This is a genomic window from Kitasatospora sp. NPDC001309 (assembly GCF_042896295.1).
GTDB lineage: Bacteria > Actinomycetota > Actinomycetes > Streptomycetales > Streptomycetaceae > Kitasatospora.
In genome coordinates, this window is the sequence record NZ_JBIAXC010000016.1 from 1 (window position 1) to 112803 (window position 112803).

The 112803-nt window shown below is 73.9% G+C and carries 104 protein-coding genes and 1 riboswitch (1 of these 105 only partly in view); of the genes, 39 read left to right on the top strand and 65 right to left on the bottom strand.

What is annotated here, in order from left to right; translation table 11 throughout:
- Positions 1 to 406 precede the first annotated feature (406 nt).
- A complete protein-coding gene (tyrS, locus tag ACFY2K_RS17915) occupies positions 407 to 1711 on the bottom strand; it encodes a tyrosine--tRNA ligase (protein WP_375894013.1) in 1305 nt (434 codons plus the stop codon).
- A gap of 298 nt (positions 1712 to 2009) precedes the next feature.
- Between tyrS and ACFY2K_RS17920 the strand changes: the two genes are divergently transcribed.
- The gene (locus tag ACFY2K_RS17920; protein WP_375893871.1) at positions 2010 to 2540 is read left to right on the top strand and encodes an HNH endonuclease; all 531 of its coding nucleotides are present in this window, start codon (positions 2010 to 2012) and stop codon (positions 2538 to 2540) included.
- Between the two features lie 83 nt (positions 2541 to 2623).
- Here ACFY2K_RS17920 and ACFY2K_RS17925 read toward each other — a convergent pair whose 3' ends face one another.
- From ACFY2K_RS17925 to ACFY2K_RS17955, 7 genes are all read right to left on the bottom strand, one after another.
- Positions 2624 to 4588, bottom strand: a complete 1965-nt coding sequence (locus tag ACFY2K_RS17925; protein WP_387712399.1) for a PQQ-binding-like beta-propeller repeat protein — start codon at positions 4586 to 4588, stop codon at positions 2624 to 2626.
- A 165-nt stretch (positions 4589 to 4753) separates the two neighbouring features.
- The gene (locus tag ACFY2K_RS17930; protein ID WP_375893876.1) at positions 4754 to 5059 is read right to left on the bottom strand and encodes a 4a-hydroxytetrahydrobiopterin dehydratase; all 306 of its coding nucleotides are present in this window, start codon (positions 5057 to 5059) and stop codon (positions 4754 to 4756) included.
- 59 nt (positions 5060 to 5118) lie between these two features.
- Complete coding sequence (locus ACFY2K_RS17935; RefSeq protein WP_360241223.1) at positions 5119 to 5298, bottom strand: DUF1272 domain-containing protein; 180 nt, start codon at positions 5296 to 5298, stop codon at positions 5119 to 5121.
- Positions 5299 to 5371: 73 nt separating this feature from the next.
- Complete coding sequence (locus tag ACFY2K_RS17940; protein WP_387712403.1) at positions 5372 to 6130, bottom strand: sulfite exporter TauE/SafE family protein; 759 nt, start codon at positions 6128 to 6130, stop codon at positions 5372 to 5374.
- A 245-nt stretch (positions 6131 to 6375) separates the two neighbouring features.
- Entirely contained in the window at positions 6376 to 7428 is a 1053-nt protein-coding gene (locus ACFY2K_RS17945) for an SPFH domain-containing protein (protein WP_350506797.1), read from the bottom strand.
- Between the two features lie 10 nt (positions 7429 to 7438).
- Positions 7439 to 7861: an NfeD family protein gene (locus tag ACFY2K_RS17950; protein WP_375893882.1), complete on the bottom strand. Its 423-nt coding sequence runs from the start codon at positions 7859 to 7861 to the stop codon at positions 7439 to 7441.
- Between the two features lie 119 nt (positions 7862 to 7980).
- Complete coding sequence (locus tag ACFY2K_RS17955) at positions 7981 to 8772, bottom strand: ABC transporter ATP-binding protein (RefSeq protein WP_375893885.1); 792 nt, start codon at positions 8770 to 8772, stop codon at positions 7981 to 7983.
- Between the two features lie 150 nt (positions 8773 to 8922).
- On the opposite strand from ACFY2K_RS17955, the gene ACFY2K_RS17960 reads away from it, so the two are divergent.
- Entirely contained in the window at positions 8923 to 9726 is an 804-nt protein-coding gene (locus ACFY2K_RS17960) for a hypothetical protein (protein ID WP_380531449.1), read from the top strand.
- 53 nt (positions 9727 to 9779) lie between these two features.
- Here ACFY2K_RS17960 and ACFY2K_RS17965 read toward each other — a convergent pair whose 3' ends face one another.
- The 3 genes from ACFY2K_RS17965 to ACFY2K_RS17975 form a co-directional block, all read right to left on the bottom strand.
- A complete protein-coding gene (locus ACFY2K_RS17965; RefSeq protein ID WP_360241205.1) occupies positions 9780 to 10433 on the bottom strand; it encodes a response regulator transcription factor in 654 nt (217 codons plus the stop codon).
- Entirely contained in the window at positions 10426 to 11622 is a 1197-nt protein-coding gene (locus tag ACFY2K_RS17970) for a GAF domain-containing sensor histidine kinase (RefSeq protein ID WP_387712408.1), read from the bottom strand. Before ACFY2K_RS17970 ends, ACFY2K_RS17965 begins: the two co-directional genes overlap by 8 nt.
- Before the next feature lie 168 nt (positions 11623 to 11790).
- A complete protein-coding gene (locus ACFY2K_RS17975) occupies positions 11791 to 14394 on the bottom strand; it encodes an FHA domain-containing protein (protein WP_387712411.1) in 2604 nt (867 codons plus the stop codon).
- A 235-nt stretch (positions 14395 to 14629) separates the two neighbouring features.
- Between ACFY2K_RS17975 and serB the strand changes: the two genes are divergently transcribed.
- On the top strand, positions 14630 to 15880 hold the full coding sequence (gene serB / locus ACFY2K_RS17980) for a phosphoserine phosphatase SerB (RefSeq protein ID WP_375893896.1): 1251 nt from the start codon (positions 14630 to 14632) through the stop codon (positions 15878 to 15880).
- Positions 15881 to 15957: 77 nt separating this feature from the next.
- Here serB and ACFY2K_RS17985 read toward each other — a convergent pair whose 3' ends face one another.
- The 3 genes from ACFY2K_RS17985 to ACFY2K_RS17995 all read right to left on the bottom strand — a co-directional run bounded on the left by ACFY2K_RS17985 (position 15958) and on the right by ACFY2K_RS17995 (position 18106).
- Positions 15958 to 16485, bottom strand: a complete 528-nt coding sequence (locus ACFY2K_RS17985) for a histidine phosphatase family protein (protein WP_375893899.1) — start codon at positions 16483 to 16485, stop codon at positions 15958 to 15960.
- Positions 16486 to 16618: 133 nt separating this feature from the next.
- On the bottom strand, positions 16619 to 16741 hold the full coding sequence (locus tag ACFY2K_RS17990; protein WP_375893902.1) for an SGM_5486 family transporter-associated protein: 123 nt from the start codon (positions 16739 to 16741) through the stop codon (positions 16619 to 16621).
- 75 nt (positions 16742 to 16816) lie between these two features.
- Positions 16817 to 18106, bottom strand: coding sequence for a CynX/NimT family MFS transporter (locus tag ACFY2K_RS17995; protein ID WP_375893904.1), 1290 nt, complete (start codon positions 18104 to 18106; stop codon positions 16817 to 16819).
- A 126-nt stretch (positions 18107 to 18232) separates the two neighbouring features.
- Between ACFY2K_RS17995 and ACFY2K_RS18000 the strand changes: the two genes are divergently transcribed.
- The gene (locus ACFY2K_RS18000) at positions 18233 to 18907 is read left to right on the top strand and encodes a FadR/GntR family transcriptional regulator (protein WP_375893905.1); all 675 of its coding nucleotides are present in this window, start codon (positions 18233 to 18235) and stop codon (positions 18905 to 18907) included.
- Positions 18908 to 19002: 95 nt separating this feature from the next.
- On the opposite strand, the gene fabI is transcribed toward ACFY2K_RS18000, so the two are convergent.
- Both fabI and fabG read right to left on the bottom strand, forming a co-directional pair.
- Positions 19003 to 19770, bottom strand: a complete 768-nt coding sequence (fabI, locus tag ACFY2K_RS18005; RefSeq protein WP_375893907.1) for an enoyl-ACP reductase FabI — start codon at positions 19768 to 19770, stop codon at positions 19003 to 19005.
- Between the two features lie 2 nt (positions 19771 to 19772).
- Entirely contained in the window at positions 19773 to 20492 is a 720-nt protein-coding gene (fabG, locus tag ACFY2K_RS18010) for a 3-oxoacyl-[acyl-carrier-protein] reductase (protein WP_375893910.1), read from the bottom strand.
- A gap of 330 nt (positions 20493 to 20822) precedes the next feature.
- On the opposite strand from fabG, the gene ACFY2K_RS18015 reads away from it, so the two are divergent.
- The 6 genes from ACFY2K_RS18015 to ACFY2K_RS18040 all read left to right on the top strand — a co-directional run bounded on the left by ACFY2K_RS18015 (position 20823) and on the right by ACFY2K_RS18040 (position 26671).
- Positions 20823 to 21968, top strand: a complete 1146-nt coding sequence (locus tag ACFY2K_RS18015) for an MBL fold metallo-hydrolase (protein WP_375893912.1) — start codon at positions 20823 to 20825, stop codon at positions 21966 to 21968.
- 156 nt (positions 21969 to 22124) lie between these two features.
- On the top strand, positions 22125 to 23678 hold the full coding sequence (locus tag ACFY2K_RS18020; RefSeq protein ID WP_380591783.1) for a TldD/PmbA family protein: 1554 nt from the start codon (positions 22125 to 22127) through the stop codon (positions 23676 to 23678).
- Positions 23678 to 25075, top strand: coding sequence for a metallopeptidase TldD-related protein (locus ACFY2K_RS18025; protein ID WP_380530839.1), 1398 nt, complete (start codon positions 23678 to 23680; stop codon positions 25073 to 25075). The genes ACFY2K_RS18020 and ACFY2K_RS18025 overlap by 1 nt, the downstream gene beginning before the upstream one ends.
- 32 nt (positions 25076 to 25107) lie before the next feature.
- Positions 25108 to 25656 (top strand): RNA 2'-phosphotransferase, encoded by a 549-nt coding sequence (locus ACFY2K_RS18030; protein ID WP_380530851.1) that lies wholly within the window; start codon positions 25108 to 25110, stop codon positions 25654 to 25656.
- Positions 25657 to 25801: 145 nt separating this feature from the next.
- Positions 25802 to 26185 carry a DUF3099 domain-containing protein gene (locus tag ACFY2K_RS18035; RefSeq protein WP_375893917.1) on the top strand — a complete coding sequence of 128 codons (384 nt, stop codon included), beginning with the start codon at positions 25802 to 25804 and terminating at the stop codon, positions 26183 to 26185.
- A 267-nt stretch (positions 26186 to 26452) separates the two neighbouring features.
- Positions 26453 to 26671, top strand: a complete 219-nt coding sequence (locus ACFY2K_RS18040) for a hypothetical protein (RefSeq protein ID WP_375893920.1) — start codon at positions 26453 to 26455, stop codon at positions 26669 to 26671.
- A gap of 176 nt (positions 26672 to 26847) precedes the next feature.
- Here the strand turns inward: ACFY2K_RS18040 and moaA are convergent, their stop codons facing one another.
- The 4 genes from moaA to ACFY2K_RS18060 all read right to left on the bottom strand — a co-directional run bounded on the left by moaA (position 26848) and on the right by ACFY2K_RS18060 (position 31196).
- Positions 26848 to 27837 (bottom strand): GTP 3',8-cyclase MoaA, encoded by a 990-nt coding sequence (gene moaA, locus ACFY2K_RS18045; protein WP_375894020.1) that lies wholly within the window; start codon positions 27835 to 27837, stop codon positions 26848 to 26850.
- Between the two features lie 76 nt (positions 27838 to 27913).
- Entirely contained in the window at positions 27914 to 29533 is a 1620-nt protein-coding gene (locus tag ACFY2K_RS18050; protein ID WP_380396304.1) for a cation acetate symporter, read from the bottom strand.
- Positions 29530 to 29886 carry a DUF485 domain-containing protein gene (locus ACFY2K_RS18055; RefSeq protein WP_375893924.1) on the bottom strand — a complete coding sequence of 119 codons (357 nt, stop codon included), beginning with the start codon at positions 29884 to 29886 and terminating at the stop codon, positions 29530 to 29532. Before ACFY2K_RS18055 ends, ACFY2K_RS18050 begins: the two co-directional genes overlap by 4 nt.
- Before the next feature lie 266 nt (positions 29887 to 30152).
- Positions 30153 to 31196, bottom strand: coding sequence for a zinc-dependent alcohol dehydrogenase family protein (locus ACFY2K_RS18060; protein WP_375893927.1), 1044 nt, complete (start codon positions 31194 to 31196; stop codon positions 30153 to 30155).
- A gap of 145 nt (positions 31197 to 31341) precedes the next feature.
- Between ACFY2K_RS18060 and ACFY2K_RS18065 the strand changes: the two genes are divergently transcribed.
- Positions 31342 to 32337, top strand: coding sequence for a DEDDh family exonuclease (locus ACFY2K_RS18065; protein ID WP_380396302.1), 996 nt, complete (start codon positions 31342 to 31344; stop codon positions 32335 to 32337).
- 31 nt (positions 32338 to 32368) lie between these two features.
- Positions 32369 to 33172 carry an SURF1 family protein gene (locus tag ACFY2K_RS18070; protein WP_380530845.1) on the top strand — a complete coding sequence of 268 codons (804 nt, stop codon included), beginning with the start codon at positions 32369 to 32371 and terminating at the stop codon, positions 33170 to 33172.
- Here the strand turns inward: ACFY2K_RS18070 and trxA are convergent.
- Positions 33169 to 33501: a thioredoxin gene (gene trxA / locus ACFY2K_RS18075; RefSeq protein ID WP_375893934.1), complete on the bottom strand. Its 333-nt coding sequence runs from the start codon at positions 33499 to 33501 to the stop codon at positions 33169 to 33171. The two genes, ACFY2K_RS18070 and trxA, sit on opposite strands and share 4 nt — an antisense overlap.
- 3 nt (positions 33502 to 33504) lie before the next feature.
- Positions 33505 to 33921 carry a MerR family transcriptional regulator gene (locus tag ACFY2K_RS18080; RefSeq protein ID WP_375894023.1) on the bottom strand — a complete coding sequence of 139 codons (417 nt, stop codon included), beginning with the start codon at positions 33919 to 33921 and terminating at the stop codon, positions 33505 to 33507.
- A 108-nt stretch (positions 33922 to 34029) separates the two neighbouring features.
- On the opposite strand from ACFY2K_RS18080, the gene ACFY2K_RS18085 reads away from it, so the two are divergent.
- Positions 34030 to 34791, top strand: a complete 762-nt coding sequence (locus ACFY2K_RS18085; RefSeq protein ID WP_375893936.1) for an SDR family oxidoreductase — start codon at positions 34030 to 34032, stop codon at positions 34789 to 34791.
- 44 nt (positions 34792 to 34835) lie between these two features.
- Here ACFY2K_RS18085 and ACFY2K_RS18090 read toward each other — a convergent pair whose 3' ends face one another.
- The 9 genes from ACFY2K_RS18090 to ACFY2K_RS18130 all read right to left on the bottom strand — a co-directional run bounded on the left by ACFY2K_RS18090 (position 34836) and on the right by ACFY2K_RS18130 (position 41879).
- Positions 34836 to 35507, bottom strand: a complete 672-nt coding sequence (locus ACFY2K_RS18090; RefSeq protein WP_375893937.1) for an alkaline shock response membrane anchor protein AmaP — start codon at positions 35505 to 35507, stop codon at positions 34836 to 34838.
- Entirely contained in the window at positions 35504 to 36073 is a 570-nt protein-coding gene (locus ACFY2K_RS18095; RefSeq protein WP_387712424.1) for a DUF6286 domain-containing protein, read from the bottom strand. The genes ACFY2K_RS18090 and ACFY2K_RS18095 overlap by 4 nt, the downstream gene beginning before the upstream one ends.
- 83 nt (positions 36074 to 36156) lie before the next feature.
- Positions 36157 to 36435, bottom strand: a complete 279-nt coding sequence (locus tag ACFY2K_RS18100; RefSeq protein ID WP_380527942.1) for an Asp23/Gls24 family envelope stress response protein — start codon at positions 36433 to 36435, stop codon at positions 36157 to 36159.
- Between the two features lie 110 nt (positions 36436 to 36545).
- Positions 36546 to 36737 (bottom strand): hypothetical protein, encoded by a 192-nt coding sequence (locus tag ACFY2K_RS18105; RefSeq protein WP_063349611.1) that lies wholly within the window; start codon positions 36735 to 36737, stop codon positions 36546 to 36548.
- Positions 36738 to 36802: 65 nt separating this feature from the next.
- Entirely contained in the window at positions 36803 to 37336 is a 534-nt protein-coding gene (locus ACFY2K_RS18110) for an Asp23/Gls24 family envelope stress response protein (RefSeq protein WP_375893945.1), read from the bottom strand.
- A gap of 158 nt (positions 37337 to 37494) precedes the next feature.
- Positions 37495 to 38301 carry an enoyl-CoA hydratase/isomerase family protein gene (locus ACFY2K_RS18115; RefSeq protein ID WP_380591757.1) on the bottom strand — a complete coding sequence of 269 codons (807 nt, stop codon included), beginning with the start codon at positions 38299 to 38301 and terminating at the stop codon, positions 37495 to 37497.
- Positions 38302 to 38532: 231 nt separating this feature from the next.
- Positions 38533 to 38766: a helix-turn-helix domain-containing protein gene (locus ACFY2K_RS18120; protein ID WP_030059940.1), complete on the bottom strand. Its 234-nt coding sequence runs from the start codon at positions 38764 to 38766 to the stop codon at positions 38533 to 38535.
- A gap of 327 nt (positions 38767 to 39093) precedes the next feature.
- Positions 39094 to 40692 carry an ABC-F family ATP-binding cassette domain-containing protein gene (locus ACFY2K_RS18125; RefSeq protein WP_375893952.1) on the bottom strand — a complete coding sequence of 533 codons (1599 nt, stop codon included), beginning with the start codon at positions 40690 to 40692 and terminating at the stop codon, positions 39094 to 39096.
- A gap of 206 nt (positions 40693 to 40898) precedes the next feature.
- Positions 40899 to 41879, bottom strand: coding sequence for a hypothetical protein (locus ACFY2K_RS18130; protein ID WP_375893955.1), 981 nt, complete (start codon positions 41877 to 41879; stop codon positions 40899 to 40901).
- Positions 41880 to 42249: 370 nt separating this feature from the next.
- Here ACFY2K_RS18130 and ACFY2K_RS18135 point away from each other — a divergent pair, with 370 nt between their 5' ends.
- Positions 42250 to 43491 (top strand): glycoside hydrolase family 26 protein, encoded by a 1242-nt coding sequence (locus ACFY2K_RS18135; protein ID WP_387712429.1) that lies wholly within the window; start codon positions 42250 to 42252, stop codon positions 43489 to 43491.
- A 7-nt stretch (positions 43492 to 43498) separates the two neighbouring features.
- On the opposite strand, the gene ACFY2K_RS18140 is transcribed toward ACFY2K_RS18135, so the two are convergent.
- The 9 genes from ACFY2K_RS18140 to ACFY2K_RS18180 form a co-directional block, all read right to left on the bottom strand.
- Positions 43499 to 44659, bottom strand: coding sequence for a GNAT family N-acetyltransferase (locus ACFY2K_RS18140; protein ID WP_380396292.1), 1161 nt, complete (start codon positions 44657 to 44659; stop codon positions 43499 to 43501).
- Positions 44656 to 45510, bottom strand: coding sequence for a Wzz/FepE/Etk N-terminal domain-containing protein (locus ACFY2K_RS18145; protein WP_380591761.1), 855 nt, complete (start codon positions 45508 to 45510; stop codon positions 44656 to 44658). The genes ACFY2K_RS18140 and ACFY2K_RS18145 overlap by 4 nt, the downstream gene beginning before the upstream one ends.
- Before the next feature lie 46 nt (positions 45511 to 45556).
- Positions 45557 to 46672, bottom strand: a complete 1116-nt coding sequence (locus tag ACFY2K_RS18150) for a glycosyltransferase (protein ID WP_375893964.1) — start codon at positions 46670 to 46672, stop codon at positions 45557 to 45559.
- Complete coding sequence (locus ACFY2K_RS18155; RefSeq protein ID WP_375893967.1) at positions 46669 to 47520, bottom strand: polysaccharide deacetylase family protein; 852 nt, start codon at positions 47518 to 47520, stop codon at positions 46669 to 46671. The genes ACFY2K_RS18150 and ACFY2K_RS18155 overlap by 4 nt, the downstream gene beginning before the upstream one ends.
- Positions 47510 to 49279, bottom strand: a complete 1770-nt coding sequence (locus ACFY2K_RS18160; RefSeq protein WP_387712433.1) for a lipid II flippase MurJ — start codon at positions 49277 to 49279, stop codon at positions 47510 to 47512. The genes ACFY2K_RS18155 and ACFY2K_RS18160 overlap by 11 nt, the downstream gene beginning before the upstream one ends.
- The gene (locus ACFY2K_RS18165; RefSeq protein ID WP_387712435.1) at positions 49276 to 50592 is read right to left on the bottom strand and encodes an O-antigen ligase family protein; all 1317 of its coding nucleotides are present in this window, start codon (positions 50590 to 50592) and stop codon (positions 49276 to 49278) included. The genes ACFY2K_RS18160 and ACFY2K_RS18165 overlap by 4 nt, the downstream gene beginning before the upstream one ends.
- A 6-nt stretch (positions 50593 to 50598) precedes the next feature.
- Complete coding sequence (locus ACFY2K_RS18170; RefSeq protein WP_375893972.1) at positions 50599 to 52122, bottom strand: sugar transferase; 1524 nt, start codon at positions 52120 to 52122, stop codon at positions 50599 to 50601.
- 393 nt (positions 52123 to 52515) lie between these two features.
- Positions 52516 to 53670 carry a glycosyltransferase gene (locus ACFY2K_RS18175; RefSeq protein ID WP_380591767.1) on the bottom strand — a complete coding sequence of 385 codons (1155 nt, stop codon included), beginning with the start codon at positions 53668 to 53670 and terminating at the stop codon, positions 52516 to 52518.
- 156 nt (positions 53671 to 53826) lie between these two features.
- Positions 53827 to 54267 carry an SRPBCC family protein gene (locus tag ACFY2K_RS18180; RefSeq protein WP_387712438.1) on the bottom strand — a complete coding sequence of 147 codons (441 nt, stop codon included), beginning with the start codon at positions 54265 to 54267 and terminating at the stop codon, positions 53827 to 53829.
- A gap of 90 nt (positions 54268 to 54357) precedes the next feature.
- Here ACFY2K_RS18180 and ACFY2K_RS18185 point away from each other — a divergent pair, with 90 nt between their 5' ends.
- The gene (locus tag ACFY2K_RS18185) at positions 54358 to 55260 is read left to right on the top strand and encodes a HipA family kinase (protein WP_387712441.1); all 903 of its coding nucleotides are present in this window, start codon (positions 54358 to 54360) and stop codon (positions 55258 to 55260) included.
- A 148-nt stretch (positions 55261 to 55408) separates the two neighbouring features.
- Here ACFY2K_RS18185 and ACFY2K_RS18190 read toward each other — a convergent pair whose 3' ends face one another.
- The 3 genes from ACFY2K_RS18190 to ACFY2K_RS18200 all read right to left on the bottom strand — a co-directional run bounded on the left by ACFY2K_RS18190 (position 55409) and on the right by ACFY2K_RS18200 (position 59799).
- Positions 55409 to 56899, bottom strand: coding sequence for a S8 family serine peptidase (locus ACFY2K_RS18190; protein ID WP_380527974.1), 1491 nt, complete (start codon positions 56897 to 56899; stop codon positions 55409 to 55411).
- Positions 56900 to 57146: 247 nt separating this feature from the next.
- The gene (locus tag ACFY2K_RS18195) at positions 57147 to 58274 is read right to left on the bottom strand and encodes an amidohydrolase family protein (protein ID WP_380528017.1); all 1128 of its coding nucleotides are present in this window, start codon (positions 58272 to 58274) and stop codon (positions 57147 to 57149) included.
- Positions 58275 to 58359: 85 nt separating this feature from the next.
- Positions 58360 to 59799, bottom strand: coding sequence for a glutamine synthetase (locus ACFY2K_RS18200; RefSeq protein ID WP_375893987.1), 1440 nt, complete (start codon positions 59797 to 59799; stop codon positions 58360 to 58362).
- Between the two features lie 545 nt (positions 59800 to 60344).
- On the opposite strand from ACFY2K_RS18200, the gene ACFY2K_RS18205 reads away from it, so the two are divergent.
- From ACFY2K_RS18205 to ACFY2K_RS18245, 9 genes are all read left to right on the top strand, one after another.
- Entirely contained in the window at positions 60345 to 62120 is a 1776-nt protein-coding gene (locus ACFY2K_RS18205; protein ID WP_380527980.1) for a 3-hydroxyacyl-CoA dehydrogenase family protein, read from the top strand.
- A 257-nt stretch (positions 62121 to 62377) separates the two neighbouring features.
- Positions 62378 to 63298 (top strand): TetR family transcriptional regulator, encoded by a 921-nt coding sequence (locus ACFY2K_RS18210; RefSeq protein WP_380644810.1) that lies wholly within the window; start codon positions 62378 to 62380, stop codon positions 63296 to 63298.
- Between the two features lie 381 nt (positions 63299 to 63679).
- The gene (gene ccrA, locus ACFY2K_RS18215) at positions 63680 to 65017 is read left to right on the top strand and encodes a crotonyl-CoA carboxylase/reductase (protein ID WP_375893996.1); all 1338 of its coding nucleotides are present in this window, start codon (positions 63680 to 63682) and stop codon (positions 65015 to 65017) included.
- 10 nt (positions 65018 to 65027) lie between these two features.
- Positions 65028 to 67058 carry a protein meaA gene (locus ACFY2K_RS18220; RefSeq protein WP_380591777.1) on the top strand — a complete coding sequence of 677 codons (2031 nt, stop codon included), beginning with the start codon at positions 65028 to 65030 and terminating at the stop codon, positions 67056 to 67058.
- Positions 67059 to 67100: 42 nt separating this feature from the next.
- Entirely contained in the window at positions 67101 to 68081 is a 981-nt protein-coding gene (locus ACFY2K_RS18225; protein WP_375894001.1) for an HpcH/HpaI aldolase/citrate lyase family protein, read from the top strand.
- 4 nt (positions 68082 to 68085) lie between these two features.
- A complete protein-coding gene (locus ACFY2K_RS18230; protein WP_375894002.1) occupies positions 68086 to 68589 on the top strand; it encodes a MaoC family dehydratase in 504 nt (167 codons plus the stop codon).
- 147 nt (positions 68590 to 68736) lie between these two features.
- Positions 68737 to 69939: an acyl-CoA dehydrogenase family protein gene (locus ACFY2K_RS18235; protein WP_380396274.1), complete on the top strand. Its 1203-nt coding sequence runs from the start codon at positions 68737 to 68739 to the stop codon at positions 69937 to 69939.
- Positions 69940 to 70458: 519 nt separating this feature from the next.
- Positions 70459 to 71151: a phosphatidylserine decarboxylase gene (locus tag ACFY2K_RS18240; protein ID WP_375894008.1), complete on the top strand. Its 693-nt coding sequence runs from the start codon at positions 70459 to 70461 to the stop codon at positions 71149 to 71151.
- Positions 71138 to 72016, top strand: coding sequence for a CDP-alcohol phosphatidyltransferase family protein (locus tag ACFY2K_RS18245; protein ID WP_375894011.1), 879 nt, complete (start codon positions 71138 to 71140; stop codon positions 72014 to 72016). Before ACFY2K_RS18240 ends, ACFY2K_RS18245 begins: the two co-directional genes overlap by 14 nt.
- 102 nt (positions 72017 to 72118) lie before the next feature.
- Here ACFY2K_RS18245 and ACFY2K_RS18250 read toward each other — a convergent pair whose 3' ends face one another.
- The 3 genes from ACFY2K_RS18250 to ACFY2K_RS18260 form a co-directional block, all read right to left on the bottom strand.
- Positions 72119 to 73444 carry a hypothetical protein gene (locus ACFY2K_RS18250; protein WP_375897403.1) on the bottom strand — a complete coding sequence of 442 codons (1326 nt, stop codon included), beginning with the start codon at positions 73442 to 73444 and terminating at the stop codon, positions 72119 to 72121.
- A gap of 632 nt (positions 73445 to 74076) precedes the next feature.
- Positions 74077 to 75195, bottom strand: coding sequence for an alpha/beta hydrolase family protein (locus ACFY2K_RS18255; protein ID WP_387712450.1), 1119 nt, complete (start codon positions 75193 to 75195; stop codon positions 74077 to 74079).
- Positions 75196 to 75600: 405 nt separating this feature from the next.
- Positions 75601 to 76287 carry a transcriptional regulator gene (locus tag ACFY2K_RS18260; protein ID WP_387712453.1) on the bottom strand — a complete coding sequence of 229 codons (687 nt, stop codon included), beginning with the start codon at positions 76285 to 76287 and terminating at the stop codon, positions 75601 to 75603.
- A gap of 193 nt (positions 76288 to 76480) precedes the next feature.
- Positions 76481 to 76612, top strand: a riboswitch (cobalamin riboswitch).
- A 98-nt stretch (positions 76613 to 76710) separates the two neighbouring features.
- Between ACFY2K_RS18260 and ACFY2K_RS18265 the strand changes: the two genes are divergently transcribed.
- The 7 genes from ACFY2K_RS18265 (at position 76711) to ACFY2K_RS18295 (ending at position 84372) form a co-directional block, all read left to right on the top strand.
- Positions 76711 to 77676 (top strand): cobalamin biosynthesis protein, encoded by a 966-nt coding sequence (locus ACFY2K_RS18265; RefSeq protein ID WP_387712456.1) that lies wholly within the window; start codon positions 76711 to 76713, stop codon positions 77674 to 77676.
- Positions 77673 to 79187, top strand: a complete 1515-nt coding sequence (locus ACFY2K_RS18270; protein ID WP_387712459.1) for a cobyric acid synthase — start codon at positions 77673 to 77675, stop codon at positions 79185 to 79187. The genes ACFY2K_RS18265 and ACFY2K_RS18270 overlap by 4 nt, the downstream gene beginning before the upstream one ends.
- The gene (locus tag ACFY2K_RS18275; protein WP_387712461.1) at positions 79184 to 81271 is read left to right on the top strand and encodes a putative cobaltochelatase; all 2088 of its coding nucleotides are present in this window, start codon (positions 79184 to 79186) and stop codon (positions 81269 to 81271) included. Before ACFY2K_RS18270 ends, ACFY2K_RS18275 begins: the two co-directional genes overlap by 4 nt.
- Positions 81272 to 81277: 6 nt before the next feature.
- Positions 81278 to 81883 carry a cob(I)yrinic acid a,c-diamide adenosyltransferase gene (gene cobO, locus ACFY2K_RS18280; RefSeq protein WP_375894599.1) on the top strand — a complete coding sequence of 202 codons (606 nt, stop codon included), beginning with the start codon at positions 81278 to 81280 and terminating at the stop codon, positions 81881 to 81883.
- Between the two features lie 4 nt (positions 81884 to 81887).
- Positions 81888 to 83261 carry a cobyrinate a,c-diamide synthase gene (locus tag ACFY2K_RS18285; RefSeq protein WP_380525166.1) on the top strand — a complete coding sequence of 458 codons (1374 nt, stop codon included), beginning with the start codon at positions 81888 to 81890 and terminating at the stop codon, positions 83259 to 83261.
- Between the two features lie 25 nt (positions 83262 to 83286).
- Positions 83287 to 83829, top strand: coding sequence for a chloramphenicol phosphotransferase CPT (gene cpt, locus ACFY2K_RS18290; RefSeq protein ID WP_387712465.1), 543 nt, complete (start codon positions 83287 to 83289; stop codon positions 83827 to 83829).
- 66 nt (positions 83830 to 83895) lie between these two features.
- The gene (locus ACFY2K_RS18295; RefSeq protein WP_380525168.1) at positions 83896 to 84372 is read left to right on the top strand and encodes an OsmC family protein; all 477 of its coding nucleotides are present in this window, start codon (positions 83896 to 83898) and stop codon (positions 84370 to 84372) included.
- Between the two features lie 7 nt (positions 84373 to 84379).
- On the opposite strand, the gene ACFY2K_RS18300 is transcribed toward ACFY2K_RS18295, so the two are convergent.
- Complete coding sequence (locus ACFY2K_RS18300; RefSeq protein WP_387712468.1) at positions 84380 to 86059, bottom strand: serine/threonine-protein kinase; 1680 nt, start codon at positions 86057 to 86059, stop codon at positions 84380 to 84382.
- Between the two features lie 59 nt (positions 86060 to 86118).
- Complete coding sequence (locus ACFY2K_RS18305) at positions 86119 to 86706, bottom strand: TetR/AcrR family transcriptional regulator (RefSeq protein WP_387712471.1); 588 nt, start codon at positions 86704 to 86706, stop codon at positions 86119 to 86121.
- 139 nt (positions 86707 to 86845) lie between these two features.
- On the opposite strand from ACFY2K_RS18305, the gene ACFY2K_RS18310 reads away from it, so the two are divergent.
- Positions 86846 to 88027, top strand: coding sequence for an FAD-dependent monooxygenase (locus ACFY2K_RS18310; RefSeq protein WP_387712474.1), 1182 nt, complete (start codon positions 86846 to 86848; stop codon positions 88025 to 88027).
- A 139-nt stretch (positions 88028 to 88166) separates the two neighbouring features.
- Here the strand turns inward: ACFY2K_RS18310 and ACFY2K_RS18315 are convergent, their stop codons facing one another.
- On the bottom strand, positions 88167 to 88487 hold the full coding sequence (locus ACFY2K_RS18315) for a prevent-host-death family protein (RefSeq protein ID WP_387712477.1): 321 nt from the start codon (positions 88485 to 88487) through the stop codon (positions 88167 to 88169).
- Between the two features lie 42 nt (positions 88488 to 88529).
- Between ACFY2K_RS18315 and ACFY2K_RS18320 the strand changes: the two genes are divergently transcribed.
- A complete protein-coding gene (locus tag ACFY2K_RS18320; protein WP_387712480.1) occupies positions 88530 to 89186 on the top strand; it encodes a class I SAM-dependent methyltransferase in 657 nt (218 codons plus the stop codon).
- A gap of 7 nt (positions 89187 to 89193) precedes the next feature.
- On the opposite strand, the gene ACFY2K_RS18325 is transcribed toward ACFY2K_RS18320, so the two are convergent.
- Together ACFY2K_RS18325 and ACFY2K_RS18330 are read right to left on the bottom strand one after the other, a co-directional pair.
- Positions 89194 to 89646 (bottom strand): hypothetical protein, encoded by a 453-nt coding sequence (locus tag ACFY2K_RS18325; RefSeq protein WP_387712482.1) that lies wholly within the window; start codon positions 89644 to 89646, stop codon positions 89194 to 89196.
- 76 nt (positions 89647 to 89722) lie between these two features.
- A complete protein-coding gene (locus ACFY2K_RS18330) occupies positions 89723 to 90232 on the bottom strand; it encodes a MarR family winged helix-turn-helix transcriptional regulator (protein WP_375894574.1) in 510 nt (169 codons plus the stop codon).
- Between the two features lie 138 nt (positions 90233 to 90370).
- Here ACFY2K_RS18330 and ACFY2K_RS18335 point away from each other — a divergent pair, with 138 nt between their 5' ends.
- Complete coding sequence (locus ACFY2K_RS18335; RefSeq protein WP_387712485.1) at positions 90371 to 91336, top strand: EamA family transporter; 966 nt, start codon at positions 90371 to 90373, stop codon at positions 91334 to 91336.
- Positions 91337 to 91406: 70 nt separating this feature from the next.
- Here ACFY2K_RS18335 and ACFY2K_RS18340 read toward each other — a convergent pair whose 3' ends face one another.
- The 4 genes from ACFY2K_RS18340 to ACFY2K_RS18355 all read right to left on the bottom strand — a co-directional run bounded on the left by ACFY2K_RS18340 (position 91407) and on the right by ACFY2K_RS18355 (position 95670).
- Positions 91407 to 92240: a hypothetical protein gene (locus ACFY2K_RS18340; protein ID WP_387712488.1), complete on the bottom strand. Its 834-nt coding sequence runs from the start codon at positions 92238 to 92240 to the stop codon at positions 91407 to 91409.
- A 96-nt stretch (positions 92241 to 92336) separates the two neighbouring features.
- Complete coding sequence (locus ACFY2K_RS18345; RefSeq protein ID WP_387712491.1) at positions 92337 to 93401, bottom strand: TolB family protein; 1065 nt, start codon at positions 93399 to 93401, stop codon at positions 92337 to 92339.
- On the bottom strand, positions 93398 to 94729 hold the full coding sequence (locus tag ACFY2K_RS18350) for an MFS transporter (protein ID WP_380525178.1): 1332 nt from the start codon (positions 94727 to 94729) through the stop codon (positions 93398 to 93400). Before ACFY2K_RS18350 ends, ACFY2K_RS18345 begins: the two co-directional genes overlap by 4 nt.
- A gap of 5 nt (positions 94730 to 94734) precedes the next feature.
- Positions 94735 to 95670, bottom strand: coding sequence for an alkaline phosphatase family protein (locus ACFY2K_RS18355; protein WP_380525179.1), 936 nt, complete (start codon positions 95668 to 95670; stop codon positions 94735 to 94737).
- A 274-nt stretch (positions 95671 to 95944) separates the two neighbouring features.
- Between ACFY2K_RS18355 and ACFY2K_RS18360 the strand changes: the two genes are divergently transcribed.
- Together ACFY2K_RS18360 and cobC are read left to right on the top strand one after the other, a co-directional pair.
- Positions 95945 to 97369: a cobalamin biosynthesis protein gene (locus ACFY2K_RS18360; protein WP_387712494.1), complete on the top strand. Its 1425-nt coding sequence runs from the start codon at positions 95945 to 95947 to the stop codon at positions 97367 to 97369.
- Positions 97366 to 98484: an Rv2231c family pyridoxal phosphate-dependent protein CobC gene (gene cobC, locus ACFY2K_RS18365; protein WP_387712497.1), complete on the top strand. Its 1119-nt coding sequence runs from the start codon at positions 97366 to 97368 to the stop codon at positions 98482 to 98484. The genes ACFY2K_RS18360 and cobC overlap by 4 nt, the downstream gene beginning before the upstream one ends.
- On the opposite strand, the gene ACFY2K_RS18370 is transcribed toward cobC, so the two are convergent.
- The 8 genes from ACFY2K_RS18370 to ACFY2K_RS18405 all read right to left on the bottom strand — a co-directional run bounded on the left by ACFY2K_RS18370 (position 98450) and on the right by ACFY2K_RS18405 (position 106027).
- Positions 98450 to 99289, bottom strand: coding sequence for an MOSC domain-containing protein (locus ACFY2K_RS18370; protein ID WP_380639392.1), 840 nt, complete (start codon positions 99287 to 99289; stop codon positions 98450 to 98452). The two genes, cobC and ACFY2K_RS18370, sit on opposite strands and share 35 nt — an antisense overlap.
- Positions 99283 to 99831 (bottom strand): hypothetical protein, encoded by a 549-nt coding sequence (locus ACFY2K_RS18375; RefSeq protein WP_380639390.1) that lies wholly within the window; start codon positions 99829 to 99831, stop codon positions 99283 to 99285. Before ACFY2K_RS18375 ends, ACFY2K_RS18370 begins: the two co-directional genes overlap by 7 nt.
- Positions 99828 to 100364, bottom strand: coding sequence for a hypothetical protein (locus ACFY2K_RS18380; protein WP_375894546.1), 537 nt, complete (start codon positions 100362 to 100364; stop codon positions 99828 to 99830). Before ACFY2K_RS18380 ends, ACFY2K_RS18375 begins: the two co-directional genes overlap by 4 nt.
- Before the next feature lie 41 nt (positions 100365 to 100405).
- A complete protein-coding gene (locus ACFY2K_RS18385; protein ID WP_380639388.1) occupies positions 100406 to 101512 on the bottom strand; it encodes an LLM class flavin-dependent oxidoreductase in 1107 nt (368 codons plus the stop codon).
- Between the two features lie 266 nt (positions 101513 to 101778).
- On the bottom strand, positions 101779 to 102801 hold the full coding sequence (gene glnII / locus ACFY2K_RS18390; protein ID WP_375894540.1) for a glutamine synthetase GlnII: 1023 nt from the start codon (positions 102799 to 102801) through the stop codon (positions 101779 to 101781).
- Positions 102802 to 102963: 162 nt separating this feature from the next.
- On the bottom strand, positions 102964 to 103929 hold the full coding sequence (locus tag ACFY2K_RS18395; RefSeq protein WP_387712502.1) for an SCO1860 family LAETG-anchored protein: 966 nt from the start codon (positions 103927 to 103929) through the stop codon (positions 102964 to 102966).
- 215 nt (positions 103930 to 104144) lie between these two features.
- Positions 104145 to 104822, bottom strand: coding sequence for a uracil-DNA glycosylase (locus tag ACFY2K_RS18400; protein WP_380525186.1), 678 nt, complete (start codon positions 104820 to 104822; stop codon positions 104145 to 104147).
- Positions 104823 to 104935: 113 nt separating this feature from the next.
- Positions 104936 to 106027 carry an amidohydrolase family protein gene (locus ACFY2K_RS18405; protein WP_380525187.1) on the bottom strand — a complete coding sequence of 364 codons (1092 nt, stop codon included), beginning with the start codon at positions 106025 to 106027 and terminating at the stop codon, positions 104936 to 104938.
- Positions 106028 to 106202: 175 nt separating this feature from the next.
- Here ACFY2K_RS18405 and ACFY2K_RS18410 point away from each other — a divergent pair, with 175 nt between their 5' ends.
- A complete protein-coding gene (locus ACFY2K_RS18410) occupies positions 106203 to 107282 on the top strand; it encodes a pyridoxal-phosphate-dependent aminotransferase family protein (RefSeq protein WP_387712506.1) in 1080 nt (359 codons plus the stop codon).
- Between the two features lie 52 nt (positions 107283 to 107334).
- Here ACFY2K_RS18410 and ACFY2K_RS18415 read toward each other — a convergent pair whose 3' ends face one another.
- Positions 107335 to 108975 carry an APC family permease gene (locus tag ACFY2K_RS18415; RefSeq protein ID WP_387712508.1) on the bottom strand — a complete coding sequence of 547 codons (1641 nt, stop codon included), beginning with the start codon at positions 108973 to 108975 and terminating at the stop codon, positions 107335 to 107337.
- A gap of 299 nt (positions 108976 to 109274) precedes the next feature.
- Between ACFY2K_RS18415 and ACFY2K_RS18420 the strand changes: the two genes are divergently transcribed.
- Complete coding sequence (locus tag ACFY2K_RS18420) at positions 109275 to 110864, top strand: TauD/TfdA family dioxygenase (protein ID WP_387712511.1); 1590 nt, start codon at positions 109275 to 109277, stop codon at positions 110862 to 110864.
- A 60-nt stretch (positions 110865 to 110924) separates the two neighbouring features.
- Here the strand turns inward: ACFY2K_RS18420 and ACFY2K_RS18425 are convergent, their stop codons facing one another.
- Complete coding sequence (locus ACFY2K_RS18425; protein ID WP_375894522.1) at positions 110925 to 111704, bottom strand: GntR family transcriptional regulator; 780 nt, start codon at positions 111702 to 111704, stop codon at positions 110925 to 110927.
- Between the two features lie 399 nt (positions 111705 to 112103).
- Here ACFY2K_RS18425 and ACFY2K_RS18430 point away from each other — a divergent pair, with 399 nt between their 5' ends.
- On the top strand, positions 112104 to 112803 hold the 5' portion of the coding sequence (locus ACFY2K_RS18430) for an ABC transporter substrate-binding protein (RefSeq protein ID WP_375894520.1). It continues 470 nt past the right edge of the window; the window shows 700 of its 1170 coding nt (coding positions 1-700); the start codon lies at positions 112104 to 112106; the stop codon falls past the right edge of the window.

Below are 112803 nucleotides of genomic sequence, written 5' to 3' on the forward strand. Positions count from 1 at the left end.
CTTCGGACCGCCTTCCAGCGGGCCCTCCGGGCGCTTCGTTCTTTCGTGTTTCCAGCTTACCAGACGTTTTCCGCTCCGTTTTCCGGAGTTTCATTCATCCGATTTTCCGAACTGGTCGGGCCGCTTTTCGCGACGACCACCACTTTAGCGCATTTCAAGAGTGACTCGAAATTCACGATCACACCGTGTCGACGAATACGCCGACGAACCCAATTGAATGGGCTTCGAAGTGTGAGAGTGGGTCTTGCTGAGTGGGGTGGCCGCTCCAGCGACTCGTTCAACACTAGGCCACCTGGAGGACATCGTCAAACGTCGAGGGCGGGATCCGGCTGGATCCCGCCCTCGATCATCGAAGCCGCAGTTCAGCGGCGTCGGTTTTCAGTCACTCGGTCCTTCGGCGGCTCGGTCACTCCACCGAGTCGGCCGGCTCGGCCGCCACCGCCGACGACGCCGGCACCAGCTCCGCCGCCGCCAGGTTCCGCTTGCCGCGCCGCAGCACGAGCCAGCGCCCGTGCAGCAGGTCGGCCTCGGTCGGCACCGCCTCCTCGTCCGTCACCTTGACGTTGTTGAGGTAGGCGCCGCCCTCCTTGACCGTCCGACGGGCGGCCGAACGGCTCGGCGCCAGGCCGACGGCGACCAGCAGGTCGACGATCGGCTGGAGCTCGGCGGTTTCGGCCTTCGGGACCTCGGCGAGGGCCGCGGCCAGGGTCGGCGCCTCCAGGTCGGCCAGGTCGCCCTGCCCGAACAGTGCCTTGGACGCGGCGACCGCGCGCTCGTACTGCTCGGCGCCGTGCACCAGCGTGGTGAGCTCTTCGGCCAGGGCGCGCTGGGCGAGGCGGGCGGCGGGGCGCTCGGCGGTCTCGCGCTCCAGCTCCTCGACCTCCTCCTTCGAGCGGAAGCTGAAGATCCGCAGGAAGTTGGAGACGTCCCGGTCGTCCGCGTTCAGCCAGAACTGGTAGAAGGCGTACGGGGTGGTCAGCTCGGGGTCGAGCCAGACCGTGCCGGACTCGGTCTTGCCGAACTTGGTGCCGTCGGCCTTGACGATCAGCGGCGTGGCCAGCGCGTGCACGGACTTGGCGTCGGCCTTGCGGATCAGGTCGGTGCCGGCCGTGAGGTTGCCCCACTGGTCGCTGCCGCCGGTCTGCAGGGTGCAGCCGTAGCGGCGGTTCAGCTCCAGGTAGTCCATGCCCTGGAGGATCTGGTAGCTGAACTCGGTGTAGCTGATGCCCGCGTCGGAGTTGAGGCGTCGGGCGACGGCCTCCTTGGCGATCATGTTGTTGACGCGGAAGTACTTGCCGACGTCGCGCAGCAGGCTGATCGCCGACATCCCGGAGGTCCAGTCCAGGTTGTTGACCATGCGCGCCGCGTACGGGCCCTCGAAGTCGAGGAAGCGCGAGATCTGGCCGCGCAGGCGCTCGACCCAGGCGGCCACCGTCTCGGGGTCGTTGAGCACGCGCTCGGCGGTGGGCTTCGGGTCGCCGATCAGGCCGGTGGCGCCACCGACCAGGCCGAGCGGGAGGTTCCCCGCCTGCTGGATGCGGCGCATGGTGAGGATCTGCACCAGGTTGCCGAGGTGCAGGCTGGGGGCCGTCGGGTCGAAGCCGCAATAGAACGTGACCGGGCCGTCCGCGAACGCCTTGCGCAGTGCGTCCTCGTCGGTGGACAGGGCGATCAGCCCACGCCACTGCAGCTCGTCGACGATGTCCGTCACGGTCACGCTTCTCCTTCGATCGGGCGTCCGCCCGTTGTCGGCCCGGTTCGGTTCGGTCGGGCCCCGGGTCGGTACGACTCCAGCCTGATAGAGCCTACGCGGTTCCGGCCAGCGAGTTTTCCCCGAGGCACCGGGTCCGTCGGGCGGTGTCCCTCCCCCGGGTTCCTCCCCGATACCGGAAATTCCGTTGTTAGTCAGCTGTGGGCCCATTCAGAGTGGTTTCACCGCCGCGCGGCGGCAGTGACGTGTGTGGAGACGGTCGTGCCGCCGTGGCACGCCCGTGGGAAGGGTGTGCCGAGTGCGCAACACGCTGGTTCTGAACGCGAGCTACGAGCCCCTGACGACGGTGTCGCTCCAGCGCGCCGTCGTCCTGGTGCTCCAGGACAAGGCGGTGGTGGAGCAGGCGCATCCGTTGCGCTCGATCCGGGGTACCGGTGTAGCCGTTCCGGTGCCCCGGGTGATCAGACTGCAGAGGTACGTGAGGGTGCCGTTCCGACAACAGGCCCCGTGGTCGCGGCGGGGTGTCCTGGCCAGGGACCAACACCTGTGCGCGTACTGCGGGCACCGGGCCACCACGGTGGACCACCTGCACCCCAAGTCACGCGGTGGCGAGGACAGTTGGCTGAACACCGTGGCCGCGTGCGCCGAGGACAACCAGCGCAAGGCCGACCGGACACCCGAGCAGGCCGGGATGAAACTGCTCCGGCGCCCGTTCGTCCCGACGCCCCAGGCCACTCTGATGCTGGCGCTCGGCCTGCGCGGCTCGGAGGCCCGGGAGCTCGCCGACTGGCTGCCGGCCGTACCGGGGCAGCCCGTCACTGCGGCCTAGCCACGGCCCTGGAAGAGCCCTGGGAAAGCCTAGGGGGCATCCCGGCGACGGCCCGGCCACCCACGCGGCCGGGCCCCGCAGGCTCAGCCCTTCGCCTGGAAGCCCGCGGCCGTGCCGTAGTTGGCCGCGTGCTCGGGCACCACGACCACCTGCCCGCCACCGATCAGCACCCGCCCGGAGAGCAGCAGCGAGCCGGTGCCGGACGGGAAGTTGCCGCCGACCGCCTCCTGGCCGCCCGCCAGCGGGAAGCGGCCGAGGCGGGCGGGCTGGTCGCGGCGCTCGTCGGCGGCCAGCACCAGCGAGCCGCCGTCGATGCCGACGGCCCGGGCGGTGCCCTTGGCGGCGGTCGGCGCCTTCCAGCGCTGCTTGCCGGTGTCCAGGTCGTAGCCGACCGCGGACACCGGCCCGCCCGGGTTCGCCGGGGTCATCGCGGCCACCATCGTGCGGCCCTCGAAGAAGACCTCGGGGGTGGCCGAAAACGTTCCGTGGGTGAGGACCAGCCGGCCGCCGTCGGTGACCACCGGGATCTCGGCGGCCGGGTCTCCGGCCGGCCCCCAGGCGAACACCCGGTCGTCCTCGGGCTTCGCTCCGGTGGTGAGTACCACGGCGGGTTCGGCGGAGAGCACGGTGACGGTCTTCGGCTGGTTGTTCAGGCCCCGCCACCAGCCGACCTTGCCGTCCGCCGCGTTCAGCGAGACGGCCTGGTCGGCGGGTGTGGAGTCGGCGCAGGTCGAGGCGACCAGCACGGTCTTTCCGGTGACGCCGCCGGAGAGGGTGCAGAACTTGCCCTGGCCGGTGTACTGCCAGACGTCCTTCCCGTCGGCCGACGCCCAGGCCACCGCCCGGTCGTCGCCGACCGCGATCACCATGTCCTCGGTGACGCCGATCCGCGCCGAGTAGGCGCCCTTGGCGTCCGAGACGGTCTTGGTCCAGGCGGTCCTGCCGGTCTTGGTGTCCACGGCGGCGACCAGCGTGCAGGGGCTCTTCGGGTCGGTCTGCGGCCGGAACAGGGCGACGCCCAGCCCGGCCTGGTTCACGCCCGCCGACAGTCCGCACGGGACGGCCCCGGCCGCCGGGGGCTCGACCGACCAGGTCGGCTTGCCCGCCGTCCGGTCGTAGGCGTGCACGCCGGAGCCGTCGGCGCGGACCACTGCGTCGGCCAGCAGCCAGCTGCCGACCAGCGTGTCGTCACCCGCGGGCTGCGCGGCGGCGACGGGCTGCGCGGACCAGGCCTTGGTGTGCGCCACCGCGAACCCGGGCTCGCCTCCGCTGCTCGCCGCCGCACTGCCGCCGCCCTCGGCACCGACCGTCAGCGCGGCGGTTATCAGCACCCCGAGCGCCGCCACCCCGGCACCGGTCCGCACCAGCAGGGCCCGTCGACTGGGCACGTGCTCCCCGGTCAGGACGGCCGACCGGACCTTGTCCACCAGCGAGGAAGCACCGGCGGAAGCGGAAGACGAAGACGACGCGGAAGCGCTGCCACCGCGCCGGCCCGCCCGCGAGCGCCCGGCCGATGCGGCGGGCTCGGCGGGCTCAGCCGGCTCGGCAGGCACGGCACCGTGGTCACCGGTCTCCCCCACGGAGGTCGCCGGCTCCGCCGGGGACTCCTCCAGCCGCACGTACCCGTCGGCCGAGTACTCCGCCCCCGCCGGGACGTACAGTCCGTCCGCCACCGGTCGCTCCTGCGGCTCGACGGCGTACGGCTGCTGCCCGTGGTCCGGGAACTCCGGGTACTCCGAGTACTCCGGGTACCCGGAGTGCGGCTGCTGGTACGGCTGGTGCGGCTGCTCCTGGGCGTACCCGCCCTCGACGTGGCCGGTCTGCCCGTAGCCGCCCTGCTGGTCGTAGGCCGGCTGCCAGTGACCGCCCGGCTGCTCGTGGTGCGGCGCCTGCGGCCACTGCCCGTGCGATTCCGACGGCGACTGCGACGACTGCTGCTGCCACTGCGCCTGCTGCTGGTCGTGGTACCCCGGCCAGCCCTGCTGCGGACCCTGGGGGTACCACGGCTGCTGCTGGGCGTGGGGGTCTCCGAAGGGCTCCTGCGCCACCGTTCCGTCCCTCCCTGCCCCCACTGCCTGCCGATTGCGGCAGTCAGCATCTCACGCCCGCCCCGGCCGACCGCCCGGCCCCTGGGCGCGGGGCCACAGCGGGCCGCAGCGGGCCGGAACGGGCATGCGCGGGCCGGCGCGGGCCGGACCAGGGCAGAGCGATCCTCAGGCCGCGGACTCCGCGCGCAAGGCCTCGTCGATCCGGGCGGCGAGGGTGAAGTCCAGGCCGGTGAGACCGCCGGCGCTGTGCGTGGACAGCACGAAGCGCAGGGTGCGCCAGCGGATGTCGACGTCGGGGTGGTGGTCGAGCGCCTCGGCCTGTTCGGCGACGGCGACGACCACCCGGATCGCGGCCGGGAAGTCGGGGGCGTCGGCGCTGCGGACGATGCTGTCGCCGTCCCGGCGCCACAGCGGCACCGCCGCCAGGGCCGCCACGGTCTCGTCCTCGCTCAGTCGGGCCCTGCTGCTCATCGGTGCGCTCCGGGGGTCGTCGGTCGGACCGGCGGGGTGCCGGTCGGGCGGGGTGCCGGTCAGGCGGCCTTCCGACGCGGACGGACCACCAGTTCGCCGCCGCAGTTGGGGCAGTTGGCGGCCATGGCCTCGGTGCAGTCGGCGCAGAAGGTGCACTCGAAGGAACATATCGAGGCGGGGCCGTCGGCGGTCAGCGACACCTCACACCGCTCGCAGATCTCGCGCATCTCCAGGGCCATGGCACACTCTCCGGTTCACGGACGACGGTTCGGTCGGTCGTACGATCCCACAGCCGTCCGAAGCCCGGTCAACTCAGCTCAGCAGCAGCTTGGTGACGGCCGCGAGCCCGACCACCACGATGACCCCGCGCAGCGCGGCCGGCGGGAGGCGGCGGCCGACCTTGGCGCCGATCAGGCCGCCGACCAGCGAGCCCGCCGCGATCAGCCCGGCGGCCGTCCAGTTCACCGTCGAGGTGAACAGGAAGAACAGGGCGGCGACCCCGTTGACGATCAGCGCCAGCGCGTTCTTCACCGCGTTGATCCGCTGCAGCTCCTCCTGGAGCAGCATGCCCATCAGCGCCATCAGCAGGACGCCCTGGGCGGCGCCGAAGTAGCCGCCGTAGATGCCGGTGAGGAACACCCCGGCCAGCAGCACCGGGCCGCCGTCCGGATCGCCGTCGGCGCGCCGCCGGGCCGCGACGGCCTTGGCCACCCGGGGCTGGACCACCACCAGGACGAGGGCGAGCAGGATCAGCACCGGGACGATCGCGTCGAAGGCGCCGCTGGGCAGTCTGGTCAGCAGCAGCGCACCGAGCAGCCCGCCGAGCAGCGAGGCGGTGCCCATCCGGCGCAGCCGGCGGCCCTGGCCGGCCAGTTCGCGGCGGTAGCCGAACACGCCGCCGAGCGAACCGGGCACCAGGCCGAAGGAGTTGGAGATGTTGGCGGTCACCGGCGGGATGCCGACCGCGAGCAGGACCGGGAAGGTGATCAGGGTGCCGGAGCCGACGATCACGTTGATCATCCCGGCACCGACGCCGGCCACCAGGACGGCGATCGCCTCCCAGAGCGTCATGGGTCACCCCTCCTCGTGGTCCTGTCCGAGGGGATCATGCCGGACGGCGCACCGGCCCGACCAGGCCCGACCACCATTCGGGACGTACGCCACACCGCCGGGGCAGCACGCGGGACGCGGCCCGGGCGCCACGCGGGACGCCGCCCGGACGCCGACCGGAGAAACAGCGGGGCCCGCCACCAGCAGGCAGCGGGCCCCGACCGGAGGACCGGTCCGACCACTCCGGGTCGGTCACTCCGATCCGATCACTCCGGGTCGATCTTGCGGTACTCCCGCGCCGGGTCCACCCGGGGGCGGGCGGCGCCCTTCTCGACGTCCACCGGCCGCGGCCCGGCCGCCGGGTCCAGCGGCACCTGGGTCGCCGCCGGGGGCGCCTGGGGGACGCTCGGCGCGGCCACCGCGCCGCCGTTCATCCCGCCGCCGTTGCCGGTCAGGCCGCCGAAGGCCCCGCCGAGGCCCTTGAGCGCGTCGCCGACCTCGCTGGGGATGATCCAGAGCTTGTTGGAGTCGCCCTTGGCCAGTTCGGGCAGGGTCTGCAGGTACTGGTAGGCGAGCAGCTTCTGGTCGGCGTCGCCGTCGTGGATGGCCTCGAAGACCGTCCGGATCGCGGCCGCCTCACCGTCGGCGCGCAGCACCGCGGCCTGCGCCTCACCCTCGGCCCGGAGCACGTCCGCCTGCTTCTCACCCTCGGCCTTGAGGATCTGCGCCTGGCGCTGGCCCTCGGCGGTGAGGATCGCGGCGCGCTTGTCACGGTCGGCGCGCATCTGCTTCTCCATCGAGTCCTGGATGGAGGTCGGCGGCTCGATCGCCTTGAGCTCGACGCGGTTGACCCGGATGCCCCACTTGCCGGTGGCCTCGTCCAGCACCCCGCGCAGACCGGCGTTGATGACCTCGCGCGAGGTCAGGGTGGACTCCAGGTCCATCGAGCCGATGATGTTGCGCAGCGTGGTGACGGTCAGCTGCTCGATGGCCTGGATGTAGCTGGCGACCTCGTAGGTGGCGGCCCGGGGGTCGGTGACCTGGTAGTAGATGACGGTGTCGATGTTGACGACCAGGTTGTCCTGGGTGATCACCGGCTGGGGCGGGAACGGGACGACCTGCTCGCGCAGGTCGATCCGGTTGCGGACCCGGTCGATGAACGGCACGACGATGTTCAGCCCCGCGTTGAGCGTCCGGGTGTAGCGGCCGAAGCGCTCCACGATCGCGGCGCTGGCCTGCGGGATGACCTGGATCGTCTTGATCAGCGCGATGAAGGCCACCACGACCAGGACGACCAAAACGATAAGGACGGGTTCCACGGACTCTCCCCTAGACGACCAGGGCGGTCGCGCCCTGGATTTCGACGACGTCGACCTGCTGCCCGGGCTGGTAGACCTGGTCCGGGTGGAGCGCGCGGGCCGACCAGATCTCACCGTTGAGCTTGATCCGACCGCCCTCCCCGTCGACGGTTTCCGCGACGACCGCGGTGGCGCCGTGCAGCGCCTCGATGCCCATCTTGACCTGCGGGCCCTTCTGGAGCTGCCGGTAGGCGATCGGCCGGACGAAGGCCACCAGTGCGACCGAGACCACCAGGAAGGTCACGGCCTGGAGGACCACCCCCGCGCCCAGACCGGCCGCGCCGGAGGCCACGAGCGCGCCGATCGCGAACATGGCGAACTCCGGCATCGCGGTGAGCACCAGCGGTATGCCGAGCGCTGCGGCGGCCAGGAGCCACCAGGTCCAACTGTCCACACGACCATCCTAGGGAGCGAAGGGCCTTCGAGGCGGACAGTTCCCGCAGGTCGAGGGGCGGAAACCGGTCGCACGTGCGACCGGTTCCGACAGCCTCGGCGAAGCGGACGGACCCGGGGTCAGCCCAGCGGCAGTCCCTGCGCCGACCAGCGGTCGCCGTGGCGCTCCAGGGTGAGCGGCAGGCCGAAGCACTTGGAGAGGTTGCGGGCGGTCAGCTCGGTGTCGATCGGGCCGGCCGTGAGCACCCTGCCCTGGCGGATCATCAGCACGTGGGTGAAGCCGGGGGCGATCTCCTCGACGTGGTGGGTGACCATCGCCATGGCCGGCGCGAACTCGTCCTGGGCCAGCGCGCCGAGCCGGCGGACCAGGTCCTCCCGGCCGCCGAGGTCCAGGCCGGCCGCCGGCTCGTCGAGCAGCAGCAGCTCGGGGTCGGTCATCAGGGCGCGGGCGATCAGGGTGCGCTTGCGCTCGCCCTCGGAGAGGGTGCCGAACTTGCGGCCGGTCAGGCCGGCCATGCCCATCCGGTCGAGCAGGGCGAGGGCGCGGCCCTCGTCGGACTGCTCGTAGGACTCCTGCCAGCTGACCGTCATGCCGTACGCCGCGGTGAGCACGGTCTGCAGCACGGTCTGCTCGGCCGGCAGCTTGTCGAACATCGAGGCGCCGGCCAGGCCGATCCGGGAGCGCAGCTCGAAGACGTCGATCTCGCCCAGCTTCTCGCCCAGCACCGAGACCTTGCCCGAGGTCGGGAAGAGGTACGAGGAGGCGATCTGCAGCAGGGTGGTCTTGCCGGCGCCGTTCGGGCCCAGGATGACCCAGCGCTCACCCTCGGAGATGGACCACGAGACCTGGTCGACCAGCGCGCGCCCCTCCCGGACCACGGATACGTCCACCAGCTCCAGCACGTCGCTCATGCCCACGCCTTCCCCAAATACCAAAAATGTCGGCCGTCGGTGCGGGCGGCGGACCGACCCCGGCAGCCGGTGGGCACGGGATGGGTGCGCCGCACGCGCATGGGCAAACCTACGCCACGCGGATGACCGCCGATTCCGTAGGCTGGCCGGATGCTCGTGACTCCTGCCGACAATCCGTACGAAGAGCCCCGTTCGGGGCGGCTGACCGCCTGGGGCAACGCTCTGCTGAGCGGCCTGGTGGCGCCGGACGACGCCGCCGAGGCCGTGCTCGGCGCCGACGAGGGCCACCGGGTGACCGGGCTGCCCGGGGACGCCCCGGGCGAGCAGCACGCGCTGACCTGGGCGTTGGGGCGGCTGCGGGTGCTGGGCGTGAAGGGCCTGCGGCTGGCGCTGCCCTCGGCCGGGCACCCGCTGGGCCTGACCGGCCCGGCGGTGTTCAACGAGCGCGCCATGGCGGCCGGCGAGGCCGTGCTCGCGGTCGGCGCACCGCTGGGACTGGTGCCGGAGATCACGGTGTTCGGTCCGGCGGGCGACCGCTCGGCCACCGTGCTGTGGCGCTGCGCCGAGGTCGGCGACGCCCCGCCGGCGGACGTGCCCTCGCTGCACGAGGCCGAGCGCGAGCTGGCGGAGGGGCTGCGCGAGGCGACCGTCCTGCTGGCCGGGCTGGACGTGGCGGGCGCGGGCCCGGAGGCGCTGCGCGCCCTGGAGGCGTACCGCCGGCGCGGCCACGCCGAGCTGCTGGCCCCCGGCTACCCGCCGCGCGCCGTCCGGGTGCTGGAGTCGGCCCGCCAGGTGTCCGCCCTGCTGGCGATCGCCGCGGGCGGCCACGGCGCCGCCGTGAGCGCCTCCGAGATGGCCGCCCGGCAGTCGGTGCTGGCCCCGCTGCGGCGCACCGCCCGGCGGGCCCAGGTCGCCGCCTACAACGCCCTGGTGGACGAGCGCGAGGACCACTGACGGTCGCGGGAACGGCGGGGAGGGAATCGCCGGGAGGGAACCGGGCGAGGGCCTCAGGCCCGGGCCTCGCCGTTGCGGACGGCCCACAGCGCGGCCTGGGTGCGGTCGGCGAGGTCCAGCTTCATCAGGATGTTGGAGACGTGGGTCTTCACCGTCTTCTCCGACAGGTGCAGGCTGCGGGCGATCTCCCGGTTGGAGCGGCCGTCGGCGATGTGGCCGAGCACCTCGCGCTCGCGCTCGGTGAGGGTGCCGCCGCGGCCCTGCGGGGCGCGCGGGCCGTCGTCGGCGAGCAGCGCCTCGGCCAGTTCGGGCTGGAGCAGCACGTGCCCGGCGTGCACCGAGCGGATCGCCCCGGCCAGCGCCTCCGGGTCCACGTCCTTGTAGACGTATCCGGCGGCGCCGGCCCGCAGCGCGGGGACCATGGTGCGGTGCTCGGTGAAGCTGGTGACGATCAGGATCCGGGCCCGGCTGCCGCCGTCCTTGAGGGTGCGCAGCGCCTCGATGCCGTCGACGCCGGGCATCTTGAGGTCCATCAGGACGACGTCCGGGTCGAGTTCGCGGGCGCGCTCGACGCCCTCGGCCCCGTCGGCGGCCTCCCCGACCACCTCGATGTCGTCCTGGACCTCCAGGAAGGTGCGCAGCCCGCGGCGGACCACCTGGTGGTCGTCGACCAGCAGGACGCGGATCGACGGCGTGCTCTCAGGCACCGGGGACCTCCATCTCGACGAGCGTCCCCTTGCCGGGGGCGGACTCCAGGGTGAGCGTGCCGCCGACGGCGGCCGCGCGGTCGCGCATCGAGGCCAGGCCGAGGTGGCGGCCGGCCCGCCGGACGGACTCGGGGTCGAAGCCCCGGCCGTCGTCGCGCACCCGCAGCACGGCGCCGCGGGCGGGGGTGCCGGCCAGGGTGACGGTGACCCGGCCGGCGCCGGAGTGGCGCAGCGCGTTGTGCAGCGCCTCCTGGGCGACCCGCAGCAGCGCGGCCTCCTGGGCGGGCGGCAGGGCGCGGACGCCGTCGGCGGCGAAGGCGAGGTCGGCGCTGTGGGCGCGGTCGAGGACCTGCACCTGGGAGGCGAGGGTGGCGCTCAGCCCGTCCTCCTCCAGGGCGGCGGGGCGAAGTTCGACCACCACGGCACGCAGTTCGTCGGCGGCCTCGGCGGCGAGCCGGGCGACCTCCTCCAGCTCGGCGCGGGCCCGGGCCGGGTCGCGGTCGACGAGCTTGGCGGCGGCCTTGGCGGTCAGCCGCAGCGAGAACAGCTTCTGCGAGACGGCGTCGTGCAGGTCGTGGGCGATCCGGGCGCGCTCGCCGGCCAGGGTGAGTTCGCGGCTGCGTTCGTACAGCCGGGCGTTGGTGAGGGCGAGGGCGGCGTGGGCGGCGAGGATCCGCAGCAGTTCCTCGTCGTGGTCGGTGAACAGGCCGCCGCCGCGCTTGTTGGCGAGGAAGATGACGCCGGTCACCCGGGGTTCGTCCTCGCCGGCCTCGGTGTCGAGGATCGGCATGCCGAGGAAGGCGTCCATCTCGGGGTGGGCGGCGGGCCAACCCTCGAAGGCCGGGGCCTTGCGGACGTCGGTGAGGCGGGTGGGGCCGGTCTCGTGCAGCAGTTCGGCGAGCACGCCGTGCTGGCGGGGCAGCGGGCCGATGGCCCGCCACTGCTCGTCGGTGATGCCGTCGACCACGAACTGGGCGAAGCCGCCGTGGTCGTCGGGCACGCCGAGGGCCGCGTACTCGGCGCCGAGCAGGTCGCGGGCGGAGGCGGTGATGCGGCGCAGCACCTCGCGGACCTCCAGGTGCCGGCTCATCGCGAGCAGGGCCTGGCTGACGGCCTCGATGCCGGCCAGCGGGTCGCAGGCGGAGCGCGGGTCGAGGGGGGTCCGGTGGTCACCGGTCGGGCTGGGCATACCGCCAAACTACCGCCGGCGCGGGGGCGTCCGCGTCCGTCCCCGGCCGCTCCGGGCGCGGGTCCGGGGACCTAGGCCGATGGGCCCACCCGGCGGGCGGGAGGGGCCGGGAACGCCGAAGGGCGCTCCCCCGGAACCGGGTGGAGCGCCCTTCGGCGGCTGCGGACGTCAGCCCTTCTGCATGACCTCGGGCTCGTGCCGGCGCTGCAGCCGGGTCACGATCACGCCGATCACGACCGAGATGACGATCAGCACGCCCGCGTCGATCGACCACTGGGCGACGCTGTGGGACCACAGCGGGTCGTAGTTGGGGTTCTGGAAGTCCTTGTTCCAGGGGCCCATGAGGTGCGACAGGTCGAGCGTGGTGGACACCATGCCGGTGCCCCAGCGGGCCGGCATCAGCCAGGCGACCTGCTCCAGGCCGGGCTTGCCGAAGATCTGGAAGAGGCAGCCGGTGAACACGACCTGGACGATGGCGAACATGACCAGCAGCGGCATGGTCTTCTCGGCGGTCTTCACCAGCGCGGAGATCATCAGGCCGAACATCATCGCGGCGAAGCTGAGCAGGATCATGCCGATGGTCATCTCGATCATCGGGATGTTCTTGACGATCAGGCCGTGCTCGGGGAGCTTGCGCGGCAGGAAGCCGACGGCGGAGATGATCGCGCCCTGGATGACCGAGAAGACGCCCAGCACGATGATCTTGGACATCATGTACGCCGACCGGGACAGGCCGGTGGCCCGTTCCCGTTCGTAGATCGCCCGTTCCTTGATCAGCTCGCGGACCGAGTTGGCCGCCCCGGAGAAGCAGGCGCCGATCGCCAGGATCAGCAGGATCGTCGCGGCCCCGTTGTTGAGGTGCAGCTGGGTCTTCGGGTTGGGGGCGAGCCCCGGTTCGTTGGGGATCAGCACGCTGACCGCGCCGATCACCGCGGGCAGCAGCACCGACAGCGCCAGGAAGCCGCGGTCCGAGGCGAGCACCGACATGTAGCGGCGCATCAGCGTCCACAGCTGCGAGCCCCAGCTCTGCGGCTTGGGCGGGCGGACGGCCTCCTGGGCGACCTGGACGTGCTGCACCTCGCCCGCCTCGACGGTCGGGGCGGAGTACTGCTGGTAGTGCACCGAACCGCGGTAGCGGCCGGCCCAGTCGTGGTCGGGGTAGTTCTCGAAGGCCTGGAAGACGTCCGCCCAGGTCTCGTACCCGAAGAAGTGCAGCGCCTCGTCCGGCGGGCCGAAGTAGGCCACCGCGCCGCCCGGCGCCATCACCAGCAGCCGGTCGCAGAGGGCGAGTTCGGCCACCGAGTGGGTGACGACCAGGATGGTGCGGCCGTCGTCGGCCAGGCCGCGCAGCATCTGCATGACCTCGCGGTCCATGCCCGGGTCGAGGCCCGAGGTGGGCTCGTCCAGGAAGATCAGCGAGGGCTTGGTGAGCAGTTCGAGGGCGACCGAGACGCGCTTCTGCTGGCCGCCGGAGAGTGCGGTGATCTTGTTGTCGGCGCGCTTGTCCAGGCGCAGCTCGTACAGCACCTCGTCGATCCGGGCGTTGCGCTCGCTCGCCTCGGTGTCGCCGGGGAAGCGCAGCTGGGCCGCGTACTTGAGGCCCTTCCGGACGGTCAGCTCGCGGTGCAGGATCTCCGACTGCGGCACCAGGCCGATCCGGGAGCGGAGTTCGGCGAACTGCTTGTAGAGGTTGCGGCCGTCGTACAGCACCTCGCCGCGGTCGGCCGGGCGGTAGCCGGTGAGGGCGCGCAGCAGGGTCGACTTGCCGGAGCCGGACGGGCCGATGACGGCCACCAGGGACTTCTCCGGGACGCCGAAGCTGACGTCGTCGAGCAGGACCTTCTTGCCGCCCTTGTGGTCGACCTCGACGGTCAGGTGGCGGGCGGAGAAGGAGACCGCGCCGGTGTCGACGAACTCCTGCAGCTGGTCGCCGACCAGCTGGAAGCCGGAGTGGCCGACGGTCAGCCGGTCCTGCGGGCCCATCAGCTGGCGCTGCACCCGCTGGCCGTTGAGGAAGATGCCGTTGTGGCTGCCGAGGTCGACGATCTCGTAGCGGCCGTCCGGCAGTTGGCGCAGCTCGGCGTGGTGCCGGGAGACCTGGAGGTCGGACACCACGACGTCGTTGTCCAGCGCGCGGCCGATCCGGACGGTGCGCATCCCGGCCGTCAGGTTGCGGATCACCGTCGGCTGCGGGCCGCCGCCGTGCTCCGGCGGGGCCGGGAAGCCCTGCTGCCCGGGGAAGCCGCCGTGCTGCGCCGCCCGCTGGTCCTGCGGCGGGTACGGCTGGGCGGCCTGCTGCTGCGGCACGTACTGCTGCGCGGGCTGCTGCTGCGGCCAGGCCTGCTGCGCCTGCGGCTGCTGCTGGTACGGGTCCTGACCCGCCCAGGCCTGCTGCGGGGCGGGCTGCTGGGGCGTCGGGGCGGGGCTGCGGCTGGTGACGGCCTCGTGCACCGGGGTGGGCTGCGGGGCGGCGGCGTGGGCGGGTGCGGAGAAGGCGAGTCGGGGGCCGTTCTCCGGGTTGCCCAGGTTCACCACGGCACCGGGGAACAGCTGGGCCTGCATGGTGCGGGCGCCGGCCACGTAGGTGCCGTTGGTGCTGCCGTGGTCGTCCAGCTGCCAACCGCTGCCGTTGAAGCCGATGGTCCCGTGCTGCCAGGAGACCCTGGCGTCGTCGAACGTGAAGTCCGACTGCGGGTTGCGCCCGATGGTGTAGGACCGCCCGGGCTCAAGAGTCCGCTGCTGTCCGTTGATATCAATGACGAGTTGCGGCACTGCTTGCCTGCCCCGCTCTCTCGGTTCCCCCGATTTGGCCCCCGACCGGGGGTGCACTGTTCCTCTGACTGACGGGGGGAATCATTCCAGCCCGCCGTCCGCAGGTGAAAGTCACCCCGGGTGACTGTGACCAGGCTGCTACCCGGGGCTGCCGGTCGGGCCGCGGGCACGGGTGTCCCGCGAGGTGGGACAGGTGCCCCCGGCGGGGCGGCCGACCGGTAGCGTGGGAGCCACCATGAACGCATCGCCCCTGGCCGCTGAGCCCCTCCCCGCCGCCCAGCCCCGGACCGCGGACGAGCGCACCCTGCTCGTCAAGGTGTTCGGCAAGGACCGCCCCGGCATCACCGCCGGCCTCTTCGCCACCCTGGCCGGCTTCGGCGTCGACGTCATCGACATCGAGCAGGTCGTCACCCGTGGTCGCATCACGCTCTGCGCCCTGGTCACCCCGCCCCGCTCGCCCGACGCGGAGGGCGGCCTGCGGGCCACCGTGCACCGCTGGGCGGAGGAGCAGAAGCTCCAGGCCGAGATCCTCTCCGGCATCGGCGACAACCGCCCGCGCCGTGAGGGCCGTTCGCACGTGACGGTGCTCGGCCACCCGCTGACCGCGGCCGCCGTCTCCGCGCTGACCTCCCGGATCACCGTGGCGGGCGGCAACATCGACCGCGTCTTCCGCCTCGCCAAGTACCCGGTGACGGCGGTCGAACTGGCCGTCTCCGGTGTGGCCACCGAGGAGCTGCGGGCCGAACTGGCCCAGGAGGCGGCCGCCCAGCGGGTGGACGTCGCGGTGGTGGCCGCCGGGCTGGAGCGCCGGGCCAAGCGCCTGGTGGTGATGGACGTGGACTCCACGCTCATCCAGGACGAGGTGATCGAGCTGTTCGCCGCCCACGCGGGCTGCGAGGAGGAGGTCGCCGAGGTGACGGCGGCGGCGATGCGCGGCGAGCTGGACTTCGCCGAGTCGCTGCGGGCCCGGGTCGCCCTGCTGGCCGGACTGGACGCCTCGGTGACCGAGAAGGTGCGCGCGGAGGTCCGGTTCACGCCGGGGGCGCGCACCCTGATCCGTACGCTCCAGCGGCTGGGCTTCCAGGTCGCGGTGGTGTCCGGCGGGTTCACCCAGGTCACCGACCACCTGGTGGAGCAGTTGGGGCTGGACTTCGCGGCGGCCAACACCCTGGAGGTGGTGGACGGCAGGTTCACCGGCCGGGTGGTCGGCGAGATCGTGGACCGCGCGGGCAAGGCCCGCTGGCTGGCCCGGTTCGCCGAGCAGGCGAAGGTGCCGCTGTCGCAGACGGTGGCGATCGGCGACGGCGCCAACGACCTGGACATGCTGAACGCGGCCGGGCTCGGGGTGGCCTTCAACGCCAAGCCCGTGGTGCGCGAGGCCGCCGACACCGCGGTGAACGTGCCCTTCCTGGACACCGTGCTGTACCTGCTCGGGATCACCCGCGAGGAGGTCGAGGCGGCCGACGGCGGGCTCTCGGTCGACTGAGGCGTGCCGACGGCCGAGGGGCGCGCGGATCGATCCGCACGCCCCTCGGTGTTCCGCGGCCCGGCCGGGCCCGGAGGTCAGTCCTGCGGCGTGTAGTACGAGACCAGCTCGGCCACGCCCGGCTCGACGCCCTTCCACGAGCCGCCGAAGCTGAGCACCGCGACCGCCGCCGTCGGGAAGCCGCCCAGGCGCAGCCGCTCCAGCGCGTCCGGGTCGCCCGCGTCCCCGGCGAGCACCTGGGTCAGGCCCAGCACCCCGGGGTTGTGGCCGACCAGCACCACGTCCGCGTACTCCTCCGGGGTCTCCTGGAGGACGGCGATGATCTCGCCCGGGCTGGCCTCGTAGATCCGGTCCTCGTACACCGTCCGGCGGGCCCGCTTGGGCAGCTCGTGCGCCGCCAGCTTCCAGGTCTCACGGGTGCGCAGGGCGGTGGAGCAGAGCACGAAGTCGGGGTTGATGCCGGAGTCGACCAGCCAGCGGCCGGCGTCCGGGGCCTGGTGACGGCCCCGGTCGGCCAGCGGCCGCTCGTGGTCGTCCACGCCGTTCGGCCAGTCGGCCTTGGCGTGGCGGAGAACGATGATCCTGCGGGGCGTGTCGGCGCTCATACCCAGCAAGCTTGGCAGAAAAGCGGGCCGGGGGCGCGATGCTCCCGGTTGCCGCCACTCCCCGGGGTGGCGGGTGCCATCATGCCCCGTCGGCCGGGTGTCACCGGGAGTGCGGCGGCGCTACGGGCGGCGGTCAACCGATCTGGGCGGCGACGGTCGCGATGATCGCCACCAGCACCACGATGCCGCCGAAGAGGAGGGCGATGCGGCCGAGCTGCTTGCGGCCGTCGGTGGGGTTCGGGTCGAGAACGGGCATGTCGGGATTCTCCCACCCCGAACACGCCCGTCCACGGCGGGCCCCACCGCCTTGGCCAGGCCTTGACCTTCGCGGTCAGGCCTTGACCCGCTCGGCGGGCAGGACGGCCTCGTCCTCGATGTGCCGGGCCTGGGCGGCGCGCAGGCCGAACAGCATCTGCGGCACCAGCAGCAGGGCCAGGAAGCCCAGCGGCCAGTACCACTCACCGGTGACGTCGTAGATCCGGCCGATCAGGATCGGGCCCGGGACGGAGATCAGGTAGCCGAGCCCCTGGGCGAAGACGGACAGCTGGGCCACCCCGCCGGCCGTCCGGGCACGCAGCCCGATCATGGTCAGCACCAGCGGGAAGGCGCAGTTGGACAGGCCCACCAGCACGGCCCACACCCACGGCGCCCCGGCCGGGGCGAGCGCCAGCCCGGAGTACCCGGCGATGCCGCAGCAGGCCAGCAGCACCACGAAGATCCGCTGGTCACCGCGCCGGGCGGCCAGGTTGGGCAGCACGAAGGAGACCGGCACGCCGATCACCATGGTGACCGCGAGCAGCACCCCGGAGGTGCCCTTGTCGATGCCGGAGTCCTGGAAGATCTTCGGCAGCCAGCCCATCACCACGTAGGCGCCGGTGGCCTGGAGGCCGAAGAAGCAGGCCATCGCCCAGGCCGTGCGGCTGCGGGTGATCGGCAGCCTGGCGGGGGCGGCGGCGCCGCCGGCCCGCTCGCCGCGCTCGCGCTTGGCGATCAGCAGCGGCAGCCAGAGCAGCAGGGCGAGCGCCCCCAGGGCGGCCCAGCTGCCCAGGCCGTAGCGCCAGTCGCCGCCGAGCGAGCTGGTCAGCGGCACGCTGACCAGGGCGGCCAGCGCGGTACCCGCGGACAGCGCCATGGAGTACAGGCCGATCATCGGACCGACCTTCTCCGGGAAGTACCGCTTGATGACCACCGGCAGCAGCACGTTGGAGACCGCCACCCCGGCCAGGGCGAGCGCGGTGAACAGCAGGAACACCGCCGTACCGCCGGCGAAGGAGCGGGCCAGCACGCCCGCCGTGATGGCGGCCATGCCGGCCGTGATCACGGCGATCGGGCCGATCCGGCGGGCCGCGCTCGGAGCGGCGAGGCCGAACAGCGCGAAGCACAGCGAGGGGACGGCGGTCAGCAGCCCGGCGAGCGTCGGGTTCATCCCGAGGTCGTCGCGGACCTGGTCGAGCAGCGGCCCGAGGCTGGTGACCACGGGGCGCAGGTTGAAGGCGGCGGCGGCGATCGCGACGGCGAACAGCACGCCGAGGTACTTGCCGGGGACGGACGGCCGCTCGGTCTGCGGCCGCTCTCCGCTCCGTGGGGAGGAGGTGGTGGTGGTGTCTGCTGCGGGAGGCATGGGCGCCATCATAGAATGATGGGATGAATTGATGCACCTCGGAATTGGCATGATGTCCCGACCCGTTCGTCCATCAGCCACTTTCCCCCCACGGCCCACCCAACCCCGTAGTCGCTAGGAGTCCCCGTGGCGCTGTCCTCGCCGAGGCGCACCCCGTTGTCCGACCAGGTGATCGCGCAGCTGCGCGCCCAGATCACCTCCGGGGAGTGGCCCGTCGGCTCGCGCATCCCCACCGAGGCCGCCCTGGTCGAGCAGCTGGGGGTGGCCCGCAACACCGTCCGGGAGGCCGTCCGGGCCCTCGCCCACAACGGGCTGCTCGACATCCGCCAGGGCTCCGGCACGTACGTCCTGGCCACCAGCGAGCTGGCCGGGGTGATGCACCGCCGCTTCGCCGACGCCGACCAGGGGCAGGTCGCCGAGCTGCGGGCGGCGCTGGAGACCTCCGCCGCCGGCCTGGCCGCCGCCCGCCGCACCGAGCGCGACCTCGGCCTGCTGGACGCCGCGCTCGAACGGCGCGAGGCCGCCTGGCACTCCGGCGACGCCGAGGACTTTGTCCAGGCCGACGCCGCCTTCCACCACGCCGTGGTGGCCGCCGCCCACAACGACGTGCTGCTGGCCGTCTACTCCGACCTCGGCGAGGTCACCCGCGAGCACCTGCGCAACGACGTCGGCCCCGAGCTGATCGCCGAGCGCTACATCGGCCACCACACCATCCGGGACGCCATCCGGGACGGCGACCCCCAGCGCGCCTCGGTCGAGGCCGGCCGCGCCATCGGCGCCTGCGCGACCGCCGACGCGTAGGCGCGCCCCCGGCGCCCCCGGCGCCCCCGCAACGGAAACGCCACTGCCCGGCGCCCCCGTCGCGGGGGTGCCGGGCAGTGGCGGACAGCAGTCGGTCAGGCGCCGATCGCGTGCAGACCGCCGTCGACGTGGATGATCTCGCCGGTGGTCTTCGGGAACCAGTCCGACAGCAGGGCGACGACGCCGCGGCCGGCCGGCTCCGGGTCGCTCAGGTCCCACTTGAGCGGGGAGCGGTGGTTCCAGGTGTCGGCCAGGTCGCCGAAGCCCGGGATGGACTTGGCGGCCATCGAGCCGATCGGGCCCGCCGAGATCAGGTTGCAGCGGATGTCCCGCTCGCCCAGGTAGCGGGCCAGGTAGCGGTTGGTCGACTCCAGGGCGGCCTTGGCCGGGCCCATCCAGTCGTACTGCGGCCACGCGTACTGGGCGTCGAAGGTCAGGCCGACGACCGAGCCGCCGTCCTGCATCAGCGGCAGCAGCGCCGTGGTGAGCGACTTGAGCGAGTACGCCGAGACGTGCATCGCGGTCGCCACGGACTCCCACGGGGTGTCCAGGAAGTTGCCGCCCAGGGCGTCCTGCGGGGCGAAACCGATCGAGTGGACGATGCCGTCCAGGGTCGGCAGGGTCTCGCGGACCTGCTCGGCGATGCCGGCCAGGTCCTCCGGGCTGGAGACGTCCAGCGACAGCACCTTGACCGGCTTCGGCAGCTTCCTGGCGATGCGCTCGGTCAGGCTCGGGCGGGGGAAGGCGGTGAGGATGATCTCGGCGCCCTGCTCCTGGGCCAGCCGAGCGGTGTGGAAGGCGATGGAGGACTCCATCAGCACACCGGTGATCAGGATCCGCTTGCCCTCGAGGATTCCACTCATGATCAGTGACCCATGCCCAATCCGCCGTCGACGGGAATGACGGCTCCGGTGATGTACGCGGCCTCGTCCGAACCGAGGAACCGCACGGTGGACGCGACCTCGGCGGGCGCCGCGTAGCGGCCCAGCGGCACGCCCGAGACGATCTCCGCGCGGCGCTCGTCGCTGAGCACGGCGGTCATGTCGGTGTCGACGAAGCCGGGGGCGACCACGTTGACGGTGATGTTGCGCGGGCCGAGCTCGCGCGCCAGCGAGCGGGCGAAGCCGACCAGGCCGGCCTTGGAGGCGGCGTAGTTGGCCTGGCCCGGCGAGCCGGAGAGGCCCACCACGGAGGAGATCAGCACCACGCGGCCCTTCTTGGCGCGCATCATCAGCTTCGACGCGCGCTTGACCACCCGGAAGGTGCCGGTCAGGTTGGTGTCCACGACGGAGGTGAAGTCCTCCTCGGACATCCGCAGCAGCAGGGTGTCGTTGGTGATGCCCGCGTTGGCGACCAGCACCTGGACCGCGCCGTGCTTCTCCTCGATCTCGGTGAAGGCGGCGTCGACCTGCGCGGCGTCCGTGATGTCACAGCGCACCGCGAGGACGTCGAACTTCGCGAGGGCCTCGGGCACCTCGCCCGAACGGCTGGTGATGGCGACCTTGTCGCCCGCCTCGGCGAAGGCCTGGGCGATCGCGAGGCCGATGCCCCGGTTTCCTCCGGTGACGAGAACCGAGCGGCTCAACGATCCACCTCTCTCCGTGTCTGAGCGGGTACGTCCGAACGCGTACGCAGTGTGACGCTATCGGGCGGTCGGCGGCGGCGGCGAATCGAGCTCCCACAGCGCCGCACCGGAGGAACTGTCGCAATCCGACAATCCGCGCCCCCGGCGCCCCGCGCCCGCCGGCCGTCCGCCGCAGGCCGGGGCACCGCCGCGAAAGAACGGACCGTACGGGAACGCTGTGCGGGAACAACGGGGGCGGGCGTGCCCGTTGCCCCCGTGGTGCGGGCCGACCCCGGGGCCGGACGTACCCTTCCCCCGAAGAGTCCCGGCGAGGAAACGAAGGCAGGGCGCATGACCAAGGCACGGCCCGGGAGCACCACCGGACGCGGACGACTGCTCGCCCTCACCGCCCTGGCCGCGGGCCTGGGCGCGACCGCCTGGGCGCTGCGCGACCTGCCGGCGGCGTTCGGGCGCCGCCCCGACGGCGGGCGCGAGGAGCGGGTGCGGGACTCCGCCCAGTACCGCGACGGCGTCTTCCACAACGCGCCCTCGACCCTCGCCCGGGCCGGGAGCGCCCCCAGCGTCGACCGCGACACCGTCCGCCGGATGCTGTTCCAGCGCGAGGGCCGCGTCCCGGCCCACCCGGTGCCCACCGTCCGCCCCGCCGCCGCCCCCGGCCCGGCCGCCGAGGGCGTGGAGATCACCTGGTACGGGCACGCCTCCGCGCTGGTCGAGATCGAGGGCTCGCGGGTGCTGCTCGACCCGATCTGGAGCGACCGCTGCTCCCCCTCCGCCCACGTCGGCCCCAAGCGGCTGCACCCCGTCCCGGTCGAGCTGGAGGAGCTGCCGCCGGTCGACGCGGTGCTGATCTCCCACGACCACTACGACCACCTCGACATGGCGACCGTCAAGCGCCTGGTGCGCAGCCAGTCCGCGCCCTTCGCGGTGCCGCTCGGCATCGGCGGCCACCTGCGCCGCTGGGGCGTCCCCGAGCACCGGATCATCGAGCTGGACTGGGACGAGACCTGCACCCTGGGCGAGCTGGTCCTCACCCTCACCTCCGCGCACCACTTCTCCGGCCGCGGCCTGACCCGCAACACCACCCTGTGGGGCTCCTGGGTGATCGCCGGGCCCACCCGCAAGGTCTTCTACACCGGCGACTCCGGCTACTTCGAGGGCTACGCACGGATCGGCGCGCAGCACGGCCCGTTCGACGCCGCCCTGGTGCAGATCGGCGCCTACGACGCGGCCTGGCCGGACATCCACATGACCCCCGAGGACGCCGTCCTCGCCCACCGGGACCTCACCGCCGGGCTGCTGGTGCCGGTCCACTGGTGCACCTTCAACCTGGGCCTGCACCCCTGGGCCGAGCCGATCGAACGGCTGCTCAAGGAGGCCAAGGCCCAGGCCGTCCCGCTGGCCGTCCCGCGCCCCGGCGAGCGGATCGACGTGGACAACCCGCCGGAGCTGGACGGCTGGTGGGAGTCCGTCTCCTGACGGCCGCGCACGCCCCCGGACCCCCCTGGCCGAAACCGCAACGCACCGGACCAAATGCGCTGGCCGGGAACCCGGTGGAAGGGAAATGATGCGGTGCGGACGCCCCTGTGGCGCCGCACCGCCACCCTCCGCGACCTGGGAGCCCGATTGCCTCCGATCCCTCCGGCCGACAGCGCCGGCGCCGCGCACGGACGCGCCGTCGACCCGCTGTTCCTCGCCCTGCCGCTGCACGCCCTCGCCGACGCCGCCCTCACCCGAGCCCGCGAACTCGGCGCCACCCACGCCGACTTCCGCCTGGAGCGGGTCCGCAGCGCCTCCTGGCGGCTGCGCGACGCCCGGCCGGCCGGCACCTCCGACACCGTCCAGCTGGGCTTCGCCGTCCGGGTGCTGCTGGACGGCGCCTGGGGCTTCGCCGCCGGAGTCGACCTCACCCCGGGGGCCGCGGCGGAGGTCGCCGCCCAGGCCGTCGCGGTGGCCCGGCTCTCCGGCGGGATCAGCCGGGCGGCCGGCTCCGCCGAGCGGGTCGAGCTGGCCGACGAACCCGTCCACGCGGACGTCACCTGGGTCTCCTCGTACGAGGTCAACCCCTTCGAGGTGCCGGACGCCGACAAGACCGCGCTGCTCGCCGAGCGCAGCTCCCGGCTGCTCGCCGCCCCGGGCGTCTCGCACGTCCAGGCGGCGCTGCTGACGGTGCAGGAGAACAAGTTCTACGCCGACACCGCGGGCACCGTGACGACCCAGCAGCGGATCCGGCTCCACTCCGACCTGGAGGCCACCTCGGTCGACGAGCGCACCGGCGCCTTCGACTCGATGCAGACCCTGGCCCCGCCGGTCGGCCGCGGCTACGAGTACCTGACCGGCACCGAGTGGGACTGGGACGCCGAGCTCGCCGAACTGCCCGTCCTGCTGGCCGAGAAGATGAAGGCCCCGAGCGTCCGCCCGGGCCGCTACGACCTGGTCATCGACCCGTCCAACCTCTGGCTGACCATCCACGAGTCGATCGGCCACGCCACCGAGCTGGACCGCGCGCTCGGCTACGAGGCCGCCTACGCCGGCACCTCCTTCGCCACCTTCGACCGACTCGGCAGCCTGCGCTACGGCTCCGAGCTGATGAACGTCACCGGCGACCGCACCGCCGAGCACGGCCTGTCCACCATCGGCTACGACGACGAGGGCGTCGCCACCCAGTCCTGGGACCTGATCCGGGACGGCGTCCTGGTCGGCTACCAACTCGACCGCGGCATGGCCAAGTTGAAGGGCTTCGAGCGCTCCAACGGCTGCGCCTTCGCGGACTCCCCCGCGCACGTCCCGGTCCAGCGGATGGCCAACGTCTCGCTCCAGCCCGCCGTCGACGGCCCGGACACCGCGGGCCTGTTCGCCGGGGTGGAGAACGGCCTCTACATCGTCGGCGACCGCTCCTGGTCGATCGACATGCAGCGCTACAACTTCCAGTTCACCGGCCAGCGCGCCTACGCCATCAAGAACGGCGAACTCGCCGGCCAGGTCAAGGACTTCGCCTACCAGGCCACCACCACCGACTTCTGGGGCTCGATGGCGGCCGTCGGCGGCCCGCAGACCTACCTGCTCGGCGGCGCCTTCAACTGCGGCAAGGCGCAGCCCGGCCAGATCGCGGCGGTCAGCCACGGCTGCCCGTCGGCGCTGTTCCGCAACGTCAACGTGCTCAACACCCAGCAGGAGGCGGGTCACTGATGACCGCGATGCAGCCCCACGAACTCGTCGAGCTGGCCCTCGGCCTGTCCCGCGCCGACGGCTGCGTGGTGATCGCCGACGAGGAGTCCACCGCCAACCTGCGCTGGGCCGGCAACGCCCTGACCACCAACGGCGTCACCCGCGGCCGCCGCCTCACCGTGATCGCCACCGTGGCCGGCGCCGAGGGCACCGCCTCCGGCGTGGTCGCCCGCGAGGCCGTCACCGCCGAGGACGTCGAGGGCCTGGTCCGCGCCGCCGAGGCGGCGGCCCGCGCGGCCGGACCGGCCGAGGACGCCCAGCCGCTGGTCGACGGCCGGCCGTCGTCCCCGGACTTCACCGCGCCGCCCGCGGAGACCTCCATCGAGGTGTTCGAGGCCTTCGGCCCGGCCCTCGGCGAGGCCTTCGCCCGCGCCGCCGCCCAGGGCGAGCTGCTGTACGGCTTCGCCCGGCACGAGATCACCACCAGCTACCTGGGCAGCTCCACCGGCCTGCGGCTGCGCCACGACCAGCCCACCGGCATGGTCGAGATCAACGGCAAGACCGCCGACCTCAGCGGCTCGGCCTGGGTCGGCGCCGGCACCCGGGACTTCACCGACGTCGACGTCCCCGCCCTGCACGCCGAGCTCACCAAGCGGCTCGGCTGGGGCGCCCGCAGGATCGACCTGCCCGCCGGGCGGTACGAGACGCTGCTGCCGCCCGCGGCCGTCGCCGACCTGCTGCTCTGCCTGCACTGGGCCGCCGGCGCCCGGGACGCCGTCGAGGGCCGGTCGGTCTTCTCCCGGCCCGGCGGCGGGACCAGGGTCGGCGACAAGCTCGCCGCGCTGCCGCTGACGCTGCGCGCCGATCCGGACGAGCCCGGCCTGGAGGCCGCCCCGTTCGTGCTGGCGCACCGCACCGGCGGCGACGTCTCGGTCTTCGACAACGGCGCGCCGATCGAGGCCACCGAGTGGATCCGCGAGGGCGTGCTGACCGAGCTGGTCACCAGCCGCCGGACGGCCGGCCTCACCGGCCTGCCGCTGCGCCCGGGCATCGACAACCTGGTGCTGGAGACGGCCGACCAGGAGTCCGCGCCGACCCTGGACGAGATGATCGCCCGCACCGAGCGCGGCCTGCTGCTCACCTGCCTCTGGTACATCCGCGAGGTGGACCCGGCGACGCTGCTGCTCACCGGCCTCACCCGGGACGGCGTCTACCTGGTGGAGAACGGCGAGGTGGTCGGCGCGGTCAACAACTTCCGGTTCAACGAGTCCCCGGTCGACCTGCTCGGCCGGATCACCGAGGCGGGCCGCACCGAGCCCTGCCTGCCCCGCGAGTGGACCGACTACTTCACCCGCACCGCGATGCCACCCGTGCGTGTCGCGGACTTCAACATGAGTTCGGTCAGCCCGGCCTCATAGCCACTGACCAACGGGGGGATGGAAAGAACATGATGGACGAGAAGCGGCTGGTCAGATCGAGCAAGATGCTGTCGCGCATCCTGCGGCACGAGCCGGAGCTGGTGGGGATCACGCTGGACGACTCCGGCTGGGTCCGGATCGACGTCCTGCTCGGCGCCCTCGCGGCGAAGGGCAGGCCGCTCACCAGGCCCGAGCTCGACCACGTCGTGGCCACCAACAACAAGCGCCGCTTCGGCTACTCCCCGGACGGCCTCTCGATCCGCGCCAACCAGGGCCACACGGTGGCGGTCGACCTCGGTCTGACCGCCACCGTGCCGCCGCCGGTGCTCTACCACGGCACCGCCGACCGCCACCTGGCGTCGATCTTCCGCGAGGGGCTGCGCCCGATGACCCGCCGGGACGTCCACCTCTCGGCGGAGACCGAGACGGCCACCCGGGTCGGCGCCCGGCACGGCCGCCCGGTCGTGCTGACCGTCAACGCGGCCGCGATGGCGGCGGCCGGCCACGAGTTCCGGCTCAGCGAGAACGGCGTCTGGCTCACCGACGCCGTGCCCCCGCTCTACCTCTCCCGGCGCTCGTAGACGCTCCTGACGCCGTACGGCTCCCCTATCACGCCCGACCGGGTGGGCCCCGCCCACCCGGTCTCGTCGTCCCGGGCGCCCGGGCGTACCGTGAGGAGGCCGTGCGGAACAGCGCGCGGATGCCTGGACGAGGGCGGTTGGACACATGGGCAAGAGCGCCGGCGGCGGACAGATCCACCGGATCACGGGGGCGCGCAGCAGCCTCTCCGAGGACGTCCGGGGGCGCCAGCGCCGCTACGTCATCTCGATGCTGCTGCGCACCGTCTGCGTACTGCTCGCGGTGGTGCTGTGGAACGTCGAGCGCTGGCTGGCCTTCGGGGCGCTGGCGGGCGGGGTGCTGCTGCCGTACTTCGCGGTGCTGATCGCCAACGCCGGCCGGGAGCGGGCACCGGGCCTGCCGAGCTCCTTCGACTTCCCGTCCGACACCCCGCTGATGCTCGGCCCCGGTGGTACGGGTGGGGCTGGTGCGGCTCCTGGTACAGGACAGGCAAAGCCCTCCGGCACCGGAACGTCACCGAGCGCGGACTGACCGCCCGGTTTACGGGGATTGAGCCGGAATCAGGTCGGCGAAAGCTCAGAAGAAGCTCAGATTAATCATGCAAGACCTCCCCATCCGAGGCCTTCGGCGTGACATACTGCGTACGCGCTCCGCATCCCCCGTCGGAGCGACGGACCGACGCCGGGCGGCTCCCCCCGTGGCTGCCCGGCGTCGCCATGCCCGGATCCGGTCGGGCCCGCGCGGCGTGACAGACTGGCGGTGACCACGCACCCGCCGAACCCCGGAGGACGGCCCCCGATGGACACCCCGCAGACCCCGATCTGCTCCGCCAAGGGCTGCCGGGCGGACGCCCACTGGGTGCTGGTGTGGAACAACCCCAAGCTGCACACCCCGGACCGGCGCAAGACCTGGCTCGCCTGCGAGGAGCACCGCGAGCACCTGTCCCAGTTCCTGGGCGTGCGCGGCTTCCTCAAGGAGGTCGTCGCCTTCGCCGACTGGACCCCGGAAGAGGCCTGAGGCCCGTCCGGCCTAGGGCCTGTCCGGCGGATCTTGGCAGATCAGCGCGCGGCGTTGGGCGCCCGGCTGGGCGTGCGCCCGAGTCGGCCTCGTACTGGACGTACTTGGGCGATTCGGGCGTGCGTCCAGGCGGGATGCCCGGCGTCGCGCGCCTGGCAAGATCCGCCGGACAGGCCCTAACCGCCGATCGCCGACATCGGCCGCTCGGGCTGGTGGAACTCCGGGTCGTCGATCCCGGCCCCGGCCTTCTTTCCCCACATCGCCGCCCGCCACAGCGCGGCCAGCTCCGCGTCGTCCGCTCCCGAGCGCAGCGCGGTGCGCAGGTCCGTCTCCCCGGTCGCGAACAGGCAGTTGCGCACCTGTCCGTCGGCGGTCAGCCTGGTCCGGTCGCAGGCCCGGCAGAACGGCCGGGTGACGGAGGCGATCACGCCGACCCGGCCGGCGCCGCCGTCCACCACCCAGCGCTCGGCGGGCGCCGCGCCCCGGCGCCCGGACGGCTCCGCGGTGAGCGTGAACCGGGCCCGCAGCAGCTCCAGGATCTCCTCCGCGGTGACCATCGACGAGCGGTCCCAGCCGTGCTGGGCGTCCAACGGCATCTGCTCGATGAAGCGCAGCTCGTAGCCCCGCTCCAGGCACCAGGCCAGCAGGTCGGCCGCCTCGTGGTCGTTGACCCCGCGCATCAGCACCGCGTTCAGCTTCACCGGCGCCAGCCCGGCCGCCTCGGCGGCGGCCAGCCCGTCCAGCACGTCCTGGTGGCGCCGGCGGCGGGTGAGGGTGAGGAACACCTCGGGGTCGAGGGTGTCCAGCGAGACGTTGACCCGGTCCAGTCCGGCCTCGCGCAGCGCCGTCGCGGTGCGGGCCAGTCCGATGCCGTTGGTGGTCAGCGACAGCTCGGGGCGCGGCTCCAGCTCGGAGCAGGCGGCGACGATCGCGACCAGACCGGGGCGCAGCAGCGGCTCGCCGCCGGTGAAGCGGACCTCGCGCACGCCCAGGTCGCGCACGGCGAGGGTGACCAGCCGGACGATCTCCTCGTCAGTGAGCAGGTCCGGCTTGGCCAGCCACTGGAGCCCCTCCTCCGGCATGCAGTACGTGCAGCGGAGGTTGCACCGGTCGGTGAGGGAGACCCGCAGGTCGACGGCGCGTCGTCCGAAGGTGTCGAGCAGCACGTGCGTCCCTTCCCGAAAAACCGCCGGCCCGGCCACCGTCACGGCGGGCCGGGCCAGCATAGTCATGCCGGATCGATCAGTGGGCGCCCAGCCCGGTGAGCGAGCGGACCTCCAGTTCAGCGTACTTCGCCGGGTCCGGACGTTCCTTGGACAGCAGGGTGCCGAGCCAGCCGGCCAGGAAGCCGATCGGGATGGAGACCAGGCCGGGGTTCTCCAGCGGGAACCAGTGGAAGTCGGCGTCCGGGAAGAGCGAGTTCTTGGCCCCGGAGAGCACCGGGGAGAACACCACCAGCACCACCGAGGAGACCAGGCCCGCGTAGACCGAGCTGACCGCGCCGGTGGTGGTGAAGCGCTTCCAGAACAGCGAGTAGAGCAGGGTCGGCAGGTTGGCCGAGGCGGCCACCGCGAAGGCCAGCGCGACCAGGGCGGCGGTGCTGAGCTTGCCCGCGTAGAGGCTGAGCACGATGGCGACGGCGCCGATCGCGACGGCGGCCCACTTGGCGGACCGCACCTCCTCCTTCTCGGTCGCCTTCCCGCGCCGGATCACATTGGCGTAGAGGTCGTGGGCGAAGGAGGCCGAGGAGGCCAGGGTGAGCCCGGCGACCACGGCGAGGATGGTGGCGAAGGCGACCGCCGAGATCACCGCGAGCATGATCGCCCCGCCGGTGGTACCGGCCCCGCCGCCGAGCTGCTCGGCGAGCAGCGGCGCCGCGGTGTTGCCGGAGGGCGTCTTGCCCTCGACGGCCACCATGCCGCTGCGGCCGACCAGCGCGGCCGCGCCGAAGCCCAGCGCCAGGGTCATCAGGTAGAAGACGCCGATGATGCCGATCGCCCAGAGCACGGACTTCCGGGCCGTCTTGGCGGTGGGGACGGTGTAGAAGCGGACCAGGATGTGCGGCAGGCCGGCGGTGCCGAGCACCAGGGCGATCCCGAGGCTGATGAAGTCGAGCTTGGAGGTGTTGGTGGCCCCGTACTTCAGCCCCGGTTCCAGGAAGGCCGAGCCCTTGCCGCTCGCGGAGGCGGCCGCGCCGAGCAGTTCGGAGGGGTTGAAGTGGTACTTGGCGAGCACCAGGACGGTCATCAGCGCGGCGCCGGCGATCAGCAGCACGGCCTTGACGATCTGCACCCAGGTGGTGCCCTTCATACCCCCTATCACCACGTAGATGATCATCAGCGCGCCGACCGCGAGGATGGTCCAGCGCTTGGCGCCCTCCCCGGTGACCCCCAGCAGCAGCGCCACCAGGGCGCCGGCGCCGACCATCTGGGCGAGCAGGTAGAAGATCGAGACCACGATGGTGGAGATCCCGGCCGCGGTGCGCACCGGGCGCTGGCGCATCCGGAACGCGAGCACGTCCGCCATGGTGAACCGGCCGGAGTTGCGCAGCGGCTCGGCGATCAGCAGCAGCGCGACCAGCCAGGCGACCAGGAAGCCGATCGAGTACAGGAAGCCGTCGTAGCCGGTGAGGGCGATGATCCCGGCGATGCCGAGGAAGGACGCGGCGGACATGTAGTCGCCGGAGATGGCCAGGCCGTTCTGGAAGCCGGTGAAGCCGCGGCCGCCGGCGTAGAAGTCGGCGGCGCTGCGGTTCTGCCGCCCGGCCCAGACGGTGATGACCAGGGTGGCCACCACGAAGAGCCCGAACAAGGACATGATCAGACCGCGGTGCTCCGTGGCGGAGCTGGCGAGCGGTGTCATTCGGCGGACTCCCGGGGGGCGTGGACGACGGCTCCGTAGGCCTCGCGGATCGCCGCGGCGGGCGGGTCGATCCGCCGGTCCGCGTAGCGGGCGTACCAGGCGGCGATGACGAAGGTGGTGACGAACTGCAGCAGCCCCAGCACCAGGGCCACGTTGATGTGCCCGACGACCTTGGTGCCCATCAGCCCGGGGGCGTAGCAGGAGAGCAGGACGTAGAGCAGGTACCAGAGCACGAAACCGATGGTGACCGGAAAGGCGAAGCTCCGGAACGAGCGCCGCAGGGTACGGAACTCCTCACTGTCATCGATGAGTTGGACTTCCGTAGCAGTAGTGGTGATCGGCGGCGAATCCACTCTGTCTCCTCACTCCTTCGGCGTAGCGGTCACACGGGGGGACAATTCGAACGTGAGGGACGTCACATTCCTCGTGCGCGCCGCGCAATGCTAGGAGCGTCGTGCCCACCCCGGAAGGGGTTGACCGCGATCAGCCAGTCGTTCACCCTCTCGAACCACCCAATTGGCCGAAAACCACCACTCGCGTCACATCCGGACCGGGGTCACCACAACCGAAAGGGGCGGCACCGTCCAACGGTGCCGCCCCTGTTGACGAAGCGTCAGAATCAGAAGGCGATCCGGACCTTCAGCGCGGACCGCTCGTCCATGGCGCGATAGCCGTCCGGAACGCCGTCCAGATCGACCGTCCGGTCGAAGACCAGACCCGGCTCGATCGCACCGGAGAGCACGTCCGGCAGCAGCTCGGGGATGTACGCGCGGGCCGGGGCCACGCCACCGTTGAGCGAAACGTTTCGGCCGAACATCTGACCGATGTCGACGCCCGCGCTGCCGCCGTGCGGCACGCCCACGTAGCCGACCGCGCCGCCGTCCCGGGTGATCGAGACCGCCGTCCGCATCGACTCCTCGGTGCCGACCGCCTCCAGCACCGCGTGCGCGCCCAGGCCGCCGGTCAGCTCCTTGACGGCCTCGATCGCCGCGTCACCGCGCTCGGCCACCACGTCCGTCGCCCCGAAGCGCCGGGCCAGCTCCGTCCGGGCGGTGTGCCGGCCCAGGGCGATGATCCGGCCCGCGCCCAGCCGGTTCGCCGCCAGCACGCCGCACAGGCCCACCGCGCCGTCGCCGACCACCGCGACCGTCGCGCCCGGGCGCACCCCCGCCGAGACCGCCGCGTGGTGCCCGGTCGCCATCACGTCGGACAGCGCCAGCAGGCCCGGCAGCAGCTTCTCGTCGCCCACCGCCTCCTTCGGCAGCTTCACCAGCGTCCCGTCCGCGAACGGCACCCGCACCGCCTCGCCCTGGCCGCCGTCCGAACCCACCGACCCCCAGAACCCGCCGTGCGGGCAGGACGTCTGGAGGCCTTCGAGACAGAACTCACAGACCCCGTCCGACCAGACGAAGGGCGCGACCACGAAGTCACCCTTGGCGAAGCCCCGGACCTCGGCGCCGACCTCCTCGACCACGCCCAGGAACTCGTGCCCGATCCGCTGCCCGGGCACCCGCTGGGCCACCCCGCGGTAGGCCCACAGGTCGCTGCCGCAGATACAGGCGTTGACCACCCGGAGCACGACGTCCGTCGGCTGCTGGATCACCGGGTCCGGTACCTCTTCGATCCGGATGTCGTTCGGTCCGTGGATCACCGTGGCGCGCATGCGTTCTTCCTCACACAGAACCGGCCCACCGGCCGGAAACGATCTCGACCAGGTGTACGACACCCATGCGGACCACTCTATTCCGGCTACCCCGTCGGAACATTTCGACCGGCCCCGGCCGACTCGCCCCTTATCCTGTTGGACCATGCAACCGATCCAGCCCGAGACGTACGGCGCGCCGCGGACCGCCCCGGTCCCCGCCCAGCGTTCCGCCGCCCCCGCCGAGGGTTTCGCGGTCGTCGACGTCGAGACCACCGGTCTCGGCCGCTCCGACCGCGTCATCTCGGCCGGTGTCTACCAGCTGGACGGCGACGGCGAGGTGACCGACCACTGGTACACCCTCGTCAACCCCGAACGGGACCCGGGCCCGGTCTGGATCCACGGCCTCACCGCCGAGCTGCTCTCCGGCGCGCCGACCTTCCCCGAGATCGCCGAGGAGTTCGCCACCCGCCTGGCGAACCGCGTCCTGGTCGCGCACAACGCGCTGTTCGACTGGAACATGATCTCCCGCGAGTTCTCCCGGGCCGGCCGCAGCGCCCCGGTCGAGCAGCGGCTGTGCACCATGGTCCTCTCCCGCGACCTGCGCCTCCCGCTGCCCAACGGCAAGCTCTCCTCCCTCGCCGCCCACTTCGGCGTCCAGCAGCGCCAGGCCCACAACGCCCTGGACGACGCCCGGGTGCTCGCCGAGGCCTTCCGCCCCAGCCTCCGCCTGGCCCGCACCCACGGCATCCCGCTGCCCTTCCAGACCTGCGTCGCGGTCACCGACCTCGGCGAGGACGAGCCCGCCGCCCCCGGCCGCGGCAACTGGACCGGCGCCCAGTACCGCCAGGCCAAGAAGCGCCCGGCCTGCCCGTACCCCAACCCGGGGCGCTGGGAGGACGGCAAGCCGCTGGTCCAGGGCATGCGGGTGGCCTTCACCGGGGACACCGCCACCGACCGCGAGGTGCTGGAGGACCGCGCCGTCGAGGCCGGCCTGCACATCGCCACCTCCGTCAGCCGGCTCACCAGCCTGCTGGTCACCAACGAGCCGACCAGCTGGAGCGGCAAGGCCCGCAAGGCCCGCGACGTCGGCACCCCGATCGTCACCGAGGACGCCTTCCTCCAGCTGCTGCGCGAGGTCGCCCCGCACCCCGGTGCGTGAGCCCGTTGTGAGGTCGGCGTACCGTTCCCATGTGTACCGTTTTCTGCTGACCCGCCAGTGGCTGATCACCATGCTGATCGCGCTGCTGCTGATCCCCGCGACGATCAAGCTGGGCTTCTGGCAGCTGCACCGCCACGAGGCGCGGGTGGCCCGGAACGAGCTGATCGGCAAGGCCCTCACGGCCTCGCCGGTGCCCTTCGACAGCCTCTCCGCCGCCCCCGGCACCGCCGTACCCTCCGCCCTCACCTGGCGCGCCGTGACGGCCACCGGACAGTACGACCCGGCACACGAGTTCGTCGTCCGCAAGCGGACCGACGCCAACGGCACCCTCGGCTACTTCGTCCTCACCCCGCTCAAGCTCTCCGACGGCAAGGGCACCGTCCTGATCAACCGCGGCTGGGTCCCCTCCGGCGACGGCGCCACCCAGTACCCGCCCGTCCCGGCCGCCCCGACCGGCGAGGTCACCCTCACCGGCCGGATGCGCGCCGACGAGACCACCGGCAGCAGCGGCGGCTGGGTCAAGGACCGGGCCGGCCTCCCCGACCGCCAGTTCAACCTGATCAACACCGAACAGCAGTCCAAGGAGACCGGCAGCCCCCTTCTCGGCGGCTACCTGGAACTCACCGCCACCACCCCGTCCCCGGCCGACCAGCCCCAGCTGATCCCCGAGCCCAACCACTCCGACATCGGCCCGCACATGGCCTACGCCATCCAGTGGTGGCTGTTCACCGCGATGATCCCGGTCGGTCTCTGGGTCCTCGTCCGCCGCGAGGCCAAGGACCGCGCCAAGCAGGCCGCCGAACCCGAGGTCCCCCTCGACGCCCTCCCGGCTTAGAGCGCGTCCTCCAACTCCCGCAACAACCGCGCCTTCGCCCGCGCCCCCACCACCGACCGCACCGGCTGCCCGTCGCGGAACAGCATCAACGTCGGCATCGACAGCACCCCGTACGCCGCCTGGGTCCGGGGGTTGCGGTCCACGTCGACGCTCACCACCCGGAACCGGTGCGCCTCCTCCCGCGCGACGTCCGCCAGCACCGGCGCCATCATCCGGCACGGCGGGCACCAGTCCGCCGTGAAGTCGACCAGCACCGGCCCCTCCGCCGCCAGCACCTCCACGGCGAACGTCTCGTCCGTCACCGCCGGCACACCCGCGATCTCCACCATCGTCTACTCCCTCTGCTCCCTGGCCAGTTCACACTCGGGCGGCTGCTCGGAGGCCGCGAGCTCGTCCCGCGCCCGCACCGCCCGCTCGAACTGCCCGGCCACCTGCACCCGGACGTCCCGCAAGCGCGCGATGCACTCGTCCAACTCGGCCAACTTCCGCCGGTAGACCTCCAACGAGGCCGGACACGAATCCCCCTCCGGGTGCCCCGCCCGCAGACACTCCACGAACGGCCGGGTCTCCTCCAACCCGAACCCGAAGTCCTGCAGCATCCGGATCTCCCGCAGCAGCCGCACGTCCTCCTCCCCGTACGCCCGGTACCCGTTCCCAGCCCGCCGGGCCGGCAACAGCCCCAACTGCTCGTAGTACCGCAACGCCCGCGTCGTCGTCCCCGCCCGCTCCGCCAACTCCCCGATCCGCATACCGCCCCACTCCTCCCGAACAACCACCACCGACGCTAAACCTTCCCCCCAACGTCAACGCCAGCCCCAACCCCGCACAGCGGCCCCTACGGCGGCAAAATGTCCCCCATGGACCTAGGACTCAAGAACAAGGCCTACATCGTCACCGGCGCCACCCGAGGCCTCGGCCTCGCCGCCGCCCGCGAACTCGCCGCCGACGGTGCCCACGTACTGATCAGCGGCCGCACCCCGCAGGCCGTCGACGCCGCCGTCGCCGAGCTCGACACGCTCGGCTCCGCCCACGGCCTGGTCGCCGACAACGCCGCCCCCGACACCGCCGACCGCCTGATCGCCGAGGCCAACTCCCGTTTCGGCCGCTTCGACGGCATCCTGATCAGCGTCGGCGGCCCGCAGGCCGGCCCGGTCGAGACGACCCCCGAGTCCGCCTGGCGCGACGCCTTCGAGTCCGTCTTCCTCGGCGCCCTCCGCCTCGCCCGCACCGCGGCCGCCGCCCTCCCCTCCGGCGGGGTGATCGGCTTCGTGCTCTCCAGCTCGGTCCGCCAGCCGATCCCCGGCCTCGGCATCTCCAACGGTCTGCGCCCCGGTCTGGCGATGGCCGCGAAGAGCCTCGCCGACGAGCTCGGCCCGCGCGGCATCCGGGTGCTCGGCCTGCTCCCGGCCCGGATCGACACGGACCGGGTCCGCGAGCTGGACGCCCTCGCCCCCGACCCGGAGGCCGCCCGCGCCCAGCACAGCGCCAACATCCCGCTGGGCCGCTACGGCACCCCGGAGGAGTTCGGCAAGGTCGCCGCCTTCCTGCTCTCCCCCGCCGCCTCCTACCTGACCGGCCTGATGGTCCCGGTCGACGGCGGCGCCCTCCGCTCCCTCTAGCCCTCCGCCCCTCCGCCCCCACTCCCTCGCCCCCGACCCCCGGACTACTCCAGCTGCCGACGCTCCCGCCGCCGCCCGACCCCGCGCCGCCCAGACCCACGCCGCCCGGACCGCCGCTCCCCGGCGGGAGCCTCCTGCAACACCCGGATCCGCAGGTCGGCCGGCAGCTCCGCCAGCCCCAGACTCCGTACCGCGTCCGTCCGCGGCCCGTCCTCGAAGTGCTCCACCAGCCCGACCGGGTCCCCGCCCGGGGTCAGCCGTACGGCGCCCCGCAGCCGCGGGTGCCCGGGGGCCCGCACCAGCCGGACCCCGGCCCGCTGCACCTCCGGCAGCACCGCCGTACCGTGCTCCAGCGCCTCCTCCAGCGCCCGCGAGTTCACCCGCATCCGCAGCCCCCGCGCCCCTGGCGTCGGCACCGTGATGTGGGCGAGTCCGGTCCGCCGCAGCTGCGCCACCAGCCACCAGGCCGTCCCGAGCACCAGCAGCGACAGCCCCCCGATCACCGTCGGCCACCACCACGAGGAGCCGACCCACCGCACCCGGGAGCGTGCGCTGACCACCGGCTGGTCCGGCGAGGTCAACGGCCACCAGCTCGGCGGATCGACCCCCAGCCGCCGGTACAGGTCGAGCCCGCCCGCCAGCACCAGCACCCCGACTCCCACCAGCACCGCCCCCACCACCGCCAGCAGCACCCGGTTGACGACCGTCCGCTTCACCGCGCCGCCTCCCCGGTCCGCTCCCCCACCCCGTCCGCCGACTCCCCGGCCACGCCCCCACCCGCCGGCCCCCGCCAGGACCGCACGTCCAGCCGCAACGGCCGCGCCAACCCCACCCGCGCCAGCTCCTCCCGCAACTGCCGCTGCACCCCCGCCGGGTCCACCGGCCCGCTCACCGACACCCGCACCCGCCGCCGCCCGACCTTGACCCTCAGGTGCTCGATGCCCGCCAGCCCGGCGGCCCGGTCCGCCAGCAGGTGCCCGACCCCGGCCCGGTCGATCGCCGCCCCCGTCCCGCCGTACGGCCGCAGCACCAGCCACCGCCGCAGCCCGGGTGCGAACGCCAGCCACAGCAGCCCCAGCCCGACCAGGGCCGCCGCACCGGCGCCGACCAGCACCCACAGGTCGTCCAGGTGCCGGGTGGCCAGCTCGTCCGCGATCTGCGCCCGCCACCGCCGGGCCGGCTGCCCGGCCCGGACCGCGACCGCGTCGTACAGCAGCGCCCCGGCCACCACCAGCACCACCGTGGCGACCGGCGCCGCGACGGCCGCCCGCCCCGACCGCAACCGGGGCACCTTCCCCACCGCCTCCGAACCCGACCCCTCCGAACCCGACCCCTCCGGCCCCGACGCCGCCACCGCGTCCCCCTTCACCACGCTCCCCCGGCGACCAACTTCTCGACCACCACGACCACTTCGGACACCTTCGTCCCCGTCAGCCCGTTCACCTGCGCCGCCACCCGGTCCCGCACCCGCCGGGCGAGTCCGGCCAGGTCCGCCGGGAAGGGCAGTTCGACCGCCACCCGGACGGTCACCGTGCTGCCCGGCCGCGCCACCGAGACCTTCGGCGGCTCCCCCTTCACCGACCGCCCGACCCAGGCCTCGGCGACCACCTCCCGCGCCGCCTGCCCGGCGATCCGTTCGTACACCCGGTCGGCGACCCGCAACCGCCCCCGGCGCACCGCACCGGAGGCGGGACCGGGGACGGGACCAGGGACGGGGCCAGGGCCGGGACCAGGCGCCGGTACGGCGGCCCCCATCAGCGCCGCCGGTCGCGACCGCGGAGCAGGTCCCCGAGGTCGCCGAGCTCGATGTCGCCCTCCAGCAGCCGCCCGGCCACGAAGCCGACCAGCCCGAGCGCCGCCACCAGCAGGAACGCCGCGAACCCGCCGAAGTACCCGGCGAAGCCGAGGGCCATGCCCACCACCAGGCCGACGATGGCCAGGTTCATCCGCTACTCCCTCGTCCTCCACCGAACGCCGACACCAACACCCCGGGCGGTCCCGCGGCCGGGCGCTACTTGAGCTTGGGCCGCTGCCCCGACGACGCCACCGGCTCCTCTTCCTCCTCGAACTCCGGTTCGTCCGGGAGGTGGACGTCGTTGACCGCGATGTTGACCTCGACGACCTCCAGGCCGGTCATCCGCTCCACCGCGTCGATGATGTTCTCCCGCACCTGGCGGGCGAGTTCGGGGATCACCACGCCGTACTCGACCACCAGGGCGATGTCGATCGCGGTCTGCTTCTCGCCGACCTCGGCCTTGATCCCGCGCCCGATGCTCGACCTGCCGCCGGGGACCCGGTCCCGCATCGCGCCGAAGGTGCGGGCCAGTCCGGAGCCCAGCGCGTGGATGCCGGAGACCTCCCGGGCGGCCATCCCGGCGATCTTCTCCACCACACCGACCGCCAGCGCCGTGCGGCCGCGCTCGGCGGACGGCCGACCGCCGTCCCCGCCCGCGCCGGGCGCGGGCCGGGCACCGGCGGGCGGGCCGGGGGTGGGCCCGCCACCGGGGTTCTTGTGCAGGGTCGCGGGCGTCGGAGTGTCAGGCATGGGGCGCATCTCCCTCGTAGCGGCTCCAGCTATATCGCAAACCTCCCCAACTCTGGCATTCCGCCACGACCCCCGCCCGCCGAGCACGCCCCGGAACGCCGCAGGCCCGGCCCCGGGGTGCTCCCCCGGGGCCGGGCCTGCGCGCAATGGCGGGTGGGTCAGTCGCCGATCCCGGCGAGTTCCCGCAGCCGGCGGGCCTGGGCCGCCCGTTCGGCCGAACGCTGCTCCTCGTACGACCGTCCGGAGGCCCCCTGGAGCAGGGCCTTGGTCTCGGTCACGGCCCCGCGCGGGGCGGCCAGCAGGGCGGCGGCGAGGTCCCGGGCGGCGGCGTCGAGTTCGGCGCCGGGCACCGACAGGTTGGCCAGCCCGGTCGCGGCGGCCTCCTCGGCGCCGACCCAGCGGCCGGTCGCGCAGATCTCCAGCGCCCGGGCGTAGCCGACGAGGTCGACCAGCGGCTTGGTGCCGGCCAGGTCGGGGACGAGCCCGAGCGAGGTCTCCTTCATGGCGAACTGCACGTCGTCGGCGACCACCCGCAGGTCACAGCCGAGCGCGAGCTGGAAGCCGGCCCCGACGGCGTGGCCCTGGACGACGGCGATGGAGACCAGGTCGGCGCGGCGCCACCAGGTGAAGGCCTCCTGGTAGGCGGCGATGGCGTCGTCCAGCTCCTGGTCGGCGGAGCCGGCCAGCTGCAGGAAGGTGGGCTCGCCGGGGATGCCCTCGGGGGTGAACATCGCCCGGTCCAGTCCGGCGGAGAAGGAGACGCCCTCGGCGCGCAGCAGCACCACCCGCACGCTGCCGGGCAGTTCGCGACCGGCCTGGGCGAGGGCGCGCCAGAGTGCGGGCGACTGGGCGTTGCGCCGCTTGGGCTGACAGAGGGTGACAACGGCGAGCTCGCCGTCGGTCTCCAGCCGGACGCCGTCCCGCTCCCAGCTCGGGGCCTGCGGGTCAGTGGCGGGGGCGGTCATGCGGGAACCTCCGGTGGCTGGGGACGTGGCTACCGGAGAGTAACAAACCTGGGCGCGGACGGGCAGGCCCCCGGCCCGCAGAGATCGGAACGGCCCCCGGCGCCCGGGGGCGGACATGACGATCGGCGGCCGGTCCACTCGACCCGAGGGCGGACGCCCGGCCGTGGTCGGCCGTCGTCTCCTCGGCGGGCGTCAGGCCGCCGCGCCATCCAGCTCAGAGCTGATTGACCGTCAGGAACCGGCCCCGGCAGTCGCCTTGTTCTTGCCCCGCGTGGCACCGCCGCGGCCCCGGAGGATCACTCCGGACTCGCTCAGCATCCGGTGCACGAAGCCGTACGAACGACCGGTCTCCTCCGCGAGAGCGCGAATGCTCGCCCCGGAGTCGTACTTCTTCTTGAGATCGGCCGCGAGCTTCTCACGCGCGGCACCGGTCACCCGGCTGCCCTTTTTCAGAGTCTCGGCCACCCGTGCCTCCTCGTAGCGTTGCTCGGTCAGATTCCCATGATCACCCATCCACCGCGTCCTGGCCACCCATTCGACAAGGTCGATGTCGCAAATGCGTGGTCCTGCGGTGGTGATCCGAGCGCACCAGGGCGCTCACGCAGAGTGCACGCCCCCGGGCGGCTGCCGCCGAATGCCGAGAAATAGCTGATCAGCAGCGTCGGCCCGACCACGTTCGAGTGGCGGGCCGACGGGAAGTGCTTAAACGGAATCCGGGTCTTCTTCATTCCCGGACACGCCGAAAGGACTAGATATTCTGGGCCGAAAAGCGGATCCGGCGTCTACTTCCGGTCAGGCCAGCGAGACCAGATCGGCGTACGACGGGTTCCACAGGTCCTCGACCCCGTCGGGCAGCAGGATGATCCGCTCCGGGTCGAGCGCCTCGACCGCGCCCTCGTCGTGGGTGACCAGCACGACCGCGCCGGAGAACTCGCGCAGCGCGCCCAGGATCTCCTCGCGGCTGGCCGGGTCGAGGTTGTTGGTGGGCTCGTCCAGCAGCAGCACGTTGGCCGAGGAGACCACCAGGGTGGCCAGGGCCAGACGGGTCTTCTCACCGCCGGAGAGCACCCCGGCCGGCTTGTCCACGTCGTCGCCGGAGAACAGGAAGGAGCCGAGGATCTTGCGGATCTGCACCAGGTCGGTGTCCGGCGCGGCCGAGCGCATGTTCTCCAGCACGCTGCGCTCGGGGTCGAGCGTCTCGTGCTCCTGGGCGTAGTAGCCGATCTTGAGGCCGTGGCCCGGGATCACCTCGCCGGTGTCCGGCTGCTCCACCCCGGCCAGCATCCGCAGCAGGGTGGTCTTGCCCGCGCCGTTGAAGCCCAGCACGACGACCCGGGAGCCCCGGTCGATCGCCAGGTCGACGTCGGTGAAGATCTCCAGCGAGCCGTAGGACTTGGACAGGCCGCTGGCGGTCAGCGGGGTCTTGCCGCAGGGCGCCGGGTCCGGGAAGCGCAGCTTGGCGACCTTGTCGCTCACCCGGACCTGGTCCAGGCCGGCGAGCAGCTTGTCGGCGCGGCGGGCCATGTTCTGCGCGGCCACCGTCTTGGTCGCCTTGGCGCGCATCTTGTCGGCCTGGGCGTTCAGGGTCGCGGCCTTCTTCTCCGCGTTGGCCCGCTCGCGCTTGCGGCGCTTCTCGTCGTCCTCGCGCTGCTGCTGGTACTGCCGCCAGCCCATGTTGTAGACGTCGATGGCGGAGCGGTTGGCGTCCAGGTAGAAGACCTTGTTGACGACCGTCTCGACCAGGTCGACGTCGTGCGAGATGACGATGAAGCCGCCCTTGTACGTCTTGAGGAAGTCCCGCAGCCAGACGATCGAGTCCGCGTCCAGGTGGTTGGTGGGCTCGTCGAGCAGCAGCACGTCGGAGTCCGAGAAGAGGATCCGGGCGAGCTCGACGCGGCGGCGCTGACCACCGGAGAGGGTGTGCAGCGGCTGGGCCAGGATGCGGTCCGGCAGGCCCAGCGCCGCGGCGATGGTGGCGGCCTCGGCCTCGGCGGCGTACCCGCCCTTGGTGAGGAACTCGGTCTCCAGGCGCGCGTACTTCTTCATCGCGTTGTCCCGGGTGGCGCCCTGGCCGTTGGCCATCCGGTCCTCGTTCTCGCGCATCTTCTTCAGCACGGTGTCGAGGCCGCGGGCGGAGAGGATGCGGTCCTTGGCGAGGACGTCCAGGTCGCCGGTGCGCGGGTCCTGCGGGAGGTAGCCGACCTCGCCCGAGCGGGTGACGGTACCGGCGGCGGGCAGGCCCTCACCGGCCAGCACCTTGGTGAGCGTGGTCTTGCCGGCGCCGTTGCGCCCGACCAGGCCGATCCGGTCGCCGGCGGCGACCTTGAAGTTCGCGGACTCGATCAGGATCCGGGCACCGGCGCGCAGCTCTAGGGCGTTGGCGGAAATCATGGCTGGGACTGCTCCTGGGACGTGGGCGGGCGGCCGGGTGCGGACCCGGGCGGCGGGAAGGGGGCTTCATCGGCGGTCGGCGCGCCGGGACCGGGCGCCACCACCCGCTATTGCCCGGAGAAGATAGCCATGACGGCCAGTCTACCGGGCCGCGCGAAACGCCCCGGGGGCGTACCGCCCCGGGGTACCCGCCGGCCCGCCCGCGGCTACTGCTGCGGCGTGGCCGCCGGGTCCGCCGGGGTGCTCGGGGCGGGGGCGGCCGGGCTCGCCGAGGGATCGGCGCAGCCGCCCTGGGGGCGGACCGCGGCGAACGGGGCGTCCGGGTTGGCGCAGCCAGTCTCGGGGGCGGCCGCCTTGGTGTCGAAGACCTTGGGCGGCACGATCGGGCCGTCGGTGATCTCCACCCGGCCAGCGTCCAGCGCCTTCACCGTCGCGGCCGGGCCGGTGATCATCGACCAGCCGTTGCTGTCCAGCCGGTAGCCGGTGATGCCGCCGGAGACGGCCACCCCGCTGCTGTTGGTGCAGGTCCGCGGGATGAGCACGGCGTAGTCGGTGTGCACGGTGCGCAGCGGGTCGTAGAGGCAGCCGTTGGAGGGCCGGTCGTTGTAGCGCAGGTCGCCGTCGGCGTCCCGCAGGCCCATGGTCAGGGTCGGCGTCACCACGGCCAGCCAGGGCGAGCCGTCCCGCTGCACGGTGTGCAGCGCGGCCGCGGCCCGCTGCTTGGCGGTGTCCTTGCGCTGGGCGTCGGTGCGCTTGTCGGCGCCCGGCTCGCCGTCGGCGCGCAGGTAGTCGGCCAGGCCGGGTACGGCGCGGTGCCAGCGCACCTCGTGGTCGCCCGGGCGGACGGAGGTGACCAGGCCGTCGTCCCAGACCACGATCGCGTTGTCCCCGGCCATCGCCAGGTAGAGCGCCTCGGCGCCCTCGCGGCGGTACGTCCAGGCCCGCTCGCCGGTCTGCTTGTGGTACGCCTCCAGGCCGGGGCCGACCACCCGCAGGTCCAGGTCGGCCGAGCTGACCGACTGCGAGTTGACCGGGGTCGCCTCCGCGTCCCCCGGCCCCGCCACCCGGTCGCCGAACGGCACCGGCTTGTTCGCGTGCGCCGCAGCACCGGCCGCAAGGACCAGCATCACCGCCAGGGCAGGCAGGATCGAGCGGGGGGTGAGGACACGCGGCGGCTTCCAGGACACGGCCGGAGCGTACCTTTCGGCGGGTGCGCCAGTCAGCCTGGAATCGCCGCCCGGGCCCACCGGCGACCGCACGGCGGACCGTGCGCGCCCGCCCGGTGCGCCCGCCCGCCCACCTGCGCCGTCGGCTCCCCGGCCGGTCGGCGGGGCCCCGCGCGGCGGGCCCCGCAGACCCCGCCGGACCGTTACAGAGCTGATACACGGGGCCGGGCCGGACGGGTGTTGCGGCAGACGGCGTTCGAATATCGCCCACTTTAGGGTGACATTCGGCTTTTCCGTCCTCCGCCGGGCCTACTGTCGGCGAGCGTGGCGCGACGGTCCGTCGGTGTCGTCTCCCGCCCGCCCCGCTCCCGCGACGTCCGGAGGAGAGACCATGCGCATGGGCCGCCTGACGCTGGCCGCCGCCGCTCTGCTGCTGATGGCCACGGCCAGTGTCCCGGCCGGGACACCGCTCAGCCGGACCGAACGGCACAGCCTCTCCTCGGACGCCTTCGAGCCGCGCGGCGCGGCCCCCCGCCCGCCGGTCCAGCGGCCCCGGCACGAGCCGCCGTTCGGCGCCTTCGTCGGCTCCTGGGACGACTACATCCCGCAGATCGGCAAGTACGCCCAGTGGCTGGGCAACGCGAACATGCAGGTCGGCCACACCTACCTGGCGGGCAACAGCTGGGCGGACATCGAGGGCGAGCCGGTGGTGCTCAGCCTGTGGTCGCAGTGGCGGCTGGCCGACCCGTCCCGGCTGCTGGTGCTCGGCGTGCCGATGCTGGTGCCCAACGAGGCGAACGTGCCGGACGGCGAGGTCGCCAGGCTGCTGGGCCAGGGCGCCCGCGGGGACTTCGACAGCCACTTCCTGCGGCTCGCCCGCCGGCTGGTGGCGCTCGGCGGCGCGGACACCGTGCTCACCCTCGGCTGGGAGATGAACGGCGTCACCTACACCCACCGCTGCAAGCCCGACCCGGCCGCCTGGAAGGCCTACTGGCGCCGGATCGTCGGGGTGATGCGCTCGGTGCCCGGGCAGCGCTTCCGCTTCGACTTCACCCCCAACCGGGGCCTGGACGCCATCCCGTGGACCAAGTGCTACCCCGGCGACGACGTGGTCGACATCGTCGGCACGGACAGCTACGACCAGCCGGCCGGGAGCACCTTCGACGACTACGTGCGCGAGCCGTACGGCCTCCAGGACCAGGTGGAGTTCGCGGCCAAGCACGGCAAGCCGGTCTCGTACCCGGAGTGGGGGCTGTTCCGCAACGGCGACAACCCCGAGTTCGTCCGGCGGATGGTCGACTGGATGCGCACCCACGACACCGCCTACCAGACCGTCACCGACTACTGCCCGCACGGCTTCTTCCAGTGCCGCAGCAATCCGCGCTCGACGGCGGCGTTCAAGCAGCTGATGGCGGGTTCGCAAGGGGCGCCGCCGGTCGTGCCGACGGCGCCCCCCGCTCCGATCGTGCCGGTCGTCCCGAGGCCGCCCGGCGCGCCCACCCCGTCGGGGACCGCCACGCCGGACGCCACCGCACCGGCCACTGCACCGGCCACCGCGCCCGCCGCCACGGCGAGCCCGTCGGCCGGGGCCTCGCCGAGCCCGTCCCCGGCCCGGACGCCGTCCCGGCGCTGAGCGGCGGTCAGGCCCGGCGGCGGGCCAGCAGCGCCTCCTTGAGCCGAGGGAAGCGGGTGCGCAGCTGGTGCGCCGCCGCCTGCCGGGCCAGCACCGCAGCGGACCGGGCGACGGCCGCCGGGGCCGCTCCGGCCGGGCCCAGCAGCAGCCGCCGGTTGGGCATCCGGTCCGGCCGCCAGCGCTGCTTGTACGGTTCCTGGCCGCGCAGCAGGCCGAGCACCGGGATGCCCGCGCCGACCGTCTCGTCCAGGGCCGCGCTGAACAGCAGCCCGGCGATGTCCAGCCGCTCGCGCAACGCCGGGTGGGCGCCGTACATGTACAGCCCGCCGAAGGACGGGCAGAGCAGCAGCAGGTTGACCGCGACCAGCTCGCCGTCCAGGTGGAACTGGTGGACGGCCGCCCGGCCGGTGGCGACCAGGCCGGTGGTGGACTCGGTCAGGTGCCGGGCGAAGCGCTCGGTGCGGTGCTCGGCGGTGACGCCGCGCTGCTGCCACTGGAGGAAGTGCAGCCGCAGCAGCCCCTCCAGCGCGGCCGGGACCTCCTCGACCGGCGTGGACCGGACCTGCACCCCGGCCTCGGCGATCTTGCGCAGCTTCACCCGGCTGCGCTGGGCCGTCTTGCCGGGCACCCGCTTGAGCAGCCGCTCCATCGGGACGGCCGGCAGGTACTGGCAGAGCGAGTCCTGGTGGCTGCGGCGGGTGCCGCGCCAGTGCTCGTAGACCCGCTGCACCGCGGCCTCGGGGTGCACCTCGCGCAGCTCCAGCCAGTGCCAGGGGCGGGTGAGCGGAAGGGCGGCGGCGAACTCGGCGGCGGCCCGGTCGGCGCAGTCGTCGTCCAGCAGGACGTCGCCGTAGTCGACCAGCCCGGCGCCGAGGCCGGTGAGGCCGCCGAACGGGCCGCCGCGGCGCAGGAAGGCACCGGCGCCGACCAGTCGGCCGTCCCGCCGGACCAGCACCACCAGCAGCGCGCCGGGGCGGCCGTAGTGGCGCCACCAGGAGCGCTGCCAGGCGGCGGCCTGGAAGAAGGTGGCGGTGCGGCAGCGGGCCGCCAGGTCGTCCCACTCCTCGGCGACGGTGTCCAGCGCGTCGTCCTCGCGGTGCAGCTCGGTGGTCCAGACGGGCGCGGCGGACTGGGCCGGGAGACCGGCGGCGCGGGTCTCGGTGCTCATCGTCCGCTCCGGGCCGCGGCCTTCTCCTTGGCCGGACGCTCGGGCGCGGCGGCGGGCTCGGGCTCGGGCTTCGCCCCGTCCTTCGTACCGGCCTTCGGCTCGCCCGCCGGCTCCGGCGTCGGCCCGGTCCTCGGGCGGGCCTTGCCGGCCGGCTCCTCGGCCCGCGGGCGGGGCGCGGCGGGGGCCGGGTCCGGGGCGGGGGCCGGGGCGGGGGCCTCGGGAGTCCCGGTCGGCTCGGCGGTCCCGGTCGGCGCGGGAGCCGTCGGGGCCTCCGCGGCCCCGGGGCCGTCCGGGCCGCCGCGCCGGCGGGTCATCAGCACCAGCGACCCGAGCAGCAGCCCGGCCGCGGCGCCGACCGCGACGTCCAGCTTGCCGGAGGGCGTGGTCGGCTTGTCCGGCTCGGCGGCCGGGGCCAGCGTGACCAGCCGGACGTTGGTGTCCCTGCTGCTGGTGTTGGCGAAGGCGACCAGCGAGCGGGCCACCGCATCGGCGGTCCGGGCGGCCTCCTGGGCCTTCCTCCCGGTGCCGGTGATCTCGATCATCGGGGCGTCCGGGGAGGTCGTCCCGGAGACCAGGGACTCCAGCTCGGACCGGGTGTGGCCGGTCTCGGCGGCCGCGACCGTGAGCACCTGCGGCTGGCCCGCGAGCCGGCCGTACGCCTGGGCGAAGTTGGTGGCGGTCGACGCCTCCCCCGGGTTCTGCGGCACCACGAGGACGTAGGCGCTGGCGGCGTACGAGGGGGGCGAGACGACGGCGTACCCGGCGCCGGCCGCGGCGCCGAGCGGCACCGCGAGCGCCACCGGCCACCAGCGGCGGACCAGGTGGCGGGCGCTTCGGCGCGGTGTGGTCATGGGTGTGGCTCCTTGGGTCTGGTACGGCGGTCCGGCGGCGGGCGGCTCAGGCGCGGGCCAGCCGGTCGTAGAGGGCGCCCAGGTCGGCGGCGACCCGGGCGATGTCGTAGTGGCCGACGGCCGGGGGGTGCGGCAGCGGGTCGGCGATGTGGCCGCTCAGCTGCCGCAGGTCGCGCAGGGCGGCGGCGTACGCGGCGGGCTCGGAGGGGATCCGGCGGGCCTGCGGGGCGGCGCTGGGCGGCAGTTCGTCCAGCGCCGGGCAGGCGCTGTGCCGCACCGGGAGCCCGGCCGCGAGGCCCTCCAGTACGCCCAGGCCGAAGGTCTCCGCGGTGGAGGGGGCCGCCAGCACGTCCATCGCGGCCAGCAGGTCGGGCACGTCGTCCCGCTCGCCGGTGAGCACCAGCCGCTCCCGGACGCCGAGTTCGGCCGCCCGGCGCTCCAGCCCGGCCCGCTCGGGGCCCTCGCCGACCAGCAGCAGCCTGGTCCCCGGGTCGAGTTCGGCGAGCGCCGCCAGCAGCACCTCGAAGCGCTTGCCCGGCACCAGCCGGCCGACCCCGCCGACCACCCAACCGCCCTCCGGCAGGCCGAGTTCGGCCCGGATCCGGCGGCGGGCGGCGGCCCGCTCGGCGGGCGGCCGGCGGTAGCCGGCGGTGTCGATGCCGTTGGGGATCAGCTCGATCCGGGCCGGCGGGACGCCCCAGGAGCGCAGGGTCTGGGCGACCTGCCGGGACACCGCCACGGTGGTGCTGCCGAGCCGTTCGGCGGCCAGGTAGAGGCCCTTGACGCCCCGGGTGACCGGGCGGCCCTCGATCACCCCAGCGTGCAGCGAGTGCTCGGTGGACACCACCGCCCGCACCCCGGCGAGCCGCGCGGCCAGCCGGCCGTACAGCTGGGCGCGGTAGAGGTGGGTGTGCACCAGGTCGTAGCGGCCGGCCCGGACCACCCGCACCAGCCGGGGCAGCGCCCCGAGGTCCCGGTTGCCGCGCATGCCGAGGTGGTGGACGGTCACGCCGTCGGCGCGCAGCGCGTCCGCGACCGTGCCCGGGTTGGTCAGCGCGAGCACCTCGCAGCGCTGGTGCGGCGGCAGGTGCCGCAGCAGCAGGTGCAGTTGGCGCTCGGCACCGCCGGAGGCGAGCCCGGTGACGATGTGCAGCACCTTCACGGCCGACGCTCCCGCCGCCCGCGCTTGAGCGAGGTGACGGCGTCGCGCAGCCGGTGCCGGGCCTTCTTGGCGCGCAGCCGCCAGGCGCCGTCCCGGTCGCCGACGTAGCAGCGGGGCAGCGCGAAGCGGCCGGTGAGCGGGGAGTGGGCGATCGCGCAGGCGTAGTCGTAGCCGGCCTCGCGCACCGCCTCGGCGGCGGGCCGGTCGACGGCACCGTACGGGTAGCAGAAGCCGGTGACCGGACCGCCGACGACCTCCTCCAGCAGGCGCCGGCTCTCCCGGGTCTGCACCCCGAGGACCTCGGCGGGCAGCCCGGGCAGCGCCTGGTGGCCGAGGCCGTGCGAGCCGATCTCCCAGCCAGCGGAGGCGAGTTCGGTGACCTCCTGGACGGTGAGCAGCTTCTTGCGCGGACCCTCGGTGTCCCAGCCGTTGTCCTGGCCGAGCAGGTCGGCGACCACGTACGCGGTGGCGGTGAAGCCGTACGCCTGGAGGATCGGGACGGCGTACCGGGCGAAGTCCGCGTAGCCGTCGTCGAAGGTCAGGCCGACCAGCTTGTCGTCCTGCCCCTGGGCGCGGGCCCGCATCAGCTCGCGGACCGAGACGCCGCGCCGGCCGCGCCGGTGCAGCCAGGCGATCTGCTCGGCGAACCGCTCGGGGCTGACGGTGAGTTGGTACGGGTCCTCCTCCTCGACCGCCACCGAGTGGTACATCAGGATCCACGGCGAGGAGGAGCCGGGCAGGGCGGGTCCGCCGGCCTGGCGGCGGCTTCTGGGCAGTCGCGCCCGGTCGGGCGGGGCGTCGGTGACACCCGCCAGGGCCGGACGGACGGATCCCCGCTCATCGTCCATGGGGAGACTTCCCTTCGTCGGGGACGGTCGGCAGGTTCAGGGCCCGCCGGTCGGGCCCGAGCCCCACGGCCCGGGCGGCGGCCAGCACCGGACCGCGCACCTCGCGGGCCCGGAGCCCGGTGCCGAGGGCGGCGAAGGCCAGCACCACGGTCAGGCCACCGGAGAGGGTCGAGAGCAGCGGGTCGGCCGACAGGCTCGCGGCGGCGGCGCCCGCGACGGCGCCCCCGGCGGCGGCCAGCACCAGCCGGCCGTGGTCGCCGAGCACCCGGCGCAGCCGCAGCGGGATGCCGCGCAGCACCAGCCCGCGCAGCAGCAGCGCGGCGGTGGCGGTGATCCCGCTCGCGTTGCCGGCGGCCAGGCCGAGCGCCCCGAACCGGGGCGTGGCGAGCAGGCCGACGGTGACGGTCACCGCGAGGCCGAGCAGCATCGCGGCGACCGGGTACCAGTCCAGCAGCCGGCGCCCGCCGTCCTCGCGGCGCGGGTCGTCGGCCCGGCGGACCACCGGGCGGAGCGAGAAGTACGGGCGGATCATCACGCCGATCAGCGCCTGGGCGGGCAGGCCGAAGCTGTACACCCGGATGACGGCGGCGGTGGCGGCGGTGTCCCCCGGGCCGAAGGCGCCGCGCTCGAACAGCAGCGAGACCGCCGAGGGGGCACAGGCCATCAGGAAGGCGGTGCCGAGCAGCACGACCGCGGCGGCCTGCCCGAGGTCCTTCTCGACCCGGTCGCGGGCCGCGGTGAGGTCCCCCGCCGCGAGTGCCCGGGCGACCAGCGGGAAGGTGACGGTGCAGATCAGGATGCCCGCCGTCATGGCGAGTTGGGAGACCTTGGCGGCGTAGTTGAGGTGCGAGATGGTGCCGGGCGGCAGCGCCGAGCCGAGGTAGCGCTCGACGAAGACCTGGGACTGCCGGGTCAGCGTGAAGGCGGCCACCGGCAGCAGGGCCAGCGGCATCAGCACCAGCGCGTTGCGGCTGCGCCGGGTGCGGCCGGCCGCGGCCGGCCCGGTCCGCAGGTGCCGCAGGAACGGGCCGACCAGCAGGACGGCCATCAGCAGGCTGCCGAGCGCCACGCCGAGGGCGGCGGAGCGGACCCCGAGGACGCCGTGGAAGCCGAACAGCAGGGCCAGGATGCCGAGGTTGTAGGCGACGTAGATGCCCGCGGGGGCGGTGAAGCTGTGGTGGGCGCGCAGCGCGGCGGCCAGGTAGCCGGCCACGCCGAAGGGCAGCACGGTGATCGCGGTGATCCGGGTGCAGGCGACGGCCAGGCCCGGGTCGGGCAGGCCGGGGGCGAGCAGCTCCACCAGCTGGGGGGCGCCGAGGGCGGCGGCCAGGGCGAGCCCGCTGAGGGCCAGCAGCAGCCAGGGCAGGGTGGCGCGGACCAGCTGGCGGACCGGGTCGGGGGCGTCCGGGTCCTCCTCGCGCAGCACCAGGGCGAGGGCGAAGGCGGGCACCATCAGGAAGGACATGGCGTCCTCGATCAGCAGCGGTGCGGCCGTCTCGGGCACGGTCCAGGCGACCAGGAAGGCGTCGGTGCCCTGGCTCGCGCCGAAGTAGCGGGCCAGCAGGAGGTCGCGCAGCAGGCCGAGGCCCGAGCCGGCGGCGCTGAGCACGGCGGTGACGCCGAAGGCCTTGACGAGGAAGCCGCCCCGGGGCGGCCGCTCCGGCCCGGCCGCGGGCGGCTCGGCGGCGGCGGGCGGCCCGGCGGGAGCGCTGCGCGGGGCCGGGAGGGCGGGGGCGAGCGCGGGCTGGTCGGTGGTCACCGGGGCATCGCCCGCTCCTGGACGGCGGCGCGGGCCGCGAGGCCGAGGACGACGGAGGTCAGCACGGTGGTGGTGCCGCCGATGTCGGCGTACAGGAAGTCGACCAGCACCCAGGTGAGCAGCGCGAGCGCGGCGAGCGAGGTCGTGTGGCGGCGCCGCAGGCAGCCGAGCAGCAGGCCGAGGAAGAGCGCGGCGTAGGCGGTGATGCCGATCAGGCCCTGTTCGCTGAGCACCAGGAAGTACATGTTGTGCGGGGAGAGCAGCGGTTCGCGCTGGAAGCCGATGGTGGAGTCGGCCGCGTCGCTGCCGGAGGAGAGCCGCAGCGGGGCGTGGCTGTCGCGCAGCCTGGGGAAGGCCTTCGGCCCGGCGCCGTGGACGGGGTGGTCCTGCCAGATCCGCCCGGCGGTGGCCCACAGGTCGTAGCGGTCGGAGACGGACTGGTCGGGTGCGGCGGAGACGGAGCCGATCGAACTGAGCCGCTCGGTGACGCCGGAGGCCCCGAGCCCGAGGCCGCCGATCAGGACGACCGCGGCGGCCAGGCCCAGCACGGCGCTGCGCACCAGCAGCCGGGCGTCGGCGCGCAGCAGCAGCACGGTGACGGCCGCGCCGGTGGCGATCCAGCTGCCACGGCTGAACGAGACGGCGAGCGGGAAGGCCAGGAAGGCGGCGGCGGCGAACATCACCCGGCGCAGCCGTACGTCGCCGCCGGGTGCGCGCTCGCCGAGGGCGAGGGCGAGGGCGGCGAGCAGGCCGTAGCTGACCACGGTGGACATCGCCATGATGTCCAGCGCGCCGAAGGTGCCGACGGCCCGGATCGGCTGGCCGGTGTAGGAGGCGCCGGTGCGGGTGAGGTACTGGTTCGCCCCGACCACGCCCTGGATCAGCGCGGCCAGCACGAAGGAGCCGAGGACGAGCCGCTGGTCGGTGCGGTCGCGCAGCGAGCAGAGCACGGCGGCCGGCACCAGGACGAACACCTGGGTGAGCCGGACGAAGCCGGTGAGGCTGGTGGCCGGGTCGATCGAGCCGAGGGTGGCGACGGCGGCGGCGACCACGATGCCGCCGAACAGCGCGCAGGTGGTGCGGCTGATCGCGGGCAGGCGCCCGCGCAGCAGGTTGAGCGCGGTGAGGGCGACCAGGGCGAGCGAGGCGACGTCGGCGGCGGTGACGTGGACGGCCGCGGTGACGTCCTTCTCCCCCGCGGGCACGCACACCAGCAGGACGGTGGCCGCGGCGAGCAGGCTGGACCGGTCCGCGAGGGCCGGCAGGGCCCGCCGTAAGACGGGCCGGGGAAGGGCCGGGAAGGTCAGGGCCACGCGGGGTCAGCTCCCGTCCGGGTGGAGCATCAGGGCCGCCGTGCGGCACAGGATCTTGACGTCCTGCCAGAGGCTCCAGCTCTCGATGTAGCGGTTGTCGAAGCGGGCCCGCTCCTCGATCGAGGTGTCCCCGCGCAGGCCGTTGACCTGGGCGAGGCCGGTGAGGCCGACCGGGACGCGGTGCCGGTCGCCGTACTCGGGGTAGGCCTGGCTGAACCGCATGACGAAGTAGGGGCGTTCGGGGCGCGGGCCGACCAGGCTCATGTCGCCGCGCAGGATGTTCCAGAGCTGCGGCAGCTCGTCCAGCGAGCTCTTGCGCAGCAGGCGGCCGACGGCGCCCATCCGGTGGTCCTGGGAGATGTTCCAGCGGGTCGCCGACTCGTGCTCGTTGCTGGGGCGCAGGGTGCGGAACTTGAGGACGGTGAAGACTCGGCCGTCCAGGCCGGTGCGCTGCTGGCGGAAGAGCACGCCGGGGCCGGTGTCGAAGCGGACGGCGAGGGCGCACAGGGCCAGGACGGGGGCGAGCAGCAGCAGGCCGAACCCGGCGGCGGTGACGTCCAGGGCGCGCTTGGCGGCCCAGCCGGGGCGGCGCATGGCCGGGCTGCCGAGGCGCAGACAGGGGAAGCCCCAGAGGTGGTCGCCGCCGGCGATCGGGGCGGTGGGCAGCGAGCCGTGCTCGCGCAGCGCGGGCACCAGCCAGACCTGGCAGCCGAGCCGGACGGCGTCGCGCAGGGCGGCGGCGGTCTCGGCCTCGTCGGCCGCGCCGGCGGTGGCGATCACGTGGTGGATCCGGTGCCGGCGGACCTCGCGCTCCAGCACCTCGCGGCCGCCGAGCACGGGCGGGTCGGTGTCGTCGGCCAGCAGCGGCGGGTCGGCGTCCAGGAAGCCGACCGGGCGCATGCCGTACTCGCCGTGCTGGCTGAGCGCGGCGGCGACCTTGCGGCCGAGCCGGCCGGCGCCGAGCACCAGGACGGGGGCGGGGCGGCCGCGGCGGATCCGCCGGACCAGGTGGTAGAGGACGGCGCGGCCGAGGGCCGCGATCAGCAGTTGGGCGCCGAGCAGGACGGTGAGCCGGGCCGGGGTGGCCGGGCCGCAGTCGGGCCAGCGCCCGTCCAGGCAGCCGGCCAGGGTGACGGCGAAGGCGGTGGCGACCACGGCGCGGACGGCCAGGGCGGGGAGTTCGTCCAGGACCGACAGGGTGAGCCGGGTGCGGTAGAGGCCGCCGGCCAGGTTGAGCAGCAGGAGCAGGGGCAGGACGGCGGCGGCGCCGAGCAGCGGGGCGAGCGGGGCGGTCGGGTCGATCGCGCGGTTGGCGATGCCGGTGCCGGTGCAGAGTGCGATCGCGTCGACCTGGACCAGCGCGAGCGGCAGGGCGAGCCGGGAGCGGCAGGCCCGGCGGTGCCGGCGGGGCGACGCCACCGCCCGGGTGTACGCCGTACGGGTCGGCCGGTCGAGCAGCCCGGTGCCGCGCAGCCGCGGTCCGGACAGGGGCCCTCCGGATCGCGGCACGCTGTCGTGGTCAATGGTCATCAGCGCACGAACTCCCCTGCTGTGTGCCCGGGGTGGCGGTGCCCCGGCACCGATCGGCACGGGGCGGCCGTCCCGGCCCGGTGGGCGCGGTCCTGACAGCACCTGCCATCGCTGGCGGCTTTCGGTTCTCCGGCGAGGGGGCCGATCGCGGAAGGGCTGGTCACCACGGACGCGGCTGCGAAGGGCCCGGACAGGAATTCCCGGGGTGAAATCGAAACGAAGCAGGCAAAATCCGACAATACCGAACCAAGGCATGTGCGCCGGAAGTTGACTTGCCGTTTCATTCCAGCCGCCCATTAATAGGTATTTCGGATTTAACGCCTCTTCCATTTCCGGTTGAGGGTGCGAATGCGCCGGCGCCGGAACGGCGGGGATTCACGGCATGTGAAACGATCAGATCCGCTCTGGGACACGGGTCCTGCGCCGTCCGGCCGCCGGTCCGGCCCCCAGCAGGTGGCGGTACAGGACGTCCACCTGTTCGACCACCGTGCGGACGTCGTGCCGGGCCGTCACGTGCTCGCGCAGCCGGGCACCGCGTCGCTCGCACTCGATCGGGTCGGACAGCGCTTCGGCCATCCGGGTGGCGAGCGCGTCCGCGTCCTCGGGCGGCAGCACCGACTGCGTGCGCTCCGCCGGCGGCAGGCACTCCCGGGCCCCCGGCACGTCCGTCAGCAGCACCGGCCGGGCCGCCGCCATCGCCTCCAGCGGCGCCAGCGCCATCCCCTCCCAGCGCGAGGGCAGCACCACCAGGTCGGCCGCCGCCAGCCACGGGCGCGGATCCGGTACGTCCCCGACCAGCCGGACCCGGCACGGCTCGGCCGACTCCCGGACCGTCTCCGCCAGCCGCTGCTCGTCCGGCCCGCCGCCGACCAGCGCCAGCCGGGCCTGCGGCACCCGGCGCAGCACCTCCGGCCAGGCGGCCAGCAGCACGTCCTGGCCCTTCTGCCGGCACAGCCGCCCGACGCAGACCGCGAGCGGGGCGTCCAGGTCCAGCCCGAGCGCGATCCGGGCGGCCCGGCGGTCGGCCGGCGCGTAGTGGCGGACGTCGACGCCGTTGGGCACCACCGCCCAGTCGGCGTGCACCCCCGCGGCCACGCCGTCGGCCCGCTCCTGGACGCTGACGCACAGCAGCCGGTGCGCCCAGCGGCTCGCGAAGCGCTCCCAGCGCAGGGTCGCGGCGGCCATCGCGCCGTCCACGGCGGCGAAGGACCAGGCGTGCGGCTGGAAGACGGTCGGCACCGCGCCGCGCACGGCCAGCCGGCCGGCCAGCCCGGCCTTGGCACTGTGCAGGTGGACCACGTCCGGTCCGGCGGCCCGGACGATCCGGCGCAGCCGCCAGGCCTCGGCGGCGGTGCCCGGGCCGGGCGAGCGGTCCGCGGGCCAGTCCTGGACCAGCGCGCCGACCGCGGCGGCCTCCTCGGCCAGCCGCCCGCCGCGCGGGCAGGCGACCAGCACCCGGTGCCCGGCCTCGCGCTGCCCCCGGACCAGATCGACGACGACGCGGGCGACTCCGCCGTCCACCGGCTGTGAAATGTGAAGGATCGTCATATGCACGGCGGCGAGCCTAGGATGGCTCCCCCGTGCGGGGCGGCCCCCGTCACCCGCAGGTGGTGGGCCGTCCACCCGTACGGCTTTCGGCTCGTACGGGCGGACGAGCCGCTCGAAACTCCGGGCGATTCCCCCGGGTCGGGCGGGAACCCCGGGTCAGCGCACCTCGGCGGCCAGGTTGGCCAGCACCTGGTCGTGGATCCGGTTCAGGCCCTTGGGGGCGAAGGTGCGCTCGAAGAAGCCGCCGATGCCGGTGGCGCCCTGCCAGGTGGCGGTGACGGTGACCTTGGTGCGGCCCTCGCCGGCGGCCGCGACGGTCCAGGTGATCACCATGCTGGAGTTGGCGTCCTTCTCCACCAGCTGGTCCGGCTGCGGCGACGAGACGGTGAACAGGCAGTCGCGCACCCGCTTCTCGGTGGCCTGCAGCTTCCAGTGCACCTGGGTGCCGGCGCCGGTACCGCCGACCCGGACCTCGTACTCGCTGTACTGCGCGGGCAGCAGCTTCGCACGGGTCACCTGGTAGTCGGCCAGCGCCTCGTACACCCGCTCGGGCGCGGCGTCGTAGATCCGCTCGGTGGTGGCCTGCACCTGTCCCATGCCTTGCTCTCCTCGTGTGGTGGGTACCGCTCTGCGTACCGGTCTCAGCGGCAAGCCAATCACGTGGCACGGCGGGATAGGGTGGCGGGTGTGCTCGATCTGGTGACTGCGCTGCGCTACGTGGACCCGCTGCGGGCCGGGGGCTCGGTGCCGGGCGTCGTGGAGACCGACGACCTGGGAACGTACGTGGTCAAGTTCACCGGCGCCGCCCAGGGCCGCAAGGCACTGGTGGCCGAGGTGATCGTCGGCGAGCTGGCCCGGCGGCTCGGACTGCGGGTGCCGGAGCTGCGGCTGGTGGACTTCGATCCGGCGGTGGCCGCCGACGAACCGGACACCGAGATCCAGGACCTGCTCAAGGCCAGCGCCGGGCTCAACCTCGGGATGGACCTGCTGCCCGGGGCCGCCGACTACCGGCCCGGGGCGATCCCGGTGGACTCCACAGAGGCGGGGCGGGTGGTCTGGCTGGACGCGCTCACCGGCAACGTCGACCGCACCGTGCACAACCCCAACCTGATGGTCTGGCACCAGCGGCTCTGGCTGATCGACAACGGCGCCGCACTGATCTTCCACCACCGCTGGGCCACCGCCGGGGCGTCCGTCGGCAAGCGGTACGACCTCAGCGCGCACGCGCTGGGCGCCTGCGCCCCGGACGTCCGGCTGGCCGACGAGGACCTCGGGCCGCTGGTCACCGTCGACCTGCTGGAGCAGGTGGTGGCACTGGTCCCGGACGAGTGGCTGGCCGACGAGCCCGGCTTCGACTCGGTGGACGCCGTCCGGCACGCGTACGTCACCCACCTGGCCGCCCGGGCGGTGCTCTCCCCGCAGTGGCTGCCGGAGGGCTTCGCCACGCCCGCGCAGCTGCGCGAGGCGGAGCAGCGCCGCGCGGCCCGCACCCGGGCCGGGCGGCCGGCCTGGCTGCAGGAGGTGCCGGACCTGCACGGCAAGCCGTCGGTGGAGACGGTCTGGGAGCACCACGTCGAGGCCGGGGAGTAGCCCGGCCGGAACGCCTGGTGCGCGTGGGGCCGGAACGCCGGGTGCGCGCGGGGCCGGAACGCCGCTGGGGGGCGGGGCCCGTGGCCCCGCCCCCCAGCTCGGCGTTCGGTGGTCAGCGCTCGGTGTTCAGCGCCGGGTGGTCAGCGCGTCAGCGCCACCACTGGACCGCCTTCTCGGCGTTGATGATGCCCGCGCCGTAGAAGCCGTTGTCGTCCGCGCCGCCCTCGCAGGTGGCCTTGAACTGGCCCGTGTTGCCCGGGTTGTAGACACCGGTCGGGCAGGCGTGGGACTCGGCCTGGTTGGTCAGCAGCTCGGTGAGCTCGTCCGGGCTGGCCCACGGGAAGGTGCTGGCGAGCAGCGCGACCACGCCGGTGACGTGCGGGGTGGCCATCGAGGTGCCCTGCATGTACCCGTACTTGTTGCCCGGGATGGTCGACAGGATGCGACCGTTCTTGTCCGGGGTGTCCGGGATCTGGTAGCGGGCGTCACCACCCGGCGCGGCGACGGTGACGACGCCCTTGCCGTAGCTGGAGTAGTACGACTTGTCGCCGTTGACGCCGACCGCGGAGACCGCGATCACGCCGGGCAGCTCGGTCGGCAGCGACAGGCAGTCGTTGGTGACCGGGCGGGTGCCGGGCTTGGTGTCGTCCGGGCTGGAGACGTCGGTGGTCTTGTGCGCCAGGTCGATGTTCTCGTTACCGGCGGCGGCGACGTTCAGGACGCCCTTGCGCTGCGAGAAGGCGACGGCCTTGCGGACGGCGTCCGAGATCGCGGCCTGGTCCTTGTCGTTCGGGCAGTTGAACATCCACGGGTCGACGTAGTAGCTGTTGTTCGTCACCTTGAAGCCGTGCTCGCCGGCCCAGACGAAGCCGCAGACCGCGTTCTCCGGGTAGATGAAGCCACCGTCGTCGACGACCTTGACCGCGGCCAGCTTGACGTTCGGGGCGATGCCGACGATGCCCTTGCCGTTCTTGGCGGCGGCGATCGTGCCGGCGACGTGGGTGCCGTGGTCGCTGGTGGTCGGCTGCCACGCCTTCCAGTCGGTGTTCGTCCTGCCGTCGATGCAGGAGACCGACTGCGAGGCGTCCACGTTGGCGGCCAGGTCCTCGTGGGTGGCGTCGATGCCGGAGTCCAGCACGCCGACGGTGACGTTGCGGCTGCCCAGCGAGATCTTGTGCGCCTTGTCGACGCCGATCTGGCGCATGTCCCACTGGTTGGGCTCGTACGGCTCCTGGCCGTTCGCGGCGGCGGCGGCACCGGTCGGCTCGGCGGCGACCTCGGCCTTGGTCTGGTCGGCGGCGAGGATGCCCTTGGTGCGGCTGGCGCCGACCGAGTCGACGCCCTTGGCCAGACGCAGCTTCTCCGCGAACTTGGTGTCGTTGGAGCGGGCGACGATGACGCCGACCTGGTCGTACGACTGGACCACCGTGCCGCCGAGGGCGGTGACGGCCTTCTCCACCTTCTGCACCTGGCCGTGGTTGGCCTTGGTGTTGACGACGTAGCTGAGCAGCGGACCGGTCGTCGAGTCGCCGGTGGGCGCCGCGACGGCGGTGCCGGCCGGGAGCGCGAGAGCTCCGGCGGTCGCGAGCACCAGGCCCACAGCCGCGTAGCGGGTCCGGCTGATCCGAGGAACTCTCATTGGGGTTGGCCCTCCCGAGTCGTCATCCGGCAGCTGCGGTGTGGCAGGTGCGCTGGGATGACCGGGACGTTAATGAATATTCGCTGATAAGCGCAAGAGGTAGTCATCTAATCGTCACATCTAGACCAACAACGGAGGTTCGCGCTCCACCGGTCAACAGGCGGAACAGGGTTCAAGATTGTTAAAAAGTGATGGTTCGTCGACGACTGGGCCGGTTTGGCATGTGCGCGAAAACACAGCCGGGCGCTCAGCCGAGCGCGTACAGGCGGCGCGCGTTGTCGGCCGCGACCAGTCGGGCCACACGCTGCGCGTCCGCGGCCGAACAGGCGCCGTCCGCCCGCCAGTCGGCGAGGAGCATGCCCAGTCCGTGCCGGAACTGTGCGGCGCCCACCGAGAACAGTTCGGGAAGTCCGTAGGCGTCGGTGGAGAACAACAGTTTTCCGAACGGCACCAGTTCCGACATCTCGCCGAGCACCGCCGCCACCCGCGGCCCGGTGTAGGAGGCAGTCAGCCCCAGATCGGCGTACACCGTCGGAAAGGCCTGGGCCAGCCAGCCGGCCTGCCGGTGGTACGGATAGCCGTGCAGCAGCACCAGCGGGACGCCGCTGGGCTCGGCGGCGCGGACGAAGTCGGTCAGCAGGGACGGGTCGGCGTGGTGCAGGGTGAGGTCGGGATCGCCGAAACCGGTGTGGAGCTGGAGGGGCAGGCGCAGCTCGGCGCAGACGTCCACGGCCGTCCAGAGCAGGTGGTGCAGCAGGACCGGATCGGTCAGCCGCCCGCCCCCGGCGCGCAGCCGGGCGCCGGCGGCGGCCACCACGGCCGGGCGGGCGGGCCGCTCGGCGGGGACGGCCAGGCCGTGCCGGTAGGCGACCACCGACTTGACCGCGACGGCACCGGCGGCGGCCCGCGCCAGGGCCTCGCCGACGGCCCGCGGCCAGTCCGCCGCGCCGCCCGGCACCCGCTCGGCCACCGACTCCAGCCGGACCACCTCGCGCACCACCGCCCCGGTGGCCTCGGCGAGTTCGGGCAGCGGCAGCAGCGCGCGGCCCGCGGCGGCGGTCAGCCCGGTGTCCACCAGGCAGGTGTCCAGTCCGGCGGCCGCGAGCAGCCGGCGGGTGGCCTCCGCCGCGCCCAACTCGCGCCGCCGGGCCAGGTAGTCGGCGGCCGGGGCGTGCGCCGGCAGGCCGAGCACGGGCGGGCACCACCGCCGGACGGCGAGGCCGATCGCGCTGTCGAAGGGCGAGCAGCCGGGCGCGGGCGGTCGGTCGGACTCGGTGAGCAGTCCGGCCAGGGCGTCGTCGGCGAGCTCGGCCGCCACCACGCTGTGGCAGTGGTGGTCGACCAGGGCCCCGATCTCCAGGCCCCCGACGTCCAGGGCCCCGACGTCCAGGGCCCCGACCCCCGGCGCCCCGACCTCCAGGGCCCCGAGCCGCCCTTCCGCGGCCCCCGACCGGGCCACCTCAGTACCGCCAGCGCGTCGCCGCGATCAACTCCTCCGCGCCGACGGCCGCGTACTGCTCGGCCTCGGCCCGGCGCACCGCCGCCACCGCCTGGTGCAGCGGCTCGCCGAGCGCCTCGCGCAGCACCGCCGAGCGCTCGTACGCGGCGAGCGCCTCGGCCGGGCCCTGCGGCAGCCGGGGCACCGTGCCCGGCTCGGCGGCGGCCGGATCGCCGGTGAACTCCGGTGGCAGGGCCCGGCGTTCGTCCAGGCCGGCGAGGCCGGCGGCGATCACCGCGCCGACCGCGAGGTACGGGTTGGCGCTCGCGTCGAAGCACTTGACCTCGGCGTTCGCGGCGGCGGCGCGCTCCCCGGTGGAGCCGGTGACCAGGCGCAGCGCGGCCTCCCGGTTCTCCAGGCCCCAGCACTGGTACGCCCCGGCCCAGTGCCGGGGCACCAGCCGCAGGTACCCGGCGGGGCTGGAGCAGCCCAGCACCAGGAGTTCGGGCAGCGCCCGGAGCACCCCGGCGAGGAAGCCCTCGGCCTCGGCCGTCAGCCCGTGCGGGCCGGCGCCGCCGTGCCCGAGGTTGCGGCCGTCCCGCCAGAGGCTGAGGTGGAGGTGGCCGCCGTTGCCGACCCCGTCGGCCTCGACCACGGGGGCGAAGGAGGCCCGCAGGCCGTGCCGGGCGGAGACGGCGCGGACGGTGTGCCGGACCAGGACGGAGGTGTCGGCGGCGCCGACCGGGCCCTCGGGGGCGACCGAGACCTCGAACTGGCCCGGGGAGTACTCGGGGTGGATCTGCAGCACGCCCAGGCCCTGGGCGCGAAGGGCGCGCAGGACGTCCCGCAGGTAGTCGGAGAGGTCGGTGAGCCGGTGCATGCCGTACGCGGGGCCGTGCGTGGGGTACTGCGGCGGCTCCTGCGGGGCCCCCGCCAGGGCGACCACCCACTCGACCTCGATGCCAGCCTTGAGGCTCAACCCGCGGGCGGAGGCCGCGGCCTCCGCCCGGCGGGCGAACAGGCGCTGGCAGCCGGGGTGCGGGGCGCCGGCCTGGGTGTGGCGGTCCGCCGGGGCCCAGGCCCAGCCGGGCTGGGCGGCCAGCGGGACGATCCGGTCGAGGTCGGGGTAGAGCCTCAAGTCCCCGGTGGGGCCGCCGATCAGCGGGCTGGTGGTGATGGTGTCGTCGGCGAGGAACACGTCGAAGCAGGGCGCCGCGCCGACGCCCCACTGGGCCGCGTGCACCAGGCCGTCGAGCGGCACACCCTTGACCCGGGCGATGCCCGCGTTGTCCACCCACGTCACGGCGACCGCCTCGACGGCGGCGGTGCGCAGCCGGTCGACGGCGCGCTCGGCCCGCTCGGCGCGCTCGGCCCGCGGGGGCAGCGCGACGGCGGCCGCGAGGGCGCCGGGGCCGAGCGGCCCGACGGGGTCGGCGGCCTGGGCGGCGGTGACGGTGCTCATGCCGCCATGCTGCCCCGCGGACCGGGGGCCGGTAACTCCCCTATCGGGTGGAACGAACGGACGCCCGTCCGCCTCTTCACCCGTTCGGGAAAGGTCGTTCGGGTCCGATCCGCCGCCGTGCCGGGCCGGAGCCGGACGGTTTTCCGCCGACGCCCTCTTCCTACTCGCGAGTAGCTTCGCTACAGTGGCCGGACGCACCACCGTCGGGCTTCGGGAGCCGCACCGACGGGAGGTCGCGGTCGTCGTGTCTGCGGCGCCCGCGCGGTGCGCCTTCACCGGCCGGTGCCGCGGACCGCGGCGGGCCGGGTCTCTCCTCGTATCAGTGCCGCTTCCTTCACCTTCGAGCGCCTGAGCACCACGGCACACCCCGCAGTTCGGCCGGAGCGGACCGGCCGCTGCCCGGGCCTGCCGGAACCCCGTCATCTCCCCAAGCCCCCGCGCGCGAACCCTCCTCCGGCGCCGGCCGCCCCCGTCCTCGTCGACGGGCGCGGCGGCCCGCCCGCCGGAGCGCGCGCGGGCCCTTCATGACATAGGAGTCAGGACTGATGGAGCGTCCCTTCCCCACCGTGGCCGTCGTCGGCCTCGGCACGATGGGTGCCGGAGTCGCGGTGGCGGTCGCCAGGAGCGGCCGCCGGGTGATCGGCATCGAGGCCTCCGAGGACTCGGCCGCCCGGGCGCTGGCCCGGATCGAGGAGGCGACCGCGCACGCGGTCGACCGGGAGCGGATCACCGCCGGGGAGCGCACCGCGCTGCTGGCCCGGATCTCGGTCGGGCACGCGCTGACCGCCGCCGCGGAGGCGGACCTGGTGATCGAGGAGGTCCCCGAGCAGCTGGAGTTGAAGCGGGAGGTCTTCGCCGAGCTGGACCGGATCTGCCCGGAGGGCACGGTGCTGGCCACCGGCACCACCGCCCTGTCGGTGACCCGGATCGCCGCCGCGACGGCCCGTCCGGAGCGGGTGCTCGGCCTGCACTTCTTCAACCCGGTGCACACCATGAAGCTGGTCGAGGTGGTGCGCACCGTGCTGACCTCCCCGCAGACCGCCGAGGACGCCGCCGCCTTCGCCCGCGACCTGGGCAAGGAGCCGGTGGCGGCGGGCGACCGGGCCGGCTTCGTGGTGAACGGCCTGCTCTTCGCGTACCTGAACCAGGCCGCCTCGATGTACGAGTCCAAGTACGCCTCCCGGGAGGACATCGACGCCGCGATGCGGCTCGGCTGCGGCCTGCCGATGGGCCCGCTGGCGCTGCTCGACCTGATCGGCGTGGACACCGCCCGGACGGTGCTGGAGGCGATGTACGAGCAGTCCCGGGACCGGCTGCACGCGCCCGCGCCGATCCTCGGCCAGCTGGTCTCGGCCGGGCTGCTGGGCCGCAAGTCCGGGCGCGGCTTCTACACCTACGAGGCGCCGGGCTCCTCCAGGGCCGTGGACGCGGCCACCGGCCCGGCGCAGCCGAAGGTGGCGGGCCGCGAGGTGCGCACCGTCGGCGTCTGCGGCTCGGGCACGATGGCCACCGGCATCGCCGAGGTGTTCGCCAAGGCCGGGCACCCGGTGCTGCTGGCCGCCCGCAGCCAGGAGAAGGCCGAGCGGGCCAAGGCGCAGCTGGCGAGGTCGCTGGAGCGCTCGGTCGCCAAGGGCCGGCTGAGCGCGGAGCAGCGGGACGCCGCGCTGGCGCTGGTCACCCCGGTCGGCCGGTACGCCGAGCTGGCCGAGGTGGACCTGGTGGTCGAGGCGGTCGCCGAGGACCTGGAGGTCAAGCGGGAGCTGTTCGCGACCCTGGACAAGATCGTCCGTCCGGGCGCGGTGCTCGCCACCACCACCTCCTCGCTGCCGGTGATCAGCTGCGCGACCGCCACCTCGCGGCCGCAGGACGTGATCGGCATGCACTTCTTCAACCCGGCGCCGGCCATGAAGCTGGTCGAGGTGGTCTCCACCGTGCTGACCGCCCCGGACGTCACGGCGACGGTGCTGGAGCTGACCGCGAAGGTGCGCAAGCACCCGGTGGAGTGCGGCGACCGGGCCGGCTTCATCGTCAACGCCCTGCTGTTCCCGTACCTGAACGACGCGGTGCGGATGCTCCAGGAGCACTACGCGACGGTGGACGACATCGACACCGCGATGAAGCTGGGCTGCGGCTACCCGATGGGCCCGTTCGAGCTGCTGGACGTGGTCGGCCTGGACGTCTCGCTGACCATCGAGCAGGTGCTGCACCAGGAGTTCCGCGAGCCCGGCCTGGCCGCGGCGCCACTGCTGGAGCACCTGGTCGCGGCCGGCTGCCTGGGCCGCAAGACCGGCCGCGGCTTCCGCGACCACGCGCGCCGGTGACCGCGTCACGGGCCGGGGGCGACCGGCTGCCGGACGCGGGAGCGGCGCCGTACGGCCCCGGCGCCCCGCCCCCGGGCAACGGCGCGGCCTACGGCAACGGTGCCGCGCCGCACGGCTCCGGGGCGGCCGGCCACCCCGCCTGGACCCCGGGGGCGGTGTCCGCGCGCTGGCCCAGACCGGCCGTGACCGGCCCGGTCACGCCGGTGCGCCGGGGAAGGGCCGCGGCCCCGCCGACCGGGCCGTGTAGCGTTCCGGACATGGATCGGGTTCAGTCAGCCACCCCTCAGCACACCGCCGGACCGCGCGGCACCGAACGGACGGCCGGCCCGTCCGGGGGCACCGGGTCGGAGGCCGGGCCGGGCAGCCGCCGGGCGGCGGCGCAGCGCCAGCAGATGCGCCAGGACCTGGCCGCGGCCGCGATGGAGCTGTTCGCCTCGCAGGGCTACGAGGAGACGACGGTCGACCAGATCGCCGCGGCCGCCGGGGTCGCCCGGCGCACCTTCTTCCGGTACTTCCGGTCGAAGGAGGAGGCGATCTTCCCCGACCACGACGACACCCTGGTGCGGGTGGCCGACCTGCTGGCCAGCGCCGAGCCGGAGGAGCACCCGCTGGACGTGGTGTGCCGCGGCATCAAGGAGGTGCTGCGGATGTACGCCTCCACCCCGGGGGTGTCGGTCGCGCGGTACCAGCTGATCCGTCAGGTCCCGGCGCTGCGCGAGCGCGAGATCGCCGTGGTGGCCCGGTACGAGCGGCTGTTCACCCGCTACCTGCTGGGCCGTTTCGACACCGGGGAGTCCATTCCGTCGGGCTGGCAGCGCGGCGGCGAGGACGACCCGATGCTGGCCGAGGTGTCGGCGGCGGCGGTCGTGGCGGCGCACAACCACGTGCTGCGGCGCTGGCTGCGGGCCGGCGGCCGGGGCGACGTCGAGGCGCAGCTGGACCACTCCTTCGAGGTGATCCGGCGGACCTTCTGGGCGGCCAGTGCCCCGGGTGCCAGACGCCGGGGCTCCTTGGTGGCACCGGGTGCCAGTGGGATGCCAGAGGACGGGGTGGCGGAGAGCGCACTGAGTGCCAGTCCCGGAGGTGAGGTGCTCATCACAGTCGCCCGCACGGACGCTCCGCTGGAGGTCGTGGTGGACAGCATCCGGGCCGCACTGAGTGGCGCCCGGGGCCACTGAGGCGACAATAACCGCAGGTCAGAGGCGCAGCGAGGGCCCGTACCGAGGTATCGGTACGGGCCCTCGGCGTACCCGCACTACGCGCGTTCCGCACCCTTCCGGAGTGTCGGAATTCCTGACACCCGGTGTCTTTACGAGTGGCACAGGGTGCCACTACCTTGTTACTCACCAGTCGCGGCGCCGCGGCTCCCCACCTCGGCGCGCCGTCGTCCGGCGTTCCCACACCCCGGGAGCAGAGCCAGACCAGCAGTGCAGACCCGCCCGGACCACCACCGGGCGACCGCCTGACCGCCAACCACCCACCTCAGCGAAGCCGGTGTCCGCTCCCGGCTCCCCCAGACGCCCTGTGACCCTCACACAGGTACGCCTTCGGAGGCAGCCATGCAGGAAATCCTCGACGCGATCCTCAGCTCCGACGCCACGTCGGCCGACTACGCGGCGATCAAGCTCCCCGAGTCCTACCGGGCGGTCACGCTCCACAAGGACGAGGAGCAGATGTTCGCGGGCCTCGACAGCCGCGACAAGGACCCCCGAAAGTCCCTCCACCTCGACGAGGTCGCCCTCCCGGAGCTCGGCCCCGGCGAGGCCCTGGTCGCGGTCATGGCCAGCTCGGTGAACTACAACACCGTGTGGAGCTCGATCTTCGAGCCGGTCTCCACCTTCGGCTTCCTGGAGCGCTACGGCCGGCTGTCGCCGCTCACCAAGCGCCACGACCTGCCCTACCACGTGCTCGGCTCCGACCTCGCGGGCGTGGTGCTGCGCACCGGCGCCGGGGTCAACGCCTGGAAGCCCGGCGACGAGGTCGTCGCCCACTGCCTCTCGGTCGAGCTGGAGTCCCCGGACGGCCACAACGACACGATGATGGACCCGGAGCAGCGCATCTGGGGCTTCGAGACCAACTTCGGCGGCCTGGCCCAGCTCGCCCTGGTGAAGACCAACCAGCTGCTGCCCAAGCCGAAGCACCTCTCCTGGGAGGAGGCCGCCTCCCCCGGCCTGGTCAACTCCACCGCCTACCGCCAGCTGGTGTCGCAGAACGGCGCCGGCATGAAGCAGGGCGACAACGTGCTGATCTGGGGCGCCAGCGGCGGCCTCGGCTCGTACGCCACCCAGTACGCGCTGGCCGGCGGCGCCACCCCGATCTGCGTGGTCTCCAGCGAGTCCAAGGCCGACATCTGCCGCGCCATGGGCGCCGAGGCGATCATCGACCGCTCGGCCGAGGGCTACAAGTTCTGGAAGGACGAGAACAACCAGGACCCGCGCGAGTGGAAGCGCCTGGGCTCCAAGATCCGCGAGTTCACCGGCGGCGAGGACGTCGACATCGTCTTCGAGCACCCGGGCCGGGAGACCTTCGGCGCCTCGGTGTACGTCACCCGCAAGGGCGGCACCATCGTCACCTGCGCCTCCACCTCCGGCTTCATGCACCAGTACGACAACCGCTACCTGTGGATGTCGCTCAAGCGGATCGTCGGCTCGCACTTCGCCAACTACCGCGAGGCCTACGAGGCCAACCGCCTGGTCGCCAAGGGCAAGATCCACCCGACCCTGTCCAAGGTGTACTCGCTGGAGGAGACCGGCCAGGCCGCCCTCGACGTGCACCACAACAAGCACCAGGGCAAGGTCGGCGTGCTCTGCCTGGCCCCCGAGGAGGGCCTGGGCGTGCGCGACGCCGAGCTGCGCGCCACCCACCTCGACGCGATCAACCGCTTCCGGAACATCTGAGGCCGATCCGATGACAGAGCCCCAGAAGCGCGACCGCCCGTGGCTGATGCGCACCTACGCCGGCCACTCCACCGCGAGCGACTCCAACGCGCTCTACCGGCGGAACCTGGCGAAGGGCCAGACCGGCCTGTCCGTCGCCTTCGACCTGCCGACCCAGACCGGCTACGACTCCGACCACATCCTCGCCCGCGGTGAGGTGGGCCGGGTCGGCGTCCCGGTCGGCCACGTCGGCGACATGCGCACCCTGTTCGACGGCATCCCGCTCGAACAGACCAACACCTCCATGACGATCAACGCCACCGCGATGTGGCTGCTGGCGCTCTACCAGGTGGTCGCCGAGGAGCAGGGCGCCGACGTCGCCAAGCTCACCGGCACCACCCAGAACGACATCGTCAAGGAGTACCTGTCGCGCGGGACGCACGTCTTCCCGCCCGGCCCGTCGGTGCGCCTGATCACCGACATGATCGCCTACACGGTCGGCAACATCCCCAAGTGGAACCCGATCAACATCTGCAGCTACCACCTCCAGGAGGCCGGGGCCACGCCCGTCCAGGAGATCGCGTACGCGATGTGCACCGCCATCTCGGTGCTCGACGCCGTCCGCGACTCCGGGCAGGTGCCCGCCGAGCGGATGGGCGACGTGGTCGCCCGGATCTCCTTCTTCGTCAACGCCGGCGTGCGCTTCGTCGAGGAGATGTGCAAGATGCGCGCCTTCGCCCAGCTCTGGGAGAAGGTCACGCTGGAGCGCTACGGGGTCACCGACCCCAAACAGCGCCGGTTCCGCTACGGCGTCCAGGTCAACTCGCTCGGGCTGACCGAGGCCCAGCCGGAGAACAACGTCCAGCGGATCGTGCTGGAGATGCTGGCCGTCACCCTGTCCAAGGACGCCCGCGCCCGGGCCGTCCAACTCCCGGCCTGGAACGAGGCGTTGGGGCTGCCCCGGCCGTGGGACCAGCAGTGGTCGCTGCGGATCCAGCAGGTGCTGGCCTACGAGTCGGACCTGCTGGAGTACGGGGACCTCTTCAACGGCTCCGAGGTGATCGAGACCAAGACCGCGGCGCTGCTGGCCGGCGCCGAGGCGGAGATCGCCAAGGTGATGGAGATGGGCGGGGTGATTCCGGCCGTCGAGTCCGGCTACCTCAAGTCCAACCTGGTCGCCTCGCACGCCGCCCGCCGGGCCCGGATCGAGTCCGGCGAGGACAAGATCATCGGGGTCAACTGCTTCGACACCACCGAGCCCAGCCCGCTCACCGCCGACCTCGACACCGCGATCATGGTCGTCGACCCGGCCTCCGAGCAGTCCGTGCTCGCCGCCCTGGAGGCCTGGCGCGGCAACCGCGACGAGGCCGCCGCCCAGGAGGCGCTGGCCGGGCTCAAGACCGTCGCCGCCACCGAGGCCAACCTGATGCCGGCCACCCTCGCCTGCGCCCGCGCCGGAGTCACCACCGGCGAGTGGTCCTTCGCCCTGCGCGAGGTGTTCGGCGAGTACCGCGCCCCCACCGGCGTGGGCGGCGCACCCGTCGCGGTCGCCGCCGAGCCGGGCGGGGAGCTGGAGCAGGTCCGCGCCGCCGTCGCCGCCACCGCCGAGGAGCTGGGCGCCGGCAAGCTGCGCCTGCTGGTCGGCAAGCCCGGCCTGGACGGCCACTCCAACGGCGCCGAGCAGATCGCCGTCCGGGCCCGCGACGCCGGGTTCGAGGTGGTCTACCAGGGCATCCGGCTCACCCCGGAGCAGATCGTCTCCGCCGCCGTGGCGGAGGACGTGCACTGCGTGGGCCTGTCCATCCTCTCCGGCGCGCACACCGAGCTGGTGCCCGACGTCCTGAAGCGGCTGCGCCGCGCCGGGGTGGAGGATGTCCCGGTGATCGTGGGTGGCATCATCCCGGCAGCGGACGGCGAGGCCCTCAAGGCCGCCGGCGTCGCCGCCGTGTTCACCCCGAAGGACTTCGGCATCACCACCATCATCGGCCGGATCGTGGACGAGATCCGGCTGGCCAACCGGCTCCAGCCGTGGACGTCCGCACCGACCGCGGCCACGAACTGACCAGCTGACCAGCTGACCACTGGGAAGGAACGAACCACCCTCATGACTGCTTTGAACCGCCTTCGCCCGCGCCGCTCCTGCCTCGCCGTACCGGGCAGCAACCCGCGCTTCCTGGAGAAGGCCCAGGGCCTCCCGGCCGACCAGGTCTTCCTCGACCTGGAGGACGCCTGCGCCCCGCTGGTCAAGGAGAGCGCCCGCCACCACATCGTCGACGCGCTGAACAACGGCGACTGGGGCGGCAAGACCCGCGTCGTCCGCGTCAACGACTGGACCACCCACTGGACCTACCGCGACGTGATCACCGTCGTCGAGGGCGCCGGCCCCAACCTCGACTGCATCATGCTGCCCAAGGTCCAGGACGCCGAGCAGGTCAAGGCGCTCGACCTGCTGCTCACCCAGATCGAGAAGACCATGGGCTTCGAGGTCGGCAGGATCGGCATCGAGGCGCAGATCGAGAACGCCAAGGGCCTGATCAACGTCGACGCCATCGCCGAGGCCTCGCCCCGGCTGGAGACCATCATCTTCGGCCCCGCCGACTTCATGGCCTCCATCAACATGAAGTCCCTGGTGGTCGGCGAGCAGCCGCCCGGCTACAACGCCGACGCCTACCACTACATCCTGATGCGCATCCTGATGGCCGCCCGCGCCAACGACCTCCAGGCGATCGACGGCCCGTACCTCCAGATCCGCAACGCCGACGGCTACCGCGAGGTCGCCGGCCGCTCCGCCGCCCTCGGCTTCGACGGCAAGTGGGTGCTGCACCCGGACCAGGTCGCCATCGCCAACGAGGTCTACTCCCCCTCCCAGGAGGACTACGACCACGCCGAGCTGATCCTCGACGCGTACGACTACTGCACCTCCGAGGCCGGCGGCGCCAAGGGCTCCGCGATGCTCGGCGACGAGATGATCGACGAGGCCAGCCGCAAGATGGCCCTGGTCGTCTCCGGCAAGGGCCGGGCCGCCGGCATGCAGCGCACCAGCAAGTTCGAACAGCCCGGATCTGACAAGAAGGCGGAGGCCTGAGGCCATGCAGTTCGGACGCACCTACGAGGAGTTCGAGGTCGGCGCGGTCTACAAGCACTGGCCCGGCAAGACGGTCACCGAGTACGACGACCACCTGTTCTGCCTGCTCACCATGAACCACCACCCGCTCCACATGGACACCAACTACGCCGAGAAGACGACCGACTTCGGCAAGAACGTCGTGGTGGGCAACTACATCTACTCGCTGCTGCTCGGCATGTCCGTCCCGGACGTCTCCGGCAAGGCGATCGCCAACCTGGAGATCGAGTCGCTGCGCCACATCGCGCCGACCTTCCACGGCGACACCCTCTACGGCGAGACGACCGTCCTGGACAAGTGGCCGTCCAAGTCCAAGAACGACCGCGGCATCGTCCACGTCGAGACCAAGGGCTACAAGCAGGACGGCACCGTCGTCTGCGTCTTCCGCCGCAAGGTGATGGTGCCGACCGAGACGTACATCAAGGAGCGCGGCGGCGAGCAGCCGGGGCGCCCCGAGCCGCTCTCCTGAACCACCCCCCTCCCAGAGACCCCGGACGGGTAGGCCGCCGTCATCGGCCGACCCCCACCCGGTCGGGGGCCCTGCTGCCGCAGCCACGCCGGCAGGGCCCCCGGAAATCCCCCCCCCGCCCGTTTTCAGACATTCCGGAGCCGCACGATGGGACGCCTCGCACAGACCGACGGCCTCACCGAGATCCAGCGGGACATCCTCGCCACCGTGCGGGATTTCGTCGACAAGGAGATCATTCCGGTCGCGACCGAGCTGGAGCACAAGGACGAGTACCCGACCGCGATCGTCGAGGGCATGAAGCAGCTCGGGCTGTTCGGCCTCACGATCCCCGAGGAGTACGGCGGCCTCGGCGAGTCCCTGCTCACCTACGCCCTGGTGGTCGAGGAGATCGCCCGCGGCTGGATGTCGGTCTCCGGCATCGTCAACACCCACTTCATCGTGGCGCACATGATCAACGCCCACGGCACCCAGGAGCAGAAGGACCACTTCCTGCCGAAGATGGCGGCCGGCGAAATCCGCGGCGCCTTCTCGATGTCCGAGCCCGGACTCGGCTCCGACGTTTCCGCCATCTCCACCAAGGGCGTCAAGGACGGCGAGTTCTACGTCCTCAACGGCCAGAAGATGTGGCTCACCAACGGCGGCACCTCCACCCTGGTCGCGGTCCTGTGCAAGACCGACGAGGGCGGCAGCTCCCCGTACAAGAACATGACCACCTTCCTGATCGAGAAGACGGCCGGTTTCGGCCCGAACCCGACCGTCCCCGGCCTCACCGTGCCCGGGAAGATCGAGAAGATGGGCTACAAGGGCGTCGACACCACCGAGCTGGTGCTCCAGGACGTGCGGATTCCGGCCAACCGCATCCTCGGCGGCGTCCCGGGCCGCGGCTTCTACCAGATGATGGACGGCGTCGAGGTCGGCCGGGTCAACGTCGCCGCCCGCGGCTGCGGCGTCGCCCGCCGCGCCTTCGAGCTCGGCATCTCCTACGCCCAGCAGCGCTCCACCTTCGGCAAGAAGATCGCCGAGCACCAGGCGATCCAGTTCAAGCTCGCCGAGATGGCCACCAAGGTCGAGGCCGCCCACCAGATGATGGTCATGGCCGCCCGCAAGAAGGACAGCGGCGAGCGCAACGACCTGGAGGCGGGCATGGCCAAGTACCTGGCCTCCGAGTACTGCAAGGAGGTCGTCGAGGACGCCTTCCGGATCCACGGCGGCTACGGCTTCTCGAAGGAGTACGAGATCGAGCGCCTCTACCGCGAGGCCCCGATGCTGCTCATCGGTGAAGGAACTGCGGAGATCCAGAAGATGATCGTCGGGCGCCGGCTCCTGGAGGAGTACAAGATCGCCGAGTGACGGCCCGGCCCCCGCCCGAACGCGGGGACCGCCGAGTGATTGCGAGGCCGCCCGCATTGACGGGCGGCCCGCTCCGAAACCGCCGGTCGACGGGCGTGCGGGCCCGTCCCGGCAGAGTGCCGTGCCCGTCACGGCCCGGCCTGGTCCGCCTGGGTCCGGCACGGCCTCCGGAAAGCGGCCGCAGGGCGTACAGCTGCAGCGACGCGCCCTGCGGCCGCTTCCGTACACCTTCTTCCACCCGGTACGGCCCGTGTCCCCCACCGGGTTCCGCCCGCACCCCTGCTGAGACAAGAGTCACCAGCCCTGTCCGGTCCCTTGGGAACCGGACCGGGGCGAGCTACGGTCGTAGAGGCAGGACGCGCGCACGCGCTCCCACCGGACACATGAACGAGCAGGCGGGTTGCCCACCCACCGTGTGCTCCCGATAGCATCCACCGGGACAGCAAGCCGTCCCTTCTATTACCGATCCCGCGGTGGCCCCCGTCCAGCGGCCATGATCCCCCGCGACAAAGGTTTTCGATGCCCATCAGCCCGTCCCCTCACACCTCCGTCACGGACCGCGATGCCCTCGCAGCCCCGGCGGCCGGTCGGCGACCCCGCGTGACCATCGCGCGCGGAGCCACCCCCTGGTTCGTCCCCACCCTCGCCACGGCCGCCGTGACCACCGCCCTCACCCGGCGCAACGGCAAGTGGGCCCTGGCGGCGGTACCGGCCTGTGCGCTCGGCGCGGGCATGCTGTGGTTCTTCCGCGACCCCGAGCGTGAGATCGGCACCGGCAGAGTCATCTCCCCCGCCGACGGCGTGGTCCAGAGCATCGACGCCTGGCCGGACGGCCGCACCCGGGTCGCGATCTTCATGAGCCCGCTCAACGTCCACGTCAACCGCGCGCCCCTGCCGGGCACGGTGACGTCGGTCGAGCACGTCGCGGGCGGCTTCGTGCCGGCCTTCAACAAGGACAGCGACCAGAACGAGCGGGTCGTCTGGCACTTCGACACCGAGCTCGGCGACATCGAGATGGTGCAGATCGCGGGGGCCGTGGCCCGCCGGATCGTGCCGTACGTGGCCGCCGGAACCAAGGTCGAGCAGGGCGACCGGATCGGCCTGATCCGGTTCGGCTCCCGGGTCGACACCTACCTGCCGGCCGGCGTCGAGGTCGGCGTCGAGGTCGGCCAGAAGACCACAGCCGGGGTGACGCGCCTTGACCGTGACTGATCCTGAAACAATCGTCGGCCTGGACGACGAGGAGACGGCCCTGCGCCGTCGCCGCTGGGCGCGCGACCGTGAGCTGCGCGCCCCGCGCTCCCCGCAGCACCTGTCCACCGCCGACTTCCTGACCCTGGGGAACGCCGTCTGCGGCTTCCTGGCGATCTACTCGATCACCACCGGGGTCCTGGTCCCGCACATCACCAACCCGGACGCCGCTCCGGACCGGCACAGCGCCGCCACCGCGGTGACGCTGCTGCTGATCGGCTCGATGTGCGACCTCTTCGACGGCCTGGTGGCGCGGAAGCTCCGCTCCTCCGCCCTCGGAGCGGAACTCGACAACCTGGCCGACCTGATCAGCTTCGGCATCGCGCCGGCCTACTTCGTCGCGGTCTGGGGCATGGTCTCCCAGGGCTCCAACACCAAGCTCTCGGCGCTGATCGCGCTGACCGTGCTGCTCGCGGTGGTCCTGCGGCTGGCCCGCTTCTCGACCGTCAAGATGCGGCCCGGGGTGTTCCAGGGCATGCCCTGCCCGATGGGCGCGATGACGGTCATCGCCATCGTGCTGCTCGACCCGCCGTTCCTGCCCGGTCTGCTCGCCATCTTCGGCGCCGCGTACCTCATGGTCAGCCGGATCGAGTACCCGAAGCCCCAGGGGTTGCTGGCCACCGCCACGCTCTGCTGGGTCGTCGTGGCGATCGGCTGCCTGGCCGCCTGGGCGACCGGGCTGCCCGGCGGCGACACCCTGATGCACGTCGGGGCCTTCGCCCAGATCACGCTCGCCGCGATGGCGCCGCTGCTGGTCATCCGGCGCAAGGTCGGGCAGAAGGTCGGCGACGTCCGCGCCCGGCGGGCGGAGTCGCGGCTCGGCTGAGCCACCGCACGACGTACGGAGAAGGGCCCGGAACCTGATGGTTCCGGGCCCTTCCGTCGTGCTCGTGCCGGGTGTGCCGGCCAGGCGCCCGCCGGTGTGGGCCTAGGCCCCGCCGGTGTGGACGCTGAACGCCGAGCGGCGGGCCGCCCGGGCCACGCCCGGGTCCGGGTGGACGCCGGAGACCGCCGTCAGCACCGAGGCCGCCCGCGGGTGCCCGGACTGCCGGGCCCGGGCGAACAGCCGCACCGGGTCACCCGCCGAGGCGCCCTCGACGTGCCCCACCAGCAGCTCCGTCTCGCCGTGGTCCAGCACCGCCGCCGCCGTGTCCACCCACAGCCAGGCCGCGTCCTCGGCGCCCAGCACGTCCGCCGGGGCGACCCCCTCGTCCGAACGCTCGGCCAGCCAGAGCAGCGCGTACGGGCGCAGCACCGGCTCGTCCACCGCCGCCCGCACCGCCTGCTCGGCCGGACCGCCCGCCACCCGCAGCGCCTCGAAGGCCAGACCGCGCACCAGCGCGTCGTCACCCTGGGCCGCGTCCAGCAGCTCGGCCACCGCGCGGTCCGCCGGGCGGGCCGCCACCCAGGCGCGGAACTCCGCCCGGGCCGGGCCCGGCGAGTAGTCCGCGCAGGCGTTCAGCAGCTCGAAGGCGCTCTGCTCGATGTGCCCGGCCGCGGTCTGGGCGACGGTGCAGATCTCCTCCAGCTTCGCCCGCACCGCCCAGTGGCCCAGCGGGGACAGCTCGGCGGCGTCGTCGCGGCGCACCACGGCGCCGACCGCCGTCAGGCCGTCCAGCATCCAGTCCAGGACCGCGGCCACGTCGGAGACGGCGGCCGGGGTGTCGATCTGCGGCGCCCGGCAGGTGCCGCGGACGGCGGACACCGCCGAGGCGGCGTGCGGCACCGGCGACAGGCCCGGGTTGCCCAGCCCGGCGCCGACCCGGCGCTCGTCCAGGCCGCGGCGCAGCAGCTCCAGCAGCTCGCTCTCGGCCACCGGGCCGTCCACCAGGTGCAGGAAGGACAGCAACTGCGGGGCCTGGTCCACGGCCTGGCCGGCCAGGACCGCGAACACCCCGCGCAGCGCGGCGGGCGGCACCGGGGCGAGCAGCGTCCAGGCGTCGAACAGCCCGGACCAGCCGCGCACCACGGCCTCGTCGTCGTGCTCCCAGGCGTGCAGGCGCCAACCGGGGCCCGCTCCGCCGTCCCGGGCCTCCACCAGGCCCACCAGCAGGGCCTGGCCCCAGGCCTTGACCGCCGCGCCGACCGTCATGGCCAGCGCCCGGCCGGCGTCGCGGGCGTCGTCCGGGAGCAGCTCGCCGCGCTTGTCGACCTCCGCCAGCTCCCCGGCCCAGCGGGCGATCCGGACGGCGTCCACCAGCATCCGACGGGCCAGCGGCGCCAGCTCGGCCGGCGCGGGGAAGCCCTCCGGCACCGGAACCCGGCCCCGGCCGGGGGCCGGCGCGGGCCCACGGCGCCGGGGTACGGCGGCCCCGCCCGGCCTGCCGCCGGAAGGCCGTTGGGCCGTACCTGGGAGACGGGTCACCGTCGCACCGGTACCGATCGTCGGCGGGAGCGGGGCATCACGGTCGCGCGGGTTCCGAGACGTCACGTCGAGCAGTCTTCCCCTTGTACCGGCCTTCTGTCACATCCGGTTGCCCGTACGACCGCTCGACCGGGGGCGGCACCTCCGCAAGATCGGGCAACAGAGGCAAACCGCCTGGCCGGAAACGTGTGGCGGGGTCATGCCAGGGGGCGGCGGGGCGTCACGCTGCGTGTGGGGACGGGGCCTGTGGGTGGTTTCACGGGGGCGGGAGGGGTGGGGCGCGGTGCAAGTGGAGGACTGCGATCCGGCCAGGTGGCATGTGCCTGCGGGGGGACGCGGCGGCACCGGAAGTCGGCGGGGTCGACTTCCGGTGCAGGGGGGTGAGGGGGGAAGGGAGCTGCTGACGGGCTTGGGGCGGGTTTTCGGGAGCAAGGTTTGCCCCTGAGGGCGGGTCAGGGGGGTGGGGCCGGAGGGGAGGGCCGGAGGGGGTGGGTCAGAGGGGGTGGGTCAGAGGAGCGGGGTCAGAGGAGCGGGGTCAGCCAGCGGCGGAGGAGTTCGGTGTAGTGGTCCGGCGCCGAGTTCCAGAGGGCCGCGTGCTCGGCACCCGGGAAGCGCTGGAGGTTCACCACGTCGTGGCGGGCCGCGGCCAGGTGCTCCACCGGGCCGATCGGCGCGAGCGTGTCGTCCGGACTGTGCAGCACCAGGGTCGGGACCCGCAGGTCCGCACCCTCCGCCAAGCGGGAGGAGTCCGCCAGGTCGACGCCCGTACGGCCCTCCGCCGCCAGCGCGCCGAGCTCGGCGGAGACCCCGGTGAAACCCGCCCGGGCCGCGTCCCGACGGGCGGCCGTGGGCAGGTCCAGGACCGGCGAGTCCAGCACGATCCCCCTGATCGCGTGCGCCCAGGCCGAACGCGCCGCCGTCTGCAGCACCGTCGTCGCACCCACCGACCAGCCGTACAGGATCACCCGGCCCGCGCCGTGGTCCAGGGCCAGCCGCATCGCCGACTCGACGTCCCGCCACTCCGTCTCGCCGAAGTGGCTGTAGCCGTCCGGGGACACCGGGGCGCCCTCGTCGCCGCGGTAGGTGACCGCCAGCGCCGGCAGACCCAGGCGGTGCAGGGCCGGCAGCACCGGAAGCACCTGCTGGCGGTCCGCCTCCGGGCCGTGGACCAGGACCACCCAGGTACCGCGCTTGCCGCCGAGCAGCCAGACCGGCAGCGGGCCGAGCTCGCCGTCGGCCACCGTGTCGGTGAAGGCCAGGCCGAGCGCCGAGGTCGGATCGCCCAGGTGCACGCGCGGAGTGAAGCGGACCTCGGTGCCGGGCGTCAGGGTGCCCCGGTCCGCCCGGACCAGCCGGCGGGTGACGCCCTGCGCGTCACTGTGCAGGACCTCCTCCACCACCGCGTGCCCGCCGTCCGCCCACTCCACCGCCCAGCGACCGGGGCGCAGGCTCTCAGGACGCCGACTGAACGTCACCCGCCCCGCCGCGAGGCTCTGCACCAGCACCGGCCCCGAATCCGGGCCGTCGGCGGCCGGGCCCGCGGCCGGACGGACCAACCGCTCGGAGGCCCGACGGCCGACGACCAGGACGGCGGCCCCGGCGGCGGCGGCCGCCACGACGGCTGCGGTTCCCCAACGCATATCGATCCCCGCTCTGTTCACTGACCCGGACGGTGTTCGAGGACCAGTCCACAAGGGGGGTGGCGGGGCGGCCACTGGGCGGGGCCGTCTGGGGGGGCCGCTGCGCGGGGCTGGGGTGGGGTGGTGGGCTCTCGGGAGGGTGGGTGACGCCGGGGGCGGTTCCGGGGGTGGGCGCTCCGGGGGCTGGGTGATTTTCCGACCGCCGACCCTGTGGGGTGGGGTGCTGGGCGCCATGGGCGGTCTGAAAATCACCCGCAACGCCCCTCTCCGCACCCACCCCCTCCACCGCCCCCTCCCGCAGCGCGTCCCTCTCGCCTTGGGCGGGTGGTGGGGGGAGGGGGTGGTGGGCGCGCGGGGCGTTGCCCGCGCGCCCGTGCCTGTACGCCCGCAGTGGGTTGGTGCCGGTCAGACGGGGATGGTGGGGTGGTGGGTGCTGAGGAGGTGCCAGAAGCGGGGGGTGAGGGGTGGGGTGGTGGGGTGGGTGGTGGTGCCCCAGTGGGAGGGGATGTGGTGTTCCTGGTGGAGGACGGGGAGGACGGCGGCGAGGTCGGGTTCGGGGACGGGGACGAGGCGGGCGATCGGGCGGAGGTGGGGTTGCCAGCGGCCGGCCACGCACTGGCGGAGCAGGGCGTCGAGGGCCTCGCGGCGGCCGGTGGCCTCGACGAGTTCGGTGAGGCGCAGGCCGAGGACCTGGGCGAGGGCGTGGGTCTGGTCCGGGTCGCCGTCCCAGTCGCCGGTCAGTTCGGCCTGGCGGTAGGTGGGCAGGGGGATGCCGACCCGTTCGGCGACGGTTTCCGGGGGGAGTTCCCGGGCGAGGCGGTGGTCGCGCAGGCTGACGGGGTGGCCGGGCATCAGGGCGGCGGCCGGGCACCAGAGGGCGCGGGCCAGGGCGATGAACTCGGTCTCGCCGGGGCGCAGCACGCCGTCCTCCCAGGCGAGGACGTGGCCGGGCAGCAGTCGGACGCCGTGTGCGGCCATGCCCTCGGCGACCTGCTCGGGAGTCAGCCCGAGGCCGGTTCGGTGGGCCCGGGCGGCCTCCGGCGAGAACGGCACCGGGGCGGGGGCGGCGACGGGGGGCTTTCTGCGGCGCATGGCCGAACCGTAGGCGTGGCCTGCGGCGCGGCCCCAGCCGCCGAACGCACGAAGCGGGGGCGCCGGGCTCTTGGTGGTACTGGGCGATCGCACAGGGCGGGGGCGGGTGCGTCGTGTGACCAACCCCTCCGTGACCTCGGTTGACTCCCGGTTCGGGCGCGTGATGGGATCCTGGGGCCAAACGGAGGCATGGAGAGGAAGCCGGTGCGAGTCCGGCGCGGTCCCGCCACTGTCACCGGGGAGCACGCTCGGAAAGTGCCACGGCGGACCGTCAGGGGCCGTTGGAAGGCCCGGGGGTGCGTCGGACCCGGAAGCCAGGAGACTCTCGCCCCCGGTACGTCGATCCAGGGCGCGGACCCTGAGTGAGGACACCCACGCGATGCAGGCTGCCCCGCCCGGTTGGATCCCCGGCTTCTCGATGTTGTGCGCCCGCTGACCCGGGCCGCGGCCTTCGCGGTGGGCGCCGTCGTGGGCTACGCCGCCGACGCCCGGTACGCCGACCCGCGCCGCGGCCACCCCGTCGCCCTGTTCGGCACGGCCGCGGGGCGGCTGGAGCGGCGGCTGTGGCGCGACGACCGGGCGGCCGGTGCCGGGTACACCGCGGTGTGCGTGGGTGCGGTCGCGGCCGGCGCGCTCGCCCTGGACCGTACGGTCGGGCGCCGTCCGCTGGGCCGGGCCGCGTTGGCGGCGGCGGCGACCTGGACGGTGCTCGGCGGCACCTCGCTGACCCGGGAGGCCCGCACCGTCGGACGCTCGCTGGCCGCAGGCGACCTGACGGCGGCCCGGGAGCGGCTGCCGCACCTGTGCGGGCGGGATCCGAGTGCCCTGGACGGGCAGCAGATCGCCCGGGCGGTGGTCGAGTCGGTGGCCGAGAACACGGCGGATGCCGTGGTGAACGCACTGGCCTGGGGTGCCCTGGCGGGCACGCCGGGGCTGCTGGCGTTCCGCGCGGTGAACACCCTGGACGCCATGGTGGGCCACCGCTCGCCCCGCTACGCCCGCTTCGGCTGGGCCTCGGCCCGGCTGGACGACGTGGCGGGCTGGCCGGGCGCCCGGCTGACGGCCCTGCTGACGGTGGCCGCCGCGCCCGAGCCCCGGACCGCCTGGCGGGTCTGGCGCCGGGACGGCTCCGCGCACCCGAGCCCGAACGCGGGCCAGGCCGAGTCGGCCTTCGCGGGGGCGGTCGGGGTCCGGCTGGGCGGGACGTTGCGGTACGGGGAGCGGGTGGAGCACCGGCCCGTCCTGGGTGCCGAGTTGCGGCCGGTGACGGTGGACGACATCGAGCGGGCCTGCACGCTGTCCCGGCGGGTGGGCGCGCTGGCGCTGGGTACGACGGTCGCGGGGCACGTCCTGCTGCGCATGCTGATGAGGAAGAGGGGTGGGGCATGACCAACGCACTGCTGGTCGCGGGGACGACCTCGGACGCGGGCAAGAGCGTGGTGACGGCCGGGATCTGCCGGTGGCTGGCCCGCCAGGGCGTGCGGGTGGCGCCGTTCAAGGCGCAGAACATGTCGCTGAACTCCTTCGTCACCGCCGACGGGGCCGAGATCGGCCGCGCCCAGGCGATGCAGGCGCAGGCCGCCCGGGTGGAGCCGGAGGCGGCGATGAATCCGGTGCTGCTCAAGCCGGGCGCGGACGGCCGCAGCCAGGTGGTGCTGCTGGGCAGGCCGGTGGCCGAGGTGGGCGCGCTGGACTACCGGGAGCGCAAGCCCGTCCTGCTGGAGCGCGCGCTGGAGTGCCTGGCCGATCTGCGCGCCCGCTACGACGTGGTGGTGTGCGAGGGCGCCGGCTCCCCCGCCGAGATCAACCTGCGCGACCGGGACATCGCCAACATGGGCCTGGCCACGGCCGCCGCGCTGCCGGTGGTGGTGGTCGGGGACATCGACCGCGGCGGGGTGTTCGCCGCGATGTACGGGACGCTGGCGCTGCTGTCGGCGGAGGACCAGCGGCACGTGGCCGGCTGGTTCGTCAACAAGTTCCGCGGTGACGCCCGGCTGCTGGCGCCCGGGCTGGAGATGCTGCACGAGCTGACCGGCCGTCCGGTGCTGGGCACGCTGCCGATGCTGCCGGGCCTGTGGCTGGACGCCGAGGACTCGCTGGACCTGTCCACCGTGGTGGACCGGGTGGACGGGCGCGGGCCGCTGGGGGCGGACGTGCTGCGGGTCGCCGTGGTGCGCTTCCCGCGCCTGTCGAACTTCACCGACCTGGACGCGCTGGCCCAGGAGCCGGGCGTGCTGGTGCGCTGGGCGACCCGGCCGGAGGAGCTGGCCGACGCCGACCTGGTGGTGCTGCCCGGCACCCGGGCGACCGTGGCGGACCTCGCCTGGCTGCGCGAGCGCGGCCTGGAGCCGGCGTTGAAGGCGCGGGCGGCGGCCGGGCGGCCGGTGCTCGGGGTGTGCGGCGGCTACCAGATGCTGGCGCACTCGATCGAGGACGAGGTCGAGTCGAAGGCCGGTGTGGTCGACGGACTCGGGCTGCTGCCGACCCGGGTGCGCTTCGGCGTCGAGAAGGTGCTGGCGCGGCCGGTCGGCGAGGCGTACGGGCAGCGGGTGGAGGGGTACGAGATCCATCACGGGGTGGTGGCCGTCGAGGGGGGCGTTCCCTTCCTGGACGGTTGCCGGGTCGGCTCGGTCTGGGGCACCACCTGGCACGGCGCGCTGGAGAACGACGGCTTCCGCCGTGAACTCCTGCGCGAGGTCGCCGACTTGGCGGGCCGGGCGTTCGTACCGGCGCCGGACACCTCGTTCGCCGTGGCGCGCGAGTCCCGGTTGGACCGGCTGGGCGACCTGATCGACGAGCACGCGGACACCGACGCGTTGTGGAAGCTGATCGAGGGCGGGGTGCCGGCGGCCGGATCGCTGCCGTTCCTCCTGCCCGGAGCACCTGGGAGTGACGCATGAGTGAGGTCCGCTATCCGTTCACCGCGATCGTCGGGATGGCCGACCTGCGGCTCGGGCTGCTGCTGAACGCGGTCTCCCCGGCCGTGGGCGGCGTGCTGGTGCGCGGCGAGAAGGGCACCGCCAAGTCGACCATGGTGCGCGCGCTGGCCGGGCTGCTGCCCGCCATCGCCGTCGTGGACGGCTGCCGGTTCGCCTGCGACCCGGCCGGGCCGGACCCGCAGTGCCCGGACGGCCCGCACGCCACCTTCGGGAGCCACCAACGGCCGTCCCAGCTGGTCGAGTTGCCGGTCGGCGTGGCCGAGGACCGGATCGTCGGCTCGCTCGACCTGGAGCGCGCGCTGGCCGAGGGCGTCAAGGCGTACGAGCCCGGCCTGCTCGCCAAGGCGCACCGCGGCGTGCTGTACATCGACGAGGTGAACCTGCTCCAGGACCACGTGGTGGACCTGCTGCTGGACGCCGCCGCGATGGGCCGCTCCTACGTCGAGCGCGAGGGCGTGTCGGTACGGCACGCGGCGCGGTTCCTGCTGGTCGGCACCATGAACCCGGAGGAGGGCGAGCTGCGGCCGCAGCTGCTCGACCGCTTCGGCCTGACCGTCGAGATCGCCGCCACCCGGGAGCCGGCCGAGCGTGCCGAGGTGGTCCGGCGCCGGCTCGCCTACGACGCCGATCCGGCCGGGTTCGCCGACCGGTTCGCGGCGGAGGAGCGGGAGCTGGCCGAACACATCACCGCGGCGCGGGAGTTGCTCCCGAAGGTCGAGCTGACGGATGTGGCGCTGCGTCAGATCACGGCGGTGTGCGCGGCGTTCGAGGTGGACGGGCTGCGCGCGGACATCGTGATGGCCCGCACCGCGGTCGCGCTGGCCGCCTGGGCCGGGCGGACGGAGGTGCTGGAGGAGGACGTCCGCAAGGCCGCCCAGCTGGCCCTGCCGCACCGGCGCCGCCGCAACCCCTTCGACGCCCCGGGGTTGGACGAGGAGCAGCTGGACCGCACGCTGGAGGAGCACGCCCAGCCGGAGGAGCCGGAGGTCGAGCCGGATCCGGAGCCGGAGGGTGACGGGCCGGAGCCCGACGGGGACGGTCCGGACGGGGGCGGTGACGGCGGCCCGGGTGACGGCGGCCCCGACGGCGGCGGCGCGCCCGAGCCGGCCGACGGCGCGGCCCCGGAGCCCGCGGCCACGGACACCGAGGCGCCCGAGCCGCAGCCCGTACCGGCCCAGCACCCCTCCCCCGCCCGGGAGTCGGCACCGGTCGCGGCCGGGGACCCGTACCGGACGCGGCTGTTCACCGTGCAGGGCACCGGCCACGGCGCCCAGGGCCGCCGCTCCCCCGCCGAGACCACCGGCGGGCACACCGTCCGGGCCCGCCGCCCGCAGGGTGCGCTCAGCCGGCTGCACCTGACCGCGACCCTCCAGGCCGCCGCGCCGCACCAGGTGGCGCGTGGGCGGGCCGGCCGGGCGCTGGTGCTGCACAAGGACGACTTCCGCGAGCAGGTGCGCCAGGGACGGGAGTCCAACCTGGTGCTGTTCGTGGTGGACGCCTCCGGCTCGATGGCCGCCCGGCAGCGGATGACCGCCGTCAAGGGCGCGGTGCTGTCGCTGCTGATGGACGCCTACCAGCGCCGGGACAAGATCGGCATGATCACCTTCCGCGGCGCGGACGCCGAACTGGCCCTGCCGCCCACCTCCTCGGTGGAGGTCGGCGCCGCCCGGCTGGAGACCCTGCCCACCGGCGGGCGCACCCCGCTGGCGGCCGGCCTGCTGCGCGCCCACGAGGTGCTGCGGGTCGAGCGGCTGCGCGACCCGAACCGGCGCCCGCTGCTGGTCGTGGTGACCGACGGCCGGGCCACCGGCGGGCGGGACGCGCTCGCCCGCTCCCAGCGGGCGGCCACCCTGTTCGCCGCCCAGGGCACCGCGAGCGTGGTGCTGGACTGCGAGTCCGGGCCGGTCCGGCTGGGCCTGGCCCGCACCCTGGCCGGGCTGCTCGGCGGCAGCGCCGTCAGCCTGGACGAGCTGCGCGCGGAGGGCGTGGCCTCGCTCGTCCGCGCCAACCGACCCGTCTCCACCTCGATCCGAAAGGCGGCCTGAGCCGACATGCCCAAGGGTGTCCCCGAGAGCGTTCCCGACGACGGCCTGACGACCCGTCAGCGCCGTACCCAGCCGATCACCGCCGTGCACACCGGCCCCGGGAAGGGCAAGTCCACGGCCGCCTTCGGCATGGCGCTGCGGGCCTGGAACCAGGGCTGGTCGGTCGGGGTGTTCCAGTTCGTGAAGTCCGCCAAGTGGAAGGTCGGCGAGGAGAACGCGCTGCGCGTGCTCGGCGCCTCCGGCGAGGGCGGCACCGTCGACTGGCACAAGATGGGCTCCGGCTGGTCCTGGATCCAGCGCTCCGCCGAGCAGGAGATGACCAGCGAGGAGGCGGCCAAGGAGGGCTGGGAGCAGGTCAAGCGCGACCTCGCCGCCGAGACCTACCGCTTCTACGTGCTGGACGAGTTCACCTACCCGATGCACTGGGGGTGGATCGACCCGGAGGAGGTCGTCGCGGTGCTCCAGGACCGCCCCGGCAGCCAGCACGTCGTCATCACCGGCCGGTACGCGCCCGAGGCGCTGACCGGGGTCGCCGACCTGGTCACCGAGATGACCAAGGTCAAGCACCCCATGGACGCCGGCCGCAAGGGCCAGCGCGGTATCGAGTGGTGACCTCTTGAACAACGTCCCCCGCCTCGTCGTCGCGGCGCCCTCCTCGGGCGCCGGCAAGACCACCGTCGCCACCGGCCTGATCGCGGCGCTCGCCGCGCGCGGGCTGGCGGTGTCGCCGCACAAGGTCGGCCCCGACTACATCGACCCGGGCTACCACGCGCTCGCCGCCGGGCGCCCGGGCCGCAACCTGGACGCCTTCATGTGCGGACCGGAGCGGATCGCGCCGCTGTTCCTGCACGGCGCGGCGGGGGCGGACGTCGCCGTGGTCGAGGGCGTCATGGGCCTGTTCGACGGGGCCTCCGGGCGCGGGGAGCTGGCCTCCACCGCGCACGTCGCCAAGCTGCTGCGGGCCCCCGTGGTGCTGGTGGTGGACGGCTCCTCGCAGTCCCGCTCGGTGGCCGCGCTGGTGCACGGCTTCGCCTCCTGGGACCCGCAGGTGCGGCTCGCCGGGGTGATCCTCAACCGGGTCGCCTCCGACCGGCACGAGCACCTGCTGCGCGAGGCCCTGGAGGAGGGCTCCGGGGTGCCCGTGCTGGGCGCGCTGCGCCGCTCGGCGGCCGTGGCCACGCCGTCCCGGCACCTCGGGCTGATCCCGGCGGTGGAGCGCTCGGCGGAGGCCTTGCAGGCCGTTGCCGACATGGGCTCCCTGGTGGCGGCTTCGGTCGATCTGGACGCCGTACTGGAACTCGCCCGTACCGCACCGGAGTTGGACGCCGAAGCATGGGATGCCTCGGCGGAGGTCACACCGGTCGGCGGGCGGCCGCGGATCGCGGTGGCCGGCGGTGCGGCCTTCTCCTTCTCGTACGCGGAGAACGCCGAGCTGCTCGGCGCGGCGGGCGCCGAGGTCGTCCCCTTCGACCCGCTGCACGCCTCGATGCTGCCCGAGGGCACCGCCGGACTGGTCATCGGCGGCGGCTTCCCCGAGCTGTACGTCCGGGAGTTGAGCCGGAACGCCGAACTGCGGCGGGCCATCGCCGACTTCGCGGCGGCGGGCGGCCCGATCGCCGCCGAGTGCGCCGGACTGCTCTACCTGGGGCGGGAGTTGGACGGCCTGCCGATGTGCGGCGTGCTGGACAGCGACGCCCGGATGACCGAGCGGCTCACCCTCGGCTACCGGGAGGCCGTCGCCCTGCACGACTCCCCGCTCGCCCCGGCGGGCACCCGGCTGCGCGGGCACGAGTTCCACCGGACGGTCTGCGAACCGGGCGCCGGCGAACACCCCGCCTGGGGCTGGCGCCTGCCGACCGGGCCGCGGACGGAGGGGTTCGCGGGCGGCAACGTCCACGCCTCGTACCTGCACCTGCACTGGGCCGGGGCACCCGGGGTGGCGGAGTCGTTCGCGGGAGCGGCGGCGGTGTTCAATTCCGGGGCGTCCTGAGGGCTTTGCTCCCTAGGATGCGCGCATGGATGTGATCGTTCTCAACGGCGGCTCCAGTTCCGGGAAGTCGAGCATCGCCCGGCGCTTGCAGGAGCTGCTCCCGGAGCCGTGGCTGCACCTCGGCGCGGACACCATGGTGGAGGCGCTGCCGCCGTGGCTGCTCGGCGGCGAGGAGGGCATCGGCGGCCTGACGGACGGGGACGGCACGGTCGAGGTCGGGCCGGCCTTCGCCCGGCTGGACGCCGCCTGGACGCTCGGCGTGGCCGCGATGGCCCGGGCCGGGGCCCCGGTCCTGGTCGACGAGGTGTTCCTCGGCGGCGCCGCCTCCCAGCAGCGGTGGCGCGCGGCGCTGGACGGCCTGGAGGTGCTCTGGGTCGGCGTGCGCTGCGACCCGGCGGTGGCCGCGGCCCGCGAGGCCGCGCGCGGCGACCGGGTCGCCGGGATGGCGGCCGTGCAGGCGTCGGCGGTGCACGAGGGCGTCACGTACGACCTGGTCGTGGACACCTCGCGGGCCTCGGTGGCGGACTGCGCCGACGCCGTCCTCGCCCGTGTCGCGGCCGCCGGATGAGCCCCACGCGGGCGGCCCGTTGCGGTTGACTGTCCGGGGACACCCCCTTCCCACGGAGGCACCCCCATGGCCAGGCAGTACGAGTACAGCGCCGAGCTCCACTGGACCGGCAACCGGGGCACCGGCACCAGCGACTACCGGGCCTACTCCCGTGACGTCGAGGTGTCGGTCGAGGGCCTGCCGGGCATCCTCGGCTCCGCCGACCCCGCCTTCCACGGCGACCCGGCCCGTTGGAACCCGGAGCAACTGCTGCTGGTCTCGCTCGCCCAGTGCCACCTGCTGTCGTACCTGCACCAGTGCGCGGTGAACGGGGTCGTGGTGACCTCGTACGCGGACCGGCCGGCGGGCACCATGACCGTGACCCAGGAGGGCGTGCGCTTCACCTCGGTGGTGCTGCACCCGCGGGTCGAGGTCGCCGAGCCGGGGATGGTGGAGCGGGCCCTCGGCCTGCACGGGGCGGCGAACCGGGGCTGCTTCATCGCCAACTCGGTGAACTTCCCGGTGCGGCACGAGGCCGAGGTGACGGTGGGGGTCCCGGGCTAGCCGCGGGTCAGAGCGTGAGGGTCTGCCAGCCGCGGGTGATCTGCTCGTGGACGGCCGCCTGGTCCGGCGTGGTCGACCGGGCCACCGCGAGCGCCGCCAGCAGCGCCGTGCCGTCCGCCGGGCGGGCGGCCGGGTCGATGGCCAGGGCACGGGCGACGACGGCCGCGAGCCTCGGGTCGAGGGCCTGGACCGCTGCCAGGGCGGCGGGCTCGGGCCCGCTCTCCACGATCCGGCGGATCACCGCGCCCGTGTTGGTCGCCGCGAACGGGCTGACGCCGTACGCGGCGCAGACCACGCAGCACGCCCAGGCCCACACGTCGGCCGCCGGGCCGGGCCGCTCGTCGCCGAACTGCTCCGGCGCCATGTACGTCAGGGTGCCCGGGCCGCCGCCGGTGGCGGTCAGCCGGGTGCCGTCCACGATCGCCGCGATGCCGAAGTCCAGCAGGCGCGGGCCGGCCGTGGTCAGCATGATGTTGGCGGGCTTGAGGTCCCGGTGCACCAGGCCGAGCCGGTGCACCCCGGAGAGCGCCACGGCCAGCGCCAGGGCCAGGGCGTTCAGCGCCTCGGCGGAGCGGATCGGGCCCTGTTCGCGCAGATGGGCGTCGAGCGGGCGCCCGTCCAGCAACTCCATGGCCAGGTACGGGCGACCGGCGTCGACACCGGTGTCGAGCACCCGGGCGGTGTAGGCGCCGGGGACCATCGCCAGCACCTCGGCCTCGCGCTGGAAGCGGCGCAACAGGTCGCCCTCGGCGAGGAGTTCGGGGTTGATGGTCTTGAGCGCGACCTGGGTCGCGGAGCCCTGGCGCTGGGCGAGGTAGACCGTGCCCATGCCGCCGGAGCCGATCCGGCCGAGCAGCTGGTAGCCGCCGATCGTCCGGGGCTCGTGCGCGCCCAGCGGACTGCCGACGGGCGGGGCGGACGCCACCGGCGGCATCACGGGCGGCATCGGCGGGGCCGGCGGGGCCGGCGGGGTGAACTGCGGGGGGACGTAGGGGCCCTGCGGCGGCTGGGCGGTGGGCGCGTACGGGTTCTGCGCGTCCAGGTACGCCTGGAACGCCTGGGCGGCACCGGCCTCCGGAGCGCTCCCCGGCTGGGCACCGACCGCCTTGGGCCGGCCGCTCACGAAGAAGGCGACGAGCTGGAACACCAGGGCCGGGAGGACCAGACCGGCCGGCAGGACGAACACCGCGAGCGCCGCGCGGAGGACCAGCAGGCCGACGACCCGGGCCTGGGTCGCGCCCGCCGACCAGATCTGCGGAGGCAGGTCCGCGGTCAGAAGCCTGCGCTGGGTCAGGTAGCACAGCAGCAGGCAGAGCAGCAGGCAGACAACGAACACGGCGATGTACACGGTCTGCGCCGTGTCGAAGTGCAGACCCACCGAGTAGCCGAGGTACCTCGAGTTGACGGGGTCGAACGGCTCGCCCAGCCCGATGTGCGTCATGTTGCCCACGACGTTGTAGGACAGCAACACCACCACCCCGGCGATGCCCAGCAGGCCCAGCACCAGCTCGCCGACGGTCGCGCCGATCCCGCCCGGCGCACCCCCGCCCGCGTCCGCGCCGGTGGCGGCCAACGCCCTTCGGCGCGAGGCCGTTTGGGCACGCACCAGCACCGGCAGCGTCGCCAGCCGTAGCAGCAGCGCCGCACCGATCATGAGCAGTGCGACGACTTCGAGCACACTCAGCATGCTTCCCCCTGGCTGATCGAGCACACGGAGTATAGGGCCGATGCGGCCCGCGGGCGGAGCTACCGGTCCAGCAGGGCGCCGAGGTAGCGGTCGATCTCCGCGCGCAGCTCCTCCGGCATCGGCACGTACCAGTGCCCGCTGCCCGCGGTCGCGTTGAACAGCACTCCGTCGCACCAGCGGATCAGCCGGCGGGCGTCGCCCTCGGGGTCGGTGGAGCCGGCGGCGGCGAGCAGGACGGCGCCGAGCTCGGCGAAGCGGGCGCCCAACCGGTCGTAGACGACGCGCAGTTCGGGCCGGCGGGTGGCCTCCAGGGCGAGTTCCAGGCGGGCCAGGGTGAGCCTGCGGCCGCTGGTGAGCGCCTGGAACAGCACCTCGGCGCCGACCTCGGCCAGCATCGCGCGGGCCGGTGCGGCCGCTCGGGGGCGCTCGCCCTCGGTGAAGACCGGGTGGTCGACGGTCTCCCGCTCGACGATCCGGGTGAGCACGAGTTCCAGCAGGGCGGCCCTGGTCCGGGCGAGGTTGGAGGTCGAGCCGGCGGGCAGGCCGGCGGCGTCGTCCACGGCGCGGTGGGTGAGTCCGCGCAGGCCGGCCTCGGCGATCAGGTCGATGGCGGCGTCGGCGATCAGGGTCGGGCGCGGGGGCGTCATGGGTCCGATCATGGCCTTTCCTCGGGGGCTACCCAACTCACTACAGCCGTAGTTTACGGCCCACTACATGTGTAGTACGGTGCCGAGCAGTGGCCACTACAGCTGTAGTGGCCGAGAGCGTGGGAGAACAGGAGCCCCCATGGGCCAGCACCAGGCGATCGTCATCGGCGGCGGCATCGGCGGCCTCACCGCCGCCCTCGCCCTCCACCGGCAGGGCGTCCCCGTCACCGTCCACGAACGCGCCGCGAACCTGGAACCCGTCGGCGCCGGACTCGCCCTCGCCCCCAACGCCCTGCGCGCCCTCGACCTCCTCGGCGTCGGCCCCCGGCTGCGCGCCCGCGCCACCGACCACCCCGCCGTCGGCATCCGCCACCCCTCCGGCCGCTGGCTCGTCCGCACCACCGGCGCCGCCGTCCGGGCCCGCTTCGGCGACTCCGTCGCCGCCGTCGCCCGTGCCGAGGTCATCGCCGCCCTGGTCGACGCGCTGCCCGAAGGCACCGTCCGCACCGACTCCCCCGCCACCGTCACCGACCCCGGCGACCACCACCGGCCCGCCGTCGTCCGCACCCGCGAGGGCGACCGGGCGGCCGCCCTGGTCGTCGCCGCCGACGGCATCCACTCCGCCACCCGCAGCCTGTTCTTCCCCCACCACCCCGGCCCGCGCTACAGCGGCTTCACCACCTGGCGCGCCGTCGTCACACCCGGGGCCCGTCTTCGACCGGCCGCCGCCGGCGAGGTCTGGGGCCCCGGCCGCCTCGCCGGGATCGTCCCGCTCGCCGAGGACCGGGTCTACGTCTACGGCGCCGCCCTCGCCCCGGCCGGCGCCCGCGCCGCCGACGAAGCGGCCGAACTCCGGCGGCTCTTCGGCGACTGGTGCGCCCCCGCCCCCCAGCTGTTCGCCCTCGCCGAACCGGACCGGCTGCTCCGCAACGACGTCCGGGAACTCGCCGACCCCCTGCCCGCCCACCACCACGGCCGGGTCGCCCTCCTCGGCGACGCCGCCCACGCGATGTGCCCCTTCCTCGGCCAGGGCGCCTGCCAGGCCATCGAGGACGCCGTCGTCCTCGCCTCGCTGCTCACCCCCGCCGGCGACCCCGCCACCGCCCTCCCCGCCTACACCGCCGCCCGACTCCCCCGCACCACCGCCGTCGTCACCGCCTCCCGCCGCACCGGCAGCCTGGTCGCCCTCCGCACCCCCGCCGCCACCCTCCTGCGCACCACCGCCCTCACCCTGGCCGGCCTCCTCCCCACCCGCACCCTCCTCGGCCGCACCGGCACCCTCTACGACTGGCAGCCCCCCGCCCTCCACCCGGCGGCCTGAGGGTCGGAGCCCGAGTTCACCCGACCACCGGCAGTCGCCCTCGTACTCCCACTGCGGCAACCCGACACCTTTTAGCCGAAGCGCACCCGCCACTCGTCGCCGACCGGCGGCGGCGCGACCTCGTCGCCACGCTCGGGGCTCACGGGGCGACCACCTCACCGTGATCGTCGCCGGGCAGCGGCCTCGTCAGCTCCGCGGTCAACTCCGGGTCGGCGAGGATTCTGGCGGTGGCACGCCATTCCGCTGTCACGCGGTGCAGGTTGGCGTGTACGTCGAGCTCCACGACATCACGCGTCGCCTCGACGAGGTCGACGACGAACTCCCGCACCTCCTCGGCGGAGAGGTGCCTGACCCAGGGGAACACGGCGGGAAGCGCCAGCAGCACGGCGCGCGCGCCCTCGTCGCTGCCGATCAGCGCCGTGAAGAGGCGCGTGGTGACATCGGCGGTCTCCTCTCGCAACACCCGACCGGGTTGTCAGCGGGGATCGGGAGGATGGGCGGCATGACGGACTCAGGGCGGGCCATCGCCGACTACTGGGACGCGGCCGCGGCGGTCTTCGACGAGGAGCCGGACCACGGGCTGCGGGCGCCGGTGGTGCGGGAGGCGTGGGCGCGGCGGGTGCGGGGGTGGTTGCCGGGCGGGGCGGTGGAGGTGCTGGATGTCGGGTGCGGGACGGGGTCGTTGGCCGAGTTGGTGGCGGCGGACGGGCACCGGGTGACGGGGGTGGACCTGGCGCCGCGGATGGTCGCGCGGGCCCGGGCGAAGCTGGCGGCGGCCGGGCTGGCCGGGCGCTTCCTGGTGGGGGACGCGGGCGCGCCGCCGCTGCGGGAGGGCGGCTTCGACGTGCTGCTGTCGCGGCACCTGGTCTGGACCCTGCCCGACCCGGAACGGGCGCTGCGCGCCTGGGTGCGGCTGCTGCGCCCGGGCGGGCGGCTGGTGCTGGTCGAGGGGCGCTGGCGCGAGGCGGGCGAGCAGGCGGCCCCGTACGTCGCCGGGGCGGAGCGGCTGCCCTGGGGCGGCGGCGTGGGCGCCGACGAACTGGCCGCGGCGGTCCGCCCGTTGGTCGCGGAGCTGCGTGTCGAGCCGCTCAGCGGGGACGCGGCCCTGTGGGGCGGTCCGGTGCACGACGAGCGCTACGCACTGGTCGCAACCACCTGACGGATCTTCACCAGCCGCTCCCGAAGGTCCCGTTGATCGGGTCGCTGCGGTGGCAGGCGGGGCAGCGGAGGCGGGTGTAGATCGCCACCGTGCCCATGCAGACGTCCTCGCGGCCGTCGAGCGGGGAGGCCGACCGGGCCGGCTCGCCGCAGTCCGCGCAGCGGCGGTGGGGGCGGGCGGTGATCGAGCAGGCACGGCAGACCAGGTGGGTGGGGTACTCGGCGTGGACGACGACGGGCTGCGGGCCGCCGTGCAGCAGGTGGTCGCACCAGGTGCAGGACTCGTCCTCCTGCGCGGCGAGCATCCGCTCCCTGGTCTCCCGCTGCCACTTGGCCGCGTTCTGCAGCGGCACCTGCACCGGCGGCCCCCACCCGGCGGCGGCGAGCCACTGGGCGCCCTCCGCCCCGGCGGCCCGCAGCTGGTCGTCGACGGCGATGTCCCTGGGGGTCCTGTGCTTCATCGGGTCTCTCCTCCGGCGCGTCGTCCCGATGGGTTAACGCGGCCGGGAGGTGGTGGTCACGCGAACGACCCGGCGGTCAGCCCAGCGGCTCGGTGTCGCCGTGGGCGACGAGGAGCTTGCGGAGCAGGGTGTCGAGCTGGGCGCGCTCGTCGGCGTCGAGGGCGGTGAGGAGGCTCTCCTCGTTGCTGATGTGGCCGGGGAGGGCGGCGTCGATGAGGTCCTTGCCGGCCGGGGTGAGGCGGACCAGGACGGCGCGGCGGTCGGTGGGGCAGGGGTTGCGCTCGACCAGGCCCTTGGCGGAGAGCTTGTCGACCCGGTTGGTGATGGCGCCGGAGGTGACCATGGCGGACTTGAGCAGGGCGCGGGCGTTGAGTTCGTAGGGCTCGCCGGAGCGGCGGAGGGTGGCGAGGACGTCGAACTCGGAGGGGTCCAGCCCGCAGGTGAGGAAGTACTCGCGCAGGGCGTTGTCGACCCGGACGTTGAGCCGCCGCAGCCGGCCGATCAGGGCCATCGCCTCCAGCGGCAGGTCGGGGCGGTTCCTGGCCCACTGCTCGGCGATGTCGTCGACGGTGTCGCGCTGCTGCATGCTCTGTCATCTCCCTCGGACGGCCGGGCTGCTGCCGGTGCAGATATCTTAACATTCACATACTTGACGTTCGCCGATCCCGGGCGTAGAAATATCTCAACGTTCAGATAGTCAACGTTGAGGGGATTGGGAACCGCCATGGACCGCAAGCGCGCAGGGATCGCCGCCACCGCCGCACTCGCCCCGGCCGCCTGGGGCACCACCTACCTGGTCACCACCCAGCTGCTGCCCGAGGGCCGCCCGCTGCTGCTCGCCGCGCTGCGGGCCTTGCCCGCCGGGCTGCTCCTGCTGCTGATCGGCCGCAAGCTGCCCAAGGGGCGCTGGTGGGGGCGCGCGGCGGTGCTCGGGATGCTCAACATCGGACTGTTCTTCCCGCTCACCTTCGTCGGCGCCTACCGCCTGCCCGGCGGCGTGGCGGCCACCATCGGGGCGATCCAGCCGCTGCTGGTCGCCGGGCTCTCGGTCGGGGTGCTCCGGGTCCGGCCCGGGCGGCGGGCGCTGCTCGCCGGACTGGTCGGGGTCGCCGGGGTGGCGCTGCTGGTGCTCAAGAGCGGCGCGAAGCTGGACGGCATCGGCATCGCCGCGATGGTCACCGCGATCGGCCTGATGGCCACGGGCACCGTGCTGACCCGCCGCTGGGGCCGCCCGGAGGGCGCCACCATGATCGACCTCACCGCCTGGCAGCTGCTGGCCGGCTCGGTCTTCCTCGTCCCGCTGGCGGTCCTGGTCGAGGGCGCGCCGCCGGCCCTGAGCACCGCCAACCTGGCGGGCTTCGCCTACCTCGGGCTGCTCAGCACCGCGCTCGGCTACGTGCTGTGGTTCCGCGGCATCGAGCGGCTCGGCGCCGGTCCGGTGTCCTTCCTGGGACTGGTCAACCCGGTGGTGGCCACCGTCGGCGGCCTGGTGGTGCTCGGCCAGACGCTCACCCCGTGGCAGGTGCTGGGGCTGGTGCTGGCACTCGGCGCGATGCTGATCGGCCAGGCCCCGGCCCGCCGGACCACGCCGGTCACCGCGCCGACCCCCACCTCGCCACTCCCCGCCCCGGCAGCCGCCACCGCCACCGCCACCGCCACCGAGCGCCGGGCACCGGCGGTCGCCCGCTGAGGGCCCGCACCCTGCGCTCCCGTCCCCGCCCCGTCGGCCACCGGCCGGCGGGGCACGGACGTACCCGGGCTCAGCCCGTGGCGCGGATGTAGATGTCGGCGGCGCCCGGCAGCCCGCCCGGGACGGCGGCCACGTAGATCCGGCGGGCCGACGGGGCCCGGGTGGGGACGGCGGACGGGCTGGTGGTGGGCGTCCAGGTCGGGGTGGGGACCGGGTCGGGGGTGCTGTCCTCGGGGACGTGCGCGGTACCGCCCGCGCCGCCGGTGCCTCCGGAGCCGTCCGGGTCGGGATCGGCCGGGGCGGGATCCGCCGCGACGGCCATCGGCGCGACGCCCGCCCCGGGGGCCACCACGGCAGCGGGGGCGGAGGCCGACGCGGACCCCGACGGCACGGGCGAGGGCGCTCCCGACTCCCCCAGCGACCCCGCCACCCCCGCCGACAACACCGCAGGCTCCGGCAGCTCCGGCGCCTCGGACGGCTCGTCGCCCCCGAGGGCGGCAGCGAGGTCCGGCGGCAGCGGGGCGGCGGGTCCGGGCGCCGGGAGGTCGTAGGCGCGCAGGAAGTCGCCGAGCCCGGGCTCCTTGCCGCCGCCGAGGCGGTAGTGGAGGTAGGCGACGGGCGCGCCGTCCGAGGTGCGGGTGTAGACGGCCCCGACCGGGACGTAGTAGCGGCCCGCGCCTGGGTGCTGGGAGGGGTGGAGGCCCGCCAGCCGTTCGGCGCGGTCCCGGTCGGTCTCCCGCCCGACCCGGCCGACGGTGAGCGCGTTGACGCCGCGCACCATCAGGGCGGCGCCGGCGGACACGCACAGCACGAGTCCGACGGCGACGGTGCGCCGCAGGACCGGTCGGCCGTGCAGGGCGGGCCAGGAGTCGGTGACCACGCGCTCGGGTGGGATGCCGTCCACGGTTGCTCGTTCCCCCGCTTCGATCAGGACGTCCGACCGGCACCTCGGGTCGGGACGTCGCACTCTGCTCGACGTGGGACGCTAGCGGAGAGTTCCTCAGCCCAGGTAGGCGGGGGCGACGGCGGCCTTGGTGACCAGCCGCGGGGCACCGGAGCCGTCGGCCGGGACGGTCCACAGGTCGGCGCCGTAGTCGCCGGGCAGGGCGTACACCAGCGTCCCGGTGTCGGACCAGAGCGCCTGGTCGTCGATGTTGCGCTGCTCGGCGGTGGCGGTCTCGGTGCCGGTCGCGAGGTCCAGGACGTACAGCCGCCAGGGGGCGTCGGGCGACAGGCCGGGGACGCGCTTCTTGTACGCGATGCGGGTGCCGTCCGGGGAGAGCGAGGGGCACTCGACGTTGTCGTGCAGGGTGGTGAGGGTGCGGGCGGCGAGGTCGCCGCGGACGAGGTGGGTCTGCCCGGAGCTGGCGAGGGTGGCGTAGAAGGTGTTGTCGTCGGCGAAGGTGACGCCCCAGATGTTGACGTCGTGCGCCTGGTACGGGTGGCCGTCCTTGACGACGGCGAAGTCCTCCAGGTTCTCCCGCAGGTTCCAGTCCCGCACGTCGACGATCGAGGTGCGGGTGGAGAAGTCCGAGCCCGCGTAGGAGTCCCCGCTGACGAAGACGGTCCAGGCGGCGAGGTGTCCGGACGGCGAGACCCGGGAGCGGGTGGGGATGCCGGCGGCGGGGAAGGAGCGCCGCTCGTGCAGGTGGTCGTCCAGGACGACGGCGCGGTAGGTGTCGTCGAGCGCGCCGTGCTGGGCCTGGAGGCAGATGCCGGTGCCGGCGGCGGCGTGGAAGCGCAGGCACTGGGTGCCGGAGGCGGTGCGCGGGCCGTCGGGGTGGTCGGCGGGGACGCTGGTGATCTCGTCCCGGTGCGGCCCCCAGGCCATGTTGCGGAAGAGCAACTGTCTTCCGCTGGTCGGAACTCGGAGCGAGACCGGGCCGGGTTCGACGGCCGGCCCGCCGGCCTGGGCGCGGTCCCGTTCGGAGCTGCGGTCGGCGGCGTAGAGGACGGCGCCGGTGCCGACCGCACCGAGCACCAGGACGGCGATCAGCAGCACGAGCACCCGGCTGCGGTTGTTCTGCGGGTTCACGTTCTGCGGGGTCACGTTCTGCGGGGTCACGGACTCTCCTCCACGCTCTGCTCCACGACGACGGGTTCCGAACGGCGCAGCACCACCGCCGCACCGGCCACGCACAGCGCCAGGGCGCCCGCGGACCAGGCGAGGGCGGTCGACCCGCCCACCGCGCTCCACAGCGCGCCGAACAGCAGCGAGCAGGCGAACCGGGCCAGCGCCTGCCCGGTGCCGACCAGGGCGAGCCCGGCGCCGCGCTGTTCGGCGGGGACGGCGTCGGCCGCGGCGGCGGCGAGCACGCCGTCGGTGGCCGCGTAGAAGGAGCCGTGCAGCAGCAGCACGCAGAGCACGGCGGGCAGTCCGCGCAGCGGCGAGAGCAGCAGCCCGTACCCGAGCAGCAGGACCCCGTGGCCGAGCAGGAAGAGGCGGCGGCGCCCGATCCGGTCGGCGAGCGCGCCGAACGGGACGGCGAGCAGCAGGAAGGCGGCCGCGGTGCCGAGCGGGAGCAGCGGGAACAGGGTGACGGACAGGCCGAGCCGGCGCTGGATCAGCAGGTAGAGGAAGGAGTCGCTGACCGTGGTGAGCCCGAGCAGGACGGCGCACAGGGTGAGCCGGCGCAGTCCGGGCAGGCGCAGCAGGGTGAGGCTGCTGCGCAGCGAGGGGGTGGCGGTCGACGGCGCCTCGCCGGTCTGCCGGTTCGGCACGAACAGCAGCAGGATCAGCACGCCGAGCGCTGCGACGCAGGCGCTGACCGTGAACACCGCGTCGTAGCCGTGCCGTTCGCCGCCGTCGGCGAGCAGCGGGCTGCCGGCCAGCCGCAGCACCAGGAAGGCGGTGAGCGGGCCGAGCAGGGCGCCCGCAGTGTCCATCGCCCGGTGCACGCCGAACGCCCGGCCGCGGTGGGCGGGTTCGGTGGCCAGCGAGATCATCGCGTCCCGGGGGGCGGTGCGCAGGCCCTTGCCGGTGCGGTCGACGGCGATGACGGCGCCGATCAGCGGCACGGTGTGGACGAACAGCAGCAGGGGCCGGCACACCGCGGAGAGCCCGTAGCCGACGGCCGCGACGGCCTTGTGCCGGGCGGCCCCGTCGCGGCCGCGGCGGTCGGCGAGGTGGCCGCCGACCAGCCGGACCAGGGCGCTGAACCCGTTCTGGATGCCGTCGAGCAGGCCGAAGCCGAGCGGGGAGAGGCCGAGTCCGGTGAGCAGGTAGAGCGGCAGCACGGCGTTGACCATCTCCGAGGAGACGTCGGTGACCATGCTGACCGCGCCGAGGGCGAGGACCGCCCCCGGCACCGAGCGCAGGGCGGCGCCCCGCCGCACCTGGCCGGTGGCCGGTGCGACGGGGGCCTTCGAGCTGCGGGAGTCCGCGACGTACACGGGCGTCAGTTCCAGATGCCGGTGATGTCGGAGGCCCCGGCGGAGTTGCCGGCGTGGGCGTTGACGCCGGCCAGGTCCTCCAGGGTGTGCAGCACGTCGTAGTGGTTGTACCGGGTGGAGGTGGAGCTGCCGGGGGCGACGTGGGCGCCGTAGACGAGGGTCGGGATGCGGTTGCCCGACAGCTTGTTGTCCTCGTCGAAGGTCACCACCAGCAGGCTGTTGTTGCTCTTGGCCCACTGGGCGTAGGCGTCGAGGTTGTTCTGCAGCCAGGTGTCGCCGGTGCCGACCGAACAGTCGTGCATGTCGTCGCAGAGGTCCGGGGTGACGAAGGAGACCTTCGGCAGGGTGGTGAAGTCGGTCGGGAAGGCGTCCATGCCGTAGGCGGTGGAGGTGGGCACGTTGCCGAAGCCGAACCACGGGTTGTGCTTCTGGGCGTAGTTGTCGACCCGGCAGTCGGTGGCGCCGACCGAGGGCAGGCCCTCGTTGTAGCTGGCCCAGGTCTGGTTGGCGGCGAGCAGCTCGGAGGCGAGGTTGGGCTGCTGCATCGCGCCGACGTCCACGCAGCTGTCGTCCGTGACGCCCTGGGCGCTGCCGGAGAACAGCATGTAGTAGTTGGGCTGGCTGGGGTGGGTGAGCGCGTAGGACTGGGTCAGCTTCGCGCCGCCGGCCGCCAGGGTGTTGTTGAAGTACGGCGCGTTGGAGCTGCCGATCACCTGCGAGTAGGCGTGGTTCTCCATCATCACGACCACGATGTGGTCGGGCGAGGGCAGGGCGGCGGCGGTGTCGGCGGCCGCGTCGCCGCTCGCGGCCCACAGGCCGAGCGAGCCGGCGACCAGGCCGAGGCCGGTGGCGAGGGCGGTGATCGGGCGGAGCCTGCGGCGACGGGCGGGGCGCGGGCCGGCCGTGGGGGTGCCGGGGGTGCGGGGTCGTGCGAAGGCCATGGGGTCCTCCGGGGGTCGGGGCTTCCGGGGCGGGAGCGCCGAGAACAGTAGGATCGCGGCGTGTCGTGTACCGCACAAGAGAAGTGAAGAACAGACGAACAGCTGCGAGGCGGTCCCGGTACGGAGCAACCGGACGCCGGACCACACCGTGCAGGGCAGCTGCCGGGAACCACGGCGCAGGTCACACCCGCCGCGATTGACCCCCCTCCACCGCCCGTGGTGGGATCACGGGGGCCCGCGAGCACCGGGCCGGGGACGGCAAGGAGTGCGGTACGTGATCGGACTGGTCGCCATCTACGGGCCGGGCCGCCCGCTGACCGACGAGCTGCAGGAGCTCTGGCCGGAGAGCAGCCACGCCTACCGGGCCTCGCGCGGCAACTGCTTCCAGGGGCCGGAGGCGATGCAGTTCGCCCTCGACCGCCACCGCCAGGTGATCGCCGTCGGATCGCTCGCCGCCGTCGTCGGCCTGCTGACCGACCCCCGCGTCGACGTCCCGCGCGGCGCCGAGGTGCTCTGCGTGGACCCTGGCCGGCGCTGGGTGATCCCGCTGACCCACTCCGACTCCGCAGTGGAGCTGGCCGAGGAGGTGGCCGGCGCCCTCGGCGTCACCCCGGTGTTCACCGGCCCGCAGCCCGACCCCGGGAACCCGCCCGCCCCCGGGAGCCCGGCCGACGCCGGGAACCCCCTCGACGTGCTGACCCCGCACGCCGTCCGGTACCGCCGGGCCGGTGCCGGCGAGGCCGCGGAGGCGGCGGCGGACGGCCGGCCGGTACGGCTGGTCACCGAGGTGGCGTACCCGCTGCCCGCACTGCCCCCGAACGTACGGCCGGACGCGCCCGAGGACGCCCCCGTCCTGCGGGTCACCGACCGCGAGGACCCGGACGGCGAGGACCTCCTCGTCGTCCCGCGCACCCTGGTCGTCGGCATCGGCGCGGGCAGCGGCACCGGATCGGCCGACGCCATGCGCCTGCTGACGGACATACTCAAGGAGACCGGCTACCTGCGCTCGGCGATCGCCCGGATCGCCACCGTGACCGGCAAGGCCGACCACCCGGCGGTGCGATGGGCCGCGCGCTGCCTGAACGTGCCGGTCGACGAGCACCCGGCCGAGGCCCTGGCCCGGCTCACCGTGCCGAACCCGTCCGCGGCGGTCGGCACGGCCGTCGGCACCGCGAGCGTCGCCGAGGCGGCGGCCCTGGCCGGCGCCGACGGCGGCGAACTCGTCGTCCCCAAGCGGAAGTCGGCCACGGCCACGATCGCGATCGCCCGGGCGGCGGTGCGCGGCCGGCTGGCGCTGATCGGCCTCGGGCCGGGCGCCCACGACCTGCTGGTGCCGCGCGCGCTGGCCGAGCTGCGCCGCGCCTCGGTGGTGGTGGGCCGGCCGGAGGCCGTCGAGGCGGTGGCCGCGCTGCTCCGGCCGGGGACGCGACAGGTCGTACTGCCGGAGCCCGGGACGGTGCGGAACGCCCGGGGCGCGGTACTGGACCGGGCCGGGGTGGCGACCGACCGGGCCGGCCGGGCGGTCGACCCGGCCGGGGCGGCCGCCACCCTCGCCGCGCACGGGCACGCCGTCGCGCTGGTCGCCCTGGGCGACGGCGCCGGGCTCACCGTGCCCGCCGGGGCGTACGAGCTCCTACGGGTGCCCGGCCTGCCCGGCGCGCCCGGCCTGCCCGCCGACACGGACGGGGTCCCCGCATGACCGCCACCGACCCGACCGCCACCACCGCCACCACCACCGCCACCGCCACCGACCCGGCCGCCACCGACCCGGCCGCCGCCGAACCCGACCTGCGCCACCACGGCGACGCCGAGGTGCGCGCCGGCGGGAGCGGCCTGGTCGACCTCGCCGTCAACGTCCGCACCGGCGCCCCGCCCGCCTGGCTGCGCGAGCACCTGGCCGCCACCCTCGGCACCCTCGCCGCCTACCCCGACCAGGGCGCCGCCCGCGCGGCGGTGGCCGCCCGGCACGGGCGCCCGGTCGAGGAGGTGCTGCTCACCTCGGGGGCCGCGGAGGCCTTCGTGCTGCTCGCCCGAGTTCTGACGGCACGTCACATCGTCGTGGTGCACCCCCAGTTCACCGAGCCGGAGGCCGCACTGCGGGACGCCGGGCACCGGGTGCACCGGGTGCTGCTCTCCCCCGGGGACGGGTTCCGACTGGGCGCCGTCCCCGAGCAGGCGGACCTGGTCGTCCTCGGCAACCCGACCAACCCGACCTCCGTCCTGCACCCCGCCGAAGCTGTCGCCGCGCTCGCCCGCCCGGGGCGCACCCTGGTGGTGGACGAGGCGTTCATGGACACCGTGCCCGGGGAGCGCGAGTCCCTCGCCGCCGCCCGGGACCTCCCCGGCCGGGTCGTCGTCCTGCGCAGCCTCACCAAGACCTGGGGCCTGGCCGGACTGCGGATCGGCTACGCGCTCGGACCGGCGCCGCTGATCGCCGCCCTCGGCGCCGCCCAGCCGCTCTGGCCGGTCTCCACCCCGGCACTGGCCGCCGCCGAGGCGTGCAGCGGCCCGGCGGCGCTCGCCGAGGCGGACCGGGCGGCCGCCGAACTCACCCTGTGGCGCGACTACTTGGTGAAGGGCCTGGCCGCCTTCCCGACCGTACGGCTGCACGGCGAGCCGGCCGCCTCCTTCGTCCTGGTCCGGCTGCCGGGCGCGGCGGCGGTCCGGGCGCGGCTGCGCGAGCTCGGCTTCGCCGTCCGGCGCGGGGACACCTTCCCCGGCCTGGGCGAGGACTGGCTGCGGATCGCCGTCCGGGACGAGGAGACCACCGACCGCTTCCTCAGCGCCCTGGAGGCGGCGCTGCGTCCAGCCTGACCGGGTCGCCGGTGCGGATCGCCCCCGGCGCCAGCACCTGGGCGTACACCCCCGCGCAGGGCAGCGCCGGCATGCCCGCCAGCGGGACCAGCCGGTTGCGTGCGGCCGGGCCCCGCAGCGCCTCCGTCCGGCGCGGCAGCGGGCCGTGCCGCAGGGTGGGGACGGCGCAGCGCGGGGTGGGTGCCACGATGCGCAGCCGCAGGCTCTCCCCGACGGTCAACTCCCGCCCCACCCAGGCGTTCTCGACGAATCCCTCGCCCTCGGTGCGGAGCACCAGGTTCGGCCGGTAGCGCTCCGCCTCGACGCCGAAGGCGAGCAGTGTGGAGCTGGTGATCAGGTGCAGCGGGGCGAAGTCGAAGAACCCGCCGTCCGGTGCGGCCCGCCCCAACTCGTTGACGGTCACCGGCACTTCCGCCTCGATCCCGCGCGCCAGCACCTCCTCCGGGACGGCCCGCTCGACCTCCGCGCCGGGCGGGCGCTCGGCGATCAGGGCGAGCTTGCGGCCGAAGGCCTCGGACAGCTCCGCCTCGCCCGCGGCGCGCCCGTCCGGGCCGGTCACCGCCACCCGGCCGTCCGCCGTGGCCGTCGCCGAGTAGTCGAGCAGCCCGGCCCAGCGGTGGGGGTTCTTGGCGCTGGCCACCCGCCCGGTCTCCAGGTCGAGCAGGGCGCGCGCCCGGTCCCCGGCCAGGCCCCTCGTGGACACCTCGGCCGCCGGGAGGTCCTCCCCCAGCAGCGACTTGACCGGGTAGCGCCGCAGCCGCTCGACCCGGCCGACCAGCTCGCCCGCGGATCCGCCGCTCAGCACTCCGCGTCCTCCGCCCACTCCCGCAGGGCCGCGAAGTGCAGCTCCCGCAGCCCCGCCCGGGGGTCGACCCAGAGCGGCAGCGCCTCGGCCGGGTGGTGCGCCGCGATCCACTCGATGTCCTGCGGCCCGAGTTCGTCGTCCAGCCAGACGAACGGCCGCCCGGCGGCCCAGGCCACCAGGTCCCTGGTCTTCCAGTGCAGCCCGTCCGGGTCCTCCCCGCCCTCGCCGAACAGGTTGGTCCAGCGGACGTACGGGAGCTCGGGCAGCCCGAGGCGCGGGCCGATGAAGGTGTTCGCCTCGTCCATCCAGGTGGTCGCCCAGACCAACTCGTACGGCAGCGAGAGCAGTTCCGGCCCGTGCGCCGGATTCAGCCACACTCGCAGCGGCTCGACCTGCTCCCGCGGCTGCGGAGCGTGCCGGGCGACCCAGGACTCGGGCAGCAGCCGGTGGGTGCCGTAGCCCTCGGGGCAGCGGGAGTCCGGTGCGGCGTAGGGGTTGAGCGGCCCGTCCACGTCGATCAGGAGCAACGGCGACCCGGTCATGCGGCGGCCGCCCAGTCCCGCAGGGTCGCGAAGTCGCCGGCGAGCATGCCGACCCGGGGGTTGACGTGCAGGGTGAGCGCCGGGCCCGGGTGGTGCGCCGCGATCCACTCGGCGTCCTGCGGCCCGAGTTCGTCGTCGACCCAGACGAACGGCCGCCCGGCGGCCCAGGCCACCACGTCCTTCGTCTTCCAGTGCAGCCCGTCCGGGTCCTCGCCGAACAGCTCCGTCCAGCGGACGTAGGGGAGTTCGGGCAGCCCGAGGCGCGGGCCGATCAGGGCGTTCGCCTCGTCCATCCAGGTCGTCGCCCACACCAACTCGTACGGCAGCGCCAGCAGTTCCGGCCCGTGCGCCGGGTTCAGCCACACCCGCAACGGCTTCGCCTCGCCGTCGGCGGAGCGCCTGGTCTGCCGATCGGCCCACCAGGTGGGCATCAGCTCGTGCGTCCGGTAGCCGTCCGGCCGCCGCAGCCTCGGCGCGGCGTAGGGGTTGAGGGGTCCGTCCACGTCGAGGAGGAGCAGCGGCTGTCGAGTCATGCCGTGAATTCTCCGGCGGGCGACCGGGATTGACCAGTGGTTTACCCCGCCTGCGGTCGGCGCCACAGGCCGCGGGCGGCCAGCAGCGGCAGGACCCCCTCGCCGAACCAGTAGGCCTCCTCCAGGTGCGGCATGCCCGACAGCACGAACTCGTCGATCCCCAGCTCGTGGTACTCGGCGACCAGGTCGGCGACCTCCCGGTGGCTGCCCACCAGCGCGGTGCCCGCCCCGCCGCGGAGCAGCCCGATGCCGGCCCACAGCCCCGGGTGCACCTCCAGCCGCTGCGCCGAGCCGCCGTGCAGCGCGAGCATCCGCCGCTGCCCCTCCGACTCGCTCTCGGCGAGGGCCCGTTGGGTCTCCCGGACCCGCCCCGGGTCCATGCCGGCGAGCAGCCGTTCGGTCTCCGCCCAGGCCTGCGCGGAGCTGTCCCGGGTGATCACGTGCAGGCGGATCCCGAACCGCACCGTCCTGCCCCGGGCGGCGGCCAGCTCACGGATCCACCCGATCTTCTCCCGCACCTGGGCGGGCGGTTCGCCCCAGGTCAGGTAGACGTCGGCGGAGCGGGCCGCGACCTCGCCGGCCGCCGGGGAGGAGCCGCCGAAGTACACCGGCGGCACCGGGTCGGGCAGCCGGGTCAGGCGCGCCCGCTCGACCCGCAGATGGGGGCCGTCGTGGTCGACGGTCTCCCCCGCCCAGAGCCGCCGGGTGATGTCCAGGAACTCCCCGGTGCGGGCGTAGCGGGCGTCCTTGTCCAGGAAGTCCCCGTAGGCCCGCTGTTCGGCGGACTCGCCGCCGGTCACCACGTTGAGCAGCAGCCGCCCGCCGGACTGCCGCTGGTAGGTCGCGGCCATCTGCGCCGCCAGCGTGGGGCTGAGCTGCCCGGGCCGGAACGCCACCAGGTACTTCAACCGCTCGGTCACCTGGGTCAGCATCGCGGTGGTCAGCCAGGCGTCCTCGCACCAGGCACCGGTCGGCGTGAGCGCCCCCTCGAAGCCCAACTGCTCGGCGCTGCGGGCGATCTGGCCCAGGTAGCCGATGCTCGGCGGCCGGTCGGAGCCGGCCGTCCCGGGCGTCGAGCCGTGCCCGCCGCCGACGATCTGCCGGCTGTCGCCGTTGGTGGGGAGGAACCAGTGGAAGGTGAGAACCATGGAACGGACACACTCCTGCGGCCGGTGCGGTCTGGGGTCGGTCGGTCCTGCTTCGGTCCTGCTGCTGAGAACTCACCGACAACGACGACAGCCGGCCGCCCACACCCGCGCCAGGTCCACGTGCAGTCGGCGCACGAGGAGGCGGGGGCGGGGAGCGGTCATGCGCTCGATTATGCCCGACCCGGCGAACACCGGGCAGGGCAGAGCCCGTAGGCCCTCCCCCGGGCGGGGAAGGGCCTACGGACGGTGCACGCCAGGGGCGGGGATCAGACCTGGCCGGCCTTCTCCAGGGCCGCGCAGCAGGTGTTGATCAGCAGGCGGGTGACGACGTACGGGTCGACGTTGGCGTTCGGGCGACGGTCCTCGATGTAGCCCTTCTGCTCCACCTCGACCTGCCACGGGATGCGGACGGACGCGCCGCGGTTGGAGACGCCGTAGCTGTAGACGTTCCACGGGGCGGTCTCGTGCTTGCCGGTCAGGCGGGACTCGATGTCGGCGCCGTACTGGGTGACGTGGTCCATCACGATCTCCTGGGAGGCGCCGAGCGACTCGCAGGCGGTGATGATGGCGTCGTAGCCCTCGCGCATCGCCTTGGTGGAGAAGTTGGTGTGGGCGCCCGCGCCGTTCCAGTCGCCCCGGGCCGGCTTGGCGTCCAGGGTGGCGTCGATGCCGAACTCCTCGGCGGTGCGGTAGAGCAGGTAGCGGGCGATCCACAGGTCGTCCGAGACGGTCAGGGCGTCGACCGGGCCGATCTGGAACTCCCACTGGCCGGGCATGACCTCGGCGTTGATGCCGCAGATCGCCAGGCCGGCGTCCATGCAGCGGTCCAGGTGCAGCTCGACGATCTCGCGGCCGAAGACCTCCTCGGCGCCGACGCCGCAGTAGTAGCCGCCCTGCGGGGCCGGGAAGCCGCCCTCGGGGAAGCCCAGCGGGCGGGAGCCCTTGAAGAAGGTGTACTCCTGCTCGATGCCGAAGATCGACTCCTGCACGGTGTACTTCTCCTCGACCTCGCGCAGCAGGGCGCGGGTGTTGGACTCGTGCGGGGTGCCGTCCGTCTCCAGGACCTCGCACAGGACGAGGATGTTGTCGCCACCGCGGATCGGGTCCTTGGTGACCTTCACCGGGTCCAGCACGCGGTCCGAGGCGTGGCCCTCGGCCTGGTTGGTCGAGGAACCGTCGAAGCCCCAGGTCGGGATCTTGTCGGCGTTGGGCAGGACGCGAGTCTTGGAACGGAGCTTCGCGGTCGGCTTGGTGCCGTCGATCCAGATGTACTCGGCCTTGATTGCCACGGCGTGTCCCTCGATTGCTGGGTGGTGGATGCCCGCGTAGCGTCGCAAGCCGCCGTTTCCCGGTTGTTCCTCTCGTGTAACGCGCATGTGAACCAACCGTCCGCATCGGCACGGTCACGGTGCGGGAGTGCCGGGCGTGGCACCCCGCACCGCTGCGGGTGCTCAGCCGCGACGGGCGTGCGCGGCCCGGCGGCGCCGGGTGGCCCACAGCGCGGCCGCACCGCCCGCGACCAGGGCGGCGGCCCCGGCGGCCAGCGGGCCGGTGGCGCTGCTGCCGCCGGTGCTGGCGAGCCGCTCGGGCTTCTCCACCGCCGCCTGCGGCACGGCGGCGCGCGAGGTGCCGGCGTCCGCGACCGGCTGGGCGGCGGGCGCGGACGTCGGCACGGCGCTCGGGGTGCCCGGCGCACTCGGAGTGCCGGTGGCGGCGGGGCCGGACGGCTTCTCGCAGCTCACCGAGGCGACGGTGATCTTCCCGGTGACCTTGGCGACGTTCAGGTTGAGCGGGTTCACCTCCACCTGCACCTCCAGGGCCGAGGCGGCGGCGGTGGTCGTGGTGGTGCTCCTCTTGGAGAACTCCACCGACACGCTGCCGACCAGCGGCACGTCCACCTTGGTCGGGCCGTACAGCCCGACGGTGACGGGCTTGCCCAGCACGGTCAGCTTGGCGGGGGCGACCACGTTCGCGGTCGGCTGCCCGTCGACCGGGCAGGTGGCCTCGGCGCTCATCGCCTCCAGGCCGAGCAGCGCGGTGGCGGGCAGGCCGGGGGCGTGCACGTCGGCGTTGACCAGCTTGACGGAGGCGGTGGCGCCCTTGGCGTCGACCCGGGTGACGGACGTGCCGATGTCCGCCTTGACCAGCTCGACCGGGCCGTTCTGGTCGACGCCCGCGACCTTGGCGGTCAGCACCGAGCCGTCCCTCTGCTCGGGCGTCTCCACCTTGTTGAGCGCGATGTCCACCGGGACGTCGACCGCCTTGTTCAGGAAGCTGACGTCCAGGGCGACCTCGGCGGTGACGGCACGGGCCTTGCCCGACGAGGGAGCGGTCGTGGCCGGCGCGGAGGCGGTCGACCCGGTCGTGGCCGGCGCGGCCTGGACGGGCCCGGCGGTGAGCAGCGTGCTCACCGCCACGGCGGCGGATGCGGAAACGATTCGGCGAGACGGCCGGGACAGCTGGGAAGACCGGAAGGACCGGGAAGACATGGCGAGACCCCCACACAGGTGAAACGATGAGCCGCCAGTCTTCTCAAACGATCCGTCACATGAGCCTCACGGAACGTCATTTCACTCGTTGGGGTGAGATTGACGTCCGGCACTGACCGGGATCTGCTACGGGAGCAACTCCCTTACGGCAGCCGCCAGTCCACCGGCTGCGCCCCCTGCCGCACCAGCAGCTCGTTGGCCCGGCTGAACGGCCGCGAGCCGAAGAAGCCGCGGTCGGCCGACATCGGGCTCGGGTGCACCGACTCCACCGTCGGGATGGTGCCCAGCAGCGGCCGCAGGTTGCGGGCGTCGCTGCCCCACAGGATCGCCACCATCGGACCGCCGCGCGCCACCAGCGCCCGGATCGCCTGCTCGGTGACCGCCTCCCAGCCCTTGCCCTTGTGGGCCCGGGGGTTGCGCGGCTGGGTGGTCAGCGCCCGGTTCAGCAGCAGGACGCCCTGCTGCGTCCAGGGCGTGAGGTCGCCGTTGGACGGCTGCGGCAGGCCGAGGTCGGTGCCGTACTCCCGGAAGATGTTGATCAGGCTCGGCGGGATCGGCCGGACGTCCGGTGCCACCGAGAAGCTCAGGCCGACGGCGTGGCCGGGCGTCGGGTACGGGTCCTGCCCGACGATCAGTACCCGGACGTCGGCGATCGGCTGCTGGAACGCCCGCAGCACGTTCGGTCCGGACGGCAGGTAGGTGCGGCCCGCCGCGATCTCGGCGCGGAGGAAGTCGCCCATCGCGGCGATCTGCCCGGCGACGGGTTCAAGTGCGGTGGCCCAGCCGGGCTCGACGATCTCATTCAGTGGACGCGGTGCCATGGTCGTCACCCTATCGGCCGATACCGACAGGGCGTCACCACGGAGGGTCACCGCGAACGATCACCGGGAGCAGCCACCGGGCCGCCCACCGCCTCGCCGACCGCCGCGCCCGGTCACCCCACCGGCCGCCCCCGCAGCACCACCGTGCGCGGGTCCGCGAGCACCCGGACGTCCGCCCGTGGGTCCTCCTCGTAGACCACGAAGTCCGCCGGAGCGCCCTCCTCCAGCCCCGGCCGCCCGAGCCACTCCCGTGCGCCCCAGCTCGCCGCCGACAGCGCCTCGGCCGGGCTCAGCCCCGCCTTCACCAGCTCCGCCACCTCGTCCGCGACCAGCCCGTGGGCGAGCGAACCGCCCGCGTCGGTGCCGACGAACACCGGGATGCCCGCGTCGTGCGCGGCGCCCACGGTGTCGTAGCGGCGCTCGTGCAGCCGCCGCATGTGCGCCGACCAGGCCGGGAACTTGGCCTCCCCGCCCGCCGCCAGCTGCGGGAAGGTGGCGATGTTGACCAGGGTCGGCACGATGGCCACCCCGCGCTCGGCGAAGGCCGGGATCAGCTCCTCGGTCAGCCCGGTGGCGTGCTCGACGCAGTCGATCCCGGCCGCCAGCAGGTCCGGCAGCGACTCCGCCGCGAAGCAGTGCGCGGTGACCCGCGCGCCCTCCTCGTGCGCCGCCGCGATCGCCTCGGCCAGCGCGTCGCCCGGCCAGCAGGCGGCGAGGTCGCCGCGCTCGCGGTCGATCCAGTCGCCGACCAGCTTCACCCAGCCGTCGCCCCGCCGGGCCTCGGCCCGCACGTAGGCGGCGAGGTCCCCGGGCTCGATCTCGTGGGCGTAGTTGCGGATGTAGCGGCGGGTGCGGGCGATGTGCCGGCCGGCCCGGATGATCCGGGGCAGGTCCTCGCGCCCGTCGATCCAGCGGGTGTCGGCGGCCGAGCCGGCGTCGCGGATCAGCAGGGTGCCCGCGTCACGGTCGGTGAGCGCCTGCTTCTCGCTGGTCTCGGCGTCCACGGCGCCGTGCGCGTCCAGGCCGACGTGGCAGTGCGCGTCCACCAGGCCGGGCAGCACCCAGCCCGTCACCGTCCGGACGTCCCCGGCGGTCGGCGGGCGGGTGAAGCTCACCCGCCCGTCCACCACCCAGAGTTCGTCCCGGACCTCCTCCGGACCGACCAGCACCCGGCCCCGGACGTGCAGCACCGCACCTTCAGTCATGGCCGCACTCTACCGACGGGCGCGTTCCCTGCCACCGGCACGCATGCGGCAGACTCGTTGCCGCACCCACCACCCGCCCCGTGAAAGGCCGTGAAGCCGTGAGAGAGCGCAGCGAGCGAACCGTCAAGAGGAGCGCGTGGGCGAACGCCCTCGCCGAGCGAAGCGAGGCGGGCGCGTGAGTTCCTTCCTCGACCTCCCCCCGCTCAGCGCCGCCGGGTTCGCGGCGATCGAGGACCAGGTCGCCGCGCTGCTGCACACCGGGGCCGACGTCATCGTCACCCAGGGCGAGGCCCTGCTGCCGCTGGAGGCCGCGATCCGCGGCGCCGCGCACCCCGGCTCCACCGCGCTCAACATCGTCACCGGCCCGTACGGCCAGACCTTCGGCAACTGGTTGCGCTCCTGCGGGACGACGGTGGTCGAGCTCGCGGTGCCCTTCGACAGCGCGGTGAGCCCCGAGCAGGTCGGCGAGGCGCTGGAGAGCCACCCGGAGATCGACTTCGTCTCCCTGGTGCACGCCGAGGCCGCCACCGGCAACACCAACCCGGTCGCCGGGATCGCCTCCGTGGTCCGTGCGCACGGCGCCCTGCTGATGCTCGACGCGGTCGCCTCGGTCGCCGCCGAGCCGCTGCTCACCGACGAGTGGGGCATCGACCTGTGCGTGATCGGCGGCCAGAAGGCGATGGGCGGCCCGGCCGGGGTCTCCGCCGTCTCCGTCTCCGAGCGCGCCTGGGAGCGGATCGCCGCCAACCCGGCCGCCCCGCGCCGCTCCTACCTGTCCCTGTTGGACTGGAAGGAGCGCTGGACGGACGCCGGCCGCACCGTACTGCCGCACGCCCCGGCCCAGTTGGAGATGCTCGCGCTCGGCGCCTGCCTGGACCGGATCGCCGCCGACGGCCTGCCCACCGTGATCGCCCGGCACCGCGCCGCCTCGGCCGCCACCCGGGCCGGCGCCCGCGCCCTCGGCACGCTCAGCCCCTACGTCCACCAGGACGCCGCCGCGGCTCCGGTCGCCACCACCCTGCGCACCCCGGCCGGGGTGCACGCCGCCGAGCTCGCCGCCGCCCTCGACCCGGCGCTGCCCGTCCAGCCCGGCGGCGGGGCGCTGGCGGCCTCCATGCTCCGCGTCAACCACTACGGCACGGCGGCCTCGCTGGACACCGTCCGGGCCTGCCTGACCGCCCTCGCCACGGCCACCGGGGGCGACGCCGACGCGGCGCTGGAGGCGGCCGGGGCGGCGTGGAAGGCCGCCGCCTAGGAAACGCCGAACGGCCCCCGGATCGCTTCGGGGGCCGTTCTCCCGGCTGCGCTCAGTGCCCGCCCGCGTCCACCACCTCGACGCCCCGGATGTTCCGCTCGATCTCCTCCGCCGGCAGCGCGACGGACAGCGCCCAGTAGTAGATGAGCAGAGAGAACACCACCACGACCCCGATGTCCCACCACAGCGGCAGGTTCCCCTGGGCGCCCAGGCCGAAGGTGCCCTGCCAGGAGACGATCCCCATCCCGACCAGGTAGACCGGCAGCCACTGCCCGGCCTTGAAGTCCATCCGCGGCGCGTTCGGCACCCCCTTCGAGGCGGCGTACGCCGAGTACCCGCCGAGCAGCGCGTACCCGATCAGGATCGCCAGCCCGAGGCGCCACAGGGTGTCCCAGCCGGACCAGTAGATGACCAGGCTCGCCACCGCGAAGGCGATCGGCGAGATGACCGTGCCGGCCGGCAGGTGGTACGAGCGCTCCATCCCGGGCAGCCGCTTGCGCAGCACCCCGAAGGCCAGCGGCGCGCCCGCGTACATCAGCACCACCGCCGAGGTGATGAAGCCGACCAGCTTCTGCCAGCTCGGGAACGGCAGGAAGCAGACCACCCCGGCGACCCAGGCGATCAGCAGCCCGAGCCAGGGCACCGAGTTGCGGTCGGTGTACTGCAGGGCCTGCGGCGCGTAGCCGTTGCGGCTGAGGCCGTAGGTGACCCGGGAGCTGGAGGTGATGTAGACCAGCCCGGTGCCCGCGGGCGAGATCACCGCGTCGATGAACAGGATCGTCGCCAGCCAGCCGAGGCCGATCAGCGTGGCGAGGCCCGCGAACGGGCCGCTGATCCCCGGGTAGTCGAGCTTGGCCCAGCCCCCGGCGAAGGTCTCCGGCGGCAGGGCGCCGATGAACACCACCTGGAGCAGCACGTAGATGATCGTGCCGATCACCACCGACCCGAGGACGGCCCGGGGGATGTCCCGGCGGGGGTTGCGGCTCTCCCCCGCCCACTGGATGGCCTGCTCGAAGCCGAGCAGCGCGAAGATCACGCCGCTGGTGCTGATCGCGGCGAGCACGCCCTTGGCGCCGTCCGGGGCGAAGCCGTGCACGGTGAAGTTGGAGCCGTGGAAGTCCTGGATGCCGAGCGCGAAGATCGCCAGGATCGGGATCGCGACCTTCCACACGGTGGCCACGCTGTTGGTGTGGGCGAGGAGCCGGACGCCGAGGAAGTTGATCGCGACGAACACGCCCATCAGCACGGCCGCGACCAGGAAGCCCGTCCCGGTCAGCGTCAGGTCCTTGTTGAGGAAGCCGTCCGCCCAGGTCCAGTGCCGGGCGTAGTTGATCATCGCCTGGACCTCGATCGGCGCGATGGTCGCGGCCTGGAGCCAGGTGAACCAGCCGAAGGACATCCCGGCGAAGCCGCCGAAGGCGTAGTGGGGGTAGCGGGCCGTGCCGCCGGCGACCGGGAACAGTCCGCCCAGCTCGGCATGGATCAGCGCCAGCAGGACGATCGCCACCGCGCCGATGCCCCAGGACAGCAGCGCGGCGGGCCCGGCCGCCACCGCCGCCTTCTGCGCCCCGAACAGCCAGCCGGAGCCGATGATCGCGCCGACCGAGGCGAAGAGCAGCCCGGCGACGCCGACCTCGCGCTTCAGCCCGCCGTGCCCCGTGGGGGGCGATGCCGTCGTCTTGGAATGGGCCATGGCGCCACGCCTCTCACCTCGGGGAATCCCCCCGACAGTGCCGCAGCGGCATCCGCACCCACCGAGAAACGCGCCGCGCCCCACGCCCCCTCACCCGAACGGCCGGAGCGGACGGCACCTGGCCGCCGGTCGGCGCGGCACCATCCGCCCGGCCCGGCCCCGCCCCAACGGTTTTCGGTCACTCCCCCCGACACAGTTCCCCGGGCGTTCATCCGACCGGCACGCGGAACTCACCGGGGACCGGCAGGCTCCGCCCAGAGCCGAAGTTGGCTAGACAACTTACCGCCGAGGAGGAGACCGTGACCGAGCTGCCGCCGTACTGGCTGCGCGACAACTGCCCCTGCGCCGACTGCCGGGACCCGCGCAACGGCCAGAAGCTGTTCCAGATCGACGACCTCCCGCCGGACCTCGCGATCGCCGCGAGCACGGAGACCGACGGCCACCTGGAGGTGCTCTGGTCCGACGGCCACCGCTCCCGCTACCCGCTCGCCTGGCTGGCCGAGCCGGCGGGCGGCGACGGCCGCACCGAGCAGGACAAGCGGCTCTGGACGGCCGCCGACTTCGCCCACGGCATCCCCGAGGCCGACTGGGAGGCCTACCTCACCGACCCCGCCGAGCAGGCCGCCGTCCTCGCCGCCGTCCGGCGCAGCGGCTTCGCGGTGCTGCGCGGGGTGCCCACCGTGGAGCGGCAGGTGCTGCGGGTGGCCGAGAGCTTCGGCTACGTGCGGGTCACCAACTACGGCGAGCTGTTCGACGTCCGGGTCGAGCCGGACCCCAACAACCTCGCGTTCACGAACAGGACGATCGCCCCGCACACCGACAACCCGTACCGCGACCCGGTGCCGACCCTCCAGCTGCTGCACTGCCTGGAGAACTCGGCGACCGGCGGCGACTCCGGCCTGGTGGACGGCTTCCAGGCAGCCGCGATCCTCCGGGACGAGGCCCCCGAGCACTTCGCGACGCTCACCCGCACGCCCGTCCCCTTCGTCTTCCGCGACCGCCGCACCGAACTGCGCGCCGACCGCCCGCTGATCGACGTGGACCCACTGGGCCGGATCCGCGAGGTCCGGTTCAACAACCGCTCGATCGGCACCCTCCGCGGCGACGACCGGGAAGCCTTCTACGCGGCCTACCGCCGCTTCGCCGCGATCACCCTGCGCCCCGAGCTCCAGCTGACCTTCCGGCTCGGCCCGGGCGACTGCCTGGTCTTCGACAACACCCGCCTGCTGCACGCCCGTACGGCCTTCCAGCAGGACGGCCACCGGCACCTCCAGGGCTGCTACGCGGACCTGGACTCCCTGCACAGCACCCTCGCCGTGCTGCACCGCCGCACCGCCGCCCTGGACGAACTGGCCGGGCTGTTCGCGGGCGAGGGCGCCGGGGAGTACCTGGGCGAGGCCGTCACCATGGCCGAGCACATGCTCCAGGCCGCGGCCGCCGCCGAGGCCGCCGGGGCCCCCGGCCACCTGGTCGCCGCGGCCCTGCTGCACGACGTCGGACACTTCTTTGATGAGCACGGCCACAGCCCGCTGCACGGACGGGATCTGATGGAAGGTCAGGACAACCGGCACAGCCACACCGGCGCCGACCGGTTGGCCGCCTGGTTCGGCCCGGAGGTCACCGAGCCGGTCCGGCTGCACGTGGCCGCCAAGCGCTACCTGTGCGCGGTCGAGCCCGGCTACCGCGCCCGGCTCTCCGAGGCCTCCGAGTACACCCTCACCGTCCAGGGCGGCCCGATGGACGCCGAGGAGGCCGCCGCCTTCGCCGAACTCCCGGGCGCCGTCGACGCGGTGGCCGTGCGCAGGTGGGACGAGCAGGCGAAGGAGCCGGGCCTGCGGACGCCGGACTTCGAGCACTACCGCCCGCTGCTCGCCTCGCTCATGCGGTAGGACGCGCAGGACGCGCAGGACACGTAGGACGCGCAGGAACCCCGAACGACGCCCGGGAGCTCAGTCCAGCTCCCGGGCGTGCCGCGAAAGCGCCGACGTGGCCAGCGAGTTGTGCACGCTGAACGCCACCGTGCCGGGCAGGTAGCGGTCCTGGGACCACTCCACCGGCGTGCCGGTCGGGTCGGTGGTGCGCCGTCGCTCGCGCAGCAGCGGGCCGCCCCGGCGGCAGCCGAGCAGTCGGGCGTCCTCGGCGTTGGCCGCGACGATGTCGATGGTGTGGTCGGCGTCGGTGAACAGGATGCCGTGCTCGCGCAGCACCTCGGTGTGCGAGACGACGTCCGGCGGCAGCTCGGCGACGATCTCGCCGACCCGCGGCGGGTAGATCGTCCGCTCGACCATCACCGGGGTGCCGGACAGCGTCCGCAGCCGGACCGTGACGTACACCTCGGCGCCGGGCTCCAGCCGCAGTTGCTCGCGCTCGGCCGCGTCGGCCGGTCGGCGCACCAGGGAGTCCAGGATGCCGCCGGGCTCCTCGCCCATCGAGTACGCCCAGTGCGTGAAGCTGAGCAGTTCCGAGAAGCTCTGCACCCGGGCGCCGCCGAGCACCACCCGTCGGGTGCCGCGGCGGGAGGTGACCAGCCCGTCGGAGCGCAGCACGGCGAGCGCCTGGCGGACGGTGCCGCGGGAGACCCCGTACTGCTCGGCCAGCGCGCCCTCGGCGGGCAGCCGGCCGGCCTCGCCGTACGCGCCGGTGGTGATGGCCTCGCGCAGATCTGCGGCCACCTTGCGGTACAGGGCTCCGGCCGTGCGCTCGACTGGGCGCCCGGGCTCTACTGCCACGTCACTCAATTGACCCTCCAGGGGCGGTGTCCAGCGCAGCCGTACCGGCACGGACAGCCCGACCTTATCCCGCTGCGCCGTTCGAGCATCGCACCGAACGGATCACGCACCGATGGCCGGATTCCACCGTTCCCGCAGCCGACCCCGGTTCTGGGCCGTCCGTTCACCTTCCCGTCACCGAACTTCGGGTTACTTACCTCCGTCAGCGAAGTTGGCTAGTCAACTCGGACGGTTCCGAACGGATACCGGACGAACGCGGCAAGGAACCCCGACGGATCTCCCGACGGGCCACCGACGGATCCGCGCCCCGGCCACTCGCACGATCGATCCCCCGATCAGATCGGACACCACTCCCGTGCAGCACCCCCTTCGCAGTACACCCGATCAGGAGACTGACCCGTGTCCGTGCACCGTGCCCGCTCCGCCGCCTTCGCGGCCGTCCTGACCGCCGCCGCGCTGTCCCTCACCGCCTGCGGTTCCGCCGGCTCCTCCACCGCGAAGTCCGGCAGCGACGCCGCGGGCGGCAAGAGCGCCAAGACCGCCACCTCGGCCGCCGACTTCGGCGGCATGGACGCCCTGGTCGCCGCCGCCAAGAAGGAAGGCAAGCTGCACGTCATCACGCTGCCGCGCGACTGGGCGAACTACGGCAAGCTGATGGACGGCTTCAAGGCGAAGTACGGCATCGACATCGAGGACGAGAACCCGGACGGCTCCAGCCAGGACGAGATCAACGCGATCACGTCCCGTAAGGGCCAGGACCGCGCCCCCGACGTGGTCGACCTGGGCGCCGCGTTCGCCACCTCCGGCGGCAAGCAGGGCCTGTTCGCCCCCTACAAGGTCGCCGACTTCGACAAGATCCCGGCCTCCATGAAGGACGCCAACGGTCTGAGCTACAACGACTACGGCGGCTACGTCTCGATCGCCTGCGACGCCAAGAAGGTGTCGGCCTGCCCGAAGACCTTCGCCGACCTGCTCAAGCCCGAGTACAAGGGCATGGTCGCGCTCAACGGCAACCCGACCAAGGCGAACGCCGCGTACAGCGCCGTCATGGCCGCCGCCCTGGCCAACGGCGGTTCGCTGGACAACATCCAGCCCGGCA

Coding starts and splice junctions, on each gene's coding strand:
- ACFY2K_RS17930 (WP_375893876.1), bottom strand. CDS start 5,059: ATGAGCAGCAGGGCCCGACTGAGCGAGGACGAGACCGTGGCGGCCCTG.
- ACFY2K_RS17935 (WP_360241223.1), bottom strand. CDS start 5,298: ATGGCCCTGGAGATGCGCGAGATCTGCGAGCGGTGTGAGGTGTCGCTG.
- ACFY2K_RS17940 (WP_387712403.1), bottom strand. CDS start 6,130: ATGACGCTCTGGGAGGCGATCGCCGTCCTGGTGGCCGGCGTCGGTGCC.
- ACFY2K_RS17955 (WP_375893885.1), bottom strand. CDS start 8,772: ATGAGCGACGTGCTGGAGCTGGTGGACGTATCCGTGGTCCGGGAGGGG.
- ACFY2K_RS17960 (WP_380531449.1), top strand. CDS start 8,923: ATGCTCGTGACTCCTGCCGACAATCCGTACGAAGAGCCCCGTTCGGGG.
- ACFY2K_RS17970 (WP_387712408.1), bottom strand. CDS start 11,622: ATGCCCAGCCCGACCGGTGACCACCGGACCCCCCTCGACCCGCGCTCC.
- serB (WP_375893896.1), top strand. CDS start 14,630: ATGAACGCATCGCCCCTGGCCGCTGAGCCCCTCCCCGCCGCCCAGCCC.
- ACFY2K_RS17985 (WP_375893899.1), bottom strand. CDS start 16,485: ATGAGCGCCGACACGCCCCGCAGGATCATCGTTCTCCGCCACGCCAAG.
- ACFY2K_RS17990 (WP_375893902.1), bottom strand. CDS start 16,741: ATGCCCGTTCTCGACCCGAACCCCACCGACGGCCGCAAGCAGCTCGGC.
- ACFY2K_RS17995 (WP_375893904.1), bottom strand. CDS start 18,106: ATGCCTCCCGCAGCAGACACCACCACCACCTCCTCCCCACGGAGCGGA.
- fabI (WP_375893907.1), bottom strand. CDS start 19,770: ATGAGTGGAATCCTCGAGGGCAAGCGGATCCTGATCACCGGTGTGCTG.
- ACFY2K_RS18015 (WP_375893912.1), top strand. CDS start 20,823: ATGACCAAGGCACGGCCCGGGAGCACCACCGGACGCGGACGACTGCTC.
- ACFY2K_RS18025 (WP_380530839.1), top strand. CDS start 23,678: ATGACCGCGATGCAGCCCCACGAACTCGTCGAGCTGGCCCTCGGCCTG.
- ACFY2K_RS18030 (WP_380530851.1), top strand. CDS start 25,108: ATGGACGAGAAGCGGCTGGTCAGATCGAGCAAGATGCTGTCGCGCATC.
- ACFY2K_RS18035 (WP_375893917.1), top strand. CDS start 25,802: ATGGGCAAGAGCGCCGGCGGCGGACAGATCCACCGGATCACGGGGGCG.
- ACFY2K_RS18040 (WP_375893920.1), top strand. CDS start 26,453: ATGGACACCCCGCAGACCCCGATCTGCTCCGCCAAGGGCTGCCGGGCG.
- ACFY2K_RS18050 (WP_380396304.1), bottom strand. CDS start 29,533: ATGACACCGCTCGCCAGCTCCGCCACGGAGCACCGCGGTCTGATCATG.
- ACFY2K_RS18060 (WP_375893927.1), bottom strand. CDS start 31,196: ATGCGCGCCACGGTGATCCACGGACCGAACGACATCCGGATCGAAGAG.
- ACFY2K_RS18065 (WP_380396302.1), top strand. CDS start 31,342: ATGCAACCGATCCAGCCCGAGACGTACGGCGCGCCGCGGACCGCCCCG.
- trxA (WP_375893934.1), bottom strand. CDS start 33,501: ATGGTGGAGATCGCGGGTGTGCCGGCGGTGACGGACGAGACGTTCGCC.
- ACFY2K_RS18080 (WP_375894023.1), bottom strand. CDS start 33,921: ATGCGGATCGGGGAGTTGGCGGAGCGGGCGGGGACGACGACGCGGGCG.
- ACFY2K_RS18085 (WP_375893936.1), top strand. CDS start 34,030: ATGGACCTAGGACTCAAGAACAAGGCCTACATCGTCACCGGCGCCACC.
- ACFY2K_RS18105 (WP_063349611.1), bottom strand. CDS start 36,737: ATGAACCTGGCCATCGTCGGCCTGGTGGTGGGCATGGCCCTCGGCTTC.
- ACFY2K_RS18110 (WP_375893945.1), bottom strand. CDS start 37,336: ATGCCTGACACTCCGACGCCCGCGACCCTGCACAAGAACCCCGGTGGC.
- ACFY2K_RS18115 (WP_380591757.1), bottom strand. CDS start 38,301: ATGACCGCCCCCGCCACTGACCCGCAGGCCCCGAGCTGGGAGCGGGAC.
- ACFY2K_RS18125 (WP_375893952.1), bottom strand. CDS start 40,692: ATGATTTCCGCCAACGCCCTAGAGCTGCGCGCCGGTGCCCGGATCCTG.
- ACFY2K_RS18135 (WP_387712429.1), top strand. CDS start 42,250: ATGCGCATGGGCCGCCTGACGCTGGCCGCCGCCGCTCTGCTGCTGATG.
- ACFY2K_RS18140 (WP_380396292.1), bottom strand. CDS start 44,659: ATGAGCACCGAGACCCGCGCCGCCGGTCTCCCGGCCCAGTCCGCCGCG.
- ACFY2K_RS18145 (WP_380591761.1), bottom strand. CDS start 45,510: ATGACCACACCGCGCCGAAGCGCCCGCCACCTGGTCCGCCGCTGGTGG.
- ACFY2K_RS18155 (WP_375893967.1), bottom strand. CDS start 47,520: ATGGACGATGAGCGGGGATCCGTCCGTCCGGCCCTGGCGGGTGTCACC.
- ACFY2K_RS18170 (WP_375893972.1), bottom strand. CDS start 52,122: ATGACCATTGACCACGACAGCGTGCCGCGATCCGGAGGGCCCCTGTCC.
- ACFY2K_RS18175 (WP_380591767.1), bottom strand. CDS start 53,670: ATGACGATCCTTCACATTTCACAGCCGGTGGACGGCGGAGTCGCCCGC.
- ACFY2K_RS18180 (WP_387712438.1), bottom strand. CDS start 54,267: ATGGGACAGGTGCAGGCCACCACCGAGCGGATCTACGACGCCGCGCCC.
- ACFY2K_RS18190 (WP_380527974.1), bottom strand. CDS start 56,899: ATGAGAGTTCCTCGGATCAGCCGGACCCGCTACGCGGCTGTGGGCCTG.
- ACFY2K_RS18200 (WP_375893987.1), bottom strand. CDS start 59,799: ATGAGCACCGTCACCGCCGCCCAGGCCGCCGACCCCGTCGGGCCGCTC.
- ACFY2K_RS18205 (WP_380527980.1), top strand. CDS start 60,345: ATGGAGCGTCCCTTCCCCACCGTGGCCGTCGTCGGCCTCGGCACGATG.
- ACFY2K_RS18210 (WP_380644810.1), top strand. CDS start 62,378: ATGGATCGGGTTCAGTCAGCCACCCCTCAGCACACCGCCGGACCGCGC.
- ccrA (WP_375893996.1), top strand. CDS start 63,680: ATGCAGGAAATCCTCGACGCGATCCTCAGCTCCGACGCCACGTCGGCC.
- ACFY2K_RS18220 (WP_380591777.1), top strand. CDS start 65,028: ATGACAGAGCCCCAGAAGCGCGACCGCCCGTGGCTGATGCGCACCTAC.
- ACFY2K_RS18225 (WP_375894001.1), top strand. CDS start 67,101: ATGACTGCTTTGAACCGCCTTCGCCCGCGCCGCTCCTGCCTCGCCGTA.
- ACFY2K_RS18230 (WP_375894002.1), top strand. CDS start 68,086: ATGCAGTTCGGACGCACCTACGAGGAGTTCGAGGTCGGCGCGGTCTAC.
- ACFY2K_RS18235 (WP_380396274.1), top strand. CDS start 68,737: ATGGGACGCCTCGCACAGACCGACGGCCTCACCGAGATCCAGCGGGAC.
- ACFY2K_RS18240 (WP_375894008.1), top strand. CDS start 70,459: ATGCCCATCAGCCCGTCCCCTCACACCTCCGTCACGGACCGCGATGCC.
- ACFY2K_RS18255 (WP_387712450.1), bottom strand. CDS start 75,195: ATGCGTTGGGGAACCGCAGCCGTCGTGGCGGCCGCCGCCGCCGGGGCC.
- ACFY2K_RS18260 (WP_387712453.1), bottom strand. CDS start 76,287: ATGCGCCGCAGAAAGCCCCCCGTCGCCGCCCCCGCCCCGGTGCCGTTC.
- ACFY2K_RS18270 (WP_387712459.1), top strand. CDS start 77,673: ATGACCAACGCACTGCTGGTCGCGGGGACGACCTCGGACGCGGGCAAG.
- ACFY2K_RS18275 (WP_387712461.1), top strand. CDS start 79,184: ATGAGTGAGGTCCGCTATCCGTTCACCGCGATCGTCGGGATGGCCGAC.
- cobO (WP_375894599.1), top strand. CDS start 81,278: ATGCCCAAGGGTGTCCCCGAGAGCGTTCCCGACGACGGCCTGACGACC.
- cpt (WP_387712465.1), top strand. CDS start 83,287: ATGGATGTGATCGTTCTCAACGGCGGCTCCAGTTCCGGGAAGTCGAGC.
- ACFY2K_RS18295 (WP_380525168.1), top strand. CDS start 83,896: ATGGCCAGGCAGTACGAGTACAGCGCCGAGCTCCACTGGACCGGCAAC.
- ACFY2K_RS18300 (WP_387712468.1), bottom strand. CDS start 86,059: ATGCTGAGTGTGCTCGAAGTCGTCGCACTGCTCATGATCGGTGCGGCG.
- ACFY2K_RS18305 (WP_387712471.1), bottom strand. CDS start 86,706: ATGACGCCCCCGCGCCCGACCCTGATCGCCGACGCCGCCATCGACCTG.
- ACFY2K_RS18310 (WP_387712474.1), top strand. CDS start 86,846: ATGGGCCAGCACCAGGCGATCGTCATCGGCGGCGGCATCGGCGGCCTC.
- ACFY2K_RS18320 (WP_387712480.1), top strand. CDS start 88,530: ATGACGGACTCAGGGCGGGCCATCGCCGACTACTGGGACGCGGCCGCG.
- ACFY2K_RS18325 (WP_387712482.1), bottom strand. CDS start 89,646: ATGAAGCACAGGACCCCCAGGGACATCGCCGTCGACGACCAGCTGCGG.
- ACFY2K_RS18330 (WP_375894574.1), bottom strand. CDS start 90,232: ATGCAGCAGCGCGACACCGTCGACGACATCGCCGAGCAGTGGGCCAGG.
- ACFY2K_RS18335 (WP_387712485.1), top strand. CDS start 90,371: ATGGACCGCAAGCGCGCAGGGATCGCCGCCACCGCCGCACTCGCCCCG.
- ACFY2K_RS18355 (WP_380525179.1), bottom strand. CDS start 95,670: ATGGCCTTCGCACGACCCCGCACCCCCGGCACCCCCACGGCCGGCCCG.
- cobC (WP_387712497.1), top strand. CDS start 97,366: ATGACCGCCACCGACCCGACCGCCACCACCGCCACCACCACCGCCACC.
- ACFY2K_RS18375 (WP_380639390.1), bottom strand. CDS start 99,831: ATGACCGGGTCGCCGTTGCTCCTGATCGACGTGGACGGGCCGCTCAAC.
- ACFY2K_RS18380 (WP_375894546.1), bottom strand. CDS start 100,364: ATGACTCGACAGCCGCTGCTCCTCCTCGACGTGGACGGACCCCTCAAC.
- ACFY2K_RS18385 (WP_380639388.1), bottom strand. CDS start 101,512: ATGGTTCTCACCTTCCACTGGTTCCTCCCCACCAACGGCGACAGCCGG.
- ACFY2K_RS18400 (WP_380525186.1), bottom strand. CDS start 104,822: ATGGCACCGCGTCCACTGAATGAGATCGTCGAGCCCGGCTGGGCCACC.
- ACFY2K_RS18405 (WP_380525187.1), bottom strand. CDS start 106,027: ATGACTGAAGGTGCGGTGCTGCACGTCCGGGGCCGGGTGCTGGTCGGT.
- ACFY2K_RS18415 (WP_387712508.1), bottom strand. CDS start 108,975: ATGGCCCATTCCAAGACGACGGCATCGCCCCCCACGGGGCACGGCGGG.